We start from the raw sequence: 109,411 nt of genomic DNA, 5'->3' as shown, positions 1-109,411 counted from the left end.
GCTCCTTCTCGAGGTCGTTGGAGTCCATCACGCGCTCGATGACGCGCTGGTTGTCGCGGTAGGTGCCGGACTGCTGCAGCAGCTTGTCGACGAGCGTGGTCTTGCCGTGGTCGACGTGCGCGATGATGGCGATATTGCGCATGGACATGCGGGTAGGGCCTTGCTTTCAAGGCCACGAGCCGGTCAGGTTCGAAGCCCTGCCGGCGCAGCCTGTTTCACGTGAATCTGGAATTCGTTGCGCTGCACATAAACGTTGGAAGGCGTTTCGGCAACCGTTCAGGCTGCCGAAAGGTGAGCGCGTTTAGTCTTCGGCCAAAGCCCGCTGCCGTTCGGCCACGGCCCGCCCGACCTGATCGATGGCAAGCCGGTAGGCGGCCAGAGCGGCAGTGTCGAGGTCGCCCTTGGCATAGTCGGCGAGTACGCGGGTCAGGATCTGGTCCGCCTCGCTCCCCAGCCGGGCGAGTTCCGCCTCGTCCTCGCAGGAGCGGATCACGGTAAGCAGCTCCAACAGCTCGTCGAGGCCCGACATGGCGCGGCGGCGGCGGTTGGCGCTCTCGCGGCTCAGCAGCGCGGCTCCGCCCGTGCCGACCGCGGAGAGAACCATCGCGCCGATATAGAACCAGTCGCCATAGCGATCGAAGAAGCTCTCCTGCTCGCCGTCGATATAGGCGGCCGCGCCCGAGTGAACCGGCAACGGCGCGTCCTTGTCGGTGGAGGGGGTCTCCAATGCCTGCACGGCCGGTACCTCCGTCGCCAATGTCAGCCTCAGGCCGAGGATGTCCTTGGTCAGTTCGCCGACGAGATTGTCGTCGAGATTCTGTGAGGCGACGAGCCGCGAGGTGATCGAGATGGTCTGCAGGCTCTCGGCCGGCCGGGGCGGGTCGCCGCCCAGCGCGCCGCGGACGATCTCGCCGGATTCGATCGCGCGATAGTGAGCGGCCAGCGCGTCGGCCTCGCGGACGGGGATCAGGACCGGGTCCTCGCCCCAGGCCTCGCGCAGCCGGCGCAAACCGTCATTGTTGGTGTGCGAACCGACGGCATTGATCGAAAAAAACACCTCGATGCGCTGCTCCTTCACCGCCGGGATCACCTCGTCGGGCAACAGGGCGACGATCTCGACGTCCTCGGGCCGAACCTCGTACTGCGCCAGGACGCGCTTGAGCAGGACGAGATTCCCCGCTGGATTGCGGATCACGCCGACCTTGCGGCCGCGCAGATCGGCGATGCGGCCGACGGCGCTCTCTTTGGTCGTAATGAAGAAAGGAAAGGTCCGCCGGGTGATCAGCACCGTGTCGGCGGTCGAGGGCATGGCGATGTCGGCCCGCAGCATGGCGAGATCGGCCTGTCCGGCATCGATTTTCTTCGCGCTGTCCTCGGAACCTTCCGTCAGGATGAGGCGCAGGCGGATGGCGGCCTTGTCGCGGTTGAGCCCCTGGACGAAGGCGGCCGCCATGCGCGCGTCCTCGGAGCCGAGGGGGCCGACAGCCAGGCGCAGCGTACGCGGCTGGCTGACATAGTAAAACACCGCCGCGGCGAGGCCGGACATGGCGAGCAAACCCGCCAGAACCGCCAGACCGCGCCTGCCCATGCCCAGCCGGACCAATCCTTGCCCCCTTCTTCGCCCCGTTCAGCATGACTTCCTTCGCCATCATGTCGCAAGTACGGCATGCACCGGCGAACGGACCGTGCTAAACGCCGCGCCATGTCCAATGGTTCGCCCTTCCTGATCAAGATCTGTGGTCTCTCGACGCCCGAGACGCTGGAAGCTGCGCTCGCGGCCGGCGCCGACATGATCGGGCTCAATTTCCACCCGAAGAGCCCGCGCTACGTCACGCTGGAGCGGGCCAAAGAATTGGCGGCGATCGCCCGCGGAAGGACCGAGATCGTGGCGCTCGTCGTCGACTGGAGCGAGCAGCAGTCAGCGGAGCTCGTCGAGGCGCTGAAGCCCGACTGGTTCCAGTTCCACGGCCGCGAGACTCCCGAGCAGACCGCGGCGCTGCGCCGTGCCGTTCGCCGGCCGGTGATGAAGGCGCTCGGCATCGCCACGGCCGAAGACCTCAAGGCCGTCGCGACCTATCGCGATGCCGCCGACCTCATCCTGCTCGACGCCAAGCCGCCGAAGGACGCCGCCTTCCCCGGCGGGCACGGCAAACCCTTCGACTGGAGCCTGCTCGCCGGCATCGACCGTTCCCAGCGCTTCATGCTATCGGGCGGGCTCGATCCGGCGAATGTCGCCGAGGCGATCCAGGTGACCCGTCCGGCCGGTGTCGACGTATCATCAGGCGTCGAAAGCGCGCCGGGGGTCAAGGACCCGGCCCGGATCGCGGAATTCATCGCGGCGGCCCGCAAGGCCGCTGCGGCAATACAGGAAGGCTCGAGCGCATGAACGCCCCCTCCCACCCGAACAGCTACCGCAACGGCCCGGACGAGAACGGCCGCTTCGGGATTTTCGGCGGCCGCTTCGTCGCCGAGACGCTGATGCCGCTCATCCTCGAGCTGGAGCAGGCCTATAACGAAGCCAAGGCCGATCCGGCCTATCACGCCGAGATGGCCCATGGGCTCAAGCACTATGTCGGCCGCCCGTCGCCGCTCTATTTCGCAGAGCGCCTGACCGAGCACTTCGGCGGGGCGAAGGTCTACCTCAAGCGCGAGGAACTGAACCACACCGGTTCGCACAAGGTGAACAACGTGCTCGGCCAGATCCTGCTGGCGCGGCGCATGGGCAAGAAGCGCATCATCGCCGAGACCGGCGCCGGGCAGCACGGCGTCGCGACCGCGACGCTTTGCGCCCGCTACGGCCTCGAATGCATCGTCTATATGGGCGCGGTCGACGTCGCCCGGCAGGCGCCGAACGTGTTCCGCATGCAGATGCTCGGCGCCACCGTCGTGCCGGTCGAATCCGGCACCAAGACGCTGAAGGACGCGATGAACGAGGCGCTGCGCGACTGGGTGACCAATGTCGCGACGACCTTCTACTGCATCGGCACGGTCGCCGGCCCCCATCCCTATCCGGCGATGGTGCGCGACTTCCAGTCGATCATCGGCAAGGAGACGCGCGAGCAGATGCAGGAAGCCGAAGGCCGCCTGCCGGATTCGCTGATCGCCTGCATCGGCGGCGGCTCGAATGCGATGGGGCTGTTCCACCCCTTCCTCGACGACCCATCCGTCGAGATCTACGGCGTCGAGGCCGCCGGCCACGGCATCCCGAGCGGTTTGCACGCGGCATCGCTGAGTGGCGGGCGCCCCGGCGTGCTGCACGGCAACCGCACCTTCCTGCTGATGGACAATGACGGGCAGATCAAGGACGCCCACTCGATCTCGGCCGGGCTCGACTATCCCGGCATCGGCCCGGAGCATTCCTGGCTGCACGATGTCGGCCGGGTGACGTACCTCTCGGCCACCGACGAGGAGGCGCTCGAGGCGTTCCAGCTGATCTCGCGGCTGGAAGGCATCATTCCGGCGCTGGAATCGGCCCACGCGCTCGCCCGCGTCGCCGAGCTCGCCCCGCAGAAGCCGAAGGACCATCTGATGGTCGTCAACCTGTCCGGCCGCGGCGACAAGGATATCCCGCAGGTTGCGGAGATCCTGGCGGCGCGCTGATCGCCGCCGGGAACACCCGACATTCTTGCCCCGAAGCCCTCGACTCCCGGCATATAATCAGCAACCATGGGTTGCTCTGGCGCGCCCGCGCCGAGGTTATTGCTTAGGGTGAGACCGGGGCCATTGGGGGGCAGCGGTAGCGACAGTCGTTCGAGCGATCCCGGACCCGCGGCTGCGGGTTTGCCGGTCGAGATCGCTTTTCTCGCACGGCACGGTGTGGACCCTTCCGCGCTGACGCACGCGGCCGAGCACGCCATGCGCAACCGCACCGATCCCGCGCGCGAGGCCATGGCGCTCGGCCTGATTGACGAAGCCGGTTTCTACCGTGCGTTGGCGGACGAGATGGGCTTGCCGTTCCAATACACGCCCCCGTCACTGCTGCCGGGTGGCAGATATCGCGCGATGCTGCGCCAGGGCATCGCGCCCACGCTGGAAGGGGCCTCGCTCCGCACCGTACTCGCCCCGGAAGGGCCGGCACTGCGCCGGATGATCGAGGCCGGCCCACGACGGCGCGACAATATCGCGGTGACGACACCGCGCCGCTTCGCCGAGGCCTTGCGCCGTTCAAACGCCGGGGAGCTGGCGCGTCATGCGGCCGGCCTCGACGAGGCCGGGCTCGCCCGCGACAGTGCCCGCACCGGCGCCAGCCGCGGCCAGGTGATCGCAGCCGGCATCGGCCTCGCCGCAGCAGCGATCGGCAGTGTCATCGCGCCGCTCGAAACCTTCTTTGCCTTCGCCCTGCTGCTCGGGCCGCTCTTTCTCGGCCTCATTCTGCTGCGCCTCGCGACCACGATCGAACGCGCGACACCCGATCTCTGGGCAAGCCATCGCTGGCGCATCGACGATGCGCGCCTGCCGATCTACACCGTCGCCGTGCCCATGTACCGCGAAGAGGCGGTCCTGCAGCAATTGACCGATGCGCTCTGCGCCCTCGACTACCCGCCCGCCAAGCTCGATATCCGCCTGCTGATCGAAGAGGACGATGCCGGCATGCGGGCGGCGCTGGCCAAGATGTCGCTGCCATCCCAGTTCATTGTGACGGTCGTGCCGCCCGGCGCCCCGCGCACCAAGCCGCGGGCGCTCAATATCGCCCTGCTCGAGGCCCGTGGCTCGTTCTTCACCATCTTCGATGCCGAGGATATTCCCGACCGGCAGCAATTGCGCATGGCGGCGGCACGCTTTCTCAGCGGACCACCGGACCTCGCCTGCCTGCAGGCGCGACTCGTCATCGACCATGCCGAGGAAGGCACGCTCCCCGGGCTCTTCGCGCTCGAATACGCCGGGCTCTTCGAGGTGCTCAATCCCGGCCTGCTGCAGTTCCAGCTGCCGATCATGCTGGGCGGCACCTCGAACCATTTCCGGACGGAGGTGCTGCGCGCCGTCGGTGGCTGGGATGCCTGGAACGTCACCGAGGATGCCGATCTCGGCATGCGCCTCGTGCGCGCCGGCTATCGCATCGGTGATCTGCCGTCGATCACGCGCGAGGAAGCACCTCTCTCTATCCCGGCCTGGCTCAAGCAGCGCTCGCGCTGGATCAAGGGTTACATCCAGACGCTGGTGACGCATTCGCGCGAGCCGATCCGGCTCCTGCGCGAAGCGGGTATCGGCGCGACATTCGCCTTCCTGTCGCTGGCCTTCGGCACGGTCGCCACCGCGCTGGGCTATCCAGTCTTCGCCGTCGCCGCATTGCTCGCCTGTTGGGACGGATCGCTGTTCGCGCCGGAGAGTGCTCTCGCGACCGTCACCTCGACGATCGCGCTCTGCGTCTGGCTATTGGGCAGCGTCGCACTCTTCGCGCCGCCGGCCGTCGGCGCGCTCCGCCGCGGCTCGCCCGGTCTGCTCCTGCTGGTGCCGCTGCTACCGCTCTATTATGCGCTGGTCTCGGTCGCGGCCTGGATGGCGCTCTACGACTACTTCAACCGGCGCTTCGTCTGGAACAAGACCGAGCACGGGCTGGCACGCCGGCGTGCACCCGTTGAAACCTGCTACGAGTGCCGCAACCATTCCGCCGCGGCCTGCGCCGGAGGTTGCTCGATGTTGAAGGCACCGATGAAGCTGCCGTCCTTGCCCATCAGATAGACCAAAGCGGTGTGATCCATCGTGTAGTCCCCGTCCTTCAGCGGCACCTTCTTGGCGTAGGCGCGGTAGGCTTTGATCACGGCGTCGACCGCAGGCCGATCGCCGCTCAAGCCGACGATGCGCGAATCGAAGGAGGCGAGATAGCTCTTCATCGTCTCCGGCGTGTCGCGCTCGGGATCGACGGTGATGAACAGCGCCTTGAGCTGCTTGGCCTTGTCGCCGTCACCAGCGGCGCGCAGCGCCTCGGAAATCTCGAAGAGCTTGGTCGGGCAGACGTCCGGGCAATGGGTGAAGCCGAAGAAGACCAGGAAGGGCGAGCCGCGCAGATCGGCGTCCGAGAGCGGCTTGCCGTCCTGCGTCGTGAGGGTGAAGGGGCCGCCGACGCTGGCCGTGCCGGTGCCACCGCCCTGGCGGCCGGGAGAGAAGGTGAGGATCGCGGCAGCCGCCAGCGCAAGCGCACCGGCAAGGAACACGACGAGGGGCAGGACGATGCGGCGATTCACGGAGAGCTTCCCGACGGAGCGGCGCGGTGGCCGCTATGCTTTGGATGATGGTCATGCATCGGCTGGTTCAGAAAACCGGTTCCCACTTTTCGGGCCGATGCCTAGAAGCAAGCGACGATGGCGGCGATGAGCCCGTCGGTGAAAAGCCGGTCCCCCTCGCGCCACCACAGCAGCAACCCGGCCAGCAGCAGGCCAAAGAAGCCGCCGCCGAGCAACAGGAGTCCGTTGCGGCTCGAAGAGCCCGCCTCGGCTTGCGCTGTCGGATCCACCTGCACCATTCCAACATCCTATCGCCACGCGACCTCGTCCGAAAGCGGGCGGCGTGACGCAGGGACTAACGATGCGGCGATGCGCCTTGGAGCGCGATTAATTCCTGGAACCGCGGTGTCATTCCGGGGCTTCGCGTCAGCGAAGAGCCCCGAAGCCAGAACACTGTCGAGCGTCATTCTCGGGCGAAGCAAAGCGCAGACCCGAGAATCTCTTGCAGGAAATGGCTCTGAGACTTCTCCTTCATGAGATGCTCGGGTCAAGCCCGAGCATGACGGCGGAGGTTCCGCTTATTTCACCGGGAAGGTGAGCGGGGAATAGTCCGTCACCGGGCGCTTGACCCAGTCATTGCCGGGCGCTGCGGCTTCGGTTCGCTTCTGGGCCTCGTGGAGCCGCAGCGCCGCAGCGGGATAGTCCATCGTCAGCACGGTGCCGTCGCGCACGACGAGCTTGCCGTCGACATAGACCCGGTCGACGGCGCGCTCTGCGGCGGCATAGACCATGCTGCGCACGGGGTCGCGGCGCGGCTGCATCATCGGGTGCTTGAGGTCGACCATGACGAGGTCGGCCTTGCAGCCCGCTTCCAGGCGCCCGATGTCATCGCGGCCGAGCGCGGCGGCGCCGGCCGTGGTCGCGGCCTCGAAGATGTCGGTGGTGGTCAGGGTGCGCGGATTCTCCGCCATCATGCGGGCGACATAGCCGACATGGCGCATCTCCTCGAGCATGTTGTGCGGATAGGTGTCGGTGCCCAGGCCGATCCTGACACCGGCGCGGCGATAGCGGCCGAAATCGTCGAGGGCGATGCCGCGGCGCATGAAGACCGTCGGGCAATGGGCGACCATCGTGCCGGTCTCGGCCAGCAGCGCGAGGTCGCGCCGGCTGTGCCAGGCGACGCGCGGGTAATCGTCGAGGAAGATGCCGTGGCCGACGATGCTGGTTTTGCCGAGCACGCCGAGCTTCTCCAGCCACTGGATCGGCGTCACGCCATGGCGGCGAGTGATCTCGTGGAACTCGACTGTCGATTGCGCCGCGTGGATCTGCCAGGGCAGGCCGCGACGCTTCGCTTCAGCATAGCTGTCCTTGATCAGGCCCTCGCTGCAGGTGTCGATCTGCGAAGGAGAGACCATCGCGAAGAGCCGGCCGGACGGATGCTTCTGCGCCCGCTCGATGACCGCGAAAGCCTGCTCCATGGCCGCGACGCCGGCCTTCTCGTCCCACTCGTATTCGACGACATGGCCGTTCTTGGTGTACCAGCGGGCCGACCGGAACATCGGCGATAGGCAGACGCGCAGGCCGCTATCGGCGGCGAGGTCCAGCCAGCCGGGATGAGCGACCGACATGTCGGCGAGCGTGGTGACGCCGGAGAGCAAAAGTTCAGAGTAGGCGACCTGCACGCAATCGGGCACCGCCTCGGCGTCCGGCCGCAGGATCGGCATGAACTCGTAGAGCGAGGAATTATAGAGCGCAGGCGAGCCAAGCTCGTCGAGGAAGCCCTTGTTCAGCGCCTCGCTCGAGGGATGCGAATGGATGTTGACGAGACCGGGCATGACCATGCGGCCACTTCCGTCGACGGTCTCGTCGGCCTGCCCCTCATAGCGAGCACCGACATAGCGCAGCGTGCCGTCCTCGAAGGCGACATCGGCTCCGTGCAGATAGACATGCCGGGAGGCTTCCGCGTCCCAGGCGACAACGATTTCGGCGTTCTTGATGACCGTGATCGTCATGACGTTTCCTCCCTAGCAGTTAGACATGGAAAAAGCGCCGCGCGGCCTGGGCCACGCGGCGCTGAGGAAGCTTAGCGCTTCAGCTTGATGTCGAGGCCCTTGTAGAGGCCCGCGCCGTAGATGCCGTGGGCGCGTGCGCCCTCGACACGGTCGCCCGCGACCACCCAGAGCGGCTGCGAGGCCAGCGGCACCCAGACATTCGCCTCGGTGAGCTGGGTCTGGACCGCGCCGATCGCCTGCTTGCGCTTGTCGGCATCGACGGCGGTCGCCGCAGTCTTGAGCAACTCGTCCGTCTTCGGGTCCTTCCAGTTCATCCGGTTCGGCGTCGGGGCCTGGCGGCTGGCGAAGTAGAGGTTCAGCGCCTCGGTCGCCGTCACATAGGGGTAGGACATGTAGAAGGCGTCGAATTCCTGCGTCGCCAGCTTGCCCCAGGCGACGGTGGCATCCCAGAGCTGGATCTTCAGGTCGATGCCGACCTTGCGCAGATCGGCCTGCATCGCCTCCGAGATGCGCGGGTTCACGTCGTTGCGGATGCCGTAAACGACGAAGGTCGCCTTCTGGCCGTCCTTCTCTCGGATGCCGTCGGAGCCCGGCTTCCAGCCGGCCGCTTCCAGCACCTTGATGGCGCCGGCGGCGTCATGCTTGGGCATCTTGCCGGCCGAATCCTTGTCGTAGTCGAGCACGGCCGGGTTGAGCAGCGAAGGCAGCGCGGTGCCCTTGCCGAAGAAGATCGCCTTGGCGATGGCCTGCTTGTCGACGGCCATGTTGACCGCTTCGCGGATCGCCGCGTCCTTCGAGACGGGCTTGTCGACCTTGAAGCCCATGAAGATGTCGTAGATGTAGTTTTCCTGCCGCTGCACCGTCATGCCCGGGATGCGCTGCATCGTGTCGAGCGCGATATAGGGCATGTAATAGGTCACGTCGGCCTGCTTGGCCTGGATCGCGGCCATCAGCGTGTTCGACTCGGGAATGACCTTCCAGACGATCTCGTCGATCTGCGGCTTCGGGTCCTTGTAGATCGGCGGGCCCCAGCTGTAGTGCGGGTTCTTCTTGAGGACGAGCTCCTGGCGCGGGGTCCATTTCGACCAGCAATACGGGCCGGTTCCGTTGAAGCCCTGCACGCCGAAGTTCGGGCCGAGCTTCTCGACCGTGTTCTTGTCGACGACAGAGGCGAAGGACAGCGCCATCTGGAACAGCAGGTCGCTGTAGGGCTCCTTGAGCTCGTAGATCAGCGTGGAATCGCCGTCGGCGCGGATGTCCTTGACCGGACCGCCACGGAAGGAGACCGGCGACTTGTTGGCGGGGTCGGTCCAGCGCTTCAGCGAATAGACGACGTCGTCGATCGTCATCGGGCGGCCGTCGCAGAACTTGACGTCGTTGCGCAGCTTGAAGGTGTAGGTCATGCCGTCCGGCGAGACCGTCCAGCTGTTGGCGAGACCCGGCTTGATCGTCTTCATGTCGAAGTCGACCGTCACCAGCGTATCCGCCATCATGTAGAGCACCTCGGCAGCGGCCGTGGCGGTGGTGCGGATCGGGTCGTAATTGTCGGCGTCGATCACGCGCAGGATCGAGAGCGGCGCCTTCTGCTGCGCGACCGCCGGCAGGGCGGCGAACGTCGCCACGGCGGCGCCGGCCAGAAGCAGGGTGGAGAGTTTGGTCATCGAGCTGGTCCCCTTTTGACGTTTCTTGGGCGGTATGAGCGGCTTACTTCCGCAGCTTCGGATCGAGAGCGTCCCGCAGCGCATCGCCGAGGACGTTGAAGGCGAGCACGACCGCGAAGATCACGAGGCTCGGCAGGACCGAGACATGCGGCGCGAAAAACAGGAAGTTGCGGCCGTCGGCGGCCATGGCTCCCAGCTCGGCGGTCGGCGGTTGCGCGCCGAGCCCGAGGAAGGAGAGCGCCGCGCCGAGCAGGATGACCTGGCCGAAGCGCAGGGTGACGAAGACGAACATCGCCGAGAGGCAGTTCGGCAGAACGTAGCGCAGAATGATGCGCAGATCGCTGAGGCCCAGCGAGCGGGCCGCCTCGATATAGCCCTGCTGCAGCACCACCAGCGCCGAACCGCGCACGACGCGCGCCATCAGCGGCACGGTCGCGATCGAAAGCGCGATGATGACCGCTGTCAGCCCGGGGCCGAAGATCGCCGCGATGGCGAGGCCGAACAGGATGGCCGGAAAGGACAGCAGCACGTCCATCAGGCGCATCAGGACGCCCGAGAGCTTCGGGTAATAGGCGGCAGCGAAACCGATCACGCCACCGATCACGCAGCCGAAGATCACCGAGGCACCGCCCATGAGCAGCGTCGTCCTGAGGCCGAAGAGCAGGCGGGTGATCATGTCGCGCCCCTGCCCGTCCGTGCCGAGCAGCCCGGCCTCGCCCGGCGGCTTCAACGTGTTGGCGAGATCGTTGCCGTAAGGATCGGTCGGGGCGAGCCAGGGGGCGAACACCGCACAGAGGATAGCGAGGACGACCAGGCCGAGAGCGATGCAGGCGCCGACATCGGACAGCAGCATCCTGAGGACCGTCTTCCGGCGGACGGGCGTGGCGGCGGCGACGCTCACGGCGGCTTCCACCGCCTTGGCACCGGGCAGGAGAGCGCTTTTGGCGGAACTCATCAGGCGCCCCTCACACGCGGATCGAGCACGGCGTAGAGGACGTCCACCGCGAGATTGACCAGGATGAAGCCGAGCGACAACACGATGATCGTGCCCTGCGCCATCGGCAGGTCGCTCGACAGGATGGCGCCGACGGCGAGCCGGCCGATGCCCGGCCACGAGAACACGGTTTCCGTGACGACGGCGCCGCCGAGCAGGAAGCCGATCTGCAGGCCGATCAGGGTGACGACCGGCACCAACGCGTTGCGCAAGGTGTGCCTGATCAACACGACCCATTCAGCCAGCCCCTTGGCGCGGGCGGTGCGGACATGGTCGGCGCCGAGCTCGTCGAGCACCGAGGTACGGGTCATGCGCGCGACCGGGCCGACAAAGACGCCCCCCAGCGTGAGTGCCGGCAGGATGACGCCCTGAATACCTTCCCAGGTCCAGAGCGGACCGGTGCGGCCGGTGAAGGGCAGGATCGGATATTTGAAGCCGAAGAGCCAGATCAGCCCGAGGCCGAGGAAGAAGACCGGCAGCGAGACGCCGGCGACCGAGACCGCCATGATCGCGCGGTCAATGAGCGAACCGCGGAAATAGGCGCCGAGCGTGCCGAGCAGCATGCCCAGCGGAATGGCCCAGACCAGCGAGGCGAACATCAATTCGAGCGTCGGGCCGATGGTGTTGCCGAGCTCCTGCACGACGGGGACGTTGTTGATGATGGAAACGCCAAGATCGCCCTGCGCCAGGCGCCCGATATAGATCACGAATTGCTTCCAGAGCGGCTGGTCGAGTCCCAGTTCCTGGCGGATGGCCTGAACGACATCCTGGGTCGCAGTCGGGCCGGCGCGCACCTGCGCCGGATCTGTCGGCACGACCTGCATCAGCAGGAAGCCGATCAGCAGCACGCCGAGCAGGACCGGAACGACCAGCAGCAGCCTTTGCAGCGTATGTCGGAGCATGAAGAGGTTCCCGGCTTATTGAGCGGCAGCCGCGAGCTGGCCGTGCCGGTCGAAGACGACCTCGCCGCCGAGCAGCGTCAGGTCGCAGCGCACCTCGTTCTCGACCTGCTCGACCGGAACCGAGAAGATGTCGTGCGAGAGCACAGCGATGTCGGCGAGCTGTCCGGGGACAAGACGGCCGAGCTTGTCCTCGGCGAACTGGGTGTAGGCGCCGAGCAGCGTATAGGCATGCACCGCCTCTTCCATGCTCAGCTTTTCGGCGCCGCCGATCTCGGTGTGGCGCTTGGTCTGGCGGGTGACCATGGTGAAAAGGTTCTTGAACGGGTCGGTGGCGCAGACCGGGGCATCCGAGCTCGCCGCGGCATGGAGCCCGCCATCGAGCCATTTGCGCATCGGATAGGAGGCGCCGGCGCGGGCCTCGCCGAGATTGATCACGTAGAGATCGCCGAACTCGTAGATGAAGGCCGGCTGCGGCACCGGATCGATGCCGGCTGCCGCCATGCGGGCGAGCTGACCACCGGTCAGGAAGCCGCAATGCTCGATGCGGTGGCGCCGCCCGCGGATCGGATGCTCGGCGCTGTCGGCTTTTTCGATGCCCGAGAGCACCTGCTCGATCGCGGCGTCGCCGATCGCGTGGATGGCGAGCTGGTAGCCGAGCTTGTGATAATGCGCGAGATAGCGATGCATATCTTCGTCGGAATAGATGAAGATGCCGCGGTTATCGGGATCGCCGACGAGGTAGGGCTCGCTCATCGCCGCGGTCAGGCCGCCGGCGCTACCGTCTCCGAACACCTTCATCGCGCCGTAGCGCAGCAGGCCGGTCTCGCGGCCGAAGCGGTAGCCGGCGGCGTAAGCCTCGTCACCGATGCCGTCGGCATTGCCGTAGATGCAGACCCAGGTCCTGACCGGCAGCGTGCCGGCGCGGGCGAGCTCCTCATAGGCCTCGATCTCGGCCATGCCCGCGCCCATGCCGACGCCTGCATCCATCACGCTGGTGAAGCCCTGCGCGAGCATGTAGTGCCCGGCCTTCTCGATCGCCGCCTTCAGCTCGGCGACGCTAGCCTGCGGCATCGCCTCGACGATCAGCCGCATCGCGCTCTCCGCCAGCAGGCCGGTGAGCTTGTTGTCGCGCCGCTCGATCAGGCCGCCGGCCGGGCTCGGCGTGTTGTGGCCGATGCCTGCAGCCGCCATGGCACGGCTGTTGACGACGCCGACATGGCCGCAAGTGCGCTTGATGTAGACGGGATTGTCCGGGGCGATACGGTCGAGCTCCTCGGCCGTGGGATGACGCCCCTCGGCGAGTTCGTTGTGGTCGTAGCCGCGACCGATCACCCATTCGCCGGGCTTCTTGCCCTTGGCGGCGGCGGCAACGCGGCGCAGAACCTCGCCGATGCTGTTGACGCCTTCCTCGGGGCGCAGATTGACCTCGCTCATGGCGAGGCCGAGCGGCAGCAGATGCATATGCGCGTCGTTGAGACCGGGAATGGCGACGCGACCGGCGAGATCGACGACCTTGGTGCCAGGCCCCTGAAGCGCGGCGATCTCCGCCGCCGATCCCGCCGCCAGCACCTTGCCGCCAGCGATCGCCAGGGCTTCCGCGAAGCCTTCCGCCAAGCCGCAGAAGATGCGGCCATTCAACAAAACGGTTTCGGCTTGCGTCATCGCCCCTGCTTACCCTGTTTTCTCTGTTGAATTCTCGCCGCAGGCATTGGCAAATAGGCAGTATTCGGCAAGCATCGACCGTCGCGCGAAAGCGAGATATCGCTTCCACGCAGCCCTATCGGAGGGGATTGGGATTTTAGTCTGGACGGTACGTTCTGATCGCGAAAACTATTCCACTCCGCCTGTTCCCCATGACACAATTTTCTTATTGGCTTTCAGGCAGCATTGCTCAGAATATTGAGCATGGCAAGGGCCGTCGAGCAGGCGCGCCCTGCATGACGCGCAAAAAAGACAAGGCGCGCGAAACGGGGAGGCGGAGCAGCGATGAGCTTTGATGTCGGCGGAAGGCTGAAGGAAATCAGGCTCGCGGCCGGACTTTCCCAGCGCGAACTGGCCGCCCGCTCGGGCGTCACGCATAGCCTGATCTCGCTGATCGAGCAGAATCGGAACAGCCCGTCGGTCGCCTCGCTGCGCAAGATCCTCGACGGCATCCCGATGAGCATGGTGAATTTTTTTGACGAGGCCCGGACCCCGAAGGACAAGGTCTTCTTCGAGGCCCCGGACCTGCTCGATCTCACCTCGCGGCTGCATCAGGTCAATGGCGGCGAAAGCCGGGGGCAGATGTCCTTCCGCCAGGTCGGCGACGCGCAGGCGCACAACCTGCAGATCCTGCACGAATCCTACGAGCCCGGCGCCGATACGGGAATCGCGATGCTGAAGCACGATTCGCATGAGGGCGGGGTGGTGCTGTCGGGCGAACTCGAAGTCTCCGTCGGCGACCAGATCAAGGTGCTGATGCCGGGCGACGCCTATCTCTTCGACAGCCGCGTTCCGCATCGCTTCCGCAACATCGGCACGGAGCGCTGCATCGTCGTCAGCGCCTGCACGCCGCCCTATCTCTAGGTAGCACCGCCTTCGGCGCGTAGCGCTTCAGCCCTCGCGAACCGCGACGATGAACAGGCGCGGGAAGCGCAGCAGCACCTTGCCGTCGCTCTCGACCGGATAGGCCGGCGCGATGCGCTCCAGATAGCGCGCCATGAAAGGCTCTCGCTCCTCGGCGGTCAGCCGGTCGAGATAGGGCTTGAGGCCCGTGCTCTTGAACCATTCGGCGATGGCCTCGACGCCGGCGAGCGCATGCACATAGGTCGTCTGCCAGATGTCGACCCGGCATCCGGCAGCCATCAACCAGCGGCGGTAATCCCCGAAGGAGCCGATTGCAGAGCGCTCCGCCTTGGCGGTGGCGAGCCGCTCTGCCCACGGCCCTTCCGCGGCGACCTCGCGCATCGCGACATGCGAAGGTTCCGCGAGATTGTTCGGCATCTGCACGGCGAGGCAACCGCCCGGCTTGAGCGAGCGCGCCAGCCGCGGAAACAGGCCTTCATGGTCGGGCAGCCATTGCAGCACGGCATTGGCGAAGACCAGGTCGTAACCGGCGGCGTCGGACCAGGTCGCGACATCGCCCAGCACGAAGGACAGGTCCGGCAGGCGCTTGCGCGCCTTCTCCAGCATGTCCGGCGAGGAATCGAGCCCCTGGGTAAGGGCATCGGGAAACCGCTGCGCGACCAGTTCGGTGCTGTTGCCGGGGCCGCAGCCGAGATCGATGCAGCGCTGTGGAGCGCTAAGCGGCACGCGGGCGAGGAGGTCGATCGAGGGGCGTGTCCGCTCGTCCTCGAAGCGCAGATATTGCGCGGCATCCCAGTCGGGCTTTGCAGTCATGCGGGAGGCTTTCGGGCAAGCAGGGCGAAACGGGTCGAGGAAGCCAGCCGGATCGCGTCGTGCAGCGGGGCGGCCCTCTGCTGCTCGCGAACGACCTGGATATAGTCAGCCGGCACGATATCGACGAAGCCTGCAGCCTTCAGCATATCCTCGAGACGCTGCCGGCTAAGACCATCCTTGAAGTAGAAGCGCTTGGTGATCGAGGCATGGGTGTCCGCATCGATCTGATGGACGGGCGCACCGCGCCTGTCGCGCAGCCAGTTGCCGAAGCGATTGACCAGCGCCTGCCAGCGCGTGCGGTTCACCCAGTCACCGTCGATCACCAGCAGGCGGCCACCGGGGCGCAGGACGCGGAACCACTCGCTCAGAGCCGCTTCCGGATCGGTCAGCGTCCAGACGAGATGGCGGGTGATCGCCGCATCATAGCTGGCCTCGTCGTCGAGCAGATGCTCGGCATCGCCGAGCCGGAAGCGTGCCGCCTTGCCATGCTTGGCGCGGGCGCGCTCCAGCATCGCCTCGGAGAAGTCGAGCGCCGTGACGCGGTGCTTGAGCGAGAGCAGCGCGCGGGTGATTTCCCCGGTGCCGCAGGCGAGGTCGAGCACATCGAGCGGTGCCGGGCCGAAGGAATCGCGAATCAGGCGCTGGAACGCCTGCAGCTCCCGGTCGGATTTGATCGCATGGCCGAAGGAGAGATCGAAGCTCTCGGCACGCGACGACCAATAGGCCCGGATCTCTTCCTTCAGGGTGAAATTGTCGTGCGAAGCGGGAGCGGACATGGCTCAATGGACCTGGATATAGGGCTCGACCAGAAGCGTGCCGCGGGCCGAATGCTCCAGATGCACACCCACGGCATATGTCTCCGAAACCGCCGGATGCGCAAGCACCTCGACCGGCGCGCCGGCCTGGGCGATGCGCCCGCCATTCATGACGAGGACACGGTCGGCAAAGCGTGCCGCGAGCGAGAGATCGTGGATGGCCACGACGGTGACGATGCCGCGCCTGCGGGTCGCCTCGCGAATCGTCGCCATGACGTCGAGCTGACGGCGGACATCGAGCGCGCTCGTCGGCTCGTCGAGCAGCAGCACGTCGGGCTCGCGCACCAGCGCCTGGCCGATCGCCGCAAGCTGGCGTTGGCCTCCGGAGAGCGTGGCGATGTCACGCGAGGCGAAGGGAGCGAGACCCAGCTCCGCAATCACCGCCTCGACGGCGCGCATGTCCTCGGAGGAGGCCGCGAGAGCAAACCCGCGATGCAGGCTCTTGCGGGCGAGCAGGATGATGTCGAAGACCGACAGCGCGACGCGCGCCTCGGTATTCTGCGCGAGATAGAAGACCTTGCGCGCACGTTCCCGTGCCGGAACCATCGCCAGATCGCGATCATCGAGCTTGACCATGCCTGCCTGCGGGGCAAGCAGGCCAGCCGCGCAGCGGAACAGCGTCGACTTGCCCGAGCCGTTCGGACCGACCAATGCGGCCAGTTCGCCGCGTGGCAACTCGCCGGTGCCGAGCCCTTGCAGCACGGGCGTGGCGCCATAGCGGAAATCGAGATCGCGGATGAGCAGCGCCACGGCTCAGGCTCCCCTGTTGCGGATCGACATGACCAAGCTGAAGAAGAAAGGCACGCCGATCAGCGCTGTGATGATGCCGATCGGATAGATCACGCCGGGCGTGATCGCCTTCGACACGCTGGAGGCGAGCGAAAGCAGGACCGCGCTCGCGATCGTCGCGACGGGCAGGAAAAAGCGCTGGTCCTCCCCGACCAGGAGCCGCGCGATATGCGGCCCGACGAGCCCGATGAAGCCGATGCCGCCGACGAAGGAGACCGAAACGGCGGCCAGCAGCGATGTCGCGATCAGGATCTCCAGCCGCAGCCGATCGACGCGGACGCCGAGGCTCTCCGCCCGGTCGTCGCCGAGCCGGAGCGCGGTGAGCGCCCAGCCGCGCATCAGGAAGAAGGGCAACGCCAGCGCGATCAGCAGCGCTGCGACACCGACCTTGCCCCAGGTGGCGCGGGCGAGGCTGCCCAGCGTCCAGAACACGATCTGGGTAAGCTGGACCTCATTCGAGCGGTACTGCAGCAGTGCCGTGAAGGCGTTGCAGGTGAAGAGCAGCGCGATGCCGACCAGGATCATCGTCTCGGCGCTGACGCCGCGCAGCTTGGTCATGAAGAACAGCACGAGCGAAGCGGAGAGTGCGAAGACGAAGGCATTCGCCGTGACGATGAAGGGGCCGGCGCCGGGCACGACGCTCCAGCCGAAGACGATCGCCACGGAGGCGCCAACCGTCGCCGCGGCGGAGACCCCGAGCGTGAAGGGATCGGCCAGCGGATTGGCGAGGATGGTCTGCATGCCCGCCCCGCTCAGGCCGAGCATGGCGCCGACGGCGAGCGCCATCAGCGCGATCGGCAGGCGCAGATCCCAGACGATGACGGACAATCGCGGCGAGGCCGATTGCGGGTCGACGAGCGTGCGCAGCACATCGGCGAGCGGCAGGTTGCCGGGCCCGATCGAGACGTCGAGCGCCACCGCAAAGAGCAACACCAGCACGCCGAGCAGAACGAGCTTCAGGCGCTTCGCGTTGCGCTTGCGGTAATCCGCGGTCGCGGTCGCCGCCACGGGCAGGACTGCCGTCATCGCTTCAGGCCGCGATCATTGGAGCTTGGCCCAGAAGACGCCGGAATAGGAGATCGGCAGGAATTTCTCATGGAATTCCTTGAACACCGCCTCCGGATCGATGTCCTTGAACAGGTCCGGATAGAGCTCCTTGGCCATGGCGAGCTCGGCGACGAAGTAATAGGGCGCGTCGTAGAACTGGTGGTAGAAGGCCATCACCTTCTTGCCCTGCACTGCCTTGAGCTGCTGGAAGCCAGGCCGCTGCATCAGCGCCGACATTTCCTTCTGCACCTTCTCGGGGGTGGCGTCATAGCCGAGGCTGACGGCATTGCTTCCGGGATTGCTGCCGTACCAGTTGGCGCCCGTCAGGAAATAGACATCCGGGTTGTCGGTGAGCACCTTCTCCTGCGCGGCTTCGGCCTGGAAAGCTGAGAAGTACTGGCTGCCCCAGTTGCGCCCGCCGGCTTCCTCGATGAAGCGGCCGAAGTTGAAGGGACCGAAGGTGGCGCAGCAGGGCAGGAGCCCGGCAGCCCGCTCGACGAAAACCATCGGCTTCTTCTTGTCGGGGATGGAGCCGACACGCGCATAGATGCGGCGGGTCTGGCGGAGATAATAGTCGGTGAAGGCGGCCGCCTCCTTCTCGCGGCCGAGGACGCGGCCCAGCAGCTGCACGCTCGGCAGCACGTTCTGGGTCGGATCCTGGCGGAAATCGACGAAGATCGTGGCGATGCCGGCCTTCTCGAGCTTGCCGAGCAGGCCCGTCTCCTGCGCCTTGAAGTAGTTGGAGAGGTCGAGGATGTAGACCTCGGTGCCGAGCGCGGCGATCTTCTCCATGCTGACATCGGCGGCATAGGGGTTGCCCATGTCGGCGACGTCCTTCGCCTTCGGGAACTTCGCCAGATATTTCTGCCAGGCACCGGGATCGTTCTGGATCAGGTCGTTGCCCCAGCCGACGACGCGCTTGAACGGGTCGTCGCGGTCCAGCATCGCCAGCGTGTAGAGCTGGCGGCCCTCGCTCAGCACGATCTTCGACGGATCGCGCGTGACGTTGACGACGCGCCCGGCGAGATCAGTGACCTCGATCGTCTCGGCGCGGGCGGACGGTGCGGAGAACACCGCCAAAGCCAATGCGGCAGCAGGAAGAAGGCGCGTCAGGCGGGACAGAGCGAACATGATAGCCGACCGGATCGAGAAAAGCGCTTCGCGCTAACACAATCCTCCGGCAGTAGACAAAGCAAATCTGCATATTTTAATTATTCTAAAGAAATGAATACTGCAGTTTTCTTGTAAACGGACAACATCCGATCGCGGAACATTAGGTTCGAAAAACATCCCGCGCTCACCGAAGACCAGAGCTCCATGCTTGCCGCGCCGAGGTGCGATGAGCCTTTGCCGCACGGCATGAATTGTGCTCGAAATCACATCGACAATGGTCGGCCCACAAGCCGGCAGCAGCGGAAAGGATAGGGTCCGTGGCCTACCGCCATGTCATCGGCTTGCGGAGCTATGTCTTCGAAGACCTGCGCGACCTCATGGCCAAGGCCACACCGCCGCGCTCGGGCGATCAACTCGCGGGACTTGCGGCCGCCTCGGCGGAGGAGGCCGTGGCAGCCCGGATGACGCTGGCCGATCTGCCGCTCAAGACCTTCCTCACCGACGCGCTGATTCCCTACGAGATCGACGAGATCACCCGCCTGATCCTCGACACGCATGACGCGGCGGCCTTTGCGCCGGTCGCGGGCCTGACGGTCGGCGGCTTCCGCGACTGGCTGCTTTCGGACGAGGCGTCGAGCGAAGCGCTGGCCCGGCTCGCCAGGGGCGTCACGCCTGAAATGGCAGCCGCCGTCTCGAAGATCATGCGCCTGCAGGACCTGATCGCCGTGGCGCGGAAATGTCGCGTGGTGACCCGCTTCCGCAACACGCTCGGCCTGCCCGGCACCATGGCCGTGCGCCTGCAACCGAACCACCCTGCCGACGATCCGCGCGGCATCGCCGCCTCGATCATCGACGGGCTCTCCTATGGCTGCGGCGATGCCGTGATCGGCATCAACCCGGTCTCCGACAATCTCAGCGTGCTCTCGGACCTGCTCAAGTTGCTCGACGAGGTGATCCAGCGCTACGCCATCCCGACGCAGGGCTGCGTGCTCACCCATGTCACCTCATCGATCGAGCTGATCGCGCGTGGCGCGCCGGTCGACCTCGTCTTCCAGTCCGTCGCCGGCACTGAGGCGGCCAATCGCTCCTTCGGCATCGATCTTTCCGTGCTGCGTGAAGGCTACGAGGCCGGGCTCTCGCTGAAGCGCGGCGCGCTCGGGCAAAACCTGATGTATTTTGAGACCGGCCAGGGCTCGGCGCTCTCCGCGGAGGCCCATCACGGCGTCGACCAGCAGACGCTGGAGGCGCGCGCCTATGCGGTCTGCCGGGCCTTCGACCCGCTGCTGGTCAACACCGTCGTCGGCTTCATCGGGCCGGAATATCTCTATGACGGCAAGCAGATCACCCGCGCGGGCTTAGAGGACCATTTCTGCGGCAAGCTGATGGGCCTGCCGCTGGGCTGCGACGTCTGTTACACCAACCATGCGGAAGCCGATCAGGACGATATGGACGCCCTGCTGACGCTGCTTGCGACGGCCGGAGTCACCTACGTGATGGGCGTGCCGGGCGCCGACGACGTGATGCTGAACTATCAGTCGACCTCTTTCCACGACCAACTCTACATTCGCGACCTGCTCGGCCTGAAGCGCGCGCCCGAGTTCGAGCGCTGGCTGCAGGAACAGGGCCTGACGGGCACAGATGGCCGGCTCCTGGCCCAGGCTGGTGCACCGCGCCTCGTGACGTCACTGGCGGAGATGGTGTCGTGAATACTCCCGATCCCTGGCGGCGCCTTTCCGCACTGACGCCAGCGCGCATCGGCATCGGCCGTGCCGGATCGGGCCTCGGCACGCACGAAACCCTGCGCTTCGCCCTCGCCCATGCGCAGGCCCGCGACGCCGTCCATGCGGAACTCGACACGGCCGCGCTCGCCGCCGAGCTGCGGTCGCTTGGGCTCGCCTCCCTTCAGGTCGCCAGCCGGGCGGCCGGGCGCGCCTCGTACCTGCTGCGCCCCGATCTCGGCCGCAGCCTTGCCGCGGAAAGCCACGCCGCTGTCGCGTCCGGCGGCAGCGGCGGCTGCGATATCGCGCTCGTCATCGCCGACGGCCTGTCGGCACAGGCCGTGCAGGCCCATGCCGCTCGCTTCGTCGCAGCTTTCCTGCCGCTCGCGGAGCGCAGCGGCTGGTCGCTGTCGCCGGCCGTCATCGTCTCGCAAGGCCGGGTGGCCATCGGCGATGAGATCGGCATGCTCTTCGGCGCAAGGCTGACGCTGCTGCTGATCGGCGAACGGCCGGGCCTGTCCTGCCCCGACAGCCTGGGGCTCTACATCACCTACGCCCCGCGCCCCGGGCGCAACGATGGCGAGCGCAACTGCGTCTCGAACATCCATGGCGCAGGTCTGGCGCCAGCCGAAGCCGCAGCACGCGCTGCCTGGCTGGTGGAGGCCTCGTTCGCGCGCGGGCTCTCCGGCGTCGCATTGAAGGACGAGAGTGCGAGCAACACCACCCCCCGCCTCGCCTCCGACACGATCTGAACACGCGGCACCCGATCAGAGCAGCTTGTCGGGACCGTCCATGGCTTCGAGCGCCCGCACGGCGAAGCGTCGCCCCAGTGGCGCTAACTCCGCAGCGTTGGCAGCCGCAGCCGTGCCCGCCCTGACGCGATCGGCAATGCCGACGAAAATCACGGCGAAACGAAACAGCGCGAAGGCGAGATGAAAGCGCGTGAGCGGCGCCGTCGGCACGGCATGGGCATAATAATGCGCGAGAAACTCGGCCTCTGTGGGAATGCCGAGCGCGGCCCGGTCGAGGCCGAGGATGCCGCCATATTCGTCGGGCGCCGTATGCCAGGGCATGGCGCAATAGCCGAGATCGGCAAGCGGATGGCCGAGCGTCGACAACTCCCAGTCGAGGATGCCGATCACCTCGGGCTTCTCGGGGTGAAAAAGCAGGTTGCCGAGCCGGAAATCGCCGTGGGCGATCGAGACCTGACCGTCATCGGGAGGGAGATGCGCCGGTAGCCAATCGGCGGCGGCCTCCAATTCAGGGATCGGTTCGCCCGGCGATTCCCGCAGTTGCCTGGTCCAACGCGCGATCTGGCGCTCGAAATAATTTCCCGGTCGGCCGAAGTCGCCGAGACCGACCGCGTCGGGCCTGACGGAGTGGAGCTTCGCCAGGGCCTCGGCCATGCCGAGATAGAGGCCGTGGCGCTCGGCCGGCGCGAGGCCGGGCAAGGCGCAATCATGGAAGACGCGGCCATCGAGCCGCTCCATCAGATAGAAGGGCGTGCCAAGCGGCTCGGGTTCGGCATGGAAGAGCACCGCGCGGGGCACCGGCACATTCGTTTGCGCCAGCGCTTCAAGAACACGGAACTCGCGGTCGATCGCATGGGCGCCGCGCAGGATCGGACCCGCCGGCTGCTTGCGCAGCACCAGCCGCTTCCCGCCATGATCGACGAAATAGGTCGGATTGGATTGGCCTCCGCCGATCCGCTCGATCGAGAGAGCACCCGGACCGAAGCGTTCGTCCAGGAAACCCGCCAGCGCGGCGGGGTCGAAATCGGCCTTGCCGCTTGGAGCCTCGCCGCCCTGCCCGGTCATCGCGACGCCTCAGCCTTGTGCCTGCCCGGCGACGGGCCAGCGCCAGAAATCGCGGCCTTCCTCGGTCAGGAAGCCGTTCAGCACCATCTTGTGGACTTCATCTGCGCCGTCGACCAGCCGCGCCTGGCGGGCGTAGCGGTAGATCCACTCCAGCACGGTATCCTTGGAATAGCCGCGGGCACCGTTGATCTGGATGGCGACATCGGCGGCATCGTGCAGGACATTCGCAACCTGGACCTTGGCCATCGAGACCTCCTTGCGGGCGAAGCCGCCACGATCGAGCTCCCAGGCCGCCTTCATCACCAGCATGCGGCCGATCTCGATGCGCATGGCGAGGTCGCCGAGCTTGAGCTGAATGCTCTCGCGATCGGCGAGGCGCTGGCCGAAGCCGTAGCGCTCGGCGGCATAGGCCTGCGCGATCTCGACGCAGCGCCTGGAGAGGCCAAGCCAGCGCATGCAATGCGTCAGGCGGGCCGGGCCAAGGCGGACCTGCGTCACCTTCATGCCCCTGCCTTCGCCGCCGAGCACATCCTCGACCGGAATCTCCAGGCCGTCGAATTCCAGCTCGCAATGGCCGCCATGCTCCTCCGGCCCCATAATCTCGATGCGGCGCAGGATGCGCCAGCCCGGCTGGTCGGCATGGAAGAGGAAGGCGGTGAGGCCGCTGCGCGGATCGTCCGAGGTGCGGGCGACCAGGATGAAGTGCTTCGCCTCCTCCGCCCCCGTAATGAACCATTTGCGGCCGCTAACAATGTACGTGTCGCCCCGCCGTTCGGCTTTGGTCAGGATCATCGAAGGGTCGGAGCCGCCGCCGGGGTGGGGCTCGGTCATGGCGAAGGCCGAGCGGACCTTGCCCTCGACGATGGGCTTCAGCCAGCGCTCCTTCTGATCGGGGGTTCCGAGCGCCTCCAGCACCATCATGTTGCCGTCATCCGGCGCCGCCGAGTTGAAGACGACGGGGCCGAAGATCGAGCGGTTCATCTCCTCATAGGCGACCGCCATGCCCATTTTGCCAAGCCCGGCCCCGCCGGTTTCCGGCTTGAGCTGCAGGCACCAGAGCCCAGCCGCACGGGCCTTGGCGCGCACGGTCTCCAGCAGGGGCAGCGCGATGTTGCCATGCGCGTCATAGGAAGCCCGATCCGCTTCGAGCGGCATGATTTCGCGCTCGACGAATGCGGCGATGCGGGCGCGATAATCCTCGATGCGGGCAGAAATCTCGAAATCCATGGCCGTTCTCACAGAGACGAAACGAGATGGCCGCCATCGACTTCGATGGTCGCGCCGGTGATGTAGCTGCCGGCGGTCGAGGCGAGCAGCAGAAGGGCGCCGTCGAGCTCCTCCGGCTTGCCCAGCCTTCGCTGCGGGATGCGCTTGATCAAGTTCAGACCGGCTTCAGTCGCGAAGAAATCGCGGTTGATGTCGGTCTCGATATAACCGGGGCAAAGGGCGTTCACGCGAATGCCGTCGCGTGCCCATTCGAGCGCCAGGGCCTTGGTGAGCTGGATGACGCCCGCCTTCGAGGCCGCATAGGCGCTGACGCCGCCGGCGACGCGATGGCCGAGGATCGAAGCGATGTTGACGATGGCTCCGCCGCGCCCGGCTTCGCGCATGCCGCGCGCCACGGCCTGGGCGACGAGGAAGACGCCCTTGAGATTGGTGTCGAGCACCGCATCCCAATCCGCTTCGGAAAGGTCGGCCGCCGGACCGGCGCCGCTGACACCTGCATTGTTGACCAGGATGTCGAAATGCCGGCCGGCGAGCGCATCGGTGATGGAAGTGGCATCGCCGACATCCAGCAGAATGTTTTGCGCAGTGCCGCCCGCGGCAGCGATCTCGCCACATGCCTGATCCAGCGCAGATTGCCGGCGCGCGGCGAGCGTAACCTCGACGCCATGGCGCGCGAGCAGCTTGGCGAAATGCAGCCCCAGCCCACCGGAGGCTCCCGTCACCAGGGCGCTCCTTCCTGAGAGATCCTCGAACATCCGGCATCCCGTTTCGAACACGGCTAAGTCTCGGCCGGTTACCGGCGGCGATCAAGGCGCCAAACGTCGAAGAGCCCCGGCGCGGGACGCCGGGGCTCCTTACTTCGTCACCACCGATCCGCGGCTGCCTGATTACTGCCAGGTCTGTCGGCCGTACCAGGCGTCGACATCGCTGCGGGCGTTGTCCTTGGCGAGGCCGTAGCGCTCCTGGATCTTGCCTTCGAGCTGGTCGCGCTTGCCGGCGATGACGTCGAGATCGTCATCGGTCAGCTTGCCCCACTGCTCCTTCACCTTGCCCTTGAGCTGCTTCCAGTTTCCTTCGACGCGGTTCCAGTCCATCGGGACCTCCTCGTTTGAGAGTGGATTCGAGAAAACAACGCGTCAGCAGCGCCATTGTTCATCGAAAAATGCCGCAGAACATAAAATACCCGGATAAAATATTGCCTTATTAAAATCCGGGTATTATTTAGCACCCGTCGAACAGGATGGGTTGGACCGATGCAGATCGCGGATAGAAAGGCGGCAACGGCCGCCTACAAGGAACGGAAATCGGTGGCGGGCATCTATGCCTTCCGCTGCGAGGCGAGCGGCCAGAGCTGGGTCGGCCGCGCGCCCGATCTCGCGACGATCGAGAACCGCCTGCGCTTCACGCTGCGCCACGGCAATCACCGGCAGCGCAGTTTGCAGGCGGCATGGAATGCGCTGGGCCCCGAGGCCTTCCAGTTCGAGGCGCTCGAAAGGCTGGAGGACGAGGATATCGTCTATGTGCGGGATCGCGTGCTGAAGGAGCGCCTCGCCCATTGGCAGGCGACGCTCAGCGCGGAGATGCTCTGATCGAGCGCAATCCTGGGCGGCGTCCCGGGCGGAGCGAAGCGCAGACCCGGGATCCATTCCGGAACGGTCCAGGCATGGATCCCGGATCGGCGCCGCTGGCGCGGCTTGTCCGGGATGACCGCCCCCCATTCTGAAAGGACGGATGTTTGGGGTCTCGCCCGCTCAGTCGTCCATCTTGAGGGCGGCGATGAAGGCCTCCTGCGGGATTTCGACCTTGCCGAACTGCCGCATCTTCTTCTTGCCTTCCTTCTGCTTCTCCAGAAGCTTGCGCTTGCGGGTGGCGTCGCCGCCATAGCACTTGGCGGTGACGTCCTTGCGCAGCGCCCGGATGGTCTCGCGAGCGATGATCTTTCCGCCGATCGCCGCCTGCACCGGAATCTGGAACATGTGCGGCGGAATCAGCTCCTTGAGCTTCTCGCACATGGCGCGACCGCGCGACTCGGCCCGCGTACGGTGGACCAGCATCGAGAGCGCGTCGACAGGCTCGGCATTGACCAGGACCGACATGCGGACGAGGTCGCCCTCGCGGTAATCGGTGATCTGGTAGTCGAAGGAGGCATAGCCCTTCGAGATCGACTTCAGGCGGTCGTAGAAGTCGAACACCACTTCGTTGAGCGGCAGATCGTAGACGACCTTGGCGCGCGAGCCGACATAACCGAGGTCGATCTGCAGGCCGCGGCGGTCCTGGCAGAGCTTCAGCACGGAGCCGAGATATTCGTCAGGGGTGAAGATAGTGGCACGGATCCAGGGCTCGTCGATCGCCTCGATCTTCATCACATCAGGCATATCGGCCGGATTGTGCAGTTCGAGCGTCGAGCCGTCGCGCAGGCGCAGGTGATAGACGACGGAGGGCGCGGTCGAGATCAGGTTGAGGTTGAACTCGCGCTCCAGCCGCTCCTGGATGATCTCCAGATGCAGGAGCCCGAGGAAGCCGCAGCGGAAACCGAAGCCGAGGGCGGCCGAGGTCTCCATCTCGTAGGAGAACGAGGCGTCGTTCAGCCGCAGCTTCGACATGGCGCCGCGCAGCAATTCGAAATCGGCGGCATCGACCGGGAAGATGCCGCAGAACACCACCGGTTGCACCGGCTTGAAGCCCGGCAGCGGCTCGGCGATCGGCTTCTTCTCGTCGGTGATGGTGTCGCCGACGGCGGTGTCCGCGACTTCCTTGATCGAGGCGGTGAAGAAGCCGACCTCGCCGGGGCCGAGTTGCTTCACTTCCAGCATCTTGGGCTTGAACACGCCGACGCGGTCGACGCCATAGGAGGCGTTGGCGCGCATCATGCGGATGGTCATGCCCTTCTTCAGCACGCCGTCGATGATGCGCACGAGCACGACGACGCCGAGATAGGCATCGTACCAGCTGTCGACCAGCATCGCCTTGAGCGGCGCCTCGGGATCGCCCTTCGGGGCCGGCAGCTTCTCGACGATGGCTTCCAGCACGCCCTCGATGTTGAGGCCCGTCTTGGCCGAGATCGGCACCGCGTCGGAGGCATCGAGCCCGATCACGTCCTCGATCTGCTCCTTGATCCGCTCGGGATCGGCAGCCGGCAGGTCGATCTTGTTGAGGACGGTGACGATCTCATGGCCGGCGTCGAGCGCCTGATAGACATTGGCGAGCGTCTGCGCCTCGACGCCCTGCGACGCATCGACGACCAGGAGCGAGCCCTCGCAGGCAGCCAGCGAGCGCGAGACCTCATAAGCGAAGTCGACGTGGCCGGGAGTGTCCATCAGGTTGAGGACGTAATCCTTGCCGTCCTTCGCCCGGTAATCCAGCCGCACCGTCTGCGCCTTGATGGTGATGCCGCGCTCCTTCTCGATATCCATCGAGTCGAGAATCTGCTCGCTCATGTCGCGGGCGGCGACCGTGCCGGTCTGCTGGATCAGCCGATCGGCCAGCGTCGACTTGCCGTGGTCGATATGCGCGACGATCGAGAAGTTGCGGATATTGTCGATGGTGCGGGTGCTCATGCGCGCGCCATAGCAGTGAAGCCGCTTGGCGCCAAGCGGCGGGGCTGTTCCAAGGCAGCTCCGGGGTGTTGTTTTTCCCGGAACCTCCGCGTCATTCCGGACAGAGCGAAGCGGAGATCCGGGGTCCACCGTGGAATTCCGGAGCCCGCGATGCCCCCCGGGGCCAAGCCGGGATCGTAGCAGAGGCGTTGTCGCAGGGCGCGCCTAAACGCATCTCTCTTGCAAATTCCAATATATAAGATTTATTCTCCATTCATGGAGTTCGAAAGCGATACCGAAATCGACCGGCGGCTCGGGCAGCGGCTGAAAGCGGCCCGCCAGCGCTATGGCCTGACGCTCGAGGCACTTGCCGAGCGTAGTGCCGTCAGCCGCGCCATGATCTCGCGCGTCGAGCGCGGCGAATCGAGCCCGACGGCCGCGCTGCTCGTCCGGCTCGGCTCGGGGCTCGGCCTCTCGCTCTCGGCGCTGCTGGAAGAGGATGCAGGAAGCGGGCCGCTCATCCGCCGCGGCGCCCAGCCGGTCTGGCGCGATCCGGCAAGCGGCTACCTGCGCCGCAATGTCTCACCGCGCGGAACGGGCTCGGGCTTCGAGATCGTCGAGGTCGAGTTGCCGGCCGGAGCCGAGGTCCGCCTCGACAACGCGACCGGCACCCCGGCACTGGATCAGCAGGTCTGGGTGCTGCAGGGCCGGCTCGACCTGACGGTCGAAGGGATCCGCCACGAACTCGCCGAGGGCGACTGCCTGCAGATGCATCTGCGCGGCGCGATCATCTACCGCAATCCGGGCAGCGAACCCGTTCGCTACGCCGTCATCCTCGCCGCCAGAAGCGGCACCTATCCAGGACATATCGCATGAACGCGACCACGCTCACCGTCGCCATCGAGACGCTCGATGCCGAAGCAACTGAGGCCGCCATCCCCGCGCTCACCGATATCCTGCGCGACTGCGTCGCCAATGGCGCCTCCGTCGGCTTCATGGATTGGAACACTTCGGCCGACTATGAGCGCTTCTGGCGCGATGCCGCGGCCAGCGTCGCAAGCGGGCAGGTTATTCTGCTGGCCGCGCGGAATGACGACGGCATCGTCGGCACGGCGCAGTTGCATCTGATCGGCAAACCGAACCAGCCGCACCGGGCCGAGATCGCCAAGGTGCTGGTGCATTCGCGCGCCCGCCGTCAAGGCATCGGCGAGGCGCTGATGCAGCGCGCCGAGGCCATCGCGCGGGAAAAAGGCCGCGACCTCCTCGTGCTCGACACCGACGAACACGGCGCGGCGCGCAGGCTCTACAACCGCCTCGGCTGGACGGAGGCCGGCACGATCCCGCGCTTTGCGCTGATGCCCGGCGGGGCCGACTGCGGATCGACCTTCTTCTACAAGGATCTGCGCTGACGGAGCGCCCCTGCCGTCAGCTCTTGCGCACCCTGCGCAGCATGACGGTCGGACCCGCCTGCTTGCCCGTACTGCAGGAGACCTCGGCGATATCCGCGAATTGGCCGGCTTTGAACGTGCAATCCCGCGGGTGGCCGAACATGCGTTTGCCGCTGCAGTGAACGACGAAGCTGTTGACCTTTGCGCTTGCGGTGGCGCCGATCTGGGAGCCGCTGCCTGTCAGCATGCATTCGGCATAGCCCACGCGGATCATTTCCCTCAGCATCACCTCCTGGCCGACAACATCGATGGCCAGGCCGAGATGACCTTCGCGCTCGGCGAGGAGAACCCAGTCGCCCTTGAGATCCGAAAGGACGGGTGCCGCTGCGAGAGGCCCGATCACGGCGGAAACGACCCCGCAGACTGCGATGCCGCGGCACGCCATTCGCATGGATCTGCCTCGCATCATCCCCTCCAGTGCTCGACCGGCGCGAAGACCGCGCGCGACGGTGAATTCCTCTCGAAGCCTTTGCGGCGGTCGGCGACGCGCTCCTCCGCAATCCCCGCGATGCTGCGAAACAGAAACAACCCGGCCCCGACGGCCGCAGCCGGCACGAGGCCGGCGGACCCGAGATATGGCAGGGCGCCGACAGCGAGGTCGCCGAGAGATTTCGCCACATCACCAGCTCCGGACGCCGGCGTGAACATGGTTTTGAAGATGCCTTCGACCGCCTGGCCGACACCGGGCATCGCTCCCAGACCACCGAGGATACCGGCAGCGCCGACGCCGATGGCGGCCTTGCGGTTATTGTCGGCGGCCACGATTGCAGGCACGCCGTCGTCATACAGGTCTCCCGGCGTCGCCTGCGCGCGCGCCGGCGCGACAGGCATCGGCAACCCGCCCGCCAGAGCGAGCAAGGTCGCATCGTCGGGCTGTCCTGTCGCCGACAGGCCGTTCTGCACCTGGAAGGCGAAGAGGGCGCCGGAGGTGATTGGACCGAAGAGGCCGTCGATCTTGCCCACCGGATAGCCCAGGCGGGCCAGATGCTCCTGCACGCGTTCCATCTCGGTCCACCCGCGCGTGACCGAGGGCGAGAGCGTCGTTGCGACGGCTCCAGGCATGCGTAGCCGCGCGGCCCAGGCCCCGTAGGCTGTTTCCAGCCGCGTGTCGTAGCGGTTCGCAGCGTAGCCCTTGCCGTTGTAGCGATACGCGAAACCCGCCCAGTCGCGGCTCCGCAAGGCCTGCATCATCGCTGGATTCGCCGCGATGAAGTGCAGCATCGCCTCGATCTGCGCGGTCGCGCCCGTCGCCATGCTCGCGACCATATCGGTGGCCGATGCATAGCCCAGCGCAACCGCGTTGAAGCCCATGATCTGACCAAGCCCCCAGGAGGCGGAGCGATTGGCGAGCTCCTCGTGGATCGCCCGGGCGCGCTGCAGCAAGCCCAGACGGCCCGCACGCCCCTGATCGGCATATTGGGAGGAGCGCTGCCAGCTCGGGATGGCGAGGCCTTCCGCTTCCGCCCGCGCCAGGAGAGACGGCGCGGCCTCGCGCAACAGCCGATGGAAGACATGCTTCTCGAACAGGAAGACTGGCGTGATGCCGTCAGCTTCGAAAGCGCGACCATTGCTCTCGACCTCGACGACGGCGAGAGCCACGGCGGGCTCCAGCCCCTGTGTCTGGGCCAGCCGCGTGATCTCGTTGACGATGTCCTGCGTGAAATCGACCATAGGCTCCCCCCTTCGATCAGAAACGCAGATTCGCGCCTGTGCGGTGTTCATCGACACGCTGGGCGGTGGTCGCCTGCGCATTGCGCCAGAGCATGACGGCAAGCCCGATCAAGACGAGCCAGACCCCGCCCTTGGCCCCCAGAAGGACCGGCAAGATCGTAGGCAGGGGGCTTCCCGCCTCCTGGGCAACGGCTGCAGGCATGACCCAATCCGTCACGGAGGGCGATTGCACGATCTGCGTTGAAGCCGCTTCGGCCCGGGTGGCCAACTGGCCCGTCCTCTCGAAAAGGTCGGTTCGCGCATCGGTCAGTCCCAATATGCCGAACAGGGCGGTCGCGAGCGCCAGCCAGCGACCGCGGTCGGTCAGCGCAATCGTCTCGGAGCCCTCCCGCTTCAGATCCCGCGCCGTCTCGTTGCGCCGCTCCGGCCAGAGTGGCATCGGTTCGCCCCTGCGAAGCTGGAACCAGGTCCGCGCGTCGACGATGCCGGTGGGCGCAATGCCATTGGCCTGCTGGAACGAGAAGACGGCCGTCATCGTCCGCAGCCCGTAGTCGCCGTCGTCCCTCCCGGCCGGATAGCCCTGATCGTTCAGGAGCCCCTGAACGGCCTTGATCTGATCGACGGAATCGGGATTTGCGCCGGGGCGGAGCGGCAAGAATTCAAGGAGGCCTTGCCCGCCATCGATCGCGCCAAGCACCCCGCGCTGCTCATCCTCCAGCGCATCCGTCGTGATCTGATCGTCCGGTACGCCGAGCTGCAAGATATTCGGCAAGAGGCCGCTGGTCGCAACCGGAGCGCGCTCGGTTGGCCAACGATAACCAAGCAGCCGGGATTTCGGATAGCTGGAGACCTTGACGCTGTCCCCCTGATTGCCGCCGAGCACGAACAGGTGCTCATCATCCTCGCGCAGGAAGAAGCCGACATGGCCATAAGAGCTGTTCGCCTCGTTGCGAGAGAGGACGACGATGCAACCTTCGCGTGGCTCTTCGAGCTTCACGCCGAGGTTGAGATAGCTGCGGGCCATCAGCGAGCGGCTCGAGGAGTAGCCGGAAAGCACGAGGCAGGCGCCGGCGAAAGCCGCACACCACGCGTGCTCGTCGCTGCGGACCTGGCCGTGTCCCGACAGGCGGAACATCTCCAAAATCCGCGGTTCCGCTGCTGCGCCCTTGTATTCGGTGATGCCCCGGAGGGTATTCGCGATCAGCCACCACGGAGCCAACATGCGCACCTCACACAACTTATGGTTGCATGATCAATGCATATGCGCCTCCCCGACGCAATGCCGCAGCGGCAACTGCGTTAACGACAGAGGCCCGGCAGTGCACCGGCCACTGCCCGGCGCCTCGTTTCCGCAGCCCTGCAGAAGGCCGCGATCAGCCTTCGGCCTGAGCCTCGCCGCGGATATAGGGCTCGACAGGGCCCTTCAGCGTGATCGTCATCGGGCGGCCGAAGCGATCCTTGGCGTTGCCGGCCGCGACCTTCACCCAGCCTTCGGAGACGCAATATTCCTCGACATTGGTCTTCTCGACGCCCTTGAAACGGATGCCGATGTCGCGCGCCAGCACCTCGGCGTCGTAAAACGGGCTGTCCGGGTTGACGGAGAGGCGGTCGGGAAGCTGGTCTGACATGGGCTTTGGCTCTTGTGGATTCGGGGGCGCTTTCGCGCGGAGATAGCCTCATCCGCGACGGAAGCCAAATTCTTCAAGATGGAAACGCGTCGTCATCCCGGGCGAGCGGCGAAACCGCGCCGATCCGGAAGCCCTGGCGGCGTTCCGGTTTTCTTCGATGGCTTGCGGGCCACGCCCGGAACAACGGCGTACTTCCTCAGACAGATGCTGCGCGTCAGCGTTCGCCGTCGAGCAGGCTGCCGACCACCTTGGCGGTGTAGTCGACCATCGGGACGATGCGGGCATAGTTCAGACGCGTCGGGCCGATGATGCCGACGACGCCGACGATGCGCTGCTCGGCATCGCGGAAGGGGGCCGCCACCATCGAGGAGCCCGACATCGAGAACAGCTTGTTCTCCGAGCCGATGAAGATGCGCACGCCGTCGCCATCCTCCGCTCGCGACAGAAGATCGATCACGTCGGTCTGGGTCTCGAGATCGCCGAAGAGCAGGCGGATGCGCTCGAGGTCCTCCTGCGCCTTCAGGTCCTCGAGCAGGTTCGCCTGGCCGCGGACGATCAGGTGCCGGTCGCTGCTCGGGCCCGACGAAGTGGCGATGCCGTTCTCGACCAGCCGGGCGGTCAGCGCATCGAGCTCGCGCTCCATCTGCGTGCGCTGGGTCGCGATCTCGCCGCGCAATTCGGCGAGCGTCTTGCCGATGATACGCGCGTTGAGGAAGTTCGCGGCCTCGCTCAGCGCCGAAGCCGGCAGGCCGGGCGGCAGCGCCAGCAGGCGGTTCTCGACCGTGCCGTCCTCCGCGACGAGCACGACCAGCGCACGGGCGGGATCGAGCCGGACGAACTCGATGTGCTTGAGCCTTGGATCAGCCTTGGTGGTGACGACGACACCAGCGCCGCGCGACAGGCCGGAGAGCAGCGCCGAGGCCTCGGTCAGCGTCTGGTCGAGGCTGCGGTTGGTTGCGGCAGCCCTGATCTGTGCCTCGATGCGCTTGCGCTCGTCGGAGGTGAGGTTGCCGACCTCCATCATCGCATCGACGAAGAAGCGCAGGCCTCGTTCCGTAGGAAGGCGCCCCGCAGAGGTGTGCGGCGCGTAGATCAGCCCGGCCAGCTCCAGATCGGTCATGACGTTGCGCACCGTCGCCGGCGAGAGCGACATCGGCAGCAGGCGCGCGATGTTGCGCGAGCCGACAGGCTCGCCGGTCGTCAGAAAGCCGTCGACGATCTGGCGGAATATCTCGCGCGAGCGCTGATCGGTCTCGACCAGGCTGCTTATCGTCTCGGGGCGGGGCGTGTGGGCGCTCATGAACCTTTACGGGCGAACCGTTCCTCTGTCCTATTGTCGTCACGCGATGCGCATGGATCAAGGGGTAGAAAGCCCCCCTGCCTTGCCGTACCGGGCGGGAGAGCCTAAAAGCCGCCACTTCTCCGCAAGACAGGATCATTTCATGCGACCCTCCAAACGCGCCGCCGACGAGATGCGCAAGGTCACGCTCGAACGCGGCGTGGTGCGCTATGCCGAGGGCTCCTGCATGGTGACGTTCGGCGAGACCAAGGTGCTCTGCGCCGCCACCGTCGAGGAAAAGGGCCCGCCGTGGCTGCGCGGCACCGGCAAGGGCTGGGTCACCGCCGAGTATTCGATGCTGCCGCGCGCAACGCATGAGCGCACGCGCCGCGAGGTTACCTCCGGCAAACCCTCTGGCCGCACGCAGGAGATCCAGCGACTGGTCGGGCGCTCGCTTCGCGCCGTCGTCGACCTGACCGCGATCGGCGAGCGCCAGATCGTCGTCGACTGCGACGTGCTGCAGGCCGATGGCGGCACCCGGACGGCGTCGATCACCGGCGCCTGGGTGGCGCTGCACGACGCGTTGAAATGGATGGAAGGCCGCGGGCTCCTCAAGGGCACCAACCCGCTGAAGGACCATGTCGCCGCCGTCTCCTGCGGCATCGTCGCCGGCCAGCCGGTGATCGACCTCGACTATGTCGAGGATTCCGGCGCGCAGACCGACGCGAATTTCGTCATCACCGGCACGGGCGGCCTCGTCGAGGTGCAGGGTACGGCGGAAGGCGCGCCGTTCTCGGAGGAGGAGCTGCTTTCGCTGCTCAAGCTCGCCAAGGGCGGCGTTTCCAAGCTGGTCGCCCTCCAGAAGGCGGCTGTGGCCTGACGATGAGCCAGCACCGCCTCCTCACCGGCAAGGTCGTGATCGCGACCCACAACCAGGGCAAGCTGCGCGAGATGCGACAGCTTCTGGCTCCCTACGGCATCGAGCTCGTCTCGGCCGGGGAGCTCGGCCTGCCCGAGCCGGTCGAGGACGGCACCATGTTCTCGGAGAATGCGGCGATCAAGGCGGTCGCCGCGACCAGGGCGAGCGGCCTGCCTGCGCTCTCCGACGACTCGGGCGTCTGCATCGACGCGCTCGACGGTGCACCCGGCCTGTTCTCTGCCAATTGGGCCGGTCCGGGCAAGGATTTCGCCCCCGCGATCGCGCGCGTGCAGATCGAACTGGCCAAGCGCGGCGCCGCCACGCCCGACAAGCGCGGGGCGCATTTCGTTTCGGCGCTGGTGATCGCCTGGCCGGACGGCCATCAGGAGCTGTTCGAGGGCCGCGTCTTCGGCACGATCACTCATGAGGTCCGTGGCGCGGGCGGCTTCGGCTACGACCCGATCTTCCTGCCTGACGGGCACGCGAAGACCTTCGGCGAGATGACAGCGGCCGAGAAGCACGGCATCCCGGCCGATGGCTCCCCCGGCCTGTCCCACCGGGCGCGCGCCTTCCATGTCCTTGCCGCCGCCTGCCTGAGGAAACCGGCATGAGCACCGCGGCCGCCCTTGCGGAGCGGCCCACCGCCCCGCATCCGACAACAGATGCGGGCTTCGCCGTCTATGTGCACTGGCCGTTCTGCCTGGCCAAATGCCCCTATTGCGACTTCAACAGCCATGTCCGGCTGCAACCGCCGGACCAGGCCCGTTACATCGCAGCCTTCCGCCGCGAGATCGCGCATCGCGCCGCGCTGGTGCCCGGCCGCACGGTCTCCTCGATCTTCTTCGGCGGCGGCACGCCCTCGCTCATGGAAGGCCGCACGGTCGGCGCGATCCTCGATGCGATCGGGGAGCACTGGGCAGTCGATCCGAAGTGCGAAGTGACGCTGGAGGCGAACCCGACCAGCGTCGAGGCCGGGCGCTTCCGCGACTTCAGGGCTGCCGGCGTCAACCGCGTCTCGCTCGGCGTGCAGGCGCTGAACGACTCCGATCTCAAGGCGCTCGGCCGCATGCACTCCGCCGAGGAAGCGCTGGCGGCGGTCGCGATCGCGCGGAAATATTTCGAGCGCTATTCCTTCGACCTGATCTACGCCCGTTCGCCGATGCAGACGCCCGCGCTCTGGCGCGCCGAGCTGGAGCTGGCGATCAGCCATGCGGCCGAGCACCTCTCGCTCTACCAGCTCACCATCGAGCCGGGCACGGCCTTCGAGCGGCTGTTCCGGGCCGGCAAGCTCGCGATTCCCGACCATGATGCCGGCGCGGCGCTCTACGAGATCACGCAAGAGGTGACAGCCAAGCACGGCCTGCCGGTCTACGAGATCTCGAACCACGCGCGGCCGGGCGCGGAATGCCGCCACAACCTCGTCTATTGGCACTATGGCGAATATGCCGGCGTCGGCCCCGGCGCCCATGGCAGGCTGGTGACGACGCAGGGCCGCATGGCGCATTCGACCGAGAAGCGACCGGAAATCTGGCTGGAGCGGGTCGAAGCTGAAGGCCACGCCCTGGTCGAGGACGAGCGGCTGAGCGAGGAATCGCAAGGCGACGAATACCTGCTGATGGGGCTGCGGCTGGTCGAAGGCATCGACCCGGCGGTGTTCAAGGCGCTGGCGGGCCGCGAGCTCAACGCCAACCGCGTCGCCAGCCTGATCGACGAGAAGCTCCTGATGCACCGGCATGGCGGCCGGCTCGCGGCGACGCCGGATGGCGCACTGCTGCTCGACGCGCTGGTGGCCGATCTGGCGGCCTGAGTTTCGCCGGCTTTCGCGGCCCCCCCGCCGTCATGCTCGCCCTTGCGGCGAGCATCCATGTCTTGAACACGTCCCTCGACCAGCGAAGACGTGGATGGTCGGAACAAACCCGACCATGACGGAGAGCGTCGGAAAGCCGCTCAGCGCTTGCCCAGCCTCACCCCCGTCTTCGGATCGAAGACGTGGACCTTGTCGGGATCGACGGTGATCCAGAGCCGGCCTTCCTGCGCCGCGACGTCGCCGGTCGCCGCCTGCATCACGAAGGGTTGGCCCGCGAGCTTGCCGTGGAAGAGCTGGGTCGCGCCGAGCTCCTCGATGAACTCGACGTCGAAGGGCAGCGAGCCCGCCTGGCCTTCCGAGGCGATCTCGACATCCTCGGGCCGCAGGCCCACCTCGACCGGCGCCTGCGCCGCCAGATCCTCGCGCAGGTCGCGGACCTCAATGATGGCGTCGCCGAGCGCGACGATGCCGGGGCCGTCGACCAGGCCGGGCAGGATGTTCATCGGCGGCGAGCCGATGAAGGTCGCGACGAACTTGCTGGCCGGCTTGCGGTAGACCTCGGCCGGCACGCCGATCTGTTCGACCTGGCCGGCATTCATCACCACGAGCTTGTCGGAGAGCGTCATCGCCTCGACCTGATCGTGGGTGACGTAGATCGAGGTGACGCCGAGCGCGCGCTGCAGCTTCTTGATCTCGACGCGCATCTGGACGCGCAGCTTGGCATCGAGGTTCGAGAGCGGCTCGTCGAAGAGGAAGACCTGCGGCTTGCGCACGATGGCGCGGCCCATGGCGACGCGCTGGCGCTGGCCGCCGGAAAGCTGCCGCGGCCGGCGCTCGAGGAAGGGCTCGATCGCGAGGATGCGCGCCGCCTCCTTCACGCGCTTGTCGATCTCGTCCTTCGGCGTGCCGCGGTTGCGCAGGCCGTAGGCCATGTTGTCGTAGATGTTCATATGCGGGTAGAGCGCATAGTTCTGGAACACCATCGCGATGTCGCGGTCGGCCGGCTCGATCTGGTTGACGACGCGGCTGCCGATCGCGACTTCGCCCGAGGAGATCGTCTCGAGACCGGCGACCATGCGCAGCAGCGTGGACTTGCCGCAACCGGAGGGGCCGACCAGCACGCAGAAGCCGCCGTCGGGAATGTCGAAGGAAACGCCCTTCACGGCCTCGACGCCGCCGGCATAGACCTTCTTGACGCTGTTGAGAGTGACCTGGGCCATTCGCGGATTACTTCTCGGTTTCGACCAGGCCCTTCACGAAGAGCCTCTGCATGACGATGACGACGAAGACGGGCGGCAGCATCGCCAGCATGGCCGTGGCCATGGCGAGCTGCCATTCGGTCAGCGCGTCGGCGGTGACGATCATCTTCTTGATGGCGATGACGATGGTCTGCATCGAGTCCTTGGTCGTCACCAGGAGCGGCCAGAGATACTGGTTCCAGCCATAGATGAACTGGATCACGAACAGCGCCGCGATCGTGGTGATCGAGAGCGGCAGCAGCGTGTCCTTGAAGAACTTGAACGGGCCGGCGCCGTCGATCTTGGAAGCTTCCAGCAATTCGTCGGGAATCGTCATGAAGAACTGGCGGAAGAGCAGCGTGCCTGTCGCCGAGGCGATGAGCGGGACCGCGAGGCCCTGATAGGTATCGAGCATGTTGAGATCGGAGACGATCTTGAATGTCGGGAAGATGCGGACCTCGACGGGGAGCATCAGCGTGATGAAGATGATCCAGAACGCCGCCATGCGGAACGGGAAGCGGTAATAGACCACCGCATAGGCCGAGAGCACGGAGATGAAGATCTTCCCGAGCGCGATCGCCATCGCCATGATGAAGGAGTTGAGCATCATCCCGATCACCGGCTCGCGCGTCGTGCCGGAGGTTCCGACGAAGAGAATGCGGTTGTAGTTCTCAAGGAAATACGGCCCCGGATAGAGCGGCATCTGGCCGTTGATCACGGTGGTCGCATCCCAGGTCGAGGCGACGAAGGTCAGCCAGACCGGGAAGGCGACGATCAGCACGCCGATCGTCAGGATGACATAGGCGATCGCGTCGCCCAGGCGGCGGTCCTCGACCATCAGATCCCCCCCTTGCCCATCTCGCGCAGCAGCCCGGCCAGCGCTTCGGCGCAGGCATCGAGGCAGGCTTGCCCCTTCTGCAGCGTGGCGCGGCGGGCATCGCCGACCACGCCGGTCTCCGTCATCTCCCGGAAGGAACGATGCCGCGACACGGTCGGGCGTCCGGGCAGGCCCTCGCGGGCGCCGAACGCTTCGCCGAGGCGGGCTTCGCGGACCGAGCCCGGTGCCAGCACCATCATCATCGAGGTCTCGACCTCGCAGGCATGCTGCACGCCCTGCTGATCCTCCAGCAGCGGCCCGAGCGCGTCATGCGCCAGCAGGAAATAGGTGGTCGCCTCGACATGCAGCCGCGTCTCGCGGGCGAAGTCGGGCAGGAAGGCCGTCAGCGCGGCGATGTTGCCGCCATGACCGTTGACGATCAGCACGCGGTGGAAACCGTGGCGCTCGATGCTCCCAAGGAAGGCGAGCAGCACCGCGCGATAGGTCGGGATGTCGAAGGTGAAGGTCCCGCCGAAGGCCATGTGATGCTCGGCCATGCCGCACCACAGCGTCGGCGCGACGACCACCTCGACATCACCGGCCCGCTCGGCCGCGGCCTTGCAGACGCCGCTGCAAAGAACGGTGTCGACGCCAACCGGCAGATGCGGCCCATGCTGCTCGATCGAGGCGACGGGGAGCACGACGATCGTATCCTTCGCCGCCTTGGCGCGCAGCTCCTCGGCGGTGAGGTCTTGCCAGAGGACGGAGGCCATCAGTAGCTCACCTTGCGTTCGATGAAGCGGAACTGGACCGCGGTGAGGCCGATGACCATGACCAGCAGGATCACCGACTGCGCCGCCGAGCCGCCCAGATTCGAGCCGCCCTTGCCGTCGGCGAAGACCTTGTAGACCAGCGTTTCCGTCGCGCCCGAGGGGCCGCCGCCGGTGACCGCGTCGATGATGCCGAAGGTGTCGAAGAAGACGTAGACGATGTTGACGACGAGCAGGAAAAAGGTCGTCGGCGAGAGCAGCGGGAAGACGATGGTCCAGAAGCGGCGCATCGGCCGGGCGCCGTCGATCACCGCCGCCTCGATCACGCTCTTCGGGATCGACTGCAGGCCGGCGAGGAAGAACAGGAAATTGTAGCTGATCTGCTTCCAGGTCGCGGCCAGGATGACGAGCAGCATGGCATGGTTGCCGTTGAGCCGCGGATTCCAGGGAATGCCGAGCACCTGCAGCCCGCGCGCGAGCATGCCCAGCGAGGGGTCGAACATGAACAGCCAGAGCACGCCGGCAATGGCGGGCGCCACCGCATAGGGCCAGATCAGCAGCGTCTTGTAGATCTCGGCGCCGCGGACCTGCCGGTCGGCCATCACCGCGAAGAGCAGCGCGATCGACAGCGAGAAAATGCAGACGAAGGTCGAGAACACCGCGGTGTTGATGAAGGCCTTGAGATAGCCGGGGTCGGCGAAGAGCAGCTGATAGTTCTCGAACCAGACGAACTCGGTCGAAGTACCGAAGGCATCTTCAAGCAGGAAGCTCTGCCAGACCGCCTGGCTCGCCGGCCAGTAGAAGAACACGATGGTGATTGCGAGCTGTGGCAGCAGCAGCAGGAAGGGAATGGTCAGCCCCTTGAAGTACGCGTTCTTCTGCATCGGCTTCCTTGAACGAGACGGCCATCCCGGACGCATTTGTCCGGGATGGCCCTAGAGATGCAAGAGGCTACGCGCTTACCGCGAGGCCGTGCGCTCGAACTGGCGCAGCATCTGGTTGCCGCGCTCGACCGCCGCGTCCAGCGCCGCCTGCGGCGACTTCTGGCCGTTCAGCGCCGCCTCCAGCTCCTCCGACCAGATGTCGCGGATCTGGACGAGGCTGCCGTAGCGCAGGCCCTTCGAGTTGTCGGTCGGGGTCTTGTTGGTCAGCTCGAGGATCGGCGTCTCGAGATAGGGCTTGTCCTTGTAGAAGCCGGACGCCTTGACCTTCTCATAGGCGGCCTTGGTGATCGGCAGATAGCCCGACTCGGTATGCAGCTTCACCTGACGGTCGACATCCGAGAGGAAGGTGAAGAACTTGGCGACGCCCTTGTACTCGTCGGCCTTCTTGCCGCCCATCACCCACAGCGAGGCGCCGCCGATGATCGAGTTCTGCGGCGCACCCTGCACATCCGGATAATACGGCATCGCCGCATTGCCCCAGTCGAACTTGGCATTCGCCTTGACGTTGCCGAAGAAGCCCGAGGAGGTCAGGAAGATCGGGCACTCACCCGAGGTGAAGCGGCCTTCGCCGTTGTTGGTGCGGCCGGAATAATCGTAGGTCTTGTCCTTCTGCAGCTCGACCAGATTGGTCCAGTGCTTGAGGAAGGCCGGGCTCTTGTTGAAGTTCAGCACGGCGTCGAAGCCGGCCATGCCGTTGACCTTGGTCGAGAGCGGGATGTTGTGCCAGGCGCCGAACTGCTCGATATTGGCCCAGGTCGCCCAGGCGTTCGAGACGGCGCACTTGTCGTAGCCGGCAGCCTTCAGCTTCTTGGCGGCCTCGAAGGTCTCGGGCCAGGTCTTCGGCGGCTTCGCCGGGTCGAGGCCCGCCTTCTTGAAGGCGTCTTTGTTGTACCACATCACCATCGAGGACGAATTGAACGGCATCGAGAGCATGTCGCCCTTAGCCGTCGAATAATAGCCGGTGATGGCGGGGAGATAGGCGTTCGGATCGAACTTCTCGCCGGCTTCCTTCATCACCTCGTGAACCGGCTTGATCGCGCCCTTGGCCGACATCATCGTGCCGGTGCCGACCTCGAAGACCTGCAGGATGTGCGGCGCCTGGCCGGCGCGGAAAGCGGCGATGCCGGCGTTCAGCGCGTCGGGATAGGAGCCCTTGTAGACCGGGACGACCTTGTAGTCCTTCTGCGAGGCGTTGAAGTCCTCAGCGAGCTTGACGACCACGTCGTTGTTGGCGCCCGTCAGGGCGTGCCACCACTGGATTTCGGTCTGCGCAAGGGCCGGCGAAGCGCCGACGAGCGCGAAGGCGGCGACCGACATCAGGATGCGCGATTTGATGCTCATGGAGTGTCTCCCTTCCGCGGGCGGGCGGGCGCCGCGGTTCTTGTCGTTGGTGCGCAAGCTAGCATGAAGCGCAGGCGACATTTCAATGACAAAACGATGACAGTTTTTGCAAGGCACTTATGGCCGCGGCCCGGCTTGCGCATTCACGCATAAACAGCTGATCTGCGCATCCTGACTCGCCTTTTCCGGACCGCATCATGACGAGCCTCGCCCTTTCCGTCTCGACGACCTTGCCGCAGGATGCCGGTGCCGCCGCGCTGGCCGGCCGCGTCTGGCGCCCCGATCTCGGCGGCCCGGCGGTGGTCACGCTGCGCGACGGGCAGTTCGTCGACATCACCGCCACCTTCCCGACCAGCCGCGACCTCTGCGAGAGCGCCGATCCGGCGGCCGCACTGCGCGCTACGAAAGGCGAGGCACTCGGCTCGCTCGCCGAGATCCTTGCCAACACGCCTGTGGACGGCCGCGATCCGAAGCGCCCCTGGCTGCTGTCGCCGCTCGACCTGCAGGCCGTGAAGGCGGCCGGCGTCACCTTCGCGGTCTCGATGCTGGAGCGCGTCATCGAGGAGAAGGCGCGCGGGAACCCGGCTGCGGCCGCGACTATCCGCGAGGAGATCGGCAAGCTGATCGGCGACGACCTCTCCAAGCTGAAGCCGGGCTCGGCCGAGGCGATGCATCTCAAAGAGGTGCTGATCGCGCAGGGCGCCTGGAGCCAGTATCTCGAAGTCGGCATCGGGCCGGATGCCGAGATCTTCACAAAGGCCCCGGCGATGTCGACGGTCGGCACGGGCACTGACGCCGGCCTGCATCCGGCATCGAGCTGGAACAACCCGGAACCCGAGATCGTCCTGATCGTCGCCTCGGATGGGCGCATCGTCGGCGCCACCCTCGGCAACGACGTCAACCTGCGCGATGTCGAGGGCCGCTCGGCCCTGCTGCTCGGCAAGGCGAAGGACAACAATGCGGCGGCCGCGGTCGGCCCCTTCATCCGCTTCTTCGACGCCGGCTTCACGCTCGATCATGTCCGCAAGACGACGGTGACATTGACGGTCGAGGGCGAGGACGGCTTCACGCTGGAGGGCTCGTCCTCGATCGCCAAGATCAGCCGCGACCCGGCCGACCTCGCGGCGCAGATGATCGGCCCGCACCATCAGTATCCGGACGGAGCGGCGCTCTACCTCGGCACCATGTTCGCGCCGATCAAGGACCGCGATGCGCCGGGCGGCGGCTTCACCCACAAATACGGGGACATCGTCACCATCGCGGCGCCCGAGCTCGGCAGCCTGGTCAACCGGATGAAGCGCACCGATGCCTGCGAGCCCTGGACCTTCGGCGCCTCGCATCTGATGCGCCATCTGGCGAAACGCGGGCTGCTCTGAGCGCAGTCCGCGACAGACCCGTCATGGTCGGGCTTGCCCCGGCCATCCACGTCTTCGCTTCGTCGAAGGCTGTGTTCAAGACGCGTCATGCTCGCCACAAGGACGAGCATGACGCGTTGAGTAGCAGCAGGCTCAGCCGGCCGTAGCCTGGCCCGCCTCCCAGCCGAGGATGGCGCGCTTGCGTGTCAGGCCCCAGTGATAGCCGGTGAGCGCCCCGGACTTGCCGATGACGCGATGGCAAGGCACCACGAAGGAGATCGGGTTCTTGCCGACGGCCATGCCGACGGCCCGCGCCGCGCTCGGCTTGCCGATGTGGTTGGCGACGTCGCCATAGGTCGTCGCGCAGCCGACCGGGATCCGCAGCAGCGTCTCCCAGACCCGGACCTCGAAATCGGTGCCGATCAGCACGACGCGCAGCGGCGTCTCCGCCGACCAGGCCTTGGGCTCGAAGATGCGGCCGGCATAGGGCGCCGTCAGCATGGGATCGTAGCGATAGTCGGCATGGGGCCAGCGGCGCATCATGTCGGCCAGAGCCTCGGCGCGCCCGCCGACGACCTTGCCGCCATCGACGCTGTTCGAAACCCAGCCGAGCCCGGCGAGCCCGCGGTCCGTCACCACGATCAGCGCCTCCCCGAAGGGAGAGGCATGGAAGCCGTAGGAGAGCTTCAGCCCCTCTCCACCCAGCTTCCACTCGCCGGGCGACATCGCCTCATGCGTCACGAAGAGGTCGTGCAGCCGTCCGGGACCGGAAAGCCCGACTTCGAGCGCGGTGTCGAGGATGCTGGCGGAGGAGGCGAGCAGGCCCTTGGCGTGGTCGAGCGTGATCGCCTGCAGGAAGGCCTTGGGCGTCAGGCCGCACCAGCGCCGGAAGAGATGGTGGACATCGGTCGGGGTGGCGCCGGCCGCATCCGCGATCGCCTCGATCGTCGGCTGCTCGCGCCAGTTATGGGTGATGAAGGCCAGGATGCGGCGGACGGTATCGTAATCCGAGCCAGGCGCCACGGCCGGGAAATCGGCTTCGCTCGGCATCGCTTCGGCGGCCCGCGCCAGCACCGCATTGGAAAAGCGCGTCGGGGTCATCGCCGTTTTCATCGGAGCATGAGCGTTCATGGCTTGAAACCTCGCATCATTCGTCATGATGCGAATCTAGGGCGCCGACCATGCCGTTCCCACCCGAAAGCTGGCAAGGGCGGGCTTGCCTCCGCTATATCTTTCCTGCCCCGAGCAGCGAGACCGAACCGGATTGACCATGCCGACCGCCGCAAGCGCCATCGTCGATCTCTACGAACGCCACGCCGCTGCCTTCGACCGGCTGCGCGGCAAGACGTTGTTCGAGGGCGCATGGCTGGACCGTTTCCTCGCGCTTGTTCCCGAGCATGCCACGATCCTCGACATCGGCTGCGGCTCCGGCGAGCCGATCGCGCGTCATGTCCTTGCAAAGCGTCACGCCGTCACCGGCATCGACTCCGCCCCTTCTCTGATCGAACTCTGCCGCCAACGTTTCCCGCAGGCCGAATGGCATGTGCAGGACATGCGCCACCTCACACTCGGCCGCCGTTTCGACGGGCTGATCGCCTGGGACAGCTTCTTCCACCTGACGCCGGAGGATCAGCGGGCGATGTTCCCGGTCTTTGCCGCGCACGCCGCCGCGACCGCAGCGCTGATGTTCACCAGCGGGCCGTCGCATGGCGAAGCGGTCGGCTCCTTCGAGGGCGAGCCGCTCTATCACGGCAGCCTGGCGCCGGAGGAGTATCGCGCGCTTCTGGCGGAGCACGGCTTTTCCGTCGTCGCGCATGTCGTCGAGGATGCAAGCTGCGGCGGTCACACGATCTGGCTCGCCCGCAAGGGCTGATCGTCTTAGGTTGCGCCGTAATCGGGGCCTCGCCGCGCGCTCGCCAGTGCCTTTCCCAGCGCATCGGCGAAACCGGCGCGCTCCTGCGGCGAGAGCGCGGTCGCGACCGCGACACTCCGGCCGCGCGAGACCAGCGTAAGGCCGAGCAGGCCGTAATCCTCGTCGGTCTGGCGTTCGAGCCGCGTCCAGGCAGGGTTTGAGCGCCAGACCGCTTCGCGGCCGTGATGCGAGACCTTGCGCAGCAAGACCTCCAAGGGCGTCACCACGATGCGCTCGAAGGCGCGCGCATGACGGAAATTGACATGGAAGGCGATGAACAGCGCCAACACGTCGACGCCGAAGAAGCCGGCGACCGGCCAGGCGCCGAGCACGACGAAGGGAATCGAGGAGATCACGCTCGCCAGGCAGACCAGCGTCATCACGATGCGCAGACCATTCCGGCCGAGAGAACGATGCGGTGTGATCGTCGCATCGAAGACGGGCCGCCGCGCGGCGTCTGCGCTGTCGCTGACTGGGCTCTTGCCGGGGTTCATAGCGGCATTATAACGCCGTCATGGATCAGCAGAACAGGCCCGCACGTGCCCGCGCCCCGGCGAAACGCATCACGTTGCCGCGTGCCCGAAAGCCGGCCGAGATCCGCGAGATATTCGAGCGCTTCCGCGCCGCCAACCCCGAGCCCAAGGGCGAGCTGGAATCCGTGAACGCCTTCACGCTGCTGGTCGCCGTCGTGCTCTCGGCGCAGGCGACCGATGCCGGCGTCAACAAGGCGACGCGCCCGCTCTTCGCCATCGCCGACACGCCGGAGAAGATGCTGGCGCTCGGCGAAGACAAGGTCCGCGACTACATCAAGACGATCGGCCTCTACCGCAACAAGGCGAAGAACCTCGTCGCGCTCTGCGAGAAGCTGATCGCCGAGTTCGGAGGCGAGGTGCCGACGACGCGCGAAGCGCTGGAAAGCCTGCCGGGCGTCGGCCGCAAGACCGCGAATGTCGTGCTCAACATCGCCTTCGGCGAGATCACCCACGCCGTCGACACCCATGTCTTCCGCGTTTCGAACCGGCTCCGGCTCGCGCCCGGCAAGAATGTGCTGCAGGTCGAGCTCGGCCTGGAGAAGGCGATACCGGAGGAGTTCGGCCGGCATGCCCATCACTGGCTGATCCTGCACGGGCGCTACACCTGCAAGGCGCTGAGGCCCGAATGCGGGCGCTGCATCCAGAACGATCTCTGCGACTCTCCCGACAAGCGCGTCGTCTGAACCTCCCGCTTGATCCCTGGTCGGCTTGACAGCCTTCCACCGCTGGGCTGAGCTTCGTGGGCCGGATGCCTTGGGGGCTCGGAGAAGCCTGAGAGTCTGCGGCAGAGGAAGCTCAGGAGGTCATCGAGATGAAGCGTTTCGTCCTCGCGGCGAGCATCGCCGTTGCCGCCATTTCCATTCACGCAAGCGCGTTCGCGCAATCGAAAGGCCCGGTCGTCGGGGTCAGTTGGTCGAACTTCCAGGAAGAGCGCTGGAAAACCGACGAAGCCGCGATCAAGGCGGCAGTCGAGAAGGCGGGCGGCACCTATCTTTCGGCGGATGCGCAGTCTTCGCCGGCCAAGCAGCTCACCGATGTCGAGAGCCTGATCGCGCGCGGCGCCAAGGCGATCATCGTGCTGGCGCAGGACGCGCAGGCCATTCGCCCGGCCGTCGAGAAGGCGGTGAACGAGGGCATCGTGGTAGTCGGCTATGACCGGCTGATCGAAATCCCGCAGGCCTTCTACCTGACATTCGACAATGTCGAGGTCGGCCGGATGATGGCGCGTGAGATCCAGAAGGCAAAGCCGGAGGGCAACTACGTCTTCATCAAGGGCTCGAGCTCCGATCCCAATGCCAACTTCCTCTACCAGGGCTCGATCGAGGTGCTGAAGCCGGCGATCGACGGCGGCAAGATCAAGAATGTCGGCGAAGCCTTCACCGATGGCTGGCTGCCGGCCAACGCCCAGCGCAACATGGAGCAGATCCTGACGCGCAACCAGAACAAGGTCGATGCGGTGATCGCCGCGAATGACGGCACCGCCGGCGGCGCCATCGCGGCGATGGATGCGCAGGGCCTCTCCGGCTCCGTGCCGGTCTCCGGCCAGGACGCCGACCGCGCGGCGCTCAACCGCGTCGCATTGGGCACGCAGACCGTGACGATCTGGAAGGATGCGCGCGAGCTCGGGCGCAATGCTGCCGAGATCGCGCTCAAGCTCGCCGGCGGCGCCAAGCTCTCCGAGATTCCGGGTTCGGCCGCTTGGGATCAGGGTCCTTCCAAGCAGAAGATGACGGCGCTCTTCCTCAAGCCCGTGCCCGTGACGAAGGACAACCTCGGCGTCGTGATCGAGGCCGGCTGGGCGCCGAAATCGGCGGTGTGCCAGGGCGTGGCGGCGGGCAAGGTCAAGGCCTGTGACTGAAGCCGCCCCCGCGCCGGCCAGTCCGGTGCAGGATGAGCGCAGCCTTGCCGATCGTTTGCGCGAGATCGAATTCGATCCGCGCATGATCGGCATGGTCGCCGCGCTCGCGGTGATCTGGCTCGGCTTCAACTGGCTGTCGGACGGCGCCTTCCTGACGCCGCGCAACCTGTGGAACCTGCTGGTCCAGACCGCCTCGATCGCGATCATGGCCTGCGGCATGGTGCTGGTCATCGTCACCCGCAATATCGATCTCTCGGTCGGCTCGATGCTCGGCTTCGTCGGCATGGTGGTGGGGCTGGTGCAGGTCCGCGTCCTGCCCGAGATCTGGGGCTTCGAGCATCCGCTGACCTGGCTGGTCAGCCTGCTCGTCGCGATGTGCCTCGGCGGGTTCGTCGGCCTGCTGCAGGGCGCGCTGATCGCCTATCTCGCCATCCCCTCCTTCATCGTCACGCTCGGCGGGCTTCTGGTCTGGCGCGGCGCCGCCTGGTGGGTCACGCAAGGCCAGACCATCGCGCCGATGGATTCGCGCTTCCGGCCGCTCGGCGGCGGCGTCGAGGGCGCCATCGGCACGAGCGCCTCCTGGGCGATCGGCATCGCGCTCTGCGCGGCGATCTGCGCCGGCGCGGCGCTGATCCGGCGCCGGCGCAAGCGCTTCGGCTTCGTGCTGCGCCCGCTCTGGGCCGAGATCGCGATCGCCGGCCTCGGCTGCGCCGCGGTGCTGGCGATGGTGATGGTGGCGAATGCCTATGCATTGCCGGCCGGCATCGCCCGGCGCCTCACCGAGGCAAAGGGGGGCATCTGGCCCGAAGGCGGCCTGGCCATCGGCCACGGGCTTGCCGTCCCCGTGTTGATCGCGCTCGCGGTCGGCGTCGTCATCACGTTCCTCGCCAATCGCCTGCGCTTCGGCCGCTATGTCTTCGCGATCGGCGGCAATCCCGAGGCGGCGCAGCTTTCCGGGGTGAACACCCGCAAGGTTCTGATGCTGGTCTTCGGGCTAATGGGCGTGCTCGTCGGCATCTCCGCCTGCATTTCGACAGCGCGCCTCAACGCTGCGACCAACTCCGCCGGCACGCTCGACGAGCTCTATGTCATCGCTGCCGCGGTGATCGGCGGCACCTCGCTGGCCGGCGGCGTCGGCACCATCGCGGGTGCGATGTTAGGGGCGCTGGTGATGCAGTCGCTGCAGTCCGGCATGGTGCTGATCGGCGTCGATGCGCCGCTGCAGAACATCGTCGTCGGCATCGTGCTCGTCCTCGCGGTCTGGCTCGACGGCGTCTACCGCAAGCGGTTGAGCTGAGGAGGGAGCGATGAGCATCGCGGAACCGGCTGATCTCGCCGAGACGCATCCCGGCCAGGGGACGCCGCTGATCGCGATGCGCGACATCTCGATCGCCTTCGGTGGCATCAAGGCGGTCGATGGAGCCAGCGTCGACCTGATGCCGGGCGAGGTCGTCGGCCTGCTCGGCCATAACGGAGCCGGCAAATCGACGCTGATCAAGATCCTGTCCGGCGCCTACCGCGCCGACGCCGGCACAATCCATGTGAATGGCGAGGAGGCCGCAATAGCGAGCCCGCGCGACGCCAAGCGCCACGGTATCGAGACGATCTACCAGACGCTCGCGCTCGCCGATAATGTCGACGCCGCCGCCAACATCTTCCTCGGCCGCGAACTCCTGACCGGCTGGGGTACGCTCGACGACGCGACGATGGAGTCGGAAACCCGCAAGGTGATGGGCCGGCTCAATCCGCATTTCCGCCGCTTCAAGGAGCCGGTGAGGGCGCTATCGGGCGGCCAGCGCCAATCGGTCGCGATCGCCCGCGCCATCTATTTCAACGCGCGCGTGCTGATCATGGATGAGCCCACTGCGGCCCTCGGCCCTGCCGAGACGAAGCAGGTCGCCGAGCTGATCCTGCAGCTCAAGAAGCAGGGGATCGGCATCTTCCTGATCAGCCATGATTTGCACGATGTCTTCGACCTCGCCGACCGCGTCACGGTGATGAAGAACGGCAAGGTGGTCGGCACGGCGCGCACCGCCGACGTCACCCAGGACGAGGTGCTGGGCATGATCATCTCGGGCAAATGCCCACCGGCCGCGGTGGCCGGCCCCGGCGCGCTGCGTAGCTAGACCGCACCGGAGCCTTCTGGAGCGGCAGGAGCGCAAGGCTCCTCAGGCCGTCGCATGCGGCTCGTGCCGATAATCCCAGACCGCCCAGGCCGAGATCGCCGCAGTCAGCAGGCCGACGACCATATGAGGCCAGAAGGCGCGGAGGTTACCGGTAAAGCCGAGCACCCAGGGCGAGGCTACCAGCCAGAGCCCGAGCGCGAGATTCAGCCATTCCTCCCATTCGGCGAACGCCGAAAGCGCGGCGACCGCAATCACGGCGAGAGCCATGCCGACGATCCAGGCATTGCGCGTCGGCAGGAAGTCGCCGACGAAGCCCATGAACCATGGTGAGAAGAAAAGCAGCCCGGCCAGGATCAGATTACACCAGTCCTGTGGTCGCCTGGCGTTCGTATTCACGGTCAACATGATCACCTCCATCGGTGACGATCATCCAACCACTACGCCTCGCACACGAGGCGCTTGGCCATTTTTATTATACGCTCAGGGTAGCAATAGCTCAAGAACAGAATAAGAACGACCGGAAACCGGTCCAACCGGCCGCCGGCCAGAATAATGTGAGCCGCACCGCCGCGCTCAACCAAGCCGGCGGTGCGGGCGATCTCACTTCGCGTCGAGCAGTTCCTTCACAGAGAGCAGGACGAGTTCGTTGTCATCCGCCTTCTTGGGATCGCGCGAGGAGGAGAACGGCAGATTGTTGTCGTTGCCGACGACGATGATGCCCTTGGCGCGATCGACGACATCGACGTTCTCGATGGTGAAGAAGGGGAAGGGCAGCACGCCGTCGATGGCGCCCTGTTTCGCCTTCTTGTCGGGGTCGGCGATCTTCATCAGGTCGATGAAGCCGATCTTGCGCACGGGCTTGCCGACATTGGCGTCGGTCATCTCGATCTTCACGATGCGCTTGAACCTGGCGAGGTCGTGGAAGCAGTCCGGACCCTTCTGGCTGGCGGCGCAGGCCTTGTCGGCCGTGCCTTCGCCGTTGTCGCGCTCGATGATCAGCGCTGTCGTGGCGTCGATCATGTTGAAGTCGCCGATGGCGAGGCCCTTCTGCTCCAGCGGGAAGAACCAGGAGCGGCCGGTCCACTTCTCGTTGGCGACATCGAACTCGAGGATGCGCAGCACTTCCTTGCCGTCGACCTCTTCATTGCCCTTGGTCTCGGCGTTCCAGAGCGGCCCCTCCAGCAGCGGATAGAGGAAGCGGCCGTCGGGAGACTGCGCCATGCCCTCATAGCCCTTGGAGCGGCGGACATTGAATTCGACGGACTGGTTCGGTGCGCCGGGCGTCGTCACGGCGTAATGGTCGGGCGAGCGGGCCGGCTTGCCATCGACCGTGGTCTCGAACACCGCCTCGACCTTGCCGTTGGCATCGACGCGGATGAGATAGGGCCCGAACTCCTCACCGATCCAGTACTTGCCGCCGATCGGCTGGATCGATTCCGGGTCGAAGTCGGCGCCGGTCAGATAGCGCTTCTCCGTGCCTTCATGGACGATGCGGAACGGCACCTTCTTGTCGGGGTCGTGCAGGAAGGTGGTCGAGAGACGCTCGATCGCGCCCTTGTCGAAATCGGCCTTGAGACGATGGAAGAACAGCATCGCGTCGGGCGAGTTCACCTTGGTGCCGAAGCCATTATCGGTCAGCACGAGGAACTCGCCGTTGCCGAGCGAACGGATGCCGGAGAAACCCTGGACCGGCTGGCCGGCGAAGGGGGTGGAAAGGCCGGTCGGGCGCCCGCCCGAGGTGCCCATCACCGTGCCGACGGCTTCGACGCGCTTGCCCGGCGTCACGAACTTGCCGGACACCTTGAGATCGGCCGGCGCATCGGCGGGCGCCGGAATGATCGTGTTTGCCGGCAGCAGGGCTTGGCCGACGAGCTTGGACGGAAATTCCTTCTGGGCGTCCTGGGCCCCGGCGAGCATGGTCGAGGACAGAAGCAGGGCAATGGCGAGCGACGAGCGCATGAAATCCTCCGGACTGGAAAAGACCAGTCCGCTTCGCGCGCCGGGATTGCGACCCGACGACAGCGCTGCGACCGTTCGGTGACGGTCGCAGCGGAGGCGCTCAGTATCCTCTGGCCGGATCGACCAGGTGCTGCAGAGGCTCGCCGGCTTCCAGCCGCCTGATCTGCGCCGTGATCAGCGAAGCGATCGCTTCCGGCTCCGACATCGCCGCGTTATGCGGCGTGATCGTCACGCCCGGATGGCTCCAGAGCGGCGAGGCGGTCGGCAGCGGCTCGGTCTCGAAGACATCGAGCGTCGCGCCCTTCAATGTCCCCGCGTCGAGCGCCGCCAGGATATCCTCTTCGACCTGCAACCCACCGCGCCCGGCATTGATGACGACCGGACCGCCGAGGCGCCCATTCTGGGCCAGGGCAGCGATCAGCCCGGCATTGATGATGCCGCGCGTCTCCGGCGTGAGCGGCACGAGGCAGACGAGGATGTCCGTCCGCGCGAGGAAGTCCTTCATGCCCTCTTCGCCCGAGAAGGTGCGCAGCCCCTCGATGTTCTTCTGCGAGCGGCTCCAGCCGGCAACGTCGAAGCCGATGACCTTGAGCTTGGCCGCCGCATCCAATCCGAGTTCGCCCAGCCCCATGATGCCGACACGAACCGAGCGGGCCGCCGGCTGGTTACGGTCATCCTCCCAGAGCTTCTCGCGCTGCTGGCTGATGTAGCGGTGCTGCTGGCGCAGATACATCAGGCAGTGCAGCACGACGTACTCGCTCATCCGCGTGGTCAGATCGGGATCGACGACGCGGGCGATCGGCACGGCCGGCAGCTTGTCGTCGGCGAAGAGAAAGTCCACGCCGGCGCCAAGCGAGAAGATCGCGGCGAGATTGGGCAGGCCTGTCAGGCTGCCGGCCGGGTGCTTCCAGCTCGCGACATAGTGGACCGCGCGGCGGTCGAAGGGCTCGCCGAGAACCACGATAGGCATCTCAGGCAGCATCGCCTGAAACCGGGCACGCCAATCCTCGACATGCCAGCCCGTCATGGCCAGAAGCAAACTCATGCCGACACCCTCTCCGTGATCCGTTCGGCGACCAGCGGGCCGCGCGCCGCACCCTCGCCGATCCGATAAGCCTTGCGCAAGCGCGTACTCGCCGCAGCGAAGTGCGCCTCGTCGCGGGCGTGAACGATCCCGATCGGACGCTCCGGGCCAACCGCTTCACCGATGCCAGCCAGTTCGACGATGCCAACGGCATGGTCGATCGGATCCTGCGGGCGGACGCGACCGCCACCGAGCGCGACGACCGCAAGCCCGACCGCGCGCGTGTCGACCGCGACGACAGACCCAGCGGTCTCCGCGAAGACCGGCTTCACGATCGGCGCGGCGGCGAGGTGTTTTGCCGGCTTTTCCAGTAAATCCGCCGGTCCTCCAAGCGCCACCACCATCCGGGCGAAGCGTTCGGCCGCGGCGCCCGAGGCGAAGGCAGTCTCGATCTTCGCGCGCGCCGCCTCGAGATCGGCGGCAAGCCCGCCGAGCAGCAACATTTCGGCGCCCAGCGCGACCGTGACCTCATGGAAGCGCTCCTCGCGGCGGCGGCCGGTCAGATGGTCGAGCGCATAGGCGACCTCGAGCGCGTTGCCGGCGACCGAGGCAAGCGGCTCGTCCATGTCGGTCAGCAGCGCGTGCGTCGGCAGGCCGGAATCGTTGGCGACGCTGACCAGGGCCTGGGCCAGAGCCTGGGCCTTGGCATAATCGGGCAGGAAGGCGCCGGAGCCGAACTTCACGTCCATGGCGAGGCCATGGAGGCCGGCAGCGAGCTTCTTCGACAGGATCGAGGAGACCAGCAGCGGAATGGTTTCCACCGTCGCCGTCACGTCGCGGATGGCATAGAGCCGCTTGTCGGCCGGAGCGAGATCCGCGGTCTGACCGATGATGGCGCAGCCGGTTTCGCGCACGACCTTGCGGAACAGGTTGATGCCCGGCTGGGTGACATAGCCCGGCACCGCATCCAGCTTGTCGAGCGTGCCGCCGGTGTGGCCGAGGCCGCGCCCGGAGATCATCGGGACATACCCGCCGCAAGCCGCGACCGCAGCCGCGAGCGGCAGGCTCACCGTATCGCCGACGCCGCCGGTCGAGTGCTTGTCGAGGGCCGGACCGGGCAGATCGTCCCAGCGCAGCACGGTGCCGGAATCGCGCATGGCGAGGGTGAGTGCGACGCGCTCCTTCTCGTTCATGCCGTTGAAATAGACCGCCATGGCGAAGGCCGCCGCCTGTCCTTCGGTTACCGAGCCGTCGGTCAATCCTGCGATGATCTGGCGGATATCGGCATCGGGCAATTCGGCCCCGTCGCGCTTGGCGGCGATGATTTCCTGGGTCAGGCGCATTCAATAGCTCCCGGACAGCTGCGCCCCAGGCGCAGCGCCGCCGATCTCTTCGACGAGAGCGGCATAGAGGCCGCTCGCGCCGAAACGGAAAGTCGCGGGCGTCGCCCAGTCCGGCCCCATCATGGCATCGGCGAGAGCGAGGTAGCTCTTCGCGTCAGCCAATGTGCGGATGCCGCCGGAGGGCTTGAGCCCGACGGGCCGCGCCGTCATGCCGATCACGCCCAGCATGGCACGCGCCGCCGGGATGCTGGCCGAGCGCGCGGTCTTGCCCGTCGAGGTCTTGATGAAATCGGCGCCGGCGGCAATGGCGAGCTCTGAAGCGACCCGGACCTTGTCGAGATCGGGGTATTCGCCGGTTTCGAGGATGACCTTCAGCAGCTTGTCGCCGCAACCCCTCTTGACGTTGCGGACCATGGCGCCCGCTGCGGTGAGCTGCCCGGCCAGGACGGCACGCCAGGGCAGGACGAGGTCGATCTCGTCGGCGCCGGCCTCGAGCGCCTCCTCGGTCTCGCGGACCACCGGCGCAATCGGGGTGTCGCCATCCGGAAAATTCACGACCGTCGCGATGCGTACGGGGCTGTCGCCGAGCGCTTCGCGCGCCGCCGCGACGAAGCGCGGCCAGAGACAGACCGCCGCAACCGGCACAGGGCCGGAGACGGCGCGCCGGCACAGGTCGCGCGCGCCGTCGGCGGTCGCGTCATCGGCGAGATCGGTCAGATCGAGCAGTGCGAGCACGCGCGTGGCGATATCCGCATCCGACATGGCTCAGAGCTCCGAAAGGAAGGCGCGCAACAGGCGCCGTAGAGCGGACGACGCAATGGCGGCGACATCGCGCGTCTCGGTGTGGTGCGGCGCGCCGCCATGGAGGCCGGCGCCCATATTGGTGACGACCGATAGCCCGGCGACGCGGATGTCATGGCGCCGCGCCAGGATGACTTCCGGCACCGTCGACATGCCGACGAGATCGGCGCCGAGGGTCTTCGCCATGCGGATCTCGGCCGGCGTCTCGAAGCTCGGGCCGGAGAACCACATATAGACGCCCTCGCCCAGCGGAACCGCCACCTTCTGCGCAGCCCGCTTCAGCCGGCCGCGCAGATGCGGATCATAGGCATCGACCATCGGCACGAACCGGCCATCGCCCTGGTCGCCGACCAGCGGGTTAGGTCCGTTGAGATTGATATGGTCGGTGATGATGGCGAGGCTGCCCGGCCGCATCGCGGGGGACAGCGATCCGGCCGCGTTGGTCAGGATCAGCGGTGGCGAGCCGAAGGCCGTGAGAACACCGAGCGGGACGCGCATGACGGCCGGGTCGCCGCCTTCGTAATAATGGGCGCGGCCCTGGTAGATCAGGATCTTGCGGCCATGCAGCGTGCCGTAGCAGAGCTGGCGGGCATGGCCGGAAACCTCGCCGCGCGGAAAGCCGGGCAATTCGGCATAGGGAATGCGCACCGCATCCTGCACATCCTCGGCGATGGAGCCGAGGCCGGTGCCGAGCACAAGCGCGCAATCGATCGTGTCGATGCCGCGCTCGGCCAATACGGATGCCGCCTCGTCGAAGACCGGATCGGCCGCCATTAGTTCCTCTCCCCGGCCGCCGCAGCAGCAGTCGCAAATCACCGCGGCAAATTGGCCGGTCCGAAGGAGGCTGGCAACAGCTCCGCCAGGGTGAAACGCGCGCGGATGCCTTCAGGTCCCGCGATCGCCACCGGCGTCTCGGGCGCCGCGAATTCGCGAATGCGCTGGCGGCAGGCGCCGCAGGGCGTGACGAGTTCCGGGCCTTCGCCGAAGACGAGGATCGCGCGGATCGCTTTCCCGCCCCCGGCGACCATCGCGGAGATGGCGCCTGCCTCTGCGCAGGTACCGACCGGATAGGCCGCGTTCTCGACATTGCAGCCGACATGGATGACGCCGTCGTCGGAGAACAGCGCCGCGCCCACCCTGAAGCGCGAATAAGGCGCATAGGCGCGCGGCTGGATCGCTGCTGCCGCGGCGAAGAGAGCATCGAAATCGGGCAGGGCCGGCAAATCAGCGTTCCTTGACATAGGGCAGGCCTGAGGCCTTGGGCGGCGTCGCCCTGCCGATAAATCCCGCTAGCAGGACAATGGTCATCAGATAGGGCAAGGCCTGGATCGCTTCCACCGGAACGAGGCCAACCCCCGGCAGGCTGACACCCTGGAGCCGGATCGCGACCGCATCGAGCAGGCCGAAGAGCAGACAGGCGCCGAGCGCGGGCCAGGGCCGCCAATTGGCGAAGATGACAGCCGCAAGCGCGATGAAGCCACGCCCGGCCGTCATATGCGGCAGGAAGCCGGCCGATTGCGCGGCGGCGAGATAGGTGCCGCCGATGCCGCAGAGCACGCCGCAGATCGCGACCGCGCCGTAGCGCAGGCCGGCGACCGAGATGCCGGCGGTATCGACCGCCGCCGGGTTCTCGCCGACGGCGCGGATGCGAAGGCCGAAGCGCGTCCGGCCGAGCACAAAGGCGGTAACGGCCACGCAGATGAAGGCGAGATAGGCCGGCGCGGCATGGCCCGAGACGACCTCGTCATAGAACAGGCCGAGAATCGGAACATGTTCGCGCGCCCAGGGAGCGAAGGGCAAGGTGAGCTCGCCGAAGCGCGCAGCGCCTTCCAGCGAGGGCGTGCGCCCGCCCTGCCCGTACCAGGCATTGCCGAGGACGACGGTGAGCCCCGCCGCCAGCATGTTGACGGCGACGCCGGAAACGATCTGGTTGCCGCGCCAGGTGATGGCGGCGAAGCCGTGGACCAGCGCGAGTGCGAGCGCGGCGAGAATGCCAGCACCCAAACCCGCCCAGGCCGAGCCAGTGACGAAGGCCGCGACCGCAGAGGCGAAGGCCGCGATCAGCATCTTGCCCTCAAGGCCGATATCGACGACGCCGGCCCGCTCCGACCAGAGGCCAGCCATCGCGGCGCAGATCAGCGGGACCGACAACCGGATCGTCGAATCGAGCACGACGGCGAGCGTCTGAAGCCAATCCATCAGGCGTTACCCCCGCCGATGCGCAGCACGCCCGCAACCAGGCGTCGAAAGAGCCCGTCGAGCGCTCCTGCGAAGAGGATGAGGACGCCGCCGATCACGACAACCATGTCGCGGGTGATGGTCGGCTTGTCGAAGGAAAGCTCGGCCCCGCCCTGGTAGAGGACGCCGAAAAGCAGGGCCGCAAGCGCGACACCCAGGGGATGGCCGCGCCCCATCAGCGCCACCGCGATGCCGACAAAGCCGTATCCGGCGGTGAAGTCGAGCACCAGCCGATGCTGCACGCCGAGCGCCTCATTGACCGCGAGACCGCCGGCGAGCGCGCCGGAGATCGCCATCGCGATCATGGTGACCGCAGCCGGCGAAATGCCTGCATAGGCGGCGGCGCGCGGATTGGCGCCGACGGTGCGGATCGCATAGCCGAGCCGCGAGCGATAGATCAGCAGCCAGACTGCGACGAGTGCCATCAGGGCCAGCAGGAAGGCACTGTTGAGCGGGGTGGAAGGCAAGTTCAGCCCGAGCGGGGCGAGGAGCTGGTGCATCGGCGTCAGCACCGCCTGCGCCGGGAAATCCGGCGTCTCCGGCTGCATCGAACCGGGCTTCCCGATCACTTCGCGCAGGAGGTAGACGATCAGCGTCGCCGCGACGAAGTTCAGCATGATCGTGGTGATGACGACATGGCTGCCGCGCTTCGCCTGCAGCCAGCCGGGGATGAAGGCCCAGAGCGCGCCACCCGCCGCCGCCGCCAGGATCGCGATGGGAACGGCGAGGACGCCCGGCGCCCAGGACAGGCCGAGGCAGGCGATCGCCATCGCGATGCCGGCCGCGGTCGCCTGGCCCTCGCCACCGATATTGAACAGCCCGGCATGGAAGGCGACCGCCACGGCAAGCCCCGTGAAGATGAAATTCGTCGTGTAGTACAGCGTGAAGCCGATGCCCTCGGCGCTGCCGAGCGCACCGCGCAGCAGGAGCGCGGTCGCTTCCAGCGGGTTCTCGCCGATGCCGATGACCACGAGGCCGGCGACGAGCAAGGCCGCCGCTACCGAGACGAGCGGCACCAGCGCGATGTCGGCCCAACGCGGCAGGTCGACCGGGGCCGCGCTCATCCGGCCAGCGTCACGTTGCCGGCGGTGTCGAGCGGGAAGAAGGGGTTGTGGGCAAGCTCCCAGAGATGGCCGTCCGGATCGGCGACATAGCTGGAATAGCCGCCCCAGAACACCTTCTGAGGCTTCTTCACGGCTGTCGCCCCCGCCGCAACCATCTCCGCGAACACCGCATCGACCTCCGCCTCGCTGCGCAGGTTGTGCGCAAGGGTGATGCCGGCGAAGCCGGCCGCCCCGTCGGGCACCTGCGCGTCCTTCGCCAGTTCGGTCCGCGGAAACAGCGACAGGCCGATGCCGTTCAGCTGGAAAAAGGCGACACTGCCCTGCCGTGGCTCGATCTCGTTCCACCCCAGCGCAGCATAGAAGCGCCGCGACCGTTCGAGGTCGGCGACGCCGAGCGTCACCAATGTCAGCCTCTGTTCCATCATGCGGCCTCCTCTACGCCAGCCATGAGCAGGCCCAGCTCGCGCTCATCCGCGCCAGACCCAGCTCGTTCGCCGGTAATCCGGCCGCCGCACATGGCAATGATTCGGTCGGAGAGCGCCATCACCTCCTCGAGCTCGACAGAAACCAGCAGGATCGCGACGCCGGCATCGCGCAATTCGACCAGCCGGCGATGGATGAACTCGATCGCGCCGATGTCGACGCCGCGTGTCGGCTGGCCGACGAGCAGCACCTTGGGATGCCGCTCGATCTCGCGGGCGAGCACGATCTTCTGCTGGTTGCCGCCGGAGAACTTCGCGGTCTTCAGCGCCGGATCGGGCGGGCGCACGTCATAAGCCGCAAAGGCCTCGCGCGCATGGGCCTCGATCCGCGTGGGCGACAGGAGCGGGCCGGCGCCGAAGGCGGGATCGTGCTGATAGCCGAGGATCGCGTTCTCGGCGGCCGAGAAGGTGGTGACGAGGCCGCTGCGGTGGCGATCCTCCGGGATATGCATCAGCCCGAGCTGGCGCAGCCGTGCCGGGTGGCGATCGGCGCCCGACAGAATCTCGCCGCCGAGGCGGATGACGCCGCGCGTCGGCTGGATCAACCCGGCGAGCACTTCGAGGAGTTCGCTCTGGCCGTTGCCGGCGACGCCGGCGATGCCGACGATCTCGCCGGCATGGAGGGTCAAGCCGACGTCCCGCAAGGTTTCGGCCCCGCGCGCATCGCGGCAGGACAGACCGGCCGCCTCCAGCACGGGCGCGCCGCGCTCGCGCGGCGGCTTCTCGACCCGCAGCAGCACGCGCCGGCCGACCATTGCCTCGGCGAGCGCCGGCGGCGAGGTCTCGGCCGTGGCGACATGGGCAACCATCTCGCCACGGCGCATCACCGAGACCTTGTCGGTGACATCCATGATCTCGCGCAGCTTGTGGGTGATCAGGATCACCGTCTTGCCCTGCGTCTTCAGCGCCCTGAGCAGGGCGAAGAGCTGATCGGCTTCGGCAGGCGTCAGCACCGCGGTCGGCTCGTCGAGGATCAGGATCTCCGCGCCGCGATAGAGCGCCTTCAGGATCTCGACGCGCTGCTGCAGGCCAACCGAGAGCTCGCCGACGATCGCATCGGGATCGATGGCGAGGCCATAGTCCTGAGAAAGCCTGGCCAGCGCCGCCCGCGCCTTCGCCAGACCGCCCTTGAGGAAGGCGCCGCCTTCGGCACCGAGCACCACGTTCTCGACCACGCTCAGCGTCTCGACCAGCATGAAGTGCTGGTGGACCATGCCGATCCCCGCCGCGATCGCATCCGCCGAGGAACGGATGCGGCGCGGCGTGCCGCCGATCCTGATTTCGCCGTCATCGGCCTCGTAGAAGCCGTAGAGAATCGACATCAGCGTCGATTTGCCGGCGCCGTTCTCGCCGACGATGCCGTGGATCGAGCCGGCGGCGACCGTCAGCGAGACGTCCTTGTTGGCCGCGACGGCGCCGAAGCGCTTGGAGATGCCAACGAGCTCGATGGCCGCCGGCGAGGGCGCGCCTTTGGCTGATGCTGCACTCAAGGGAGCGTCTTGCTCCTCACATCGTGCATTTCTGGTCGGACATGTAGTCGTGCACCTTGACGGTGCCGGCGATGATGTCGGCCTTGGCCTTGTCGGCCGCGGCCTTCATCTCAGGCGTGATCAGCCCCTTGTTGGCGTCGTCCAGCGCCCAGTCGATGCCGTCCTCCTTGAGGCCGAGAACCGAGATGCCCGGCTTCCAGGAGCCGTCCTGCGCGGCCTTGAAGGAATTGTAGGCCGCGACGTCGACGCGCTTGAGCATCGAGGTCAGCACCTTGCCGGGATGGAGGGCATTCTGGTTCGAATCGACGCCGATACCGAGCTTGCCGGCATCCGCCACCGCCCGCAGCACGCCGATCCCGGTGCCGCCGGCAGCGTGGTAGATCACGTCGGCGCCGCGATCGATCTGGGACTTGGCGAGCTCGCCGCCCTTGACCGGATCGGCCCAGGCGGCCGGCGTGGAGCCGGTCATGTTCTGGAAAATCTCGGCATCGGCCTTGCCCGCCTTGACGCCCTGGACATAGCCACAGGCGAATTTGCGGATCAGCGGGATATCCATGCCGCCGACGAAACCGACCTTGCCTGTCTTCGAGGCCATCGCGGCTAGCAGGCCGACCAGATAGGAGCCCTCATGCTCCTTGAAGACGACCGACTGCACGTTCGGCAGGTCGACGACCATGTCGATGATGGTGAATTTCAGGTTCGGGAACTCGGCCGCAACCTTCTGCAGCGCGGTCGCCTGCGAGAAGCCGACCGCGATGATCGGCGAATGGCCGTCGCGGGCGAAGCGGCGCAGGGCCTGCTCGATCTGGGCATCGTTCGCCGGCTCGAAATCGCGGAAATCGACGCCGGTCTCCTTCTTGAACCTGTCGGCGCCGATGAAGACGCCTTCGTTGAAGGATTTGTCGAATTTGCCGCCCTTGTCATAGACCACGGCCGGCTTAATCGCCTGCTGCGCCAGCGCCGCCACAGCCGAAAGCGCAACGCCGGCCAGTGCCGCCGCAAAAGAACCCAGACGCATGAACCGATCCCCTGTTATGGCCGGGCGCCGTGGTCCGGCCCTCGATGCCGACACGATGGCATGGCTCGTCGGCGCGGCCAAGCCGCCCAAAGCTCATGCCCGGCCGATGCCGCAATCGCCATGCCGATTGCCGAAGAACGGCCATCGTCTTACGCTGCTGCCATGATGATGGGCGACGACGAGATCGAGCGCTATGCGCGCCATATCGTGCTGCCGGAGATCGGCGGCCCAGGGCAGCAGAAGCTGAAGAACGCGCGCGTGCTCGTCGTTGGCGCGGGCGGGCTCGGCGCGCCGCTGATCCAATATCTCGCCGCAGCTGGCGTCGGGAAGATCGGCATCGTCGACGACGACATCGTCTCGCTCTCGAACCTGCAGCGCCAGACCATCTTCACCACCGAGGATGTCGGCGCCCACAAGGCCGTCGCCGCAGCTCGCTTCGTGCGCAACCTCAACCCGCATGTCGTGGTCGAGGAGCATGTCACCCGCATCGACCCGCACAATGCCCGGGCCTTGATCGCCTTCTACGACGTGGTGGCCGAGGGGTCCGACAATTTTGCGACGCGCTATGCCGTCTCCGACGCCTGCTTCCACGAGCACAGGCCGGTCGTCATGGGGGCGCTGGGGCGCTTCGACGGCTCGCTGACCACGATCCGTGCTCACGAAGCCGGCCCGGACGGCCGGCCGAATCCGACCTGGCGCTGCCTCTTCCCGGAGGCTCCGCCGCCCGGTTCGATCCCGACCTGTGCGGAAGCCGGCGTGCTCGGAGCGCTGCCCGGCATCATCGGCTCGCTGATGGCGCTGGAGGTGATCCGCGCCGTGACCGGCTTCGGCGAGCCACTGGTCGGCAAGCTGCTGCTGCTCGACGCGCTGACAATGCGGTTCGAGACGCTGCGCTATGGCTGGGACGAGATGAACCCGCTGAGCGGCGGCAGCGTCGCGGCCTGAGGCTTTCAGAATAGCGCAGCAGCCGTCATCCCGGACGAGCCGCGTTGGCGGCGTTGACCCGGGATGACGCGCGAAGCTGCAAAGCTCAGCGCTTCGACTCGATCACGTCCCAGAGCTGCGCCGCCAGATCCGGCCCGCCGAGCTTTTTGATGGCGCGCACGCCGGTCGGCGCGGTGACGTTGATCTCGGTGAGCTTGCCGTGGATGACGTCGATGCCGACGAGCAAAAGGCCGCGTTCGCGCAGCGCCGGGCCGATCGCCTCGCAGATCTCGAGCTCCTTCTTCGACAGGTCGGTCGGCCGGGCAGCGCCGCCGCGCACCATGTTGGCGCGCAGGTCGCCCACCGCCGGGACGCGGTTGACCGCGCCCGCCGCCTTGCCGTCGATCAGGATGATGCGCTTGTCGCCCTCGGTGATCTCCTTGATGAAGGCCTGCACGACCCAGGGTTCGCGGAAGAGGTTGCTGAACAGATCGAAGAGCGAGCCGAAATTCGGATCGGTCCTGCTGGTCTTGAAAACAGTCGCGCCGCCATGGCCGTAGAGCGGCTTCATGACGATCTCGCCGTGCTCGTCGCGGAAGGCCTCGATCTCGGCCTTGTCGCGGGTGATCAGCGTCGGCGGCATCAGCTCCGGGAAATGGGTGACGAAGATCTTCTCGGGCGCGTTGCGGACTTCGGCCGGGTTATTGACCACCAGCGTCTTCGGATGGATGCGCTCCAGCATATGCGTCGTGGTGACATAGGCCATGTCGAATGGCGGGTCCTGCCGCAGCAGGACGACATCGAGCGTCGAGAGATCGATCTTCTCCTCGGCTCCCGCCGTGAAATGATCGCCCTCCGCATCCCGCACCGTGACCGGGCGCATCGGCGCCGTGACCTTGCCGTCGCGCATCGAGAGCTTGTCGGGCGTGTAGGTGTAGAGCGTATGGCCGCGCGCCTGCGCTTCCAGCATCAGGGAGAAGCCGGTGTCCCCGGCGATCCGGATGCGCTCGATCGGGTCCATCTGGATGGCGACGGAGAGAGTCATGGCAGGCCTTCCTGTTGCGGCCGGTTCTTATCGGGCCGCGGGCGGGGTTCCTGCAAGTGGGTCGCGTCGATCACGTCGCATTCTGACGGAATCGTCAGAATGCTGAAAACGTGATCGATTCCAGAATCTTAGAGCGTAGCTCCCGGAAAAACGGGTACCCACTTTTTTGCGCAATGCACTTGCGTCACAGGACGAGCGCAAAGGCAGCCGGCACATGGTACGGCCGGCGCCAGGGCGCCAGAAACACAGCGTCGGCACGCAGATGGTGATCGCTCGCCCAGGGATTGCGCGCGAGCCAGTGCCGGATGCGGCGCTCGACGAGGCGGCGCTTTTCCGGCGTCACCGCAGTCAGCGCATCATCGAGCCGGCCACGCGCCTTGACCTCGACGAAGGCGACGGTAAGGCCCCGCTTCATCACCAGGTCGATCTCGCCGCCCTTGCCGCCGAAGCGCCGTTCCAGCAGCCGGTAACCCTTCGCCGTCAGCCAGAGGATGGCGAACCATTCTGCACGGCGGCCGGTGAGGCCGGAGCGCCTGGCCTTGCGGCTGCGCTTGCCCGGATCGGCAGCCGCTCCGCTCACGGATCGTCGCGGGTGAGTTCAAGGGCGCGCGCGTAGACTTTCCGGCGCGGCTGGCCGGTCTCGGCCGCGACCTGCGCGACGGCCTCCTTCAGCGAGACCTTCGCCAGTGCGGCGCGCAACCGCTCGTCGATCACATCGCCGGCCGGCAGCAGCTCGACGGCGCCGGGCGGGCCGATGATGACGACGATCTCGCCACGCGGCTCCTCTTCGCTCTCGTAATGCGCGGCGAGTTCCGGCAGGGCGCCGCGCCGCACCGTCTCATGGTACTTGGTGAGCTCTCGCGCCACCGCGCCGGGCCGCGCACCAAGCACCGCTGCTGCGTCGGCCAGCATCTCGGCGAGGCGGCGCGGCGATTCGAAGAAGACCAGCGTTCCGGGAATCACCGCGAGTTCGGTCAGGCGGGACTTTCTTGCCGCGGATTTGGGCGGAAGAAACCCCTCGAAGAAGAAGCGGTCGGTCGGCAGACCCGCCAGCACCAGCGCCGCCAGCACGGCCGAAGGACCGGGAATGCCGGTGACCGGCAGCCCTTCCGCCACCAGCTCGGCGACGAGCTTGTAGCCGGGATCGGAGACCAGCGGCGTGCCGGCGTCCGAGATCAGGGCAAGCTTGCCGCCCTCGCGCAGTTTCGCGAGAATCTTCGGCCGCATCTGCGCCGCATTGTGCTCGTGATAGGGCAGCAGCGGCGTCGAGATACCATAATGCGCCAGCAGCGTCTTCGACGTGCGGGTATCCTCGGCCAGGATCACATCGGCCGCGGCGAGCGTCGCCAGCGCCCGGAACGAGATGTCGCGCAGGTTGCCGATCGGAGTCGCGACGATGTGAAGTCCCGGCGCCAGCCGCTCGGCCTCGGCGCGCAGGCCGAAGGCGGTGTAGCTGGGAGGGCGGGCAGCGGCATCATTCGACATCGCGCCACGCTGCCACAGCGGCAGCCGCCACGCCATGGCACAGCGTCGCGCGGTGTGTGCAACTCATAGTTAACAACTTGAAAATAGGATTCCGCACTGGCACGTGTCCGGCGGGGGCAATTTTTCCGCTGGAACTCATCGCCGGGCGAGCGCCTGCCTGCCCGGTCACGACTGGAGATCGCCCGTGTTGCATCATCGGTACGTCATGCCGGTCCTGCGGTTGAAGGCACGGGCTCTCGCGGTCCTTCTGCCGCTCACGCTGGCCGCCTGCGGCGGCGGCACCTCAGGCCTGCCGGGCTTCGATTCGGGCTCGCCCGCGCCGGGTACGGCGCCAACCGGGCAGACCATCGGCAACGGCAAGGTCAAGGTCGGCCTCGTACTGCCGCTGACGGCGGAGGGGCAGGGCGCGATCGTCGGCAACTCGCTGAAGAACGCCGCCGAAATGGCGCTGGCCGAGTTTCCGAACGCGGACCTCACACTCCTGGTGAAGGACGACCGCGGCACGCCGGAAGGCGCCCGTGCGGCGACGCAGGAAGCTCTTTCGGAAGGGGCGGAACTGATCATCGGCCCGCTGTTCGCACCTTCGGTGCAGGCGGCGGCGCAGGTCGCGCGCGGCGCCAATCGCCCGATCATCGCCTTCTCCAGCGACACCAGCGTCGCCTCGCGCGGTGTCTATCTGCTCTCCTTCCCGCCCGAGAACGACGTCAACCGCGTCATCGCCTATGCCAGCCAGCAGGGCCGGAAATCCTTCGCCGCCCTCCTTCCCGACACCGCCTATGGCAAGGTCGTCGAGGCGGCCTTCCAGCAGGCCGTTGCCAGCCGAGGCGGCCGTGTCGCCGCGATCGAGCATTTCGGCGCCGATCCGGCCGCGATGCGCAGTGCGGTCCAGCGGCTGATGCCCTCGCTGCAGCAGGCGGATGCGCTGTTCGTGCCCGCCGCCGCCGACACCATGCCGACGCTCGGCCAGCTCCTGCAGGAAGCCGGCTACAATCCGGCGAAGGTGAAGCCGCTCGGCACCGGCGTCTGGAATGATGCCGGCGTGGCGCGCGTGCCGGCGGTCCAGGGCGGCTGGTTCGCCTCGCCCGACACCGCCGGTTTCAACGCCTTCGCCGGGCGCTATCAGCAACGCTTCAACAGCGCGCCGACCCGCACCGCGACGCTCGCCTATGACGCCGTTTCGCTGTCCGCGGCACTGGCCCGCACGCAGGGATCGCAGCGCTTCTCGGAGAGCGTCCTGACCAATGCTTCCGGCTTCGCCGGCGCCGACGGCGTCTTCCGCTTCCGGACGGATGGACAGGTGGAACGGGGGCTTGCCGTGCTGGAGTTGCGCAACGGCCAGATCGTCACGATCAACGCCGCCCCGCGCGATCTCGGACCGCGCTCGCAGTAGGCGGACCTGCAAGCCGCCGTCATTCTCGGGGCGAAGTGGAGCGCAGACCCGAGAATCGCTGGCAGGACGAAACGCGGAGCCTCTCTCGGCAAGAGATGCTCGGGTCGAGCCCGAGCATGACGGCGGCGAGCGATCAGCTCAGCGGCGCGTATTTCACGACGCAGCCATAGGCCTTGGTGCTTGCTTCCGTGACCGGCTTGCCGGCCTTCAGCTCCGCAATCGCCTGGCGGACATAGCTCTTCGCGCCATTGAGGCTTGAGGCTGCGGAGGACGGCTTGTCGTCGATCGCGCCCATATAGGCGAGCCTGCCGTTGGGATCGATGATGTACATGTGCGGCGTGGTCTGCGCGCCATAGGCCCGCGCCACCTGGCTCTTGGGATCGAGCAGGATGCCGGCCGGCGCGGCGTCACGCTGGACCGTCAGCTCCTTGGCCTTGGCTCCGTCGACATAGCCCTGCTCGCCCGGCGGCGAGGAAATGACCGAGAGCCAGACGATGCCTTCCTTCGCCATGTCCTTCTGCAGCGTCTGCATCGTGGCGCTGTTGTAGTGCTTCCGCACATAGGGGCATTCGTGATTGGTCCATTCGAGGATCACGGTCTTGCCCGCGAAATCGGCGAGACTGCGGGTCTTGCCGTCGGCATCGACGGCCTGGAAGGCGGGGGCCGGCGCGCCAATCCTGGCCGCTCCCTGAGCGAAGGCGACCGCCGGGACGGCGAGGCCGGCGAGAGCCAGGCCGGCGATGAAAGTCTGTCGGGTGAGGCCTTTCATGTCTGTCTCCCTTCCTGAACGTCGGAGCCTTACGGCGTTGCCGCAGCGGTCTTCGCATCCCGGCCTGCCGCGCGCTGGGCGGCCGCGATCACGGTATCGGGCGTCAGGAGCTGCGGCAGGATCTCGGCCTGCCCGTCCTTGCGGCCCGGATAGAACAGGTAGAGCGGCACGCCGGCGCGGCCCTGCTCGGCCAGCGCCTGGGCGATGCGCTGATCGCGATTGGTCCAGTCCGCCTTGAGATAGGTCACGCCCAGCCTGGCGAAGGCGTCTTTCACCTCCTGCCGGGACAGCGCGACGCGCTCATTGGCGAGGCAGGTGATGCACCAGGCCGCGGTGAAGTTGACGAAGACCGGCTTCCCTTCAGCCTGCAGCGCCGCGACGCGCTCGGGCGACCAGGCCTGGACATCGCCAGCCCGCGCCTCGGTGTTGGCGCCCGGCACGGCGTTCTCGACCGTGAACCAGCCGGCGCCGAGCGCAACCAGCACGGCCAGCACCGTCCCGAAGGCGCGGCGCGGCAGGGAGCCGCGGGTGACGCCGACGATCCAGACGACGAAGCCCGCCGCGAGCACAGCGACCAGTGCCGCCAGCACGCCTTGCGGGCCAGTCTGCACCGAAGCGACCCAGATCAGCCAGATCGCGGTCGCGAACATCGGGAAGGCGAAGGCCTGCTTCAGCACCAGCATCCAGCGGCCGGGCTTCGGCAGCAGGCGCAGCAGGCCGGGGGCGAAGGAGAGCGCCACGATCGGCAGCGCAAAGCCGAGCGCCAGCGCCAGAAAGACGGAGAGAGCGACCGCCGGCGGCTGCGTCACCGCATAACCCATCGCCGCCCCCATGAAGGGCGCCGTGCAGGGCGTCGCTACGACGACGGCAAGCACGCCGGTCATGAAGGCACCGAAGCGGCCGCCCCGGCTGGCGAGACCATCGCCCACGCCGGTGATCGAAGCACCGATCTCGAAGGCGCCGAGCAGATTCAGGCCGATCAGCACCATCACCACCGCCAGCGCGATGACGAGCGGTGGGGACTGGAGCTGGAAGCCCCAGCCGACGCTGTTGCCGAGTGCGCCGAGCCCGATCACTGCGCCGGCCAGCACCGTGAAAGCGATGAGCACGCCGGAGAGGAAGAGCAGGCCCTGTTGGCGCACGGCGCTGCGATGGGCATGAGCGAGCTGTGCGAAGCCGAGCGCCTTGATGAAGAGCACCGGCAGCACGCAGGGCATCAGGTTGAGGATCAGCCCGCCGGCGAAAGCCAGCGCCAGAGCCGCCCAGATCGTCAGATCGGCGCCCTCGACCGGGACCGGAATCCGCACAATGGCGGGCCGAGCCTCCGACGTGGCTGTCCCTGCCGCCATCAACAGCGCGGGGTCGGCATCGGCAGCGAGCGTCACGGCCCTGGCCGCGCCGTTCTCGCGGAAGGTCAGGACGCCGGAAACCTCGGGCTCCTGCAGCTTGAAGGCGCTGGAGCGGACCAGCGTCAGCACCTGCTTCTCGCCTGCGGCAAGCGGCTGGTCGGCCGCATGCTCGATCAACGTATCCAGAACCGGAAAGAAGCGCAGATCGCTCGCGCCCGCCGGCAGCCCCGGCAGCTCCAGAGCGAGCCTGTCGCCCTCGCCGCGGAGCCTGCCCCGGAACGACGCCGGCTTCGGCAGGGCCGCCAGCGCCGCATCGATGCGCGCCTGCGCCGCTTCATCGGCGACGCCAGCCGGACCAACCGGCAGATCGAGCGTGAACGAACCTTCCTCCGGAATGCAGATCTTCTCGCAGACCAGCCAGGTGGCATCGGCCTTCAGCGAAAAATTGTCGCCGGGCCTGGCATCGGCCGGCACGGTGATCTCGACCGGCAGCAGCACGGTTCCTTCGAAGCCGAAATTGACGAGCGGTTCGACCCGGATCGCCTTCGGTGCGGGCCATTGGATGTCTCCGGCCGTCGCACCGGCGGGCAGGCGCCATTGGATCCGCGTCGCTTCGCCGGAATCGCCGGGGTTCAGCCAATAGGTATGCCAGTGCGGGGCGAGTTTCTGGACCAGCGCGACCTTGAAGCGCTCGCCCGGCATCACCGTGTCACGGCTCGACAGCAGCGCGGCGGTGACGCGCGGCGACGTCACCGGAGCGGATTCGACCGCCAGGGCCAAGCTGGGCGCCAGCAGTCCCAGCGCCAGCACCGCCTTGCCCAGGAAACCTCCACCGAAAATACGCCGCATGATCTCGTCGCTGTCCTCGAATACCCGGACCTCATGCCTCAATCCGGTCTCGCATACCAATGACAAGGCGGTGAGGCCGGCCCTGCCGCATTCTCCGTCATCTGTTTGCGGCAGGCAGCGTGCCATGATGTCGCCTCTGCTCGCGCCTTAGCTCCAGCGCCCGAATCGTGGACCATGAAGATCATGACCAGCCACCCCGCTCTCGCTCCTTCCCACGTGGCCGTCATCACAGGCGGCGCATCCGGGATAGGCTTCGCTGCCGCCCGCGCCTTCGCGGATAGCGGCATGAGGATCGTGATCGCAGACAGGGACACCGAAGCGCTGAAGGCGGCCGGCCAGGTTCTGGCGACGCTGATCGGCGACGACAATGTGCTTGCGGTCCCGACCGACGTCTCGCGCCGGGACGAGATCGCCCATCTGCACGAGGCGGTCATAGGCCGTTTCGGCAAAGTCCATGTCCTCATGAACAATGCCGGCACGCAGCCGGGCAGCGCGATCTTCGGGCCGCAGGACAATTGGGAGCGCACGCTCGCCGTCAACCTCGGCGGCATCGTCGCCGGTACGCAGCTTTTCGGGCCCGAGATGATCTCCCATGGCGAGCCGGCACTGATCATCAATACCGGCTCGAAGCAGGGCATCACCACCCCGCCGGGCGATCCGGCCTACAATGTCTCCAAGGCCGGCGTGAAGGCCTTCACCGAGGCGCTGCAGCACGAGCTGCGCAACACCCAGGGTTGCAGGGTCAGCGCCCATCTGCTGATCCCCGGCTTCGTCTTCACACCGCTGACCGCGCGCGGACGCGCCGAGAAGCCGGATGGCGCCTGGACGCCGGAGCAGACCGTGGACTTCATGCTGGAGCGGCTCGCAGCCGGGGATTTCTACATCCTCTGCCCCGATGGCGAGACGACCCGCGCGCTCGACGAAAAGCGCATGGCCTGGGCGATGGGCGACATCATCGAAAACCGCCCGCCGCTCTCCCGCTGGCACAAGGATTACGGGGAGACGTTCAGGGCGTTTCTCGGCAAGGATTGAAGAACTGCGCCGTCACCCCGGGCGCAGCGAAGCGAAGCCCGGGATGACCGCGCTTCGGATCGCACCGATCGCTAGATTGCGGCTCCGTCCATGATGATGTCGGCACCGAGCCCCTGGCGGACGGCCCGCACGATCTCAGCCTCGGCTGCGGCACCGCGCCGGCGGGGGCGGGCCGCGTCGATGCGGTGCTCGGCGATGATCTGGCCGGGCGCGCCCGACAGGATGACCACCCGGTCGGCGAGATAGGCGGCTTCGTCGATGTCATGGGTGACGAAGAGCACGGTCTTGCCGGTGCGCTGCCAGACGCGGATCAGCTCATCCTGCAGGGTTTCGCGGGTGAGGGCATCGAGAGCCGAGAAGGGCTCGTCCATCAGCAGGATCTCGGGTTCGACCGCGAGCGCACGCGCCAGCGAGACGCGCTGGCGCTGCCCGCCCGAAAGCTGATGCGGCCAGCGTTGCGCCAGCGCGCCCAGGCCGACGAGATCGAGCGTCTCGCCCGCCTTTGCCAGGCGCTCGGCCCGCGAGACCCGCCCTTCCAGGCCGAAGCCGACATTGGACACGACCTTGCGCCAGGGCAGCAGCCGCGAATCCTGGAAGACGAGAGCGACCGGCCTGCGCGTCGTATCCCTGGCATTGATGACGACCTCGCCGCCGCTCGGTTTCGCGAGCCCGGCGATGACGCGCAGCAGCGTCGACTTGCCGACGCCGGAAGGGCCGACGATGGCGAGGAATTCGCCGCGCCCCACGCTGAGGTCGAGCTTGCGCAGCACCTCGGTCTGTTCGCCGTCGCGGGTGAAGGTCAGCGACAGCCCCTTGATCTCGATCACGCTTTCCAACGCAGCACCCAATTCTGGAAGGCGACGAAGCCGGTGTCGAGCAGGCCGTAGAGCGCCGCCATGGTCAGCATGTAGACGACGACGATATCGGTCGCGAGGAGGCTCGACGCCTGCATCATGCGCTGGCCGACACCGGCGACACCGAAGATCTCGGCCGCGACCACCGCCATCCAGGCCTGGCCAAGCGCCGTGCGGAAGCCGACAAGGATGCCCGGCATCGCCGCCGGCAGCAGGATCTTGGACAGGCGCGCCCAAGGCGAGCGAAAACCGAAGGCATCGGCAACCTCGACGAGATCGCGATCGACGCCGCGGATCGCGCCCTGCGCCGCGAAGAAGGCGATCCAGAACACGCCGATCGCGATGATGAAGACGGCAGCGCCGGGCGTCACGCCGAACCAGATGATCGCGAAGGGCACCCAGGCGAGGCCGGGAATCGGCCTGAGAACACGCACGACCCAGGCCGTCGCCTCCTCGGCGATGCCAGACATGCCGACGAGGATGCCGGCAGCGACGCCGAGGCCGGCACCGACGAAGAGGCCGACGAAGTAGTGCCAGAGCGAACCGAGTATGGCCGAGAGCCAGGCACCGGAGGCGACCTCCCGCATGAACGCCTTCGGCAGCGCGCTCGGCGGCGGCAGGAAAGCCGGATTCACCAACCCGAAGTAAGGCACCGCCTCCCAAAGCAGCAGGAAGGCGACGAGACCCAGAAGCGCGAGGGCCGGAGCCCGTAGACTACTCACAATGTCAGCCGCCCGCCTTGACCGCGCGCTCGTAATACCGCGTCTCGAACAGGCCGTCGAAGGGCAGTTCCTTCTCCAGCGAGCCGAGCTTGACCTGATAGGCCTGCATGGCGCGGGCAGGCTCGATGATCTTGCGCGGATCGATCTCGAACTGGCTTGCCGGCGAGACCAGCGCCTTCTGGATCAGCTCGGGGTCGACGATGCCCTTGCCGAGAGCCGCACCGACATGGGGCGCAGCCTTGGAGGGGTCGGCCTTGATCAGCGCGGCCGCCTTGACCAGCCCGTTGACGAGGGTCTGCACGGCTTCGGGGTTCTTGGTGGCGAAGGCGCCGGAAACGGCGACGACCGTGCCGGGCTGGCCGGGGAAGACTTCCTCGCCGCCGGCGATCAGCTTGATCTGCGGATTGCGGCTCTGGATGATCGTCAGGGCCGGCTCGCGGACGCTGCCGCCGTCGACGGCGCTGGCGAGAATCGCCTGCTGCGTCGCATCGATGCCCATCGGCACGATCTCGACATCGGCCTTGTCGACCTTCGCGACCTCCCAGAGCCAATACTGCAGCGTGGTGTTGGGCACGGAACCGGCCGGCTGGGTCGCGAGGCGGGCAGCCTTGCCGTTGGCCGCGCGGAAGGCCTTGAAGGCGGCTGCGGCGCTGGTGCCGGCGGTTACGAATTTCGTCAGCGAGGGCGCGCTGACGACCACGTTCTCGCCGATCGCCGTCGAGGCGACCACGCGGATGTCGACACCGCGCGAGCGGGCAACGGCCAGAGGGGCGACGCCGGCGACATAGACGTCGATCGTGCCGGAGGCGAGCGCCTGGATCATGTTCGGACCGGACTCGAACACGGTCAGAGCCACGTCAAGGCCACCCTGCTTCAGCCAGCCCTCGCCCGACGCGACGAAGAACGGTGCCGTGCCGACGATCGGGATATAGCCGACGCGCGCCGTGACGCTCTGCGCCCGGGCCGCACCGGCGAGCGGCAGGGTGGCAGCAAGGCTCGCTCCCGCGATGAGAAACTGGCGGCGGTCCATCGTGCAAATCCTTCTCGCAGCGCGGGCAGATCGAGCCTCGATCAAGCCCCATTGACAGATTGAGAAAAGGATTTTCTATCTGAATGCAATAGATCGACCTTAAAAAGATAAACCATCTTTATATGGACGATTTGATAGTTTAAATTTCTTCCAAGAGCGAGTTTGAGAGAATGGACGCCATCGACCGGAAAATTCTCACTGTCCTGCAGGCCGACGCGAATATTTCGATCGCCGAACTGGCCGATCGCGTCGGGCTGTCGCAGACGCCGTGCTGGAAACGCATCCAGAAGCTCGAACAGGCAGGGGTGATCCTGAAGCGCGTCGCGCTGGTGGCGCCGGAGAAGATCGGGCTCGGACTCACCGTCTTCGTCCAGATCGAAACCGCTGATCATTCCGGCCCCTGGCTGGAGAAATTCGCGCAGATGGTCGCGGCGATGCCGGAGGTGATGGAGTTCTACCGGATGGCTGGCGATGTCGACTACATGCTGCGCGTCGTCGTCGCCGACATGGCCGCCTATGACGCCTTCTACAAGAAGCTGATCGAGACGATCCCGCTCAAGAACGTGACCTCGCGCTTCGCCATGGAGCGGATCAAGGCGACGACGGCCTACAAGGTGCCGGAGCTGCCGCGCGATTGACCGCGGAACAGGCCGGCGCCTCCCTCGGAAAGCCAGCCCTCGTCCCCAGTGGCCCCGAAGGGCCGTCTCGAAGGACGATCCAGCTGGCTCCGGAGCCTCGTGAAGCGCCCTTCGAGACGCAAGCTGGCGCCTGCTCCTCACGATGCGGGCCGCGGCGGACCGGGAGCGCATGACAGGCCAACATCCCGGATGCTAGGAAGCGGTCAGTCCGACGCTCTCGCTGCCCGAGGAGCCGCCTTGTCCGCTTCCCGCTCCGTCCTTCTGATCATCGGCGGCGGCATCGCCGCCTACAAGGTGCTCGAAGTCATCCGCCGGCTGAAGGATCGCGGCATCGCCGCACGCTGCATCCTGACCAAGGCCGGCGAGCAATTCGTCACGCCGCTCACCGTCTCCTCGCTCGCCGGCGAACGCTGCTTCACCGATCTGTTCTCGCTGACAGACGAAGCCGATATCGGCCATATCCAGCTGTCGCGCTCGACCGATCTGATTGTCGTGGCGCCGGCGACTGCCGACCTGATCGCCAAGATGGCCAACGGCCTCGCCGACGATCTCGCCTCGACGGCGCTGCTTGCCACCGACAAGCGCATCCTGATCGCGCCTGCGATGAACCCGCGGATGTGGCAGCACCCGGCGACGCGCCGGAACATGGTCCAGCTCGAGAAGGACGGCGTCCTCGTCGTCGGCCCGAATGTCGGGGCCATGGCCGAGCGCGGCGAGAACGGGCCGGGCCGCATGGCCGAACCGCCCGAGCTGCTGGCCGCGATCGAGTCCGCACTGGCCGGCGAAAAGCCTGCGGCCGCCCGCGCCATCGGCTTCCTCGGCCGGCTGCCCGGCGGCGACCATACGAAGCCGGGCCCGCTCGCCGGCCGGCATGTGCTGATCACCTCTGGGCCGACTCATGAGGCGATCGACCCGGTGCGCTACATCGCCAACCGCTCCTCTGGAAAGCAGGGCCACGCCATCGCGGCGGCTGCCGCTGCGGCGGGCGCGCGGGTCACGCTGGTCAGCGGTCCGGTGAATCTGCCTGACCCCGACGGTGTCGAGACCGTCCACGTCGAATCCGCCCGCGAGATGCTGGGCGCAGTCGAAACCGCCTTGCCGGCCGATATCGCGATCTTCGCCGCCGCTGTCGCCGACTGGCGCGTCGCCGATGCCGCGCCGGAAAAGATGAAGAAGGATGGCAAGGCCCTGCCGCCGCTGGCGCTGGTCGAGAACCCCGATATCCTGGCCACCGTCGCGCACCGCAAGAGCGGGCGCCCGCCGCTGGTCGTCGGTTTTGCCGCCGAAACCCAGAACGTCATCGACTACGCCAAGGCCAAGCTGGCGAAGAAGGGTTGCGACCTGATCGTCGCCAACGACGTCGGCGGCACCGGCGTGATGGGCGGCGACGCCAACACGGTCCATCTCGTCACCGCCGCAAATGTCGAGACCTGGCCGACGCTGCCGAAGGACGAGGTCGCGAGCCGGCTGATCGCCCATATCGCGGACCTTGCCCCAACCGGCCGGGCGGACTGACGGCGATGGTTACGATTGCACTGCAACGCCTGCCGCATGGCGCCGATCTGCCCTTGCCGGCCTATGAGACGGCCGGAGCGGCAGGCCTCGATCTGCGCGCCGCCATCGGCGAGCCACTCCTGCTCGCCCCCGGCGAAAGGACCCTTGTCCCAACCGGGCTGGCGATGCAGCTACCCGACGGTTTCGAGGGGCAGGTGCGCCCGCGCTCGGGCCTTGCGGTCAAGCATGGCGTCACCGTGCTGAATGCGCCCGGCACCGTGGACAGCGACTATCGCGGCGAGATCAAGGTGCCGCTGATCAATCTCGGGCAGGAGCCCTTCGCCATCGCGCGGGGCGACCGGATCGCCCAGCTGGTGATCGCACCGGTGACGCATGCCGTGCTGACCGAGGTCGCCTCTCTCGATCAGACGGAGCGCGGCGCGGGGGGCTTCGGCTCTACCGGCGTCGGCGGCGGCAGGCACGGAGAGAAGCGGCCATGATGCTGCTCTCGCGCCGCAGCCTGCTCGCCATCGCAGCAGTGGTCGACATCGCGCTGCATGCCCGGCCTTCGCCGGTCGCCGCCAAGCTCCTGGCCGCGCGTCATGCCCTGCCCCCGCGCCATCTGGAGACGCTGCTCCAGACGCTCGTCCGCGTCGGTATCCTGAAGGGCGTGCGCGGCCCGCGCGGCGGCTACGAGCTCGCCCGGGAGCGGCGCAAGATCACGGCCGGTGACATCGCCCGCGCCGCGATGCAGGAGTCGGGCGAAGAAGGCCTCGGCCCCCTGCCGCAATCGCGGCTGGTCGACGAGGTTGTGGGGCCGGAGGTCGAGGCAGCGTCGGCCGCCTTCCTGGCAATGCTCGACAAGGTGACCGTGGAAGAGCTCTGCCAGCGGGCGCAGGCTAAATCCGTCTTCGGCAGAGGTAGTTCCGGAGCAGATTTCACTATTTAGGATTGTGATTTATTTCTTCAATCGACACAATCTGTGAATTGACCTAGCTTCACCGCCAACCATCCGTCGAGGAGGATTGATCCATGGCTGAAGCACAGGCGCCGACGAAAGCCCCGGGGCGCGGGCGCATCTACAACTCCATCACCGACACGATCGGCGACACCCCGCTCGTCAGGCTCAACCGCCTGCCGGCCGAGCGTGGCGTCAAGGCGACGATGCTCGCCAAGCTCGAATTCTTCAATCCGATCTCGAGCGTGAAGGACCGCATCGGCGTCAACATGATCGATGCGCTGGAGGCGTCCGGCACGCTGAAACCCGGCGGCACGCTGATCGAACCGACCTCGGGCAACACCGGCATCGCGCTCGCCTTCGTCGCGGCGGCACGCGGCTATCGCCTGATCCTGGTCATGCCCGAGACGATGTCGCTGGAGCGGCGCAAGATGCTCGCCCTGCTCGGCGCGGAACTCGTCCTGACGCCCGGCCCCGGCGGGATGCGCGGCGCCGTCGCCAAGGCCGAGGAACTCAAGAACGAGATCCCCGGCGCGATCATCCCGCAGCAGTTCGAGAACCCGCATAACCCGGAGATTCACCGCAAGACGACGGCCGAGGAGATCTGGAACGACACCAACGGCCAGGTCGACATCGTCATTTCCGGTGTCGGCACCGGCGGCACCATCACCGGCGTCGGCCAGGTGCTGAAGGCGAAGAAGCCGGGCGTGAAGATGGTCGCGGTCGAGCCGGAAGATTCACCCGTCCTCTCCGGCGGCCAGCCCGGCCCGCACAAGATCCAGGGCATCGGCGCCGGCTTCGTGCCGGGCGTGCTCGATCGCAGCGTGATCGACGAAGTCGTCACCGTCGGCAACCAGACCGCCTTCGAGACGGCGCGCGCGCTAGCCAGGAAAGAGGGCATTCCGGCCGGCATTTCCTCGGGTGCTGCGGTCGCGGCCGCGCTCGAAGTCGGCGCGCGACCGGAGAACGCCGGCAAGACCATCGTGGTGATCATCCCCTCCTTCGCCGAGCGCTATATCTCCAGCGCCCTGTTCGAGGGTCTGTGAACCCGGCAGCCATCCAGATCGTCCGGCTGGCGGAGAGCCTGCCGGACGATTTCGAGGCGCTGCGCCACGAGGCGAGCGCAGAAAGCTATCGCTTCGTCGAGGGCCTGCGTGAGGAATGGCTGGCTGGCCACTATGCCGGCGACGACGACCGCTTCGTGACCTTCGCCGCCTTTCAGGAAGGCGAGCTCTCCGGTATCGGCGCTCTGACGCCAGATCCTTACGACCCCGAGCCCGATCTCCTGCGGGTCCGGCACGTCTATGTCCGGCCGCTGCATCGCGGCACCGGCATCGGCCGCGTTCTGGCTGCGGCGCTCATTCAGCAAGGGCTGGCGCTGGCACCGCGCCTCTCGCTCCGCGCCGCCGATCCGCGCGCAGCGGCGTTCTGGGAAGCAAGCGGCTTCAAGCCCGATACCGGCGGAACGCGTCGCTCGCACCTGCTGGCGCGCTGAGCCCTCTCAGCGAACCAGAACCAGCCTGTTGCCCCAGGGATCGCCGATCCCCGGCGCTCCGTCGCTCTCGCTGCCGCCACCGCTGAGGATTCGTTCGCGCATCGCGATGAAATCGGCCTCGCTGCGCGCCACGACCTCGAAGCGATCGAGACCCGCCTCGCCGGGCTGACGAGGCCCGGCGCCGCGGCTGCCCCAGATATTGCCGGCGATATGATGGTGGTAGCCACCGCTGGCGAGGAAGCTTGCGCCGGGATAGTGGACCATCAAATCGAAGCCGAGCAGGTCGCGATAGAAGGCCTCGGCCGCCACCGTATCGCCGACGCGCAGGTGGATATGGCCCATGCCGGTGCCTTCGGGCATGCCGGCATAAGGCCCGCTTTCGGCCTCGCTCAGGAGTCTGTCGAGATCGAGCCGCTCGGTCGCCATGGCAATGCCGCCATCGGGCCGGCGCGGCCACTCGGCACGCGTGCGGTCGCGATAGATCTCGATGCCGTTGCCCTCGGGGTCGGAGAGATAGAGCGCCTCGCTGACAAGGTGGTCGGAGGCGCCTTCGAGCGGGATACGCGTCTCGGCGGCGTGCTTCAGCCAGTTGGCGAGATCGCGCCGTGACGGCAGCAGGATGGCGAGGTGGAAGAGGCCGGCTGGCGAGCTCGGCTGCGCCGCACCGGCCTGTAGCCGAACGAGCACTCGTCCATCGATACCAAGTTCCGCGCCGTCACGGTCTTCCCGAATCAGGCGCAGCCCGATGGCGTCACGATAATAGGCGGTGAGCTTGGCAAGATCGCGCACGCGCAGGGTGACGGCCCCGATATGATAGGGCGCATCATGGGCTTCCAGCCTGGCGAGAGGCGCGGTCTTCTCTGCGGTCGCGGGCATGGCGTGGTCCTTTCGCGGCAGCCGCAACGGCTGACGCCACCAAAGATGGTGCTTCCCACCCCGCTTGTCGCCACCCTCCCTGGCAAGAGCGGGATTGCAGCGTTGCAATGAGGCTGCGGACTCCGCCTCACTCGGCCTTCGCCGGGCCGACCCTGTCGGCCATGGTCGCGCCGCGCTCGCCGAGAGGCTTCGGCTTGCCGGTCGTCGTGTCGTGTGCCGTCTGGTGTTCCAGCTCGGCATTGAGCTCGGCACCGGCGAGCACGATGGTCGCCGAGAGCCAGAGCCAGGTCATGAACACCACGACGGTCGCGAGCGAGCCATAGGCGGCCGTGTAGTTGCCGAGCGTGCTGACATACCAGGAGAAGGCATAGGAGGCCGCGCCCCATAGAAGGGCCGCGGCGATGGCGCCGGGCATCACCCAGACGAAGCGCATGCGCTGGCGGCTCGGGCCGATCCAGTAGAGAACCGCTATCGAGAGCGTTGCCATGACGAAGAAAGCGGGCCAGCGCACCAGCCGGATCAGTCGTTCCAGCTCGAAATGGAAGGGAAACAGTGCGGTCACGACCGGCAAGCTGGCGATTGCGACCAGTGCCGCGACGAGCAGCACGACGCCACTCACCGTGGTGAACAGCGAGATCGCGTTGAGCTTGAGGAAGCTGCGCTTCTCCTGTTCGCGATAGATGATGTTGAGCGCGTCGAAGATCGCCTTCACCGCCGCGTTGGCGGACCAGGCCGCGACGAGGAGGCTGATGTAGAAGGTCAGGGACAGGCCGACTCCCGACTGGGTGGAGAGCCGCATCGCCTGCTCATGGATGAGCTCCCGCGCGGCCTGCGGGAACATGGTCGTCACGGCGTCCAGCTGCCCGGCGATGGTCGCCGGATCGGTGAAATAGCGGTAGATCGTCACCAGCAGCGAAAGCGCCGGGACCAGCGAGAGCAGGGTGAAGAAGGCGACCGCGCCGGCGAGCGAGGTCAGCCGGTTGTCGGCGACATTGCCGATGAAGCGCAGCAGCACGTCCTTCCAGCCGAGCCAGGTCATTTGCAAAGGCGTCCGTGCCAGCCGCCCGCGCGCGGCTTCCTGCCGGCGCCTGTCGCGATGGTTGGACAGAGCTCCCGACAGATAGCCCAGCGCAACCCCCAACCCGGCGGCGCCCGTGATCCGTTTGAGAAATGCCATGTCGGGGTGAGGTCTCCGCGGCCGTTGAGACTGCAGCTTGCGAGCAACCGCGCCGCGCCGCAATCGTTCCGGCGAAGCCCGCTCACGATCGGCGCTTAGCTGATTGTTAACCTTAATGCTTCGTTATGACCGGGCGCGCTCGATCCTCCGGGCGCATCACGATTTCTCGGAAAGCCCGATGTCGAAGCTCAGATATGCCCTGGCAGGATGCGTGGCGCTGCTGTCAGGCGCGGCCGCCGCGGCCGATCTGCGCGGCGTCGCCCTGCCGCCCGCGCCGGAACTGCCTGCGCTCTATTCCTGGACCGGCGTCTATGCCGGTCTGCAGGGCGGCTACTCCTGGGGCAGCAACCGCGTGCGGATCGGAGCGCCGACCGGCCCCTTCGCGCCGATGAGCTTCCACATCGACGACGATTCCGCTTTCGGCGGCGCCCATGCCGGCTTCAACTATCAGTTCGGCAGCATCGTGCTCGGCATCGAGGGCGACATCGAAGCCGTCAATAGCCGCAGCCGCTTCGCCGGCGCCGGCTTCAACGGCCGCGTCTCGCAGGATTGGCAGGGCGCGGCGCGCCTCCGCATCGGCTATGCCTTCGACCGGCTGATGATCTATGCCGCCGGCGGCGCCTCACTCACGGAATATGAGCGGCGTGTCTTCGATACGGCCGGCTTCGGCGAAAGGCTGACCAGCGCCCGGACCGGCTGGAACCTCGGCGCCGGCGTCAATTTCGCCTTCACCGACAACCTGATCCTCGGCGCCGAATACCGCTACACCGATTTCGGGCGGAACCGCTTCGCGAGCTCCGGCGCCTTTCCAGGCCTGACCGGCGATCAGGAATTCACGGCGCACAGCGCCCGCGCCAGCATCGCCTACAAGTTCTGAAGGCGCCGCCTGGCGTCATGCCCGGGCTTGGCCCGAGATTCTCGGGTCGCAGCTCTGCTGCGCCGCGAATGGCGGAAGGCGCAGTTCTGCCTCAAAACCCCGTGCGCTGGCGGATCGCGGCGGCGAGCGTGCCGTCATCGAGATAGTCGAGCTCGCCGCCGACCGGCACGCCATGGGCGAGCTTCGTCACCTTGACCGGCAGATGTGCCAGGAGGTCGGTGATGAAATGCGCCGTGGTCTGGCCGTCGACCGTGGCGCTGAGCGCGAGGATGATCTCCTTCACCGCCGGATCGGAAGCGCGCGCCACCAGCGCATCGAGCGAGAGATGCTCGGGCCTGACGCCATCGAGCGCCGAGAGCACGCCGCCGAGCACGTGATAGCGCCCCGCCACGGCACCCGAGCGCTCCAGCGCCCAGAGATCGGAAATATCGGCGACGACGACGATCAGGCTGTCGTCACGACGCGGATCGGTGCAGAGGCCGCAGGGATCGCTGGTATCGACATTGCCGCAACGGCAGCAGACGACGATGCGCTCGCGCGCGACCGCCATCGCCTCGGAAAGCGGGCCGAGCAGCTGCTCGCGTTTCTTGACGAGATGCAGCGCCGCACGCCGGGCCGAGCGCGGCCCGAGCCCGGGCAGCTTGGCCAGGAGCTGGATCAGCCTTTCGATCTCGGGACCGGCGATGGCGCGGGACATTGGTGGTAAACGACCTTCTGGCTCTTCTCAGCCCTCATCCTGAGGAGCCGCGAAGCGGCGTCTCGAAGGATGTTCCAGAGCGCGCTGGAGCATCCTTCGAGACGCAGCCTATCGGCTGCTCCTCAGGATGAGGGCTGAGAGAAAAGACTCAAAACAGCTTCATGCCCGGCGGGATCGGCAGGCCCTTGGTGATCTCGGCCATCCGCTCCTGCATGACGCGCTCGCCGCGGGTCCGCGCATCGTTCGCCGCGGCGACGATCAGGTCCTCGAGGATTTCGCGCTCGTCCGGCACCATCAGGCTCGGGTCGATCTTCACGCCCTTGAGCGCGCCCTTGGCCGTCATCGTGACCGTGACCATGCCACCGCCCGCCGTGCCCTCGACCTCGATGGCGTCGAGCTCGGCCTGCATGTCGGCCATCTTCTGCTGCATCTGCTGAGCCTGCTTCATCAGACCCATCATGTCGCGCATGGGAAATCCTCCTTAAAAAAATCAGAAATCGATGCCGTCGAAATCCGGCTCGGAATCGTCGAAAAGCGGCTCGGCGTCGGGCAGATACTCCTCCTCGGCCGGAGCCGCAGCAGCATTCTCGGCCGCGGCGATGGCGCGCGGATCACGGACATCGACGATGCGCGCGCCGGGAAAGCGCTCCAGCACCGCCTTGACCGAGGGATGAGCCGCAGCGTCGCTCTCGCGCCGGTCCTTGGCCGCCACCGCCTGCTCACGCAGGGTCGCGCCGCCCTCTTCGTTGACGACAGCGACCATCCAGGTCTGGTTCGTCCATTCCTTGAGGCGGCGGGATAGGTCCTGCGCGAGGGTGCGCGAAGCGCCCTCGGCAAGCGAGAACTCGATGCGGCCGGGCTCGAAGCGCACCGGCCGGATATCTCGCTCCAGAGCGATCTTCAGCGTGATGTCGCGGTTCTGCGACGCCAGCGCGACGACATCCTCGATCGAGGCGACGATCGCGGCCGGAGCCGCGGCAATGCGTGCGACCGGAACCGGAGCCGGATTTGCGCTGGCGAGGATCGGCCGGGCGGCGAGCGCAGTGTTGCCGCCCCCGGAAGGCGGGCGCGGCGCGCCGCCGCCATTTCCGTTTCCGGCCGGGCCGGAACCCATGCCGTCGCGCAGCAGCTTCAACGCCTCGTCCGGCGTCGGCAGGTCGGCGGCATGGGCGAGGCGGACGAGGACCATCTCGGCGGCCATCACCGGCCGGTCGGCCTGCTTCACCTCGGCAATGCCCTTGAGCAGCATCTGCCAGGTGCGGGCGAGCACGCGGATCGAGAGGCGCTGGGCGAAATCGCCGCCGCGCACGCGCTCTGCCTGGGCGAGGCTGTTGTCCTTCACCGCCTCGGGCACGAGCTTGAGGCGGGTCACGAGATGGGTGAACTCGGCGAGGTCGTTGAGCACCACCGCCGGATCGGCACCGGCGTCGTATTGCCCGCGCAGCTCGCCCAGAGCTGCGGCGATATCGCCCTTCATCACCGATTCGAAGAGATCGATGACGCGCGCGCGGTCGGCGAGGCCGAGCATGGAACGGATGTCGTCGAGCGTGATCCGCCCGGCCGCATGGGCGATGGCCTGGTCGAGGATCGAGAGCGAATCGCGCACCGAGCCCTCGGCGGCGCGGGCGACGGCGGCGAGCGCCTCCTGCTCGGCATCGACGCCTTCGGCCTTGCAGATGCCGCCGAGGTGGTCGACCAGCACATCGGCCTCGACGCGGCGCAGGTCGAAGCGCTGGCAGCGCGACAGCACCGTAATCGGCACCTTGCGGATCTCGGTGGTCGCGAAGATGAACTTCGCGTGCGGCGGCGGCTCCTCCAGCGTCTTCAGGAAGGCGTTGAAGGCGCCGGTCGAGAGCATGTGCACCTCGTCGACGATATAGACCTTGTAGCGCGCGGAGACCGGCGCATAGCGCACGGCGTCGTTGATCTGGCGGATATTGTCGACGCTGTTGTTCGAGGCGGCGTCGATCTCCATCACGTCGATATGGCGGCCCTCGATGATCTCGCGGCAATGCACGCCGAACTCGCGCAGATCGGTGGTCGGTGCGCCCTTCCCGTCGGGTGTCTGGAAGTTCAGCGCCCGCGCCAGAATGCGGGCGGTCGTCGTCTTGCCGACGCCGCGCACGCCGGTCAGCATCCAGGCCTGCGGAATGCGGCCGGCAGCGAAGGCGTTGGTGAGCGTGCGCACCATCGCTTCCTGGCCGATGAGATCGCCGAAATGCGCCGGCCGATATTTGCGGGCGAGCACGCGATAGGGCGTCGGCGCCGCACCGGACACCGCGTGCGGCGCAGGCGCCGGGTCGAAACCGGCGAATCCCGGTTCGTCAGCAGAGGCAGCGTCGATCTGGTCGGTCATGGAAACTGGTTTCGCCAATCGGGAGGCGAGGGTCAATGGCGCTATGCCAACTTGGGCGCCGTGCCGGTTTGACCTCGGCCCGGGCGCGGCCGGAGCACGGCGCTTTCACGCGGCGCATGAGGTGGGAGGCTGGACGAAGACCCGTTCGGTCTCGTTAGGGCTGCTTCCTTCCGGACCTGACCCGGTTGGCGAGTGAGACGTCCCTCGCCAACCTCCCGGGCGCTATATCGGGGATGTCGACGCGAAGCGCAAGCCTGCCGGCAACAGATCCGGCAGCGCGCTCACGGTCGCTTCGGCGCCTCGGGAGCGCGATTCTCCTCCTGCGCCGCGAAAACATTGTGCGCGTAAGCATCGAGGATCGCTTCCGAACGCTGCAGGCGCTCGGCCGCCTCGCCGGCACGGGGGGCGCCGTAGAAGTCCAGCTTGCGGATCTTTTCGATCCAGTTCCGGAATTTCATCAGCTCCTGCTCGTTCTCCTCGAGCTCGGCGAAGGTGAAATGCGAGACCCGCGTCTCCTCGTCGATCTCGGCCTCGAAGGCGAGGCACTTCCCGATGAACTCCTTGTACTCGTCGTCGCGATCGGCATTGAAGCGCGCGACGACCTTCTCCTGCTGCTTCTGGTCGAGACCGACCGTCGCCAGCAGCAGCGCCTCGCCCTCGGCCTCGGCGATCTCGTTCTCGAGCATCCTGAGCCGACGCAGATGATCGTCCGTCTTCGGCAGCAGGCAGACGCCGCCCTGGAGGTAGACCGCCCCCATGCCCTTGAGCTTGCGCCAGATGGAGACCCGCTTGCGCGCCGGCTCGGCCGGAACCTTGTAGGTCAGCAACAACCATTCGAGCGACGCCATGGTACCTCTTGAATGTTACGACTGTTACAAATACTATCTTACCATGGCCTTTCAAGGCCGAAACCATCGTGACAGCAAAAGCCGACGCTGTCGCCTGCGTGCCGGATCGTTCACGAGAGGTCGCCGATGACTTGGACCATGGCTGCTCCCGCGCTCTCCGCAGCCTTCCTCGCCTCGCTGGTCGAGGTGGTCGAAGCCTTCACCATCGTCCTCGCGGTTGGCACCGTGCGTGGCTGGCGGCCGGCGCTCATCGGCACGGGCTGCGCGCTGGCTGCGCTCGCATTGCTGGTGCTGCTGCTCGGCTCGGCCCTGACACGGGTGCCACTGCAAGCCCTGCAGCTCACCATCGGCATCCTGCTCCTGATGTTCGGCCTGCGCTGGCTGCGAAAAGCGATCCTCCGCGCCGCCGGCTTCATTGCACTCCATGACGAGGAGGCAGCCTTCATCAAGGAAACCGGGGCCTTGCAGGCCGGCGATGCCGGAACGACAGGCCATCACGACTGGATGGCAGGCCTCACCGCCTTCAAGGCCGTCATGCTCGAAGGCATCGAGGTCGTCTTCATCGTGCTCGCCGTCGGCGCCGGCCGGGGCCTGCTCTGGCCCGCCAGCCTCGGGGCACTCGCGGCCTGCGCGCTGGTGCTCGCGCTCGGCCTCGTCCTGCGCAAGCCACTCGCCCGCGTTCCCGAGAACACCCTGAAATTCGCAGTCGGCGTGATGATATCGGCCTTCGGCATCTACTGGACGGGCGAAGGGCTGGGCGTCGATTGGCCCGGCGGCGACCTTGCGATCCTCGCGCTGGCGGCGCTCCTCGTCGCGAGCGGGCTCACCCTCGTCGCAACCTTTCGCCGGAACTCCATGGAGACGGCAGCATGAAAACGATCGGCACGATCCTGCGCGAAATTGCCGCGCTGTTCATCGACGACGAACGGCTCGCCCTCGCCATCCTTGCACTGGTCGGACTATGCGCCTGCCTTGCCTTCGGCCTGCACGGCAGTCCGATCGGCGTGGCCGCGGCGCTGACGGGAGGCTCCGTCCTGGTTCTGGCGTTCAGCGTCCGCCAAGGGGCGAAGCGTGGGCCGCGCCGGCCGATACGTGAAGCTTCGTCGCAGACGGCGGCTTCGCGGATCATTCGGCATTGACTCGGTGTCGTCCATCCGTCATAAGCCCGCGACCTGCGCAGCCGAAAGGCCGCGCCGACCCTTATCGCATGACAGGCTCGGTTGGCCATGCTTTCCCCGGAAAGCCGCGGCCGTCGTGCTCATAAAGGCCCCGGAGACGGACCGTGAAGAGAACCTATCAACCCAGCAAGCTGGTTCGCAAGCGCCGCCACGGCTATCGTGCCCGCATGGCGACCAAGGGTGGCCGCAAGGTCATCGCCGCTCGCCGTGCTCACGGCCGCAAGCGCCTGTCGGCCTGACAAGCACTGGCGCGTGACCATAGCGCGCCCGTTCCCGAAGACTGGCCAATCGCCATGCGCCTCGCCCGTCTGACGCAACGCAAAGAATTCCTGGCGGCGGCCGACCACGGCCGCCGTTTTCGTTCGCCTGCCTTTATGGCGCAGGTGCGCGACTGCATGCCCGAGGAAGAGCGGGACGGGCTGCGGCTCGGGCTCACCGCCTCGCGCAAGACCGGCAACGCCGTGAAGCGCAACCGCATCCGCCGCCGCCTGCGCACCGCTGCCGCCCAGGCCCTGCGCGACCAGACGAACAAGCGCTGCGACATCGTGATCGTTGCCCGCTCCGAAGTGCTGAAGGCAGATTTTCACGCACTCGTGGCCGATCTTTCCATTGCCATCGACCGGGCGAAGCCTCAAAAGCCGCATGCTGACCGACACCGCTCGCGCCTGAAGCGCGATGCGGCGCCGCAAGCCTGACCTGACACGCCGAGCCCTGCCGGACCAAGCGAGATTCGTTTCCGATCATGATGAAAGAAGACAACCGCAATCTGCTTCTCGCGATCGTCATGTCCGTGGTCATCCTGCTCGGCTGGCAGTTCTTCTATGCCAAGCCGCAGATGGAGAAGCAGCAGGAGGCCGCGCGGCAGAACCAGCAGGCCCAGAGCCAGCAGGCGCCCGCGGCGTCCGGCTCGACCCCGGCTCCCTCCACGCCCGGCGGCTCCGCCGCGCCCGGCACTGCCGCGACGCAGGCCGTCGGCACGCGCGAGCAGGCTCTCGCCGCGAGCCCGCGCATCAAGATCGACACGCCCCGGATCGCTGGCTCGATCTCCCTCACTGGCGCTCGCGTGGATGACGTCTCGCTCAAGGCATTCCGCGAGACGGTAGACCCCAACAGCCCGATCATCGTCCTGCTTTCGCCGGCCGGCGGCCCCAACGCCTATTATTCGGATTTCGGTTGGGTCGCAGCGCCCGGCAGCTCGGTAGCGGTGCCCAACGCAAAAACCCTTTGGACTGCGGATAACCAGACCCTGACGCAGGCCACGCCGGTCACGCTGAGCTGGGACAACGGCCAGGGCCTGATTTTCAAGCGCATCATCGGCGTCGACAACAACGCCATGTTCACGATCCGAGACGAGGTCGAGAACAAGGGGGCCACCCCGGTCACGCTGTTCCCGTACGGCCAGGTCGTCCGTCAGGGCCGACCGCACACGCTGGGCTATTACGTTCTCCACGAAGGCCTCGTCGGCTATGTTGGCGAGCACGGCCTGCAGGAATGGACCTACGACAAGCTCGATAAAGAGCCGGCGCTGTCGCCCGGAACCGTCGGCCGCAACTGGAAGGATGCTGTCGGCGGCTGGGTCGGTATCACCGACAAATATTGGGCAGCGACCGTCATCCCCGACCAGAAGCGCAAGTTCGAAGGCCGTTTTTCTTCGGTCCAGACCGGTTCGGAGCGCACCTACCAGGCCGACTTCCTCGGCGAGGCGGTTGCGGTGGCGCCGGGCGCGAGCGCTGCGTCGCAGTCGAAGCTTTTCGCCGGCGCAAAGGAAGTCGCGGCGATCAATGGCTATGAGCGCGATCTTCAGATCACGCGCTTCGACCTGCTGATCGACTGGGGCTGGTTCTATTTCATCACCAAGCCGATGTTCCTGCTGCTCGACTGGATCTACAAGCATGTCGGCAATTTCGGCGTCGCGATCCTGATCGTCACGGTGCTGCTCAAGGCGCTGTTCTTCCCGCTCGCCAACAAGTCCTACGCCTCGATGGCGAAGATGAAGGCGCTGCAGCCGGAAATGACGGCGATCCGCGAGCGCTACGCCGACGACAAGATGAAGCAGCAGCAAGCGCTGATGGAGCTTTACAAGACGCAGAAGATCAACCCGGTGGCCGGCTGCTGGCCGGTGCTGCTGCAGATCCCGGTGTTCTTCGCGCTCTACAAGATCCTGTTCATCACCATCGAGATGCGGCACGCGCCGTTCTTCGGCTGGATCCACGATCTCGCCGCGCCCGATCCGACGAACATCTTCTTCTTCCTGCCCGCGGCCATGACGAGCTATCTGCATCTCGGCATCTGGCCGATCATCATGGGCATCACGATGTTCATCCAGATGAAGATGAACCCGGAGCCGCCGGACCCGGTGCAGAAGATGATGTTCACCTGGATGCCGGTTTTCTTCACCTTCCTGCTCGGCTCGTTCCCGGCCGGCCTGGTGATCTACTGGAGCTGGAACAACCTGCTCTCGGTGACCCAGCAGGGCTTCATCATGCGCAAGAACGGGGTGAAGATCGAACTGTTCGACAACCTCAAAGGCATGTTCGGCAAGAAGCCTGCGACAGCGAGCACCACCGCCACGCCGCCAAAGCCGGCCAACACCAACAAGAAGTGAGTGATCGAAGGGCGGGTTTCCCGCCCTTCGCCTTTTCAGGCCAAGGCCTTTCCGCGATGCCGCTTCCCGATCCGCAGACGCGCCACCCCATTCCCGGCTGGAAGGGCACCGCCTTCCTGAAGGCAGTGGTCGATCATCCGCTGATCGAGGTCGGCGACTACAGCTATTACGACGACTCGCGCGGGCCGGAGCATTTCGCGGCCCGCTGCGTGCGCTATCATTTCGACTTCATCGGCGACCGGCTGATCATCGGGAAATTCGTCGCCATCGCGCAGGCGGCGCAGTTCATCATGAACGGCGCCAACCACCCGATCGGCGGCTTCTCGACCTTTCCGTTCCAGATGTTCGGCCTCGGCGATCCCGAGGCGCTGAAGCGCCCCGGACCGAACAACCGCGGCGACATGGTGATCGGCAACGATGTCTGGATCGGGCGCGAGGCGGTCATCATGCCCGGCGTCAGGATCGGCGACGGCGCGATCATCGGCACCCGGGCACAGGTCACGAAGGACGTGCCGCCCTATGCGGTCGTCGCCGGCAACCCCGGCCGGATCGTCAAGATGCGCTTTCCGCCCGAGATCGTCGCGGAGCTGCTGGCGATCCGCTGGTGGGACTGGGAGGCGGACAAGATCGCGCGCCATATCGACGCGATCCAGGGCGCCGACATCGACGCGCTGCGCGCAGCCGTGTAAGAACAAACGATCCTCAGCCCTCATCCTGAGGAGCAGCCCTCAGGCTGCGTCTCGAAGGATGTTCCGGTGCGCGCTGGAGCATCCTTCGAGACGCCGCTTCGCGGCTCCTCAGGATGAGGGCTTCTGATTTCGAAAGAGCGGAAGCCATGACCACATCCACGACCAAGCCCTATGACGCCGAGGAGATCGAGGCGGCCCGCAAGCTCTTCGAGGGGCCGTGGGATTTCGTCTGGGCCTCGACCAAGATCGACGACCTGCCGCCGATGGTCGGCCAGGAGATCGCCTTCGCCGGCCGCTCCAATGTCGGCAAGTCGAGCCTGATCAATGCGCTGACACGGCGCAACGCCCTGGCGCGCACCTCGCATACGCCTGGCCGGACGCAGCAGCTCAATTTCTTCCGCCAGGTCGACCATGACGAGCGGCTGACCATCGTCGACATGCCCGGCTATGGCTATGCCGCCGTGGGCAAGGAGAAGGTCGCGGCCTGGACCCGGCTGATCCACGACTATCTGCGCGGCCGCTCGAACCTGATGCGCGTCTATGTGCTGATCGATGCCCGCCACGGCATCAAGGATGTCGACGGCGCCGTGCTGGAGACGCTCGACAAGGCCGCCGTCTCCTATCAGGTCGTGCTGACCAAGGGCGATGCGCTGAAGCCGGCCGACCAGCAGTTCATGTGCGAGGCGACCTATGACGAGATCAAGCGTCGTCCGGCCGCCTTCCCCGAGGTGCTGCTGACCTCCAGCGAGAAAGGCTCGGGCATCCCCGAGTTCCGCGCCGCGATCGCGCGGGTGCTGGCGGAGCGGCAGTGAGGATCGCGTGACCGCCACCCGCATGCATCTCGCGCTGGCCGCGCTGATGGGGCTCGCCGGCGTCGCCCTGCTCGCAGCCGCCGCCCATGTCACCGGCACGGCCAATGTCCAGACCGCCGGCCAGATGCTGCTGTTCCACGCCTCGGTCGTGATCGGCGCCACCGCCGCCCGCAAGGGCGGGCATCTCCAGGATATGCTGGCGCGGATCGCTCTCTCGGCGATCATCCTCGGCGCGGCGCTGTTCGCGGCCGATCTCTCCCGCCGCGGCTTCGCCAACGAGGCGCTGTTCCCGCGTGCGGCGCCGATCGGCGGCTGGTTCATGCTGGGCGGCTGGCTCGGCCTCGCCGTTGCCGCGGTGACCGCCAGGCGCAATTGACGACCAAGCGCGCCTGACCGGCAGCGGACATCCTTCCGCAGCCGCGCAAGTTCGGGTAGAAGCGCCGCCGGACCTTTCCTGCGGCCGCGCGGAGCCTGCCCGAATGACCGACCATCCCCTTCTGACGCCGTCGCAATCCGCCGAGCTGCTCGTGCAGGCGTTGCCGCACATGCAGCGCTACGATCAGGAAATCATCGTCATCAAGTATGGCGGCAACGCCATGGGCGACGCGGCCACGGCAGAAGACTTCGCCGAGGATATCGTGCTGCTCGAGCAGTCCGGCCTGAAGCCGGTCGTCTGCCACGGCGGCGGCCCGCAGATTGCGGCGATGCTGAAGAAGCTCGGCATCCAGTCCGAGTTCAAGCAGGGCCTGCGCGTCACCGACGAAGCGACCGTCGAGGTCGTCGAGATGGTCTTGGCCGGCTCGGTCAACAAGGAGATCGTCGGTTACATCACCCGCGAGGGTGGTCGCGCCATCGGCCTGTGCGGCAAGGACGGCAATATGGTCACCGCCCGCAAGGTGACCCGCACGATCGTCGACCCGGATTCCAAGATCGAGGAAGTTCTCGATCTCGGCTTCGTCGGCGAACCCGAGACGGTCAACACCACCGTGCTCGACGCCGTGCTCAAGGCTGAGCTCATTCCGGTGCTGGCGCCGGTCTGCGCCGCCGCCGACGGGCAGACCTACAACGTCAACGCCGACACCTTCGCCGGCGCCATCGCCGGCGCGCTGAATGCCAAGCGCCTTCTGCTGCTGACCGACGTACCGGGCGTGCTCAACAAGGACAAGCAGCTCATCCCCGAGCTGACGGTCGAGGAATGCCGCCGCCTGATCGCGGACGGCACGATCTCGGGCGGCATGATCCCGAAGATCGAGACTTGCATCTACGCGCTGGAGAAGGGCGTCGAGGCGGTCGTCATCCTCGACGGCAAGGTGCCGCACGCCGCACTGATCGAGCTCTTCACCGACACCGGCGCCGGCACGATCATCCGGCGCTGAGAAGCACGCGGCGTCATTCTCGGGCGGAGCATAGCTCCACCCGAGAGTTTCGTGACCAGAGGGCGCCGGTTTCCGAGATGGTCGGGTCAAGCCCGACCATGACGGCGCACGCCCCCGCCGCGATTGAGCCTTGGCCAAGGACTTGCGGCGCAGTCTCCGGATCGCCACATCACCTAGTCCTATGAAAATACTCGCTGACATACCCGCCGCAGCACCGCCCTTTCCGGCAGAGGGCTTCGCGCATGTCGATCACTGGATCTTCGACCTCGACAACACCCTCTACTCGCACGAGGCGAAGGTCTGGCCGCAGGTCGACGAGCGCATCACCCTGTTCCTCGCAGAGCTGTTCGGGCTCGATGGGCTCTCCTCGCGTGCGTTGCAGAAATATTACTACCAGCACTACGGCACGACGCTGAAGGGGCTGATGGAGGAGCATGGCGTCGATCCCGGCGATTTCCTCGACTTCGCCCACCAGATCGACCTGACCCTGCTCGACCCGAATCCGGACCTCGGCGAGGCGATCGCGGCCCTGCCCGGCCGCAAGCTGATCCTGACAAACGGCTCGCGCGGGCACGCCGAGAACGTCGCCGGCAAGCTCGGCATCCTCCATCACTTCGAGGACATCTTCGACATCGTGCAGGCCGGCTTCACGCCCAAGCCGGAGCGTTCGACCTATGAGGCCTTTCTCGCCAAGCATTCCGTCGATCCGGGCCGGGCGGCGATGTTCGAGGATATCGAGAAGAACCTCGTCGTGCCGAGCGCGCTCGGCATGAAGACCGTGCTGATCGTGCCGAAGACGCCTGACCCTTTCCGTGAGACATGGGAACAGGTCGCCGTCGAGGCCGGACATGTCCATCACGTCACGGCCGACCTCACCGGCTTCCTGAAGCCGCTCGGGCGGCCTGCCGAACGCCGCGCCTGAGACCGCAGAAGGTTTGCCGCGGGATACGTTTTCAGAAAAGGAGATTCTGTTCTTCTTTACGAACAGAAAGGGAAGTGCTAGTGGCGTTGTCCGTTATAAAGAACGGACTGAGGTTCCCCATGTCGGCATCGGACAACGCCGCAGCCAAGCTGCATCCTGAAACCCGCCTCGTCCACGCCGGCACCATGCGCTCGCAGTTCGGCGAGACGTCCGAGGCGCTGTTTCTGACGCAGGGCCATGTCTACGACAGCGCCGAGCAATGCGAGGCCCGCTTCCTGAACAAGGATCCGGGGTTTCAGTACGCCCGCTTCTCCAATCCGACCGTGTCGATGCTCGAAGGCCGCATGGCCGCCTTCGAGAGCGCCGAGGCCTGCCGCGCCACGGCGACCGGCATGGCTGCCGTCACGGCGGCCGTGATGGCGCCGCTGCGCGCCGGCGACCATGTCGTGGCGGCGCGCGCGCTGTTCGGCTCCTGTCGCTACATCGTCGAGGACCATCTGCCGCGCTACGGCGTGGAGTCGACGCTGGTCGACGGCACCGATATCGAGGCCTGGCGCAAGGCCGTGCGGCCGAACACCAAGGTCTTCTTCCTCGAAACGCCGTCGAACCCGACGCTCGAGGTGATCGACATCGAGGCCGTCGCGAAGATCGCCAAGGCCGCCGGCGCCCGGCTCGTCGTCGACAACGTCTTCGCGACCCCGCTCTTCCAGCGCCCGCTCGAGCTCGGCGCCGACCTCGTCGTCTACTCGGCGACCAAGCATATCGACGGGCAGGGGCGCTGCCTCGGCGGCCTCGTCGTCGGCTCGAAGGAGCTGATCGAGGGCGACATCCAGACCTTCCTGCGCCAGACCGGCCCTGCCATCTCCCCCTTCAACGCCTGGGTGATGCTGAAAGCGCTGGAGACGCTGCCGCTGCGCATCGCCAAGCAGGCGGAGAACGCCGCGAAAGTCGCGGATTGGCTCGCTGCCCATGCCAAGCCGTCCAAGGTGATCTTCTGCGGTCACAAGAGCCACCCGCAGGCCGAGATCATCGCGCGGCAGATGAGCGGCCCCTCGACGCTGATCGCCTTCGAGGTGCCGGGCGGCAAGGACGCCGCCTACCGCCTGCTCAACGCCTGCAGGCTGATCCGCATCTCCAACAATCTCGGCGACGCCAAGAGCCTGATCGTCCATCCGGCGACGACCACGCACCAGCGTTTCACCCCCGAGGTCCGCGCCGACATGGGCGTCACCGACGGCATGATCCGCCTTTCGATCGGGCTCGAGCATGCCGACGACCTGATCGCCGATCTGGAGCAGGCGCTGGCGAAGGTTTGAGCTATTCCTCCTGGCCGTCATTCTCGGGCGAAGCGTAGCGCAGACCCGAGAATCTCAGGCAAGGGAAGCTCCGGAACCTCGTCCGGCATGAGATGCTCGGGTCAAGCCCGAGCATGACGCCTTTCGAGCGCACCTGTGGCCATCCCCGCCCGCCCCTGCTAAAGCGGGGCCGGTTCCCGCCAAGGCTTGAGAGGCGAGCATGCGTTCGGGCGAAGTGAAGCGCCGCACCAACGAGACCGATATCGCGGTCTCGCTCCTGATCGACGGCACCGGCAAGGCCGAGATCGCCACCGGCGTCGGCTTCTTCGACCATATGCTCGACCTCTTCGCCCGCCATTCGCTGATCGACCTCACGGTCAAGGTGAAGGGCGACACCCATATCGACGACCACCACTCGGTCGAGGATGCCGGCATCGCCATGGGCGAGGCGCTCAAGACAGCGCTCGGCTCGAAGAAGGGCATCCGCCGCTATGCCGACGTGCACCTGCCGATGGACGAGACGCTGACCCGCGTCGCGGTCGACGTCTCCGGCCGGCCGTTCCTGGTGTTCCGCACCGAGTTCAAGGCACAGAAGATCGGCAGCTTCGACACCGAGCTCGTGCGCGAGTTCTTCCAGGCCTTCGCCATCAACGCCGGCATCACGTTGCATGTCGAGACGCTCTATGGCGACAACGCCCACCACATCGCCGAAAGCTGCTTCAAGGGGCTGGCACGGGCGCTGCGCCAGGCGCTGGAAGTCGATCCGCGCGAGGGCGATCGCATCCCCTCGACCAAGGGCGCGCTCTGAATTCTTCGCCTGCGCATTTTCTTCACGCGAAACGGTACCCACTTCGCTCGAAAATGCTCTATAGCATCGGACCGAAAAGTGGATTCCACTTTTCGGACAAATCCGAAGCGATAACAAATGGATAGATCACCGTCACCGCGCCCTGCCGGACGCCCGGCGATCTAGGAAGCGACCATGGCATTCTACACGGTTCTGACACCGCCCCTGGCCACAGGCGGCCGTGGCGAGGAAATCGAGCAGGCGCGCCTCATTCCCGAGAGCTTCTCCTGGGGCGCCTTTCTGCTCACGGGCCTCTGGCTGCTCGGCAGGAGGCTGTGGCTCATGACCCTGCTGTTCGTGCTGGTGGGGGCCGGGCTGATCTATCTGCGCAGCCGCTTCGGCCTGCATCCGAGCGCGCTGTCGCTGATCTATTGGTCGATCGCGCTGTTCCTCGGCGTCGAGGGCAACAACCTCATCGTCCGCAAGCTCCTCCGCAAGGGCTGGAGGCTCGCGGACGTGGTCGAGGCACGCAGTCTGCCGGAGGCCGAGCGCCGCTACTTCGAGCGGGCGCTGGCCGGGGAGGCCGCGCCGCCACGCAGCGGACCCGCCACCCCCGCCGCAATGGTCCGCCCGAGCGGGCCGCTGCCGATCATCGGCCTGTTCCCGGAGGCCCGCGGACGATGAGCCAGACCGTTGCCATTATCGACTACGGCTCGGGCAATCTGCACTCTGCCGCCAAGGCCTTCGAGCGGGCGGCGCAGGAAAGCGGCATCACCTCGACCATCCACGTCACCAGCGATACCTCGATCGTGCGCGCCGCCGACCGCATCGTGCTGCCGGGCGTCGGCGCCTTCGCCGATTGCCGGCGCGGGCTCGATGCCGTGCCCGGCATGGTCGAGACGCTGGAAGAGGTCGTGCGGGCCAAGGGCCGGCCTTTCCTCGGCATCTGCGTCGGCATGCAGCTGCTGGCGTCGCGCGGGCTCGAATACACCATCACACAGGGGCTAGGCTGGATTCCCGGCGACGTCACACTGATCAAGCCGAACGACGACAGCCTCAAGATCCCGCATATGGGCTGGAACACCCTGCACAAGCAGGATGAGCACCCGCTGCTCGACGGCATCGAGACCGGGCCGCAGGGGCTGCACGCCTATTTCGTCCACTCCTACGCCCTGACGGCGGAGCGGCCGCAGGACGTGCTGGCGCTGACCGACCATGGCGGGCCGGTGACCGCGATGGTCGCGCACGGCAACGTCGCCGGCACGCAGTTCCACCCCGAGAAGAGCCAGAAGCTGGGGCTCAAGCTCATCGCCAATTTCCTGAGCTGGAAGCCATGATCCTCTTTCCCGCGATCGACCTGAAGGAAGGCCGCTGCGTGCGGCTGAAGCAGGGCGACATGGCCCAAGCTACCGTCTTCAACGACGACCCGGCAGCGCAGGCAGCCGCCTTCGAGGCCCAGGGCTTCCAATGGCTGCATGTCGTCGACCTCGACGGCGCCTTCGCCGGCAAGCCGATGAATGCAGCCGCGGTCGAGGCGATCCTGAAGCGCGTCGCCTTTCCGGTGCAGCTCGGCGGCGGCATCCGCGACATGAAGACGGTCGCCGGCTGGCTGGAGAAGGGCATCCGTCGCGTCATCATCGGCACGGCGGCGGTGCGCGATCCCGGCTTCGTGCGCGAGGCGGCGAAGGAATTTCCGGGGCAGGTCGCGGTCGGCATCGACGCACGCGACGGCTTCGTCGCCGTCGAGGGCTGGGCCGAGACCTCCTCGCTCGCGGCGGCCGATCTCGGCAAGCGCTTCGAGGATGCCGGCGTCGCCGCGATCATCTACACCGACATCGCCCGCGACGGCATGCTCCAGGGCATTGACTGGGAGGGCACGATCGCGCTGGCGCAGGCCGTGTCGATCCCGGTCATCGCCTCGGGCGGGCTGGCCTCGATGGCCGACATCGAGCGTCTCTGCGCTGATGATGCCGCCATCCTGGAAGGCGCGATCACCGGCCGCGCGCTCTATGACGGGCGGATCGACGCGGGCGAGGCGTTGAAGCGACTGGCGGCCTGAGCTCCTCTCCGAACTCGTTGCAGTCATTCCGAGAGCCGTCATGCTCGCCCTTGTGGCGAGCATCCACGTCTTGAACTCAACATTCGACCAACGAAGACGTGGATGGTCGGCACAAGGCCGACCATGACGGAGAAGGTGGCATACCCGAAACCTGCGCCCCAGTTCGTGCGGGAGCGGCAGCGGCTCAGCGCACGAACTGATCGTAGATCTTTGCGAATTCGCCGTTTGCCTTGGCGAGGTGGAGCCACTGGTCGACGAAGGCCTTGAAGGTGGCGTCGCCGCGCGGGAGCATGTAGCCCATCTCGCCATATTGCAGCGGCTCGTCCGGATTGACCGCGCAGAGGCCGGGCTTGGCCTTCTCCTGCACCTTCACCTCGATCGACTCGGCGACCATGAGGTCGGCCTTGCCGGCGAGGATCTGGTCGAAGATCGTGACGTTGTCGGGGTAGACCTCGATCTTGGCCTGCTTGAAATTGGCGCGCACGAAACGCTCATTGGTGCCGCCCGGATTGACGATGACACGGGTCTCCGGCTTGTCGATGTCGGCGACCGTCTGGAACTTGCCCTTGTCGGCGCAACGCACGATCGGCGCCTTGCCGTTGACGAGATAAGGCGCGGAGAAGAACACCTTCTTCTGCCGGTCGAGCGTCACCGAGATGCCGCCCATCGCAACGTCGCATTTGCCCGAGCCCATATCGGTCAGCAAATCCGCCCATTTCGTCTGGACGAACCTGGGCTCGACGCCGAGCGCCTTGGCGAGCGACTTCGCCAGCTCGATGTCGATGCCCTCGAAGGAGCCGTCCCTGGCGAGGGTGAAGGGCTTGTAGTCGCCGGTGGTGCAGATTTGCAGCGCACCGCGGCTCTGGACGGTGTCCAGCAGGCTCTGCGGTGCCTGCGCCTGCGCGCCGCTGGCGGTGGCAAGGCCGAGGAAGCCGGCAGCAATGGCGGCGCAGCGCAACATGGTCGATACGATAGTCATGGCACTCCCCTCTTTGGACTGCTATCAGTCGCCGCCAGCAGAGCAGGCTTGCTCCTGGCGATCAATCGGTTCCGCGCATGAGTTTTCCCTGCCGATGACCCTGAAAACCCGCATCATCCCCTGCCTCGACGTCAAGGACGGCCGCGTCGTCAAGGGCGTGAAGTTCCTCGATCTCGTCGATGCCGGCGATCCGGTCGAGGCCGCCAAGGCCTATGACGCGGCCGGGGCCGACGAACTCTGCTTCCTCGACATCACCGCGAGCCATGAGGATCGCGGCATTCTGTTCGACGTGGTGACGCGCACGGCCGAAGCCTGCTTCATGCCGCTGACCGTCGGCGGCGGGGTGCGCAAGGTCGAGGATATCCGCGCTTTGCTGCTTGCCGGCGCCGACAAAGTCTCGATCAACACCGCCGCCGTCACCAACCGCCAGTTCGTCAAGGAAGCGGCCGAGAAGTTCGGCGACCAGTGCATTGTCGTCGCCATCGACGCCAAGCAGGTCTCGCCGGGCCGCTGGGAGATCTTTACCCATGGCGGGCGCAACGCCACGGGCATCGAGGCCGTCGCCTTCGCGCGCGAGGTCGTCTCGCTGGGCGCGGGCGAACTGCTGGTGACCTCGATGGACAAGGACGGCACCAAGTCCGGCTACGATCTGGGCCTGACTTGCGCGATCGCCGATGCGGTCTCGGTCCCGGTCATCGCCTCCGGCGGCGTCGGCAATCTCGACGATCTCGTCGCCGGCGTCAGCAAGGGCCATGCCTCGGCGGTGCTCGCCGCCTCGATCTTCCATTTCGGCACCTACACGATTCAGCAGGCCAAGATGCATATGGCGGAAGCCGGGCTGCGGATGAGGCTCGACTGATGGCCGGCTTCACCCTCTCCGATCTCGAAGCCCGCATCGCCGAACGCGCCAGCGCCTCGCCTGAGGAATCCTGGACCGCCAAGCTGCTCGCAGCCGGGCCGGAGCGGGCCGCCAAGAAGTTCGGCGAGGAAGCGGTCGAGGCCGTGATCGCGGCGGTGAAAGGCGACCGGGCCGAGCTCATCGCCGAAAGCGCCGACGTGCTTTATCATCTTTTGGTCGTGCTCAAGGCGCGCGATGTTGCATTGCGGGACGTCTTGAGCCAGCTTGAGGCCCGCACCGCCCGCTCCGGAGTGGCGGAAAAGGCGGCCCGGCCCCGTTGAGTACCGCGAGGATGAACCCGCGTTGAACCTGGAAGCCTGGATTGCGGGTCGCGTCATGGACCAGCGTCACATCACGACTTCGCCTGAGCGCGAACTGGTCTCGCCCTACCGCCTGTTCTCGCGGGACGAGTGGGCGCATCTGCGCGCCGATGCTCCGCTGACTCTCTCGGTCGACGACCTGACCAAGCTGCAATCGATCAACGATCCGATTTCGCTCGACGAGATCGTGGCGATCTACCTGCCGCTGTCGCGCCTGCTCTCGCTCTACGTCGCCGCGACGCAGGGCCTGTTCAAGGCGACGCAGCGCTTCCTGATCGCCGAGTCCGAGGTCAAGGTGCCCTATGTCATCGGGGTTGCCGGCTCGGTAGCGGTGGGCAAGTCGACCACGGCGCGCGTGCTGAAGGCGCTGCTCTCGCGCTGGCCGAACACGCCGAAGGTCGAACTCGTCACCACCGACGGCTTCCTGCTGCCCAATGCCGAGCTCGAGCGCCGCGGCCTGATGCAGCGCAAGGGCTTCCCCGAAAGCTATGATGGCGCGTCGATCCTGCGCTTCCTCTCGGACGTGAAGGCCGGCAAGCCACAGGTGACGGCGCCGGTCTATTCGCACCTCGTCTATGACGTGGTTCCCGGCGAGACGGTGACGGTCGAGCGGCCGGACATCCTGATCCTCGAAGGGCTCAACGTCCTGCAGCCGAGCCGGATGCCGAAGGATGGCACGGTCATTCCCTTCGTCTCCGATTATTTCGATTTCTCGGTCTATCTCGACGCCGATGAGAACGACCTGCACCGCTGGTACGTCAACCGCTTCATGACGCTGCGCCAGACCGCCTTCCGTGACCCGCGCTCCTTCTTCCGCAAATACGCCGAGATCGGCGAGGAGGAGGCGCTCGGGATCGCCGAGAAGCTGTGGACCGGCATCAACCTGCCGAACCTGCAGGAGAACATCCTGCCGACGCGCCAGCGCGCCAGCCTGATCCTGACCAAGGGCGCGAGCCACCGCATCCAGCAGGTCGCCCTGCGGCGGCTGTGATCGCCACGATCTTGCTCAAACCGTCCTCGTCATTCTGGCCGCCGCGAAGCGGATCGCCGGAATCCATCGTGGAGTGCCGAGCGCTTCGATGGATTGCGGATCTGAGCGGCTGCGCCGCTTGCCCGGAATGACGTGGGATCCGTGGAAGCACTCTCCTCCCTCGGCCTGATGGCGGGTGCGGCTTTCGTAGCCGCCACCTTGCTGCCGGCGCAGTCGGAAGCGGTCTTTCTCGGATTGCTGGCGACGAAAAGCGCCGATCCGCTCGCGCTGTTCCTGACCGCGAGTCTCGCCAACACCGCCGGCTCCATCGTCAACTGGTGGCTCGGATGGCTGATCGCGCGCCACGGCGTCGAGAAGCTCCCGGCACGGCTGCGGCCCGATCCGGCCCGCTTCGCGCAGGCACAAGCCTTCTTCAGCCGTTTTGGCTGGCCCTCGCTGCTGCTGGCCTGGCTGCCCATCGTCGGCGACCCGCTGACCTTCGTCGCCGGCACGCTGAACTATCCGCCCGGCCGCTTCATCGCGCTCGTGCTGCTCGGCAAGGCGGGCCGCTACGCTGTGCTCTGGTTGGGTTGGGTGAGCCTCGTCTGAGCGCCTTATGATTTGCGAAACCGGCCATACCGGGCTACCAGCGAAGGCATCCGTTCAAGGAGATTTGACTATGAGCATTCAGCGTATCGGCGTCGGCCCGCGCATGTCCAAGGCCGTCGTGCACGGCGACACCGTCTATCTGGCCGGCCAGGTCGCGGACAAGGCCGCCGGCAAGAGCGTGGGCGAGCAGACTGCCGACATCCTCGGCATCATCGACGGGCTGCTGGCCGAAGCCGGCACCGACAAGTCGAAGCTGCTGATGGTCAATATCTGGCTCTCCGACATGTCGACCTTCGCCGAGATGAACGCCGTCTGGGACAAGTGGGTGATCGCCGGCCAGACGCCGGGCCGCGCCACGGTCGAGGCCAAGCTGGCCGCGCCGCAGTTCACCGTCGAGATCGCGGTCATCGCTGCGAAGTAAGTATTTGGAGCATTCCGCGTTCTTCGGATCGCGGAATGCTCCACCTCTTCATTTTATCGCATTTTCTGAACGCGAACCGGTATCCACTTCGCTCGAAAATGCTTGAGGCCGAGGCGGAACGGGAGGCAGCCATCAGTCAACCCGACCAGATCGTCCCGCTTCTGGCGCGCGTCGCCGGACGCCACGGCCTGCCGCCGGTGGCGCTGGCGGCGATGATTGCGGACTGGCTGCGTCGCCCCGGCCTGACACTTCCCGCCGAAGCCTTGCTCGATCGCAAGGCCGCGGACTTCCTCTCCCTGGCCCAGAGCCTTGCGGTAACGGTCGGCGACGCCGAAATTCAGCGTCTGCGCCGGGAGGCCGCCGCAGCCCTCGGTGCCGGAAGCTTCGCCGATGCGGACAAAGCCCTGGCGCAAGCCGAACTGCACGCCATCGGCGGCGCGTCAGACCTTTCGACACTGCCGACCGAGCGACGGCTGCTGATTGGCGAGAACCGGGCGGATCGTGCGACGCTCAGCTTCCTGCGCACAACCGCCGAAGGCTATCGCGAAGCGTCCACCCGTTACGGCGAGGCCTCCACATTGATCGGCCTCGCCGATGTCGAACGCAGCCGCGCTGCCGCGCTGGATCAGGCGAAGGCGTTGGCGCGCATCAGCGAGGATTTCGGCGGGCGCGACGGCTATGACACCGCCATTGCAGCGTTGCGCCGCCTGCTCGAAGGTCTCGACCGCCTGGCGGATACCGTGGCCTTTGCCGGTGCCCAGGAGGCTCTGGCCACTGCGTTGGAGGGTCTCGCGGCGCTCACCGGCGAGACGAAACTTCTGACTTCGGCGCTCGCCCATTGCCGTTCAGGCATCGAATATCTGAGCCGCGACGAGGACCCGTCGCTCTGGCGCATGCTGAAACTGCGCATCGGTCGAATCGCTGTCACGCTCGGGGTGACGCAAAAGGACGATGAGCTGCTCGAAGAAGCCATCGCGGAGTATGCCAGCGTCCTCGCCGCATGGGATCGCACCGACGACGAGCCGCGCTGGCTTGAGGCCGAGCATATGATCTCGCGGGCCCGGGCGACGCTCGGCCGCCGCCGAAGCGATCTTTCGCTGCTGGAGCGTGCCTTCAACGGGCTCAACCGGGTATCCATGGCGACGGAGCGCAGCCGCGAGCCATTGCGCTGGGCGGAACTCCAGGACCAGATGGGCAGCGTGCTCGCGGCCATGGGCGAGCGCTACAGCGAGCCTGTCGTCATCGAGGAGGCGATCGCCGCCTTCGCCGCCGCCCTGCAGGAACGGCGACAGGAGAGCGTGCCGTTGCTCTGGGCGCGCAGCCTCGCCAATCAGGCCGAGGCCATGCTTCAGCTGGCGCGACGCAACAAGGACAAGGAGCTGGCGCAGAAGGCGCTGGCTCAGTTGATGACGGCGACGGAGACGGCCCGCCGCTCAGCAGGCAGCGATTCGCTCGTCGCCGATCTCCAGAAGCGGCTCGTCGCCGCCGGGGCCGTGGCGACCAAGCTGATCAGCGACTGACGAAGCAGCCGTCCGCTTCAGCGCAGGCGGCGGGCGGCCAGCCTCTCCAGCGCCGCATCGAGCGTCGCGTCACGCTTGGCGAAGCAGAAGCGGACGACATTCCTCACCGCGCCCTCGGCATAGAAGGCACTGACCGGGATCGCGGCGACGCCGCTCTCGGTGACGAGGCGCCGACAGAAATCGGCATCGTCGCTCTCGCCGAGCGGTGCGATGTCGACATTGAGGAAATAGGTCCCGGCGCTGGGCAGCACCGTAAAGCCGAGATCGCCCAGGCCTGCGGCGAAACGGTCGCGCGAGCGCTGGAAATCGGCGCGCATGCCCTCGAAGTAGCCGTCCGCCTTGCCCAGCCCGTAGGCGACGGCCGCCTGCAGGTTCGGCGGGGTGGTGAAGGTGATGTATTGATGCGCCTTGGCGAGGACCCGCATGATCGCGGGGGCGGCCATGACGAGCCCGACCTTCCAGCCCGTGAGCGAGAAGATCTTGCCGGCCGACGAGATCTTGACGGTACGCTCGCGCATGTCCGGCCGGCCGAGGACCGAGGCATGGCGATGTCCGTCGAAGACGACATGCTCCCAGACCTCGTCGCAGATCGCGATCGCGTCGTGGCGGACGCAGAAATCGGCGAGGATATCGAGATCGGCCTGGCTGAAGATCGTCGCCGTCGGGTTGAGCGGGTTGTTGAACAGCACGACCTTCGTCTTCGGCGAGAAGGCCTTCGCCAGCGCCTCTTCCGTCAACCCGAAATGGGGCGGCGTCAGCGTCACGAATTTCGGGATCCCGCCGGCGCGCCGCACCAGCGGCAGATAGGCGTCATACATCGGCTCGAACAGCACGACCTCGTCGCCGGGCGTGACGAGCGCCATCAGCGCTCCGGCGATCGCCTCGGTCGCACCGGACGTCACCATCACCTCGCTGTTCGGATCGAGATCAAGGCCCTGCCAGTGCTTGAAGTGCGTGGCGGTCGCCTGTCGCAGTTCAGGCAAACCCATCATCGGCGGATATTGGTTCCAGCCGTCCATGACGGCATCCGCAGCCTTGCGCCGCACATCCTCCGGACCGGGATCGTCCGGGAAGCCCTGGCCGAGATTGACCGCGCCGGTTTCGCGCGCGAGCTGCGACATCGCCTCGAAGACGGTGGTCGGAAGAGCAGAGAAGATCGGATTCATCGCAGAGGCCGGCAGGAGCAAGAACGAGGCTGGCTTAGCACGCCGGGGCGTGGCGCGCACCCCGGGACCGGTGCCTAGCCACGGCGCCTGTATCGACTGCCGAGTGATGAATGTTGACATTCGTCATGGGTCAGTGTTTATTGAGTCTCAGCCGGTCCTCGGCGGGATCTTGTTACGACTTCGCCCCTTTGGCGTAGCAAGGTGCCGCAGTGGACCGGCGAACCTTGTCAGGATGATCGATCCCCACGAGCAGGATCGTTCGGCGCAGACGGCGCCAGAGTTCTGCACCTTCCTTGCATGAAGATTGCCCCCGGCAACCGGCTTTCCGCGCCACGGAAAACCGGGCTAAGCAGGCTGATGTCCCGCGCTCCTACGCCCGCCATCATGATCCTCGGCACCGGCTCCAATGTCGGAAAGTCACTGATCGTCGCGGGCCTCTGCCGGCTCCTCGCGAATCGCGGGCTCCGCGTGCGCCCCTTCAAGCCGCAGAACATGTCGAACAATGCCGCTGCGACCGCCGCAGGCGAGATCGGACGCGCGCAGGCGCTGCAGGCACGCGCCGCACGCATCGAGCCGCATCCCGACATGAACCCGGTCCTGCTGAAGCCCGAAGGCGAGCAGGGCAGCCAGATCATCCTGCAGGGCCGCGTCGCCGGGCGGCTGGCCTCCCGCGATTTCGCGCGGCGCGGCGATTTCCTGCCGCGCGTGCTCGAGAGCTTCGGGCGCCTCGGTGAGCAGGCCGATCTCGTTATCGTCGAAGGGGCGGGTTCACCGGCCGAGACCAATCTGCGCACCCGCGACATCGCCAATCTCGGATTCGCGCGGGCCGCCGGCGTTCCTGCGGTGCTGGTCGGCGATATCGACCGCGGCGGGGTCATCGCCAGCCTCGTCGGCACCCATGCCGTGCTCGATCCGGCCGATCGGGCGATGATCCGCGCTTTCGCGATCAACCGCTTCCGCGGCGATATCGGATTGTTCGGCCCCGGCCTCGACACCATCGCGACAGCGACGGGCTGGCCCTCTCTGGGTGTCATCCCCTGGTTCGCGGACGCGGCGCGCCTGCCCGCGGAAGACGGGCTTGATATCCGGTCGGGGCGGAAGCCCGGCGCGCGGCTCAAGATCGTCGTGCCCGTGCTGCCGGGCATCGCCAATTTCGACGACCTCGATCCGCTCAAGCTGGAAGACGGCGTCGATCTCGCCATGATCGGCCCCGGCCGGGCGCTTCCAGGGGATGCCGATCTCGTCATCCTGCCGGGGTCCAAGACGACCTTGCGGGACCTTGCGGCGCTGCGACGGGAGGGCTGGGACATCGACATCCTCGCCCATCGCCGGCGCGGAGGGCATATCCTCGGCCTCTGCGGCGGCTATCAGATGCTCGGGCGCGTGGTCCGCGACCCGCATGGACTGGAAGGCCCCGCAGGAGAGGCGGCGGGCCTCGGCCTTCTCGATGTCGAAACCAGCCTTGATGCAGAGAAGACCGTTCGCGAGGTCGGCTTTAGCGACATCGCCAGTGCCACCCATGGGCAAGCCTATGAGATCCATCTCGGCCGAACCATGGGCGACGACACTCTCCGCGCACCATTCGCGGTCCACGGGAGGGCCGAAGGCGCGGCCAGCCCCGACGGCCGCGTCGCGGGCTGCTATCTGCATGGCATCTTTGCCTCCGACGCAGTGCGCGGCGCCTGGCTCGCACGGATAGCCGGCACCAGCCTGCCGTCGTCGCTGGCTTATGACGAGGCCATCGACGGAACGCTCGACGCGCTTGCAGACCATCTCCAGCGCCATCTCGACATCGATGCGCTGCTGGACATCGCGAAATCGCGGCTTCCGGCCCCGTAGGTCAGCCGAATGCCGGCACTTCCCGCGCAACTTGCCGCGGCATGGCAGCGGCTGTCAGCATCCGACTTCAGGCGGGTTTGATCTGCGTCAAGGCAAAAGTCTTTATTCGCCATAAGGTTGACGAATGACGAAAATCGTCATAGAGATCAATTCTTCACCGCATTCGTTGAAATACAAGCAAGCCGGCGACGCCGTGAGTCATTCCGAACGCGATACCAAGCAGATCATCGTCGACACCGCCGAACGCTTTTTTCGGGACATCGGCTATCAGAAGACGACCGTGGCGGACATCGCGAAGTCCCTACGGATGAGCCCCGCCAATGTCTACCGCTTCTTCGACTCCAAGAAGTCGATCAACGAAGCGGTGCTCGAGCGCTACAAGCGCGAGCAGGAAGAGGCGATCGCCAACATCGCCGCCGAGGATCGCCCTGCCGCGGACCGGCTGCGCGACATTCTCGCCACCTCCTACCGGCTCAACGCCGCCCGCTTCGCCGGGCATGCCAAGATGCAGGAAATGGTCTGTGCGGCCATGGAGGAGAGCTGGGACGCGATCATCGCGCATATCGAGCGCTTCGACGTGGTTCTGCGCCGGGTCGTGGCGGATGGCATCGCCCGCGGCGAATTCCGGCCCATGGAGCCGGCCCATGCGACGGGCTGTATCCGCACGGCGATGATCCGCTTCATGCATCCGCTGCTGATCACGCAATGCGAGTGCATTCCCGGCCCTTCGCCCGACGAAATGATCGCCTTCGTCCTCAGCGCGCTGGAAGCCAGGCCGCCTGTGAACTGAGCAACCGCGCAACGCTGCGTTGACAAGCCATCGAGGGAGCGGGATACCCCGCCTGACATGGCCATCCTGCCCAAACAGAATCTGAAGAAGACAGCTGTCATCGTCCACGACCTCGTGATGACGGCGCTGGCGATCTGGCTCGTCTTCGTCGTCCGCTTCGAAGGTGGGCAGCTCGACGAGCATCTGCGCTACCTGCCGCGCTTCCTGCCGTTCTTCGTGGCTTATGCGGGGCTGGTCTACTGGTTCTTCTCGCTCTACCGCTCCAAGTGGCGCTTCGCCTCGCTGCCGGACCTGTCGAACATCGTCAAGGCCGTCTCGGTCCTCACCGTGACCCTGCTGGCCGTCGACTATGTGCTGGTCGCGCCCAATTTCTACGGCAATTTCTATTTCGGCAAGATCACGATCGCTCTCTACTGGCTCGTCCAGACCGCTCTGCTGGGCGGACCGCGCCTTGCCTATCGCTACCTTAAATATGCCCGGTCGCGCTCCAGCGCGGAACGCGAGGCGACCCTGCCGACCCTGATTCTGGGGCGTGGCGTCGAAGTCGAAATGGTGATCCGCGCCATCGAGACGGGCACGATGAAGCGATTGCAGCCGGCTGGCATTCTGTCGCCCCGCCCCGACGATCTCGGCCAGTCGATTCGCGGCGTCCCGGTGCTCGGCTTGCTCTCCGATATCGAGGAAATCGCGTCCGATGCCGCCGAGCGCGGCGAGGCCTTCCGCCGCATCGTGGCCACGCCCTCGGCTCTGTTGCCCGAGGCGCAGCCCGAGAAATGGCTCGCGCGGACCCGTAAGCTCGCCCTGCCGATCTCGCGCATCGAGGCGTTGGGCGAAGGGGCGCGCGACACCGAGGTCGCGCCGCTGGAGATTGAAGACCTGCTGGTGCGCTCGACGGTCGCCATCGACCGCGAACGGCTGGGCGCCTTTCTCAAGGGCAAGCGGGTGATCGTCACGGGTGGCGGCGGGTCGATCGGCTCAGAGATCTGCCTGCGCTGCGCCGCTTTCGGTGCGGCCGAGCTGCTGATCGTCGAAAGCTCGGAGCCTGCCCTGTTCCAGATTACCGAGCAGCTTGCCGTCCAGGCTCCGGACACGGCTGTCTCGGGCGTCCTGGCCGATGTGCGCGACCGTGAGCGCATCATGCCGCTCTTCGTCGCCTTCCAGCCCGACATCGTCGTCCATGCCGCCGCACTGAAGCACGTACCCTATCTCGAGGCGGACTGGAGCGAGGGCATCAAGACCAACATCTTCGGCTCGGTGAACGTCACCGACGCGGCCGTCGCCTCGGGGACGAAGATCTTCGTGCTGATCTCGACCGACAAGGCGATCGAGCCGGTCTCGATGCTCGGCGCCACCAAGCGCTTCGCGGAGATGTACGCGCAGTCGCGCGACGCCGAGTTCGTGGCTGCGACCTCCGGCATCAGGCTGGTGGCGGTGCGCTTCGGCAATGTCCTCGGTTCCGTCGGATCGGTGGTGCCGAAATTCAAGGCGCAGATCGCCCGCGGCGGCCCCGTCACCGTCACCAGCCCGGACATGATCCGCTACTTCATGACGATCCGCGAGGCCTGCGATCTGGTGCTGACCGCAGCCTCGCACGCACCGGCCGGCGGGCCGGATGCCGAGCGGGCCGCTGTCTATGTGCTCAAGATGGGCCAGCCCATGCGGATCATGGATCTGGCCGAGCGGATGATCCGCCTCGCCGGCTTCGAGCCGGGCGAAGACATCGAGATCACCGTGTCAGGCGTCAGGCCCGGCGAGCGACTGAACGAAATCCTGTTCGCGCGGGACGAGCCGATGGCCGAAACCGGGCTCGACGGCGTCATGGCCGCCAAGCCGATCTTCGCCGGCCGGGCCCGCCTGCAGGGCTGGCTGGCCCGTCTGGAAGCGGCCGTGAAGGCCGACGACCGCGCCGCGGCCAATGCGGTGCTCGAAGAGGCGATCCCCGATTTCAGCCAGCGCGAGGCCCAGCAGCAAGCCGCGCCAGAGCCGCTTTCGTCTCTGCAGGCGGTCGCCAGCCGGCCTTGAGCAGGCGCTCGGGCCGCGCGACGAGGCTCCCCGCCAGCTTGACGAAGGTCTCCTCGCGCCCGGAGAGGCGCGCCAGCCGCCTGAGCAACGGCTCCGGCACCGAAATAAGCCCCGGTGAACGGCCGAGGCCGAGGCGCAACGCCGCCAGAATGTCGGCGACGCTGATCGGCTCGGGGTCGGAGACCGTGTAGGCCTGCCGTGCCGGGCAATCGGGCGTCAGGGCGAAGCGGATGGCGTCGGCGATGTTCTCGACCGCGAGCAACGAGCGCGGAGCCTTCAGGCCCCCGAGCGGCAAGGGGATGGGCAGGCTTGCGAGCCTGAGCAGCGCCGCCATGTTGGCCTTGACACCGGAGCCGTAGATCAGCACCGGGCGCAGCGCCACCCAATCGAGATCCAGCCGGTCGAGCCCATGTTCGGCCGCGAGCTTGGAGCGGCCATAGGCATCGCCGGGCGAAGGCTCTGCCGCTTCGGACAGTGGCGCCCCGTCGAAGGCGCCGGACAGTGCCTTGATCGATGAGAGGTAGACGAAGCGCCGCACGCCGGCCGCCACGGCCGCTTGCGCCAGTTCCAGCGTCGCTTCGGTATTGATGCGGTCGTAGAGCGCTTCGTCGAGGCCTGGCCCGGCATGGGCAAGGCCTGCCATATGAACCACGTGATCGACGCCTTCGAGAGCCGGCCGCCAATCGATCGGCCCCGCCAGATCGCCCGTCACGATGGTTTCGGCGCCGCCCGGTCCGTCGTACGGGCGACGCTGGGCGAGACGAAGGCGATAGCCGGCCTGCGTCAGAGCCGCCACGACATGCGGGCCAACGAAGCCACTGGCACCGGTCAAGAGGATCAACGGGCTAGCCACGGCGTGGCCCTGCCGCAAGGCGGCGCAACAGCAAGCCCGTCAGCAAGCAGGCGGCGGCGAGGCAAGCCAGCTGGACACCGATCTGCGGCCAGGCGATCGAGATGCCGGCCAACACAGCGAGAGCGACATTCAGAAGAGCGACGCGCCCGACCACCGCGATCACGCTGAAGCCGTTCGTCGTCGCCTGCTGGTAGAAATGCGAGCGATGCGCCTCCCAGACCTTCTCGCCACGCGCCAGACGGCGCAGCAGCGTGATGGTGGCATCGGTGATGTGGTAGAGCGGCAGGATCACTGCCGCGGCAAGGGCACCGGTCCCGGCCAGCCGATAGAGCAGATAGGCGGTGACGAGGCCGATCGGCAGCGACCCGACATCTCCGAGAAACAGCCGGGCCACCGGCTTGTTGAAGGGAGCAAAGCCGATCAGCCCGCCACAAAGCGCGGCGGCCAGCCAACCGGTGACCGGATCGATCACGCCGAGGCTTCCCGCAAGTGCGAGAGCTCCGGCCAGCGGTACGATGCCGGCGACGGTGATCCAGTCGAGCCCATCCATGAAGTTGACGAGGTTGACGAACCAGACCCCGGCGAGAAGGGCCAGCGCCCGCTCGACCGCCATCGGCATGATCTCCGGAAACAGGCGCAGCTCAGGTGCGGCGCGAAACAGCACATAGCCGACGCAGGCCGCCTGCAGCACGAGGCGAAGACCGGCAGGCAGAGGCCGGATATCGTCCCAGGCGCCGACGATGGCCAGCGCCAGAACCGCCGCGCCGACGATCAGCACCGTCCGCCACGCTTCGGCCTCCGCCCGGCCGAGCCAGAGCGCCACGGCCAAGGCCAGGAAGGCTCCGGCGAGCACGGCGATGCCTCCCCCCTGCGGCGTCGGCACTTTGTGGCTGGAGCGGGCATTCGGCCGGGCAAGCGCATAGCGCATCAGAAGCGGGCGCAGCCAAACGCAGAGCAACGCCGCCAGCAGGGCGGCGGCGGAGAGGGCGGCAAGGGGGATCAGCAGGATCGACAAAGCGGGCCGCACCATAGTCGAGGCAGCGCAAAAGCCTAGAGCTAATGCACCGCCCAGCACTCGACGATCGACGCCGGCCCTCTATGCAATCTACTGCTTGAAGCCGATCAGCACGCCATCGGCGCCAAAGGAAAGCTGAAGCCCCTGCCGGCGCGTGGCGAGCTGCAGGGTCACGCCCTTGTCGTTGCGCAGCCAGACATTGCCGCTTCCCTGATTGCCGACCGCCCAGCCTTCCTTCAGCTGAACATAGGCGCCAGGGAAATCGGAGACGTTTCGCAGCCCGTAGACCGTCCCCGTCGCGACGGTGCGGGAGGCGCCGATCGAACCGATGCCGAGGCCGCCGACGGTGATCGGATAGGAGCGGCCGCGGAAGCGCAAGGTACCGCCGCCTGCCTCGCCAGACGCGATAAAGCCCGCCTGGACCTGCTCGATGCGGACCGAACCCGTTGAGGGGCCGAGCGAGCGCGCCGACTGCGCCATCGCTGGCGAAGCCAGCATCAGAAAGGCGGCGAAGGAAACGGTCGTGTGCCTGATCGTGATCATGTTCTACTCCTTGCGCTCGATGGGCGGCGCGGGGAATGAACCCGCGAAGCGCGATTTCGATCCCGGCACAAGGGCGCAGCGACCTGGCGTGGCGTTACCGCGTTCCGTCGGCGAGGCGACGAGAGAGCGAAAGAACCGCCCCAAAAGCCGAAAACCGCACAATTCGACGCAATTTTATCTGCTGAATTGATCCCGATTTCAGAGCCCGCCCGGCATGGTCCCGCGTAACGATCCATCCGCCGCAGGTCATCATGTCTCCCATACGCTTTGTGAGTTTCGCCTTCCTGCTGACGCTCGCCGTCTTTTTCTTCTCTTCGGCGCAGTCGGCGCCGGTGTGACCCGGCTTTCGGCCCCCTCACATCATCGCTTCGGAACCTTCAACGACCGCGGGTTCCGCTACCCCTGAGCCCGCCCGGCTACGCCCCCGTGTCTGCGATCTGCAGGATGTAGCGGCCGTAATCGCTTTTTGCGATCTTCTGGCCGAGGGTGGTCARCTGGGCGTTCGAGATCCATCCCTGGCGATAGGCGATCTCTTCGGGGCAGGCGATGCGCAGGCCTTGCCTGGCTTCGAGGGTGCGGACGAACTCGCCGGCCTCGAGCATGCTGTCGGGGGTGCCGGTGTCGAGCCAGGCGAAGCCGCGGC

115 protein-coding genes, 1 other RNA gene and 1 pseudogene (1 of these 117 cut by a window edge) are annotated in these 109,411 nt (G+C 66.7%); 53 read left to right on the top strand and 64 right to left on the bottom strand.

Annotation, left to right across the window (positions count from 1 at the left end):
* Together typA and AC1DNE_RS18665 are read right to left on the bottom strand one after the other, a co-directional pair.
* On the bottom strand, positions 1-148 hold the start of the coding sequence (gene typA / locus AC1DNE_RS18670; protein ID WP_441471199.1) for a translational GTPase TypA. The gene continues 1,676 nt to the left of window position 1, outside the view; only the first 148 of its 1,824 coding nucleotides appear in the window; it begins with the start codon at positions 146-148; its stop codon lies off the left edge, out of view.
* A 153-nt stretch (positions 149-301) separates the two neighbouring features.
* Positions 302-1,588: a TAXI family TRAP transporter solute-binding subunit gene (locus AC1DNE_RS18665; RefSeq protein WP_441471198.1), complete on the bottom strand. Its 1,287-nt coding sequence runs from the start codon at positions 1,586-1,588 to the stop codon at positions 302-304.
* Between the two features lie 114 nt (positions 1,589-1,702).
* Here AC1DNE_RS18665 and AC1DNE_RS18660 point away from each other — a divergent pair, with 114 nt between their 5' ends.
* The 3 genes from AC1DNE_RS18660 to AC1DNE_RS18650 all read left to right on the top strand — a co-directional run bounded on the left by AC1DNE_RS18660 (position 1,703) and on the right by AC1DNE_RS18650 (position 5,679).
* Positions 1,703-2,386 carry a phosphoribosylanthranilate isomerase gene (locus AC1DNE_RS18660; protein WP_476841146.1) on the top strand — a complete coding sequence of 228 codons (684 nt, stop codon included), beginning with the start codon at positions 1,703-1,705 and terminating at the stop codon, positions 2,384-2,386.
* Positions 2,383-3,600, top strand: a complete 1,218-nt coding sequence (gene trpB, locus AC1DNE_RS18655; RefSeq protein ID WP_441471196.1) for a tryptophan synthase subunit beta — start codon at positions 2,383-2,385, stop codon at positions 3,598-3,600. Before AC1DNE_RS18660 ends, trpB begins: the two co-directional genes overlap by 4 nt.
* Positions 3,601-3,855: 255 nt before the next feature.
* Complete coding sequence (locus AC1DNE_RS18650) at positions 3,856-5,679, top strand: glycosyltransferase family 2 protein (RefSeq protein WP_441471195.1); 1,824 nt, start codon at positions 3,856-3,858, stop codon at positions 5,677-5,679.
* On the opposite strand, the gene AC1DNE_RS18645 is transcribed toward AC1DNE_RS18650, so the two are convergent.
* From AC1DNE_RS18645 to AC1DNE_RS18615, 7 genes are all read right to left on the bottom strand, one after another.
* Complete coding sequence (locus AC1DNE_RS18645) at positions 5,586-6,182, bottom strand: SCO family protein (RefSeq protein ID WP_441471194.1); 597 nt, start codon at positions 6,180-6,182, stop codon at positions 5,586-5,588. The genes AC1DNE_RS18650 and AC1DNE_RS18645 overlap by 94 nt on opposite strands.
* A gap of 101 nt (positions 6,183-6,283) precedes the next feature.
* Positions 6,284-6,460, bottom strand: a complete 177-nt coding sequence (locus AC1DNE_RS18640) for a hypothetical protein (RefSeq protein WP_441471193.1) — start codon at positions 6,458-6,460, stop codon at positions 6,284-6,286.
* Between the two features lie 279 nt (positions 6,461-6,739).
* Positions 6,740-8,173 (bottom strand): amidohydrolase family protein, encoded by a 1,434-nt coding sequence (locus AC1DNE_RS18635; protein ID WP_441471192.1) that lies wholly within the window; start codon positions 8,171-8,173, stop codon positions 6,740-6,742.
* A gap of 71 nt (positions 8,174-8,244) precedes the next feature.
* Positions 8,245-9,834: an ABC transporter substrate-binding protein gene (locus AC1DNE_RS18630; protein ID WP_441471191.1), complete on the bottom strand. Its 1,590-nt coding sequence runs from the start codon at positions 9,832-9,834 to the stop codon at positions 8,245-8,247.
* Between the two features lie 43 nt (positions 9,835-9,877).
* Positions 9,878-10,789: an ABC transporter permease gene (locus AC1DNE_RS18625; RefSeq protein WP_441471190.1), complete on the bottom strand. Its 912-nt coding sequence runs from the start codon at positions 10,787-10,789 to the stop codon at positions 9,878-9,880.
* Entirely contained in the window at positions 10,789-11,730 is a 942-nt protein-coding gene (locus AC1DNE_RS18620; RefSeq protein WP_441471189.1) for an ABC transporter permease, read from the bottom strand. The genes AC1DNE_RS18625 and AC1DNE_RS18620 overlap by 1 nt, the downstream gene beginning before the upstream one ends.
* 15 nt (positions 11,731-11,745) lie before the next feature.
* Positions 11,746-13,392: an amidohydrolase gene (locus tag AC1DNE_RS18615; protein ID WP_441471188.1), complete on the bottom strand. Its 1,647-nt coding sequence runs from the start codon at positions 13,390-13,392 to the stop codon at positions 11,746-11,748.
* 324 nt (positions 13,393-13,716) lie between these two features.
* On the opposite strand from AC1DNE_RS18615, the gene AC1DNE_RS18610 reads away from it, so the two are divergent.
* Positions 13,717-14,295, top strand: coding sequence for a cupin domain-containing protein (locus tag AC1DNE_RS18610; protein ID WP_441471187.1), 579 nt, complete (start codon positions 13,717-13,719; stop codon positions 14,293-14,295).
* A gap of 27 nt (positions 14,296-14,322) precedes the next feature.
* On the opposite strand, the gene tam is transcribed toward AC1DNE_RS18610, so the two are convergent.
* The 5 genes from tam to AC1DNE_RS18585 are packed head-to-tail and all read right to left on the bottom strand — an operon-like array spanning position 14,323 to position 18,890.
* Positions 14,323-15,108, bottom strand: a complete 786-nt coding sequence (gene tam / locus AC1DNE_RS18605; protein WP_441471186.1) for a trans-aconitate 2-methyltransferase — start codon at positions 15,106-15,108, stop codon at positions 14,323-14,325.
* Complete coding sequence (locus tag AC1DNE_RS18600; protein WP_441471185.1) at positions 15,105-15,884, bottom strand: class I SAM-dependent methyltransferase; 780 nt, start codon at positions 15,882-15,884, stop codon at positions 15,105-15,107. Before AC1DNE_RS18600 ends, tam begins: the two co-directional genes overlap by 4 nt.
* Before the next feature lie 3 nt (positions 15,885-15,887).
* Complete coding sequence (locus AC1DNE_RS18595; RefSeq protein ID WP_441471184.1) at positions 15,888-16,673, bottom strand: ABC transporter ATP-binding protein; 786 nt, start codon at positions 16,671-16,673, stop codon at positions 15,888-15,890.
* Between the two features lie 3 nt (positions 16,674-16,676).
* The gene (locus AC1DNE_RS18590) at positions 16,677-17,738 is read right to left on the bottom strand and encodes a FecCD family ABC transporter permease (RefSeq protein ID WP_441471183.1); all 1,062 of its coding nucleotides are present in this window, start codon (positions 17,736-17,738) and stop codon (positions 16,677-16,679) included.
* A gap of 15 nt (positions 17,739-17,753) precedes the next feature.
* A complete protein-coding gene (locus tag AC1DNE_RS18585) occupies positions 17,754-18,890 on the bottom strand; it encodes an ABC transporter substrate-binding protein (protein ID WP_441471182.1) in 1,137 nt (378 codons plus the stop codon).
* A 299-nt stretch (positions 18,891-19,189) separates the two neighbouring features.
* Here AC1DNE_RS18585 and AC1DNE_RS18580 point away from each other — a divergent pair, with 299 nt between their 5' ends.
* Both AC1DNE_RS18580 and eutC read left to right on the top strand, forming a co-directional pair.
* Positions 19,190-20,578 carry an ethanolamine ammonia-lyase subunit EutB gene (locus AC1DNE_RS18580; protein WP_441471181.1) on the top strand — a complete coding sequence of 463 codons (1,389 nt, stop codon included), beginning with the start codon at positions 19,190-19,192 and terminating at the stop codon, positions 20,576-20,578.
* Positions 20,575-21,342, top strand: a complete 768-nt coding sequence (gene eutC, locus AC1DNE_RS18575) for an ethanolamine ammonia-lyase subunit EutC (protein ID WP_441471180.1) — start codon at positions 20,575-20,577, stop codon at positions 21,340-21,342. The genes AC1DNE_RS18580 and eutC overlap by 4 nt, the downstream gene beginning before the upstream one ends.
* Positions 21,343-21,357: 15 nt before the next feature.
* Here the strand turns inward: eutC and AC1DNE_RS18570 are convergent, their stop codons facing one another.
* The 4 genes from AC1DNE_RS18570 to AC1DNE_RS18555 all read right to left on the bottom strand — a co-directional run bounded on the left by AC1DNE_RS18570 (position 21,358) and on the right by AC1DNE_RS18555 (position 24,728).
* On the bottom strand, positions 21,358-22,407 hold the full coding sequence (locus AC1DNE_RS18570) for a phosphotransferase family protein (protein WP_441471179.1): 1,050 nt from the start codon (positions 22,405-22,407) through the stop codon (positions 21,358-21,360).
* 9 nt (positions 22,408-22,416) lie between these two features.
* On the bottom strand, positions 22,417-23,634 hold the full coding sequence (locus AC1DNE_RS18565) for an acyl-CoA dehydrogenase family protein (RefSeq protein ID WP_441471178.1): 1,218 nt from the start codon (positions 23,632-23,634) through the stop codon (positions 22,417-22,419).
* Positions 23,635-23,642: 8 nt separating this feature from the next.
* Complete coding sequence (locus AC1DNE_RS18560) at positions 23,643-24,389, bottom strand: SDR family NAD(P)-dependent oxidoreductase (RefSeq protein WP_441471177.1); 747 nt, start codon at positions 24,387-24,389, stop codon at positions 23,643-23,645.
* Between the two features lie 132 nt (positions 24,390-24,521).
* Entirely contained in the window at positions 24,522-24,728 is a 207-nt protein-coding gene (locus tag AC1DNE_RS18555) for a CsbD family protein (protein ID WP_476766710.1), read from the bottom strand.
* Between the two features lie 159 nt (positions 24,729-24,887).
* Between AC1DNE_RS18555 and AC1DNE_RS18550 the strand changes: the two genes are divergently transcribed.
* Positions 24,888-25,223, top strand: coding sequence for a GIY-YIG nuclease family protein (locus AC1DNE_RS18550; protein WP_441471176.1), 336 nt, complete (start codon positions 24,888-24,890; stop codon positions 25,221-25,223).
* A gap of 162 nt (positions 25,224-25,385) precedes the next feature.
* On the opposite strand, the gene lepA is transcribed toward AC1DNE_RS18550, so the two are convergent.
* Entirely contained in the window at positions 25,386-27,191 is a 1,806-nt protein-coding gene (gene lepA, locus AC1DNE_RS18545; RefSeq protein WP_441471175.1) for a translation elongation factor 4, read from the bottom strand.
* A gap of 255 nt (positions 27,192-27,446) precedes the next feature.
* On the opposite strand from lepA, the gene AC1DNE_RS18540 reads away from it, so the two are divergent.
* Both AC1DNE_RS18540 and AC1DNE_RS18535 read left to right on the top strand, forming a co-directional pair.
* Complete coding sequence (locus AC1DNE_RS18540) at positions 27,447-28,046, top strand: helix-turn-helix domain-containing protein (protein ID WP_476766709.1); 600 nt, start codon at positions 27,447-27,449, stop codon at positions 28,044-28,046.
* A complete protein-coding gene (locus AC1DNE_RS18535) occupies positions 28,043-28,579 on the top strand; it encodes a GNAT family N-acetyltransferase (RefSeq protein WP_441471174.1) in 537 nt (178 codons plus the stop codon). The genes AC1DNE_RS18540 and AC1DNE_RS18535 overlap by 4 nt, the downstream gene beginning before the upstream one ends.
* 16 nt (positions 28,580-28,595) lie before the next feature.
* Here AC1DNE_RS18535 and AC1DNE_RS18530 read toward each other — a convergent pair whose 3' ends face one another.
* The 5 genes from AC1DNE_RS18530 to hrcA all read right to left on the bottom strand — a co-directional run bounded on the left by AC1DNE_RS18530 (position 28,596) and on the right by hrcA (position 33,217).
* Positions 28,596-29,009, bottom strand: a complete 414-nt coding sequence (locus AC1DNE_RS18530; protein ID WP_441471173.1) for a hypothetical protein — start codon at positions 29,007-29,009, stop codon at positions 28,596-28,598.
* A 14-nt stretch (positions 29,010-29,023) separates the two neighbouring features.
* The gene (locus AC1DNE_RS18525) at positions 29,024-30,289 is read right to left on the bottom strand and encodes an N-acetylmuramidase domain-containing protein (protein WP_476766708.1); all 1,266 of its coding nucleotides are present in this window, start codon (positions 30,287-30,289) and stop codon (positions 29,024-29,026) included.
* Between the two features lie 16 nt (positions 30,290-30,305).
* Positions 30,306-31,511: a C40 family peptidase gene (locus AC1DNE_RS18520; RefSeq protein ID WP_441471171.1), complete on the bottom strand. Its 1,206-nt coding sequence runs from the start codon at positions 31,509-31,511 to the stop codon at positions 30,306-30,308.
* A gap of 151 nt (positions 31,512-31,662) precedes the next feature.
* Positions 31,663-31,917, bottom strand: coding sequence for a DUF3297 family protein (locus tag AC1DNE_RS18515; RefSeq protein WP_441471170.1), 255 nt, complete (start codon positions 31,915-31,917; stop codon positions 31,663-31,665).
* Positions 31,918-32,131: 214 nt separating this feature from the next.
* Positions 32,132-33,217, bottom strand: coding sequence for a heat-inducible transcriptional repressor HrcA (hrcA, locus tag AC1DNE_RS18510; RefSeq protein ID WP_441471169.1), 1,086 nt, complete (start codon positions 33,215-33,217; stop codon positions 32,132-32,134).
* A gap of 142 nt (positions 33,218-33,359) precedes the next feature.
* On the opposite strand from hrcA, the gene rph reads away from it, so the two are divergent.
* Genes rph through hemW form a run of 3 tightly spaced genes read left to right on the top strand, consistent with a single transcriptional unit; the run spans position 33,360 to position 35,922 of the window.
* Entirely contained in the window at positions 33,360-34,076 is a 717-nt protein-coding gene (gene rph, locus AC1DNE_RS18505) for a ribonuclease PH (RefSeq protein ID WP_441471168.1), read from the top strand.
* Positions 34,077-34,078: 2 nt separating this feature from the next.
* Entirely contained in the window at positions 34,079-34,726 is a 648-nt protein-coding gene (gene rdgB, locus AC1DNE_RS18500) for an RdgB/HAM1 family non-canonical purine NTP pyrophosphatase (protein WP_441471167.1), read from the top strand.
* On the top strand, positions 34,723-35,922 hold the full coding sequence (gene hemW / locus AC1DNE_RS18495) for a radical SAM family heme chaperone HemW (protein ID WP_441471166.1): 1,200 nt from the start codon (positions 34,723-34,725) through the stop codon (positions 35,920-35,922). Before rdgB ends, hemW begins: the two co-directional genes overlap by 4 nt.
* Before the next feature lie 140 nt (positions 35,923-36,062).
* On the opposite strand, the gene AC1DNE_RS18490 is transcribed toward hemW, so the two are convergent.
* The 5 genes from AC1DNE_RS18490 to ugpB all read right to left on the bottom strand — a co-directional run bounded on the left by AC1DNE_RS18490 (position 36,063) and on the right by ugpB (position 41,032).
* Positions 36,063-37,142 carry a sn-glycerol-3-phosphate import ATP-binding protein UgpC gene (locus AC1DNE_RS18490; RefSeq protein ID WP_441471165.1) on the bottom strand — a complete coding sequence of 360 codons (1,080 nt, stop codon included), beginning with the start codon at positions 37,140-37,142 and terminating at the stop codon, positions 36,063-36,065.
* 7 nt (positions 37,143-37,149) lie between these two features.
* Complete coding sequence (ugpE, locus tag AC1DNE_RS18485) at positions 37,150-37,998, bottom strand: sn-glycerol-3-phosphate ABC transporter permease UgpE (protein WP_441471164.1); 849 nt, start codon at positions 37,996-37,998, stop codon at positions 37,150-37,152.
* Positions 37,998-38,750: a creatininase family protein gene (locus AC1DNE_RS18480; RefSeq protein WP_476766706.1), complete on the bottom strand. Its 753-nt coding sequence runs from the start codon at positions 38,748-38,750 to the stop codon at positions 37,998-38,000. Before AC1DNE_RS18480 ends, ugpE begins: the two co-directional genes overlap by 1 nt.
* On the bottom strand, positions 38,750-39,631 hold the full coding sequence (gene ugpA / locus AC1DNE_RS18475) for a sn-glycerol-3-phosphate ABC transporter permease UgpA (RefSeq protein WP_441471162.1): 882 nt from the start codon (positions 39,629-39,631) through the stop codon (positions 38,750-38,752). The genes AC1DNE_RS18480 and ugpA overlap by 1 nt, the downstream gene beginning before the upstream one ends.
* Positions 39,632-39,706: 75 nt before the next feature.
* A complete protein-coding gene (ugpB, locus tag AC1DNE_RS18470; protein ID WP_476766705.1) occupies positions 39,707-41,032 on the bottom strand; it encodes a sn-glycerol-3-phosphate ABC transporter substrate-binding protein UgpB in 1,326 nt (441 codons plus the stop codon).
* A gap of 197 nt (positions 41,033-41,229) precedes the next feature.
* On the opposite strand from ugpB, the gene AC1DNE_RS18465 reads away from it, so the two are divergent.
* Positions 41,230-42,408, top strand: a complete 1,179-nt coding sequence (locus AC1DNE_RS18465; RefSeq protein WP_476766704.1) for a fumarylacetoacetate hydrolase family protein — start codon at positions 41,230-41,232, stop codon at positions 42,406-42,408.
* 132 nt (positions 42,409-42,540) lie between these two features.
* Here the strand turns inward: AC1DNE_RS18465 and AC1DNE_RS18460 are convergent, their stop codons facing one another.
* Positions 42,541-43,437, bottom strand: coding sequence for a methylated-DNA--[protein]-cysteine S-methyltransferase (locus tag AC1DNE_RS18460; protein WP_441471345.1), 897 nt, complete (start codon positions 43,435-43,437; stop codon positions 42,541-42,543).
* A gap of 220 nt (positions 43,438-43,657) precedes the next feature.
* On the opposite strand from AC1DNE_RS18460, the gene AC1DNE_RS18455 reads away from it, so the two are divergent.
* On the top strand, positions 43,658-44,260 hold the full coding sequence (locus AC1DNE_RS18455) for a class I SAM-dependent DNA methyltransferase (RefSeq protein ID WP_476766703.1): 603 nt from the start codon (positions 43,658-43,660) through the stop codon (positions 44,258-44,260).
* 5 nt (positions 44,261-44,265) lie between these two features.
* Here the strand turns inward: AC1DNE_RS18455 and AC1DNE_RS18450 are convergent, their stop codons facing one another.
* A complete protein-coding gene (locus AC1DNE_RS18450) occupies positions 44,266-44,793 on the bottom strand; it encodes a DUF2244 domain-containing protein (RefSeq protein ID WP_476766702.1) in 528 nt (175 codons plus the stop codon).
* Between the two features lie 20 nt (positions 44,794-44,813).
* On the opposite strand from AC1DNE_RS18450, the gene nth reads away from it, so the two are divergent.
* The 4 genes from nth to AC1DNE_RS18430 all read left to right on the top strand — a co-directional run bounded on the left by nth (position 44,814) and on the right by AC1DNE_RS18430 (position 48,816).
* Positions 44,814-45,515, top strand: coding sequence for an endonuclease III (gene nth / locus AC1DNE_RS18445; protein ID WP_476766701.1), 702 nt, complete (start codon positions 44,814-44,816; stop codon positions 45,513-45,515).
* Positions 45,516-45,643: 128 nt separating this feature from the next.
* Complete coding sequence (gene xylF / locus AC1DNE_RS18440) at positions 45,644-46,690, top strand: D-xylose ABC transporter substrate-binding protein (protein ID WP_441471157.1); 1,047 nt, start codon at positions 45,644-45,646, stop codon at positions 46,688-46,690.
* The gene (locus tag AC1DNE_RS18435; RefSeq protein ID WP_441471156.1) at positions 46,683-47,987 is read left to right on the top strand and encodes a sugar ABC transporter permease; all 1,305 of its coding nucleotides are present in this window, start codon (positions 46,683-46,685) and stop codon (positions 47,985-47,987) included. Before xylF ends, AC1DNE_RS18435 begins: the two co-directional genes overlap by 8 nt.
* A gap of 10 nt (positions 47,988-47,997) precedes the next feature.
* Entirely contained in the window at positions 47,998-48,816 is an 819-nt protein-coding gene (locus AC1DNE_RS18430) for an ATP-binding cassette domain-containing protein (protein WP_441471155.1), read from the top strand.
* Positions 48,817-48,858: 42 nt separating this feature from the next.
* Here AC1DNE_RS18430 and AC1DNE_RS18425 read toward each other — a convergent pair whose 3' ends face one another.
* From AC1DNE_RS18425 to AC1DNE_RS18370, 12 genes are all read right to left on the bottom strand, one after another.
* Entirely contained in the window at positions 48,859-49,221 is a 363-nt protein-coding gene (locus AC1DNE_RS18425) for an SPW repeat protein (RefSeq protein WP_441471154.1), read from the bottom strand.
* A 195-nt stretch (positions 49,222-49,416) separates the two neighbouring features.
* Entirely contained in the window at positions 49,417-50,775 is a 1,359-nt protein-coding gene (locus AC1DNE_RS18420; protein WP_441471153.1) for an esterase-like activity of phytase family protein, read from the bottom strand.
* 100 nt (positions 50,776-50,875) lie between these two features.
* Entirely contained in the window at positions 50,876-51,820 is a 945-nt protein-coding gene (locus AC1DNE_RS18415) for a 2-hydroxyacid dehydrogenase (protein ID WP_441471152.1), read from the bottom strand.
* Positions 51,817-53,142, bottom strand: a complete 1,326-nt coding sequence (gene deoA / locus AC1DNE_RS18410; RefSeq protein ID WP_441471151.1) for a thymidine phosphorylase — start codon at positions 53,140-53,142, stop codon at positions 51,817-51,819. The genes AC1DNE_RS18415 and deoA overlap by 4 nt, the downstream gene beginning before the upstream one ends.
* Positions 53,143-53,904 (bottom strand): deoxyribose-phosphate aldolase, encoded by a 762-nt coding sequence (deoC, locus tag AC1DNE_RS18405; RefSeq protein WP_441471150.1) that lies wholly within the window; start codon positions 53,902-53,904, stop codon positions 53,143-53,145. It abuts the gene before it with no gap.
* A gap of 3 nt (positions 53,905-53,907) precedes the next feature.
* Positions 53,908-54,717 (bottom strand): purine-nucleoside phosphorylase, encoded by an 810-nt coding sequence (locus AC1DNE_RS18400; protein ID WP_441471149.1) that lies wholly within the window; start codon positions 54,715-54,717, stop codon positions 53,908-53,910.
* A gap of 38 nt (positions 54,718-54,755) precedes the next feature.
* The gene (locus AC1DNE_RS18395; RefSeq protein WP_476766700.1) at positions 54,756-55,166 is read right to left on the bottom strand and encodes a cytidine deaminase; all 411 of its coding nucleotides are present in this window, start codon (positions 55,164-55,166) and stop codon (positions 54,756-54,758) included.
* 1 nt (position 55,167) lies between these two features.
* Entirely contained in the window at positions 55,168-56,142 is a 975-nt protein-coding gene (locus tag AC1DNE_RS18390) for an ABC transporter permease (RefSeq protein WP_441471147.1), read from the bottom strand.
* Entirely contained in the window at positions 56,142-57,245 is a 1,104-nt protein-coding gene (locus AC1DNE_RS18385; protein WP_441471146.1) for an ABC transporter permease, read from the bottom strand. Before AC1DNE_RS18385 ends, AC1DNE_RS18390 begins: the two co-directional genes overlap by 1 nt.
* Positions 57,242-57,670 (bottom strand): VOC family protein, encoded by a 429-nt coding sequence (locus AC1DNE_RS18380; RefSeq protein ID WP_441471145.1) that lies wholly within the window; start codon positions 57,668-57,670, stop codon positions 57,242-57,244. The genes AC1DNE_RS18385 and AC1DNE_RS18380 overlap by 4 nt, the downstream gene beginning before the upstream one ends.
* Entirely contained in the window at positions 57,667-59,217 is a 1,551-nt protein-coding gene (locus AC1DNE_RS18375) for an ABC transporter ATP-binding protein (protein WP_441471144.1), read from the bottom strand. The genes AC1DNE_RS18380 and AC1DNE_RS18375 overlap by 4 nt, the downstream gene beginning before the upstream one ends.
* A 16-nt stretch (positions 59,218-59,233) precedes the next feature.
* On the bottom strand, positions 59,234-60,235 hold the full coding sequence (locus AC1DNE_RS18370) for a BMP family lipoprotein (RefSeq protein WP_441471143.1): 1,002 nt from the start codon (positions 60,233-60,235) through the stop codon (positions 59,234-59,236).
* Positions 60,236-60,397: 162 nt separating this feature from the next.
* Between AC1DNE_RS18370 and AC1DNE_RS18365 the strand changes: the two genes are divergently transcribed.
* Positions 60,398-61,180 carry a HesA/MoeB/ThiF family protein gene (locus AC1DNE_RS18365; protein ID WP_441471142.1) on the top strand — a complete coding sequence of 261 codons (783 nt, stop codon included), beginning with the start codon at positions 60,398-60,400 and terminating at the stop codon, positions 61,178-61,180.
* Between the two features lie 85 nt (positions 61,181-61,265).
* Here AC1DNE_RS18365 and gshB read toward each other — a convergent pair whose 3' ends face one another.
* The 3 genes from gshB to rsmI all read right to left on the bottom strand — a co-directional run bounded on the left by gshB (position 61,266) and on the right by rsmI (position 63,689).
* Positions 61,266-62,204, bottom strand: coding sequence for a glutathione synthase (gshB, locus tag AC1DNE_RS18360; protein WP_441471141.1), 939 nt, complete (start codon positions 62,202-62,204; stop codon positions 61,266-61,268).
* 184 nt (positions 62,205-62,388) lie between these two features.
* Entirely contained in the window at positions 62,389-62,784 is a 396-nt protein-coding gene (locus AC1DNE_RS18355) for a YraN family protein (protein ID WP_476766699.1), read from the bottom strand.
* Positions 62,781-63,689: a 16S rRNA (cytidine(1402)-2'-O)-methyltransferase gene (gene rsmI, locus AC1DNE_RS18350; protein ID WP_476766698.1), complete on the bottom strand. Its 909-nt coding sequence runs from the start codon at positions 63,687-63,689 to the stop codon at positions 62,781-62,783. Before rsmI ends, AC1DNE_RS18355 begins: the two co-directional genes overlap by 4 nt.
* 184 nt (positions 63,690-63,873) lie before the next feature.
* Between rsmI and AC1DNE_RS18345 the strand changes: the two genes are divergently transcribed.
* Positions 63,874-65,079 (top strand): penicillin-binding protein activator, encoded by a 1,206-nt coding sequence (locus AC1DNE_RS18345; RefSeq protein ID WP_476766697.1) that lies wholly within the window; start codon positions 63,874-63,876, stop codon positions 65,077-65,079.
* Positions 65,080-65,212: 133 nt separating this feature from the next.
* Here AC1DNE_RS18345 and AC1DNE_RS18340 read toward each other — a convergent pair whose 3' ends face one another.
* Together AC1DNE_RS18340 and AC1DNE_RS18335 are read right to left on the bottom strand one after the other, a co-directional pair.
* On the bottom strand, positions 65,213-65,848 hold the full coding sequence (locus tag AC1DNE_RS18340) for a thioredoxin family protein (protein WP_476766696.1): 636 nt from the start codon (positions 65,846-65,848) through the stop codon (positions 65,213-65,215).
* A 29-nt stretch (positions 65,849-65,877) separates the two neighbouring features.
* Positions 65,878-68,046: a protein-disulfide reductase DsbD family protein gene (locus tag AC1DNE_RS18335; protein WP_476766695.1), complete on the bottom strand. Its 2,169-nt coding sequence runs from the start codon at positions 68,044-68,046 to the stop codon at positions 65,878-65,880.
* A gap of 183 nt (positions 68,047-68,229) precedes the next feature.
* Between AC1DNE_RS18335 and AC1DNE_RS18330 the strand changes: the two genes are divergently transcribed.
* Positions 68,230-69,078 (top strand): SDR family NAD(P)-dependent oxidoreductase, encoded by an 849-nt coding sequence (locus AC1DNE_RS18330; protein ID WP_476766736.1) that lies wholly within the window; start codon positions 68,230-68,232, stop codon positions 69,076-69,078.
* Between the two features lie 71 nt (positions 69,079-69,149).
* On the opposite strand, the gene AC1DNE_RS18325 is transcribed toward AC1DNE_RS18330, so the two are convergent.
* The 3 genes from AC1DNE_RS18325 to AC1DNE_RS18315 are packed head-to-tail and all read right to left on the bottom strand — an operon-like array spanning position 69,150 to position 71,684.
* Positions 69,150-69,914 carry an ABC transporter ATP-binding protein gene (locus tag AC1DNE_RS18325; RefSeq protein ID WP_476766694.1) on the bottom strand — a complete coding sequence of 255 codons (765 nt, stop codon included), beginning with the start codon at positions 69,912-69,914 and terminating at the stop codon, positions 69,150-69,152.
* Positions 69,902-70,654 carry an ABC transporter permease gene (locus AC1DNE_RS18320; protein ID WP_476766693.1) on the bottom strand — a complete coding sequence of 251 codons (753 nt, stop codon included), beginning with the start codon at positions 70,652-70,654 and terminating at the stop codon, positions 69,902-69,904. The genes AC1DNE_RS18325 and AC1DNE_RS18320 overlap by 13 nt, the downstream gene beginning before the upstream one ends.
* Before the next feature lie 4 nt (positions 70,655-70,658).
* On the bottom strand, positions 70,659-71,684 hold the full coding sequence (locus AC1DNE_RS18315; RefSeq protein WP_476766692.1) for an ABC transporter substrate-binding protein: 1,026 nt from the start codon (positions 71,682-71,684) through the stop codon (positions 70,659-70,661).
* Between the two features lie 170 nt (positions 71,685-71,854).
* Between AC1DNE_RS18315 and AC1DNE_RS18310 the strand changes: the two genes are divergently transcribed.
* The 6 genes from AC1DNE_RS18310 (at position 71,855) to AC1DNE_RS18285 (ending at position 76,269) form a co-directional block, all read left to right on the top strand.
* Positions 71,855-72,322: an Lrp/AsnC family transcriptional regulator gene (locus tag AC1DNE_RS18310; RefSeq protein ID WP_441471132.1), complete on the top strand. Its 468-nt coding sequence runs from the start codon at positions 71,855-71,857 to the stop codon at positions 72,320-72,322.
* A gap of 237 nt (positions 72,323-72,559) precedes the next feature.
* Entirely contained in the window at positions 72,560-73,837 is a 1,278-nt protein-coding gene (locus AC1DNE_RS18305; protein ID WP_476767197.1) for a phosphopantothenoylcysteine decarboxylase domain-containing protein, read from the top strand.
* Between the two features lie 5 nt (positions 73,838-73,842).
* Entirely contained in the window at positions 73,843-74,316 is a 474-nt protein-coding gene (gene dut, locus AC1DNE_RS18300; protein ID WP_476841145.1) for a dUTP diphosphatase, read from the top strand.
* Positions 74,313-74,765, top strand: coding sequence for an RrF2 family transcriptional regulator (locus AC1DNE_RS18295; RefSeq protein WP_441471129.1), 453 nt, complete (start codon positions 74,313-74,315; stop codon positions 74,763-74,765). Before dut ends, AC1DNE_RS18295 begins: the two co-directional genes overlap by 4 nt.
* 83 nt (positions 74,766-74,848) lie before the next feature.
* Positions 74,849-75,820 (top strand): cysteine synthase A, encoded by a 972-nt coding sequence (gene cysK / locus AC1DNE_RS18290; RefSeq protein ID WP_476767199.1) that lies wholly within the window; start codon positions 74,849-74,851, stop codon positions 75,818-75,820.
* Positions 75,817-76,269 carry a GNAT family N-acetyltransferase gene (locus AC1DNE_RS18285; protein ID WP_441471127.1) on the top strand — a complete coding sequence of 151 codons (453 nt, stop codon included), beginning with the start codon at positions 75,817-75,819 and terminating at the stop codon, positions 76,267-76,269. The genes cysK and AC1DNE_RS18285 overlap by 4 nt, the downstream gene beginning before the upstream one ends.
* Before the next feature lie 6 nt (positions 76,270-76,275).
* Here AC1DNE_RS18285 and AC1DNE_RS18280 read toward each other — a convergent pair whose 3' ends face one another.
* On the bottom strand, positions 76,276-77,145 hold the full coding sequence (locus tag AC1DNE_RS18280) for a VOC family protein (protein WP_441471126.1): 870 nt from the start codon (positions 77,143-77,145) through the stop codon (positions 76,276-76,278).
* A 127-nt stretch (positions 77,146-77,272) separates the two neighbouring features.
* Complete coding sequence (locus AC1DNE_RS18275) at positions 77,273-78,322, bottom strand: YihY/virulence factor BrkB family protein (RefSeq protein WP_441471125.1); 1,050 nt, start codon at positions 78,320-78,322, stop codon at positions 77,273-77,275.
* 178 nt (positions 78,323-78,500) lie between these two features.
* Between AC1DNE_RS18275 and AC1DNE_RS18270 the strand changes: the two genes are divergently transcribed.
* The gene (locus tag AC1DNE_RS18270) at positions 78,501-79,199 is read left to right on the top strand and encodes an outer membrane protein (RefSeq protein ID WP_476767201.1); all 699 of its coding nucleotides are present in this window, start codon (positions 78,501-78,503) and stop codon (positions 79,197-79,199) included.
* Between the two features lie 91 nt (positions 79,200-79,290).
* Here the strand turns inward: AC1DNE_RS18270 and recR are convergent, their stop codons facing one another.
* From recR to AC1DNE_RS18245, 5 genes are all read right to left on the bottom strand, one after another.
* Positions 79,291-79,896: a recombination mediator RecR gene (recR, locus tag AC1DNE_RS18265; RefSeq protein WP_441471123.1), complete on the bottom strand. Its 606-nt coding sequence runs from the start codon at positions 79,894-79,896 to the stop codon at positions 79,291-79,293.
* 148 nt (positions 79,897-80,044) lie between these two features.
* Entirely contained in the window at positions 80,045-80,365 is a 321-nt protein-coding gene (locus AC1DNE_RS18260; protein ID WP_441471122.1) for a YbaB/EbfC family nucleoid-associated protein, read from the bottom strand.
* A 21-nt stretch (positions 80,366-80,386) separates the two neighbouring features.
* Complete coding sequence (locus tag AC1DNE_RS18255; RefSeq protein ID WP_441471121.1) at positions 80,387-82,252, bottom strand: DNA polymerase III subunit gamma/tau; 1,866 nt, start codon at positions 82,250-82,252, stop codon at positions 80,387-80,389.
* A gap of 120 nt (positions 82,253-82,372) precedes the next feature.
* An RNA gene (gene ffs / locus AC1DNE_RS18250) (signal recognition particle sRNA small type) lies at positions 82,373-82,469 on the bottom strand.
* A gap of 64 nt (positions 82,470-82,533) precedes the next feature.
* The gene (locus tag AC1DNE_RS18245) at positions 82,534-83,100 is read right to left on the bottom strand and encodes a Chromate resistance protein ChrB (RefSeq protein WP_441471120.1); all 567 of its coding nucleotides are present in this window, start codon (positions 83,098-83,100) and stop codon (positions 82,534-82,536) included.
* A 126-nt stretch (positions 83,101-83,226) separates the two neighbouring features.
* On the opposite strand from AC1DNE_RS18245, the gene AC1DNE_RS18240 reads away from it, so the two are divergent.
* From AC1DNE_RS18240 to hisA, 15 genes are all read left to right on the top strand, one after another.
* Positions 83,227-83,973: a COG4280 domain-containing protein gene (locus AC1DNE_RS18240; RefSeq protein WP_441471119.1), complete on the top strand. Its 747-nt coding sequence runs from the start codon at positions 83,227-83,229 to the stop codon at positions 83,971-83,973.
* Entirely contained in the window at positions 83,970-84,239 is a 270-nt protein-coding gene (locus AC1DNE_RS18235) for a hypothetical protein (RefSeq protein ID WP_441471118.1), read from the top strand. The genes AC1DNE_RS18240 and AC1DNE_RS18235 overlap by 4 nt, the downstream gene beginning before the upstream one ends.
* A 143-nt stretch (positions 84,240-84,382) precedes the next feature.
* Positions 84,383-84,517: a 50S ribosomal protein L34 gene (gene rpmH / locus AC1DNE_RS18230; RefSeq protein ID WP_038364779.1), complete on the top strand. Its 135-nt coding sequence runs from the start codon at positions 84,383-84,385 to the stop codon at positions 84,515-84,517.
* 54 nt (positions 84,518-84,571) lie between these two features.
* A complete protein-coding gene (gene rnpA, locus AC1DNE_RS18225; protein WP_441471117.1) occupies positions 84,572-84,973 on the top strand; it encodes a ribonuclease P protein component in 402 nt (133 codons plus the stop codon).
* A gap of 50 nt (positions 84,974-85,023) precedes the next feature.
* Entirely contained in the window at positions 85,024-86,883 is a 1,860-nt protein-coding gene (gene yidC / locus AC1DNE_RS18220; RefSeq protein WP_476841152.1) for a membrane protein insertase YidC, read from the top strand.
* A 56-nt stretch (positions 86,884-86,939) separates the two neighbouring features.
* Positions 86,940-87,572 carry a CatB-related O-acetyltransferase gene (locus AC1DNE_RS18215; protein WP_476767202.1) on the top strand — a complete coding sequence of 211 codons (633 nt, stop codon included), beginning with the start codon at positions 86,940-86,942 and terminating at the stop codon, positions 87,570-87,572.
* 146 nt (positions 87,573-87,718) lie between these two features.
* On the top strand, positions 87,719-88,384 hold the full coding sequence (gene yihA / locus AC1DNE_RS18210) for a ribosome biogenesis GTP-binding protein YihA/YsxC (RefSeq protein ID WP_441471115.1): 666 nt from the start codon (positions 87,719-87,721) through the stop codon (positions 88,382-88,384).
* Positions 88,385-88,391: 7 nt separating this feature from the next.
* The gene (locus AC1DNE_RS18205) at positions 88,392-88,760 is read left to right on the top strand and encodes a DUF423 domain-containing protein (protein WP_476767203.1); all 369 of its coding nucleotides are present in this window, start codon (positions 88,392-88,394) and stop codon (positions 88,758-88,760) included.
* 103 nt (positions 88,761-88,863) lie between these two features.
* Complete coding sequence (gene argB, locus AC1DNE_RS18200) at positions 88,864-89,760, top strand: acetylglutamate kinase (protein ID WP_441471113.1); 897 nt, start codon at positions 88,864-88,866, stop codon at positions 89,758-89,760.
* Positions 89,761-89,941: 181 nt separating this feature from the next.
* Complete coding sequence (locus AC1DNE_RS18195) at positions 89,942-90,682, top strand: pyrimidine 5'-nucleotidase (protein ID WP_476767204.1); 741 nt, start codon at positions 89,942-89,944, stop codon at positions 90,680-90,682.
* 119 nt (positions 90,683-90,801) lie between these two features.
* On the top strand, positions 90,802-91,998 hold the full coding sequence (locus AC1DNE_RS18190; protein ID WP_476841144.1) for an O-succinylhomoserine sulfhydrylase: 1,197 nt from the start codon (positions 90,802-90,804) through the stop codon (positions 91,996-91,998).
* Between the two features lie 199 nt (positions 91,999-92,197).
* On the top strand, positions 92,198-92,785 hold the full coding sequence (gene hisB, locus AC1DNE_RS18185; RefSeq protein WP_441471110.1) for an imidazoleglycerol-phosphate dehydratase HisB: 588 nt from the start codon (positions 92,198-92,200) through the stop codon (positions 92,783-92,785).
* Positions 92,786-92,959: 174 nt separating this feature from the next.
* A complete protein-coding gene (locus AC1DNE_RS18180) occupies positions 92,960-93,448 on the top strand; it encodes a DUF2628 domain-containing protein (RefSeq protein WP_441471109.1) in 489 nt (162 codons plus the stop codon).
* Complete coding sequence (hisH, locus tag AC1DNE_RS18175) at positions 93,445-94,101, top strand: imidazole glycerol phosphate synthase subunit HisH (RefSeq protein ID WP_441471108.1); 657 nt, start codon at positions 93,445-93,447, stop codon at positions 94,099-94,101. Before AC1DNE_RS18180 ends, hisH begins: the two co-directional genes overlap by 4 nt.
* Positions 94,089-94,823, top strand: a complete 735-nt coding sequence (hisA, locus tag AC1DNE_RS18170) for a 1-(5-phosphoribosyl)-5-[(5-phosphoribosylamino)methylideneamino]imidazole-4-carboxamide isomerase (protein ID WP_441471342.1) — start codon at positions 94,089-94,091, stop codon at positions 94,821-94,823. The genes hisH and hisA overlap by 13 nt, the downstream gene beginning before the upstream one ends.
* Before the next feature lie 184 nt (positions 94,824-95,007).
* On the opposite strand, the gene AC1DNE_RS18165 is transcribed toward hisA, so the two are convergent.
* The gene (locus AC1DNE_RS18165; RefSeq protein WP_476767207.1) at positions 95,008-95,802 is read right to left on the bottom strand and encodes a transporter substrate-binding domain-containing protein; all 795 of its coding nucleotides are present in this window, start codon (positions 95,800-95,802) and stop codon (positions 95,008-95,010) included.
* Positions 95,803-95,896: 94 nt separating this feature from the next.
* Between AC1DNE_RS18165 and hisF the strand changes: the two genes are divergently transcribed.
* The 6 genes from hisF (at position 95,897) to AC1DNE_RS18135 (ending at position 100,540) form a co-directional block, all read left to right on the top strand.
* Positions 95,897-96,661, top strand: a complete 765-nt coding sequence (hisF, locus tag AC1DNE_RS18160) for an imidazole glycerol phosphate synthase subunit HisF (RefSeq protein ID WP_441471106.1) — start codon at positions 95,897-95,899, stop codon at positions 96,659-96,661.
* Positions 96,661-96,981, top strand: a complete 321-nt coding sequence (locus AC1DNE_RS18155; protein ID WP_441471105.1) for a phosphoribosyl-ATP diphosphatase — start codon at positions 96,661-96,663, stop codon at positions 96,979-96,981. The genes hisF and AC1DNE_RS18155 overlap by 1 nt, the downstream gene beginning before the upstream one ends.
* Positions 96,982-97,036: 55 nt before the next feature.
* Positions 97,037-98,011, top strand: coding sequence for a type I pantothenate kinase (gene coaA / locus AC1DNE_RS18150; protein WP_441471341.1), 975 nt, complete (start codon positions 97,037-97,039; stop codon positions 98,009-98,011).
* Between the two features lie 141 nt (positions 98,012-98,152).
* Positions 98,153-98,599 (top strand): YqaA family protein, encoded by a 447-nt coding sequence (locus AC1DNE_RS18145; RefSeq protein ID WP_441471104.1) that lies wholly within the window; start codon positions 98,153-98,155, stop codon positions 98,597-98,599.
* 70 nt (positions 98,600-98,669) lie between these two features.
* Positions 98,670-99,020 (top strand): RidA family protein, encoded by a 351-nt coding sequence (locus AC1DNE_RS18140; protein ID WP_441471103.1) that lies wholly within the window; start codon positions 98,670-98,672, stop codon positions 99,018-99,020.
* A 98-nt stretch (positions 99,021-99,118) separates the two neighbouring features.
* Positions 99,119-100,540 (top strand): hypothetical protein, encoded by a 1,422-nt coding sequence (locus AC1DNE_RS18135; RefSeq protein ID WP_476767209.1) that lies wholly within the window; start codon positions 99,119-99,121, stop codon positions 100,538-100,540.
* Positions 100,541-100,557: 17 nt separating this feature from the next.
* On the opposite strand, the gene AC1DNE_RS18130 is transcribed toward AC1DNE_RS18135, so the two are convergent.
* Positions 100,558-101,706, bottom strand: coding sequence for an aminotransferase (locus tag AC1DNE_RS18130; protein ID WP_441471101.1), 1,149 nt, complete (start codon positions 101,704-101,706; stop codon positions 100,558-100,560).
* A 357-nt stretch (positions 101,707-102,063) separates the two neighbouring features.
* Here AC1DNE_RS18130 and AC1DNE_RS18125 point away from each other — a divergent pair, with 357 nt between their 5' ends.
* The 3 genes from AC1DNE_RS18125 to AC1DNE_RS18115 all read left to right on the top strand — a co-directional run bounded on the left by AC1DNE_RS18125 (position 102,064) and on the right by AC1DNE_RS18115 (position 106,357).
* Complete coding sequence (locus AC1DNE_RS18125; protein ID WP_441471100.1) at positions 102,064-103,545, top strand: cobyric acid synthase; 1,482 nt, start codon at positions 102,064-102,066, stop codon at positions 103,543-103,545.
* Between the two features lie 193 nt (positions 103,546-103,738).
* Positions 103,739-104,335, top strand: a complete 597-nt coding sequence (locus AC1DNE_RS18120; RefSeq protein ID WP_441471099.1) for a TetR/AcrR family transcriptional regulator — start codon at positions 103,739-103,741, stop codon at positions 104,333-104,335.
* Between the two features lie 66 nt (positions 104,336-104,401).
* On the top strand, positions 104,402-106,357 hold the full coding sequence (locus AC1DNE_RS18115; RefSeq protein WP_441471340.1) for an SDR family NAD(P)-dependent oxidoreductase: 1,956 nt from the start codon (positions 104,402-104,404) through the stop codon (positions 106,355-106,357).
* On the opposite strand, the gene AC1DNE_RS18110 is transcribed toward AC1DNE_RS18115, so the two are convergent.
* The 3 genes from AC1DNE_RS18110 to AC1DNE_RS18100 all read right to left on the bottom strand — a co-directional run bounded on the left by AC1DNE_RS18110 (position 106,281) and on the right by AC1DNE_RS18100 (position 108,768).
* A complete protein-coding gene (locus AC1DNE_RS18110) occupies positions 106,281-107,210 on the bottom strand; it encodes an NAD-dependent epimerase/dehydratase family protein (protein WP_441471098.1) in 930 nt (309 codons plus the stop codon). The two genes, AC1DNE_RS18115 and AC1DNE_RS18110, sit on opposite strands and share 77 nt — an antisense overlap.
* A complete protein-coding gene (locus AC1DNE_RS18105; RefSeq protein WP_441471339.1) occupies positions 107,203-108,219 on the bottom strand; it encodes an MraY family glycosyltransferase in 1,017 nt (338 codons plus the stop codon). Before AC1DNE_RS18105 ends, AC1DNE_RS18110 begins: the two co-directional genes overlap by 8 nt.
* Positions 108,220-108,315: 96 nt before the next feature.
* Positions 108,316-108,768 carry a hypothetical protein gene (locus tag AC1DNE_RS18100; protein ID WP_476767210.1) on the bottom strand — a complete coding sequence of 151 codons (453 nt, stop codon included), beginning with the start codon at positions 108,766-108,768 and terminating at the stop codon, positions 108,316-108,318.
* Here AC1DNE_RS18100 and AC1DNE_RS18095 point away from each other — a divergent pair.
* Entirely contained in the window at positions 108,749-108,958 is a 210-nt protein-coding gene (locus AC1DNE_RS18095) for a hypothetical protein (RefSeq protein WP_476767211.1), read from the top strand. The genes AC1DNE_RS18100 and AC1DNE_RS18095 overlap by 20 nt on opposite strands.
* Positions 108,959-109,184: 226 nt before the next feature.
* On the opposite strand, the pseudogene AC1DNE_RS18090 reads toward AC1DNE_RS18095, so the two are convergent.
* Positions 109,185-109,411: pseudogene (locus AC1DNE_RS18090) on the bottom strand (glucose-1-phosphate thymidylyltransferase RfbA); the annotation flags it as partial.

The organism is Allobosea sp. 05L423, assembly GCF_056397745.1.
Note: the sequence above shows the minus strand (reverse complement) of the source record. Positions and strands in the feature narration are given on the sequence as shown.

Bases quoted from the DNA above. Each gene is read 5' to 3' on its own strand.
- AC1DNE_RS18665 (WP_441471198.1), bottom strand. From the start codon at position 1,588: ATGGGCAGGCGCGGTCTGGCGGTTCTGGCGGGTTTGCTCGCCATGTCC.
- AC1DNE_RS18660 (WP_476841146.1), top strand. From the start codon at position 1,703: ATGTCCAATGGTTCGCCCTTCCTGATCAAGATCTGTGGTCTCTCGACG.
- trpB (WP_441471196.1), top strand. From the start codon at position 2,383: ATGAACGCCCCCTCCCACCCGAACAGCTACCGCAACGGCCCGGACGAG.
- AC1DNE_RS18650 (WP_441471195.1), top strand. From the start codon at position 3,856: ATGCGCAACCGCACCGATCCCGCGCGCGAGGCCATGGCGCTCGGCCTG.
- AC1DNE_RS18640 (WP_441471193.1), bottom strand. From the start codon at position 6,460: ATGGTGCAGGTGGATCCGACAGCGCAAGCCGAGGCGGGCTCTTCGAGC.
- AC1DNE_RS18635 (WP_441471192.1), bottom strand. From the start codon at position 8,173: ATGACGATCACGGTCATCAAGAACGCCGAAATCGTTGTCGCCTGGGAC.
- AC1DNE_RS18630 (WP_441471191.1), bottom strand. From the start codon at position 9,834: ATGACCAAACTCTCCACCCTGCTTCTGGCCGGCGCCGCCGTGGCGACG.
- AC1DNE_RS18625 (WP_441471190.1), bottom strand. From the start codon at position 10,789: ATGAGTTCCGCCAAAAGCGCTCTCCTGCCCGGTGCCAAGGCGGTGGAA.
- AC1DNE_RS18620 (WP_441471189.1), bottom strand. From the start codon at position 11,730: ATGCTCCGACATACGCTGCAAAGGCTGCTGCTGGTCGTTCCGGTCCTG.
- AC1DNE_RS18615 (WP_441471188.1), bottom strand. From the start codon at position 13,392: ATGACGCAAGCCGAAACCGTTTTGTTGAATGGCCGCATCTTCTGCGGC.
- AC1DNE_RS18610 (WP_441471187.1), top strand. From the start codon at position 13,717: ATGAGCTTTGATGTCGGCGGAAGGCTGAAGGAAATCAGGCTCGCGGCC.
- tam (WP_441471186.1), bottom strand. From the start codon at position 15,108: ATGACTGCAAAGCCCGACTGGGATGCCGCGCAATATCTGCGCTTCGAG.
- AC1DNE_RS18600 (WP_441471185.1), bottom strand. From the start codon at position 15,884: ATGTCCGCTCCCGCTTCGCACGACAATTTCACCCTGAAGGAAGAGATC.
- AC1DNE_RS18590 (WP_441471183.1), bottom strand. From the start codon at position 17,738: ATGACGGCAGTCCTGCCCGTGGCGGCGACCGCGACCGCGGATTACCGC.
- AC1DNE_RS18585 (WP_441471182.1), bottom strand. From the start codon at position 18,890: ATGTTCGCTCTGTCCCGCCTGACGCGCCTTCTTCCTGCTGCCGCATTG.
- AC1DNE_RS18570 (WP_441471179.1), bottom strand. From the start codon at position 22,407: ATGACCGGGCAGGGCGGCGAGGCTCCAAGCGGCAAGGCCGATTTCGAC.
- AC1DNE_RS18565 (WP_441471178.1), bottom strand. From the start codon at position 23,634: ATGGATTTCGAGATTTCTGCCCGCATCGAGGATTATCGCGCCCGCATC.
- AC1DNE_RS18560 (WP_441471177.1), bottom strand. From the start codon at position 24,389: ATGTTCGAGGATCTCTCAGGAAGGAGCGCCCTGGTGACGGGAGCCTCC.
- AC1DNE_RS18555 (WP_476766710.1), bottom strand. From the start codon at position 24,728: ATGGACTGGAACCGCGTCGAAGGAAACTGGAAGCAGCTCAAGGGCAAG.
- AC1DNE_RS18550 (WP_441471176.1), top strand. From the start codon at position 24,888: ATGCAGATCGCGGATAGAAAGGCGGCAACGGCCGCCTACAAGGAACGG.
- lepA (WP_441471175.1), bottom strand. From the start codon at position 27,191: ATGAGCACCCGCACCATCGACAATATCCGCAACTTCTCGATCGTCGCG.
- AC1DNE_RS18540 (WP_476766709.1), top strand. From the start codon at position 27,447: ATGGAGTTCGAAAGCGATACCGAAATCGACCGGCGGCTCGGGCAGCGG.
- AC1DNE_RS18535 (WP_441471174.1), top strand. From the start codon at position 28,043: ATGAACGCGACCACGCTCACCGTCGCCATCGAGACGCTCGATGCCGAA.
- AC1DNE_RS18530 (WP_441471173.1), bottom strand. From the start codon at position 29,009: ATGCGAATGGCGTGCCGCGGCATCGCAGTCTGCGGGGTCGTTTCCGCC.
- AC1DNE_RS18525 (WP_476766708.1), bottom strand. From the start codon at position 30,289: ATGGTCGATTTCACGCAGGACATCGTCAACGAGATCACGCGGCTGGCC.
- AC1DNE_RS18520 (WP_441471171.1), bottom strand. From the start codon at position 31,511: ATGTTGGCTCCGTGGTGGCTGATCGCGAATACCCTCCGGGGCATCACC.
- AC1DNE_RS18515 (WP_441471170.1), bottom strand. From the start codon at position 31,917: ATGTCAGACCAGCTTCCCGACCGCCTCTCCGTCAACCCGGACAGCCCG.
- hrcA (WP_441471169.1), bottom strand. From the start codon at position 33,217: ATGAGCGCCCACACGCCCCGCCCCGAGACGATAAGCAGCCTGGTCGAG.
- rph (WP_441471168.1), top strand. From the start codon at position 33,360: ATGCGACCCTCCAAACGCGCCGCCGACGAGATGCGCAAGGTCACGCTC.
- rdgB (WP_441471167.1), top strand. From the start codon at position 34,079: ATGAGCCAGCACCGCCTCCTCACCGGCAAGGTCGTGATCGCGACCCAC.
- hemW (WP_441471166.1), top strand. From the start codon at position 34,723: ATGAGCACCGCGGCCGCCCTTGCGGAGCGGCCCACCGCCCCGCATCCG.
- AC1DNE_RS18490 (WP_441471165.1), bottom strand. From the start codon at position 37,142: ATGGCCCAGGTCACTCTCAACAGCGTCAAGAAGGTCTATGCCGGCGGC.
- ugpE (WP_441471164.1), bottom strand. From the start codon at position 37,998: ATGGTCGAGGACCGCCGCCTGGGCGACGCGATCGCCTATGTCATCCTG.
- AC1DNE_RS18480 (WP_476766706.1), bottom strand. From the start codon at position 38,750: ATGGCCTCCGTCCTCTGGCAAGACCTCACCGCCGAGGAGCTGCGCGCC.
- ugpA (WP_441471162.1), bottom strand. From the start codon at position 39,631: ATGCAGAAGAACGCGTACTTCAAGGGGCTGACCATTCCCTTCCTGCTG.
- ugpB (WP_476766705.1), bottom strand. From the start codon at position 41,032: ATGAGCATCAAATCGCGCATCCTGATGTCGGTCGCCGCCTTCGCGCTC.
- AC1DNE_RS18465 (WP_476766704.1), top strand. From the start codon at position 41,230: ATGACGAGCCTCGCCCTTTCCGTCTCGACGACCTTGCCGCAGGATGCC.
- AC1DNE_RS18460 (WP_441471345.1), bottom strand. From the start codon at position 43,437: ATGCCGAGCGAAGCCGATTTCCCGGCCGTGGCGCCTGGCTCGGATTAC.
- AC1DNE_RS18455 (WP_476766703.1), top strand. From the start codon at position 43,658: ATGCCGACCGCCGCAAGCGCCATCGTCGATCTCTACGAACGCCACGCC.
- AC1DNE_RS18450 (WP_476766702.1), bottom strand. From the start codon at position 44,793: ATGAACCCCGGCAAGAGCCCAGTCAGCGACAGCGCAGACGCCGCGCGG.
- nth (WP_476766701.1), top strand. From the start codon at position 44,814: ATGGATCAGCAGAACAGGCCCGCACGTGCCCGCGCCCCGGCGAAACGC.
- xylF (WP_441471157.1), top strand. From the start codon at position 45,644: ATGAAGCGTTTCGTCCTCGCGGCGAGCATCGCCGTTGCCGCCATTTCC.
- AC1DNE_RS18430 (WP_441471155.1), top strand. From the start codon at position 47,998: ATGAGCATCGCGGAACCGGCTGATCTCGCCGAGACGCATCCCGGCCAG.
- AC1DNE_RS18425 (WP_441471154.1), bottom strand. From the start codon at position 49,221: ATGTTGACCGTGAATACGAACGCCAGGCGACCACAGGACTGGTGTAAT.
- AC1DNE_RS18420 (WP_441471153.1), bottom strand. From the start codon at position 50,775: ATGCGCTCGTCGCTCGCCATTGCCCTGCTTCTGTCCTCGACCATGCTC.
- AC1DNE_RS18415 (WP_441471152.1), bottom strand. From the start codon at position 51,820: ATGAGTTTGCTTCTGGCCATGACGGGCTGGCATGTCGAGGATTGGCGT.
- deoA (WP_441471151.1), bottom strand. From the start codon at position 53,142: ATGCGCCTGACCCAGGAAATCATCGCCGCCAAGCGCGACGGGGCCGAA.
- deoC (WP_441471150.1), bottom strand. From the start codon at position 53,904: ATGTCGGATGCGGATATCGCCACGCGCGTGCTCGCACTGCTCGATCTG.
- AC1DNE_RS18400 (WP_441471149.1), bottom strand. From the start codon at position 54,717: ATGGCGGCCGATCCGGTCTTCGACGAGGCGGCATCCGTATTGGCCGAG.
- AC1DNE_RS18390 (WP_441471147.1), bottom strand. From the start codon at position 56,142: ATGGATTGGCTTCAGACGCTCGCCGTCGTGCTCGATTCGACGATCCGG.
- AC1DNE_RS18385 (WP_441471146.1), bottom strand. From the start codon at position 57,245: ATGAGCGCGGCCCCGGTCGACCTGCCGCGTTGGGCCGACATCGCGCTG.
- AC1DNE_RS18380 (WP_441471145.1), bottom strand. From the start codon at position 57,670: ATGATGGAACAGAGGCTGACATTGGTGACGCTCGGCGTCGCCGACCTC.
- AC1DNE_RS18370 (WP_441471143.1), bottom strand. From the start codon at position 60,235: ATGCGTCTGGGTTCTTTTGCGGCGGCACTGGCCGGCGTTGCGCTTTCG.
- AC1DNE_RS18365 (WP_441471142.1), top strand. From the start codon at position 60,398: ATGATGATGGGCGACGACGAGATCGAGCGCTATGCGCGCCATATCGTG.
- gshB (WP_441471141.1), bottom strand. From the start codon at position 62,204: ATGACTCTCTCCGTCGCCATCCAGATGGACCCGATCGAGCGCATCCGG.
- rsmI (WP_476766698.1), bottom strand. From the start codon at position 63,689: ATGTCGAATGATGCCGCTGCCCGCCCTCCCAGCTACACCGCCTTCGGC.
- AC1DNE_RS18340 (WP_476766696.1), bottom strand. From the start codon at position 65,848: ATGAAAGGCCTCACCCGACAGACTTTCATCGCCGGCCTGGCTCTCGCC.
- AC1DNE_RS18335 (WP_476766695.1), bottom strand. From the start codon at position 68,046: ATGCGGCGTATTTTCGGTGGAGGTTTCCTGGGCAAGGCGGTGCTGGCG.
- AC1DNE_RS18330 (WP_476766736.1), top strand. From the start codon at position 68,230: ATGACCAGCCACCCCGCTCTCGCTCCTTCCCACGTGGCCGTCATCACA.
- AC1DNE_RS18315 (WP_476766692.1), bottom strand. From the start codon at position 71,684: ATGGACCGCCGCCAGTTTCTCATCGCGGGAGCGAGCCTTGCTGCCACC.
- AC1DNE_RS18310 (WP_441471132.1), top strand. From the start codon at position 71,855: ATGGACGCCATCGACCGGAAAATTCTCACTGTCCTGCAGGCCGACGCG.
- dut (WP_476841145.1), top strand. From the start codon at position 73,843: ATGGTTACGATTGCACTGCAACGCCTGCCGCATGGCGCCGATCTGCCC.
- AC1DNE_RS18295 (WP_441471129.1), top strand. From the start codon at position 74,313: ATGATGCTGCTCTCGCGCCGCAGCCTGCTCGCCATCGCAGCAGTGGTC.
- cysK (WP_476767199.1), top strand. From the start codon at position 74,849: ATGGCTGAAGCACAGGCGCCGACGAAAGCCCCGGGGCGCGGGCGCATC.
- AC1DNE_RS18280 (WP_441471126.1), bottom strand. From the start codon at position 77,145: ATGCCCGCGACCGCAGAGAAGACCGCGCCTCTCGCCAGGCTGGAAGCC.
- AC1DNE_RS18275 (WP_441471125.1), bottom strand. From the start codon at position 78,322: ATGGCATTTCTCAAACGGATCACGGGCGCCGCCGGGTTGGGGGTTGCG.
- AC1DNE_RS18270 (WP_476767201.1), top strand. From the start codon at position 78,501: ATGTCGAAGCTCAGATATGCCCTGGCAGGATGCGTGGCGCTGCTGTCA.
- recR (WP_441471123.1), bottom strand. From the start codon at position 79,896: ATGTCCCGCGCCATCGCCGGTCCCGAGATCGAAAGGCTGATCCAGCTC.
- AC1DNE_RS18260 (WP_441471122.1), bottom strand. From the start codon at position 80,365: ATGCGCGACATGATGGGTCTGATGAAGCAGGCTCAGCAGATGCAGCAG.
- AC1DNE_RS18255 (WP_441471121.1), bottom strand. From the start codon at position 82,252: ATGACCGACCAGATCGACGCTGCCTCTGCTGACGAACCGGGATTCGCC.
- AC1DNE_RS18245 (WP_441471120.1), bottom strand. From the start codon at position 83,100: ATGGCGTCGCTCGAATGGTTGTTGCTGACCTACAAGGTTCCGGCCGAG.
- AC1DNE_RS18240 (WP_441471119.1), top strand. From the start codon at position 83,227: ATGACTTGGACCATGGCTGCTCCCGCGCTCTCCGCAGCCTTCCTCGCC.
- AC1DNE_RS18235 (WP_441471118.1), top strand. From the start codon at position 83,970: ATGAAAACGATCGGCACGATCCTGCGCGAAATTGCCGCGCTGTTCATC.
- rnpA (WP_441471117.1), top strand. From the start codon at position 84,572: ATGCGCCTCGCCCGTCTGACGCAACGCAAAGAATTCCTGGCGGCGGCC.
- yidC (WP_476841152.1), top strand. From the start codon at position 85,024: ATGAAAGAAGACAACCGCAATCTGCTTCTCGCGATCGTCATGTCCGTG.
- AC1DNE_RS18215 (WP_476767202.1), top strand. From the start codon at position 86,940: ATGCCGCTTCCCGATCCGCAGACGCGCCACCCCATTCCCGGCTGGAAG.
- yihA (WP_441471115.1), top strand. From the start codon at position 87,719: ATGACCACATCCACGACCAAGCCCTATGACGCCGAGGAGATCGAGGCG.
- argB (WP_441471113.1), top strand. From the start codon at position 88,864: ATGACCGACCATCCCCTTCTGACGCCGTCGCAATCCGCCGAGCTGCTC.
- AC1DNE_RS18195 (WP_476767204.1), top strand. From the start codon at position 89,942: ATGAAAATACTCGCTGACATACCCGCCGCAGCACCGCCCTTTCCGGCA.
- AC1DNE_RS18190 (WP_476841144.1), top strand. From the start codon at position 90,802: ATGTCGGCATCGGACAACGCCGCAGCCAAGCTGCATCCTGAAACCCGC.
- hisB (WP_441471110.1), top strand. From the start codon at position 92,198: ATGCGTTCGGGCGAAGTGAAGCGCCGCACCAACGAGACCGATATCGCG.
- AC1DNE_RS18180 (WP_441471109.1), top strand. From the start codon at position 92,960: ATGGCATTCTACACGGTTCTGACACCGCCCCTGGCCACAGGCGGCCGT.
- hisH (WP_441471108.1), top strand. From the start codon at position 93,445: ATGAGCCAGACCGTTGCCATTATCGACTACGGCTCGGGCAATCTGCAC.
- AC1DNE_RS18165 (WP_476767207.1), bottom strand. From the start codon at position 95,802: ATGACTATCGTATCGACCATGTTGCGCTGCGCCGCCATTGCTGCCGGC.
- hisF (WP_441471106.1), top strand. From the start codon at position 95,897: ATGACCCTGAAAACCCGCATCATCCCCTGCCTCGACGTCAAGGACGGC.
- AC1DNE_RS18155 (WP_441471105.1), top strand. From the start codon at position 96,661: ATGGCCGGCTTCACCCTCTCCGATCTCGAAGCCCGCATCGCCGAACGC.
- coaA (WP_441471341.1), top strand. From the start codon at position 97,037: ATGGACCAGCGTCACATCACGACTTCGCCTGAGCGCGAACTGGTCTCG.
- AC1DNE_RS18140 (WP_441471103.1), top strand. From the start codon at position 98,670: ATGAGCATTCAGCGTATCGGCGTCGGCCCGCGCATGTCCAAGGCCGTC.
- AC1DNE_RS18135 (WP_476767209.1), top strand. From the start codon at position 99,119: ATGCTTGAGGCCGAGGCGGAACGGGAGGCAGCCATCAGTCAACCCGAC.
- AC1DNE_RS18130 (WP_441471101.1), bottom strand. From the start codon at position 101,706: ATGAATCCGATCTTCTCTGCTCTTCCGACCACCGTCTTCGAGGCGATG.
- AC1DNE_RS18125 (WP_441471100.1), top strand. From the start codon at position 102,064: ATGTCCCGCGCTCCTACGCCCGCCATCATGATCCTCGGCACCGGCTCC.
- AC1DNE_RS18100 (WP_476767210.1), bottom strand. From the start codon at position 108,768: ATGATCACGATCAGGCACACGACCGTTTCCTTCGCCGCCTTTCTGATG.